Origin of the sequence: Achromobacter sp. ACM04 (genome assembly GCF_014851465.1) — a bacterium.
Lineage (GTDB): Bacteria > Pseudomonadota > Gammaproteobacteria > Burkholderiales > Burkholderiaceae_B > Achromobacter > Achromobacter aegrifaciens.
On the sequence record NZ_JACUZS010000004.1, the window covers coordinates 507,730 to 620,294 of the forward strand.

A 112,565-nucleotide genomic window follows, 5' to 3' on the forward strand; every position below is an offset into this window, starting at 1 on the left:
GCAGAGTCTGTGTCATGCCCTGTCCCTCATACACTGGCCTTGCCGTACGCCAGCATGCCGGCAATCCACCTGTTCGTCCGCATGCGTCCGCACATTCGCCATCATTTGTCCATCCCTCTTACAGCCACCGCATGACTACGCAAAATACTCCAGAGGATACCGCAGTACCGCTACGCGCGCGATTGCGGAAACTGCGCGCCGAACTGCCGGAAGACCAGCGTAGCCGCGGCGGCCTGCTCATGCGCGCACGCCTGTTCACCTGGCTGAATGTGGCGCGCGATGAGGCCGTGCGCGCGGGCCGCCCCGCGCCCGCTACCGTGGCCGCCTTCTGGCCCATGGCCGACGAACCGGACCTGCGCCCGCTGCTAGAACAATGGGTCGAAAACGGCGTGACCGTGGCCCTGCCCGTGGTGCGCGAACGCAACGCCCCGCTGGCCTTCCTGCCCTGGACGCCGGACGCCGAATTGCGTGCCGGCCCCTACGGCATCCAGGAACCCGTCGCCGGCGCCGAACTGCTGCCCGACGTGGTGCTGGTCCCCACCCTGGGCTACACCGAACAGGGCGACCGCCTGGGCTATGGCGGCGGCTATTACGACCGCACCCTGGCCGCGCTGCGCGACCGCGGCCACCCGTTCATCGCCATCGGCATCGCCTGGAGCTGCGGCGAGCTGGACGCCGGTTATGAACCCGCCGCCCACGACTTCCCGCTGGACGCGGTACTGACCCAGGACGGCTGGGTGCCCCAGGCGCCGCTGGAACAAGGCGGCACCAGCGGCACCACGCTGCACAGCTTCCGCATGAACTGACGCACCAGTTCTGCTCCACCAGTTTGCACCAATACGGTGCACGACCTATCATAGGGACTGCTGCCGGGCCTAGCCCAGACCCCGGCCGCAGCACGCAGCGCCCGCGCACTTCCGTGCGCTTTCTTCGGCAGCGCCGCCCCACCCGTTCCCCTGGCCAAGCATTTCCGCGCCAGCCCCGCTGACCCCGATCCACCCGCCAGCCCCGGCCAATCCGCGCCTGGCGCCCACGCCATCCCCTGGCCTCAGCCGCCGCGGCGATGGCGCCGCAACGCCCTTCGGAGGATATTGGTCCTCAGGGGCGCCCCCCGCGCGTGCCGGCCAGGCTGGCATGCGGGTTGCTTAATCCATTGCAACCGGCCGGACATTGGCCGGACGGCGGCCGTGCGCGAGCCGGCTGCCAGCACCTGTACCGGAGGAGCCATGAAGGACAGATCATCCCGTCCCGCCGCCTATGACGAAATGCGCGACAGCGCCGGCGGCATACGCTCCCACTACCAGGCTTTCGAGCGCTGGCATGACGAGCAGTCCGCGCAGGCCATGGCCGCGCGCCGCCTGGAAGCGGACCTGAGCTTTCGCCGGGTCGGCATCACGTTTTCGGTGGCGGGCGACGCGGCCGGCACCGAACGCCTGATCCCCTTCGACCTGATCCCGCGCGTCATCCCCGCCGCCGAATGGCGTTTGCTGGAAGCCGGCCTGAAGCAGCGGGTGCGCGCGCTCAATATGTTCATCCACGACATCTATCACGGGCACGACATCGTGCGCGCGGACGTGGTGCCCGCCGAGCAGGTATTCCTGAACGCCCAGTACCGCCCCGAGATGCAGGACGTGGACGTGGCCGAGGACATCTACTGCCACATCGCCGGGGTGGACATCGTGCGCGCGGGCGCGGGCGAGTTCTATGTGCTGGAAGACAATTTGCGAGTGCCGTCCGGCGTGTCCTACATGCTGGAGAACCGCAAGATGTCGATGCGGCTGATGCCCGACGCCTTCGGCCGCATCAAGGTGGAACCGGTGGCGCACTACCCGGACCTGCTGCTGGACAACCTGCGCGAAGTCGCGCCGCACGGCGGCGACGATCCCACCGTGGTGGTGCTGACGCCCGGCATGTACAACTCGGCCTACTTCGAACACGCCTTCCTGGCGCAGCAGATGGGCGTGGAGCTCGTCGAAGGCCAGGACCTGTTCGTCGAGCAGAACACCGTCTACATGCGCACCACGCAGGGGCCGCGCAAGGTCGACGTGATCTACCGCCGCCTGGACGACGACTTTCTAGATCCGCTGTCATTCCGCGCCGACTCCGCGCTGGGCGTGCCGGGTCTGCTGTCGGTGTACCGAGCCGGACGCGTAACGCTGGCCAATGCCATCGGCACCGGCATCGCCGACGACAAGTCCACCTATCTCTACGTGCCGGACATGATCCGCTTCTATCTGGGCGAGGAGCCGATACTGTCCAACGTCCCCACCTGGCGCTGCAACCGGCCGGACGAACTGTCGCACGTGCTGGCCCACATGCACGAACTGGTGGTGAAGGAAGTCCATGGCTCGGGCGGCTACGGCATGCTGGTGGGGCCGTCGGCCTCGCGCGCCGAGGTCGAGGCCTTCAAGGACCGCGTGCGCGCCAACCCCGCCAATTACATCGCGCAGCCCACGCTGGCGCTGTCCACCGTGCCGACCTACGTGGAATCAGGCGTGGCGCCGCGCCATGTGGACCTGCGCCCCTACGTGCTGTGCGGCAAGGACATCCGCACCGTGCCGGGCGGCCTGTGCCGCGTGGCGCTGACCGAGGGCTCGCTGGTGGTCAACAGCAGCCAGGGCGGCGGCACCAAGGACACCTGGGTGCTGGAGGAGGACTGAACATGCTGAGCCGAACCGCCGACAATCTGTTCTGGATGTGCCGCTACACCGAACGCGCCGAAAACACCGCCCGCATGCTGGACGTGAACCTGCAGATGTCGCTGCTGCCGCAGGACGCGCAGCGGCGCGAAGGCTCGTGGCTGGGCGTGCTGCGCATCTCCGAGCTGCAAGGCCTGTACCAGAGCAAGTACGCCTCCATCTCGCCGCACGACGTGCTGCAGTACATGGTGCGCGATCCCGAGAACCCCTCGTCCATCTATTCCTGCATGCGCGCCGCCCGCGAGAACGCGCGCGCCGTGCGCGGCAGCCTCACCACCGAGGTCTGGGAAACCTACAACACCACCTGGCTGGAACTGCTCAAGCACCTGCACACGGGCTTGCTGGAACGCAACCCGGGCGAGTTCTTCGAATGGGTCAAGTTCCGTTCGCACCTGGCGCGCGGCGTCACCATCGGCACCATGCTGGAGGACGAGGCCCTGTACTTCCTGCGCATCGGCATGCACCTGGAACGCGCCGACAACACCGCGCGCATGCTGGACGTGAAGTTCCATGAACGCGGGTCCAACGGCCACGATGGCCGAACCGAGGGCGCCGGCGCGGCGGCGCTGCAAAGCGAGTTCTACCGCTGGTCGGCGCTGCTCAGCTCGGTGTCCGGCCTGGAGATTTACCGCAAGGTATATCGCGACGTCATCACCCCCGACCGTGTGGCCGAGCTGCTGATCCTGCACGGCGACATGCCGCGCTCGCTGCTGGCCTCGATGCGCGCAGTGGCCGACGACCTGGCGCGTGTCTCCAACCAACGCTCGACCGAAACCGAGAGGCGCGCCGGCATGCTGTGCGCGGAACTGCAATACGGTCGCGTCGAGGACATCCTGGACAGCGGCCTGCATCAATACCTGGAGCACTTCCTCGACCGCATCAACGATCTGGGCAACCGGATCAGCCAGGATTTCCTGGTGCCGCTGTCGGCCTAGACCGGAGACCGGAATGAAACAGATCATCACCCACGTCACTCACTACCGCTACACCGCCCCGGTCACCTACAGCATCCAGACCTTGCGCCTGACCCCGCGCGACGACGAACACCAGCGCGTGCTGCGCTGGCACATCGAAGCGCCCGGCGAGCTGGACAAGCAAGTAGATGCCTACGGCAACATCACGCATACGCTGACGCTCAACCAGCCGCACACCGACATCGAGCTGCGCGTGGTCGGGCAAGTGCTGGTGGCGCCGCTGGAACGCGGCCTGCTGGGCAGCGAGGACAGCCGTCTGCCAGTGCACGCCTATTGCGTGCAGACGCCGCTGACCCAGGCCGACGACACCGTCATGGCCTTCGTGCGCAACGCGCTGCCGGGCGGTCTGCATACGCCGGACGACGTGCTGGCCCTGGCCACCGCGGTCAGCGACCGCGTCGCCTACGAGCCCGGCACCACCGACGTCACCACCGCCGCCAACCAGGTGCTGGCCATGGGCCATGGCGTCTGCCAGGACCATGCCCACCTGTTCCTGGCCTGCGTGCGCGGCCTGGGCGTACCCGCGCGCTACGTCAGCGGCTACCTGTACACCACCGCCGAACACGCAGCCAGCCACGCCTGGGCCGACGTCTGGCTGCCCGACGTGGGCTGGACCAGCGTGGACATCACCAATCGCCAGTTCGCCTCGGACTGCCATTGCCGGCTGGCGGTGGCGCGGGACTATGACTCGGCCTCGCCGGTGCGCGGCGTGCGCAACGGCGGCGGTCAGGAATCCATGGAGGTCAGCGTGCAGGTCCAGACCAGCGCCCAGCAGTAACATCCCGCCAGCCGCGCCGCAATACAATGCGGCGTGGTTTTCCCTAATTCTGATCATGACCTACTGCGTCGCAGCCCGCCTTGATTCCGGCCTGGTATTCCTGGCCGACTCCCGCACCAACGCCGGAGTCGACCAGATCAGCGTCTTCCGCAAAATGACCGTGTTCGAGCGCCCGGGCGACCGCGTCATGGTGCTGATGAGTTCGGGCAACCTGGCGGTCAGCCAGGCGGTGCTGAACGCGCTGGCGCGCCAGCACGACGAAGGCGGCGAAACCGTCTGGAACGCGCCCGACATGTTCGAGGCCACCCGCCGCGTCGGCGCGGCGGTGCGCAGCGTCTATCACCACGAAGCCCCGGCCCTGCGCGAGCAGGGCGTGGACTTCAACGTCAACCTGATCTTCGGCGGCCAGATCGGCGCCGAACGCTGCCGCCTGTTCCAGGTGTATTCGGCCGGCAACTTCATCGAAGCCGGCCAGGAATGCCCGTACTTCCAGATCGGCGAAGCCAAATACGGCAAGCCCATCCTGGACCGCGTGCTGCGTCCCGACACCTCGCTGGACGAAGCGGCCAAGTGCGCCCTGATCTCCATGGACTCCACGCTGCGCTCCAATATCTCGGTGGGCCTGCCGCTGGACCTGCTGGTCTACGACACGCACTCGCTGCGCGTCACGCATTTCGCCAGCATCGACGAGCACAACGAGTACTTCCGCATGATCCGCGGCACCTGGGGCGAACGCCTGCGCCAGGTCTTCGCCGAGATCCCGGACCCGCTGTGGACCAATCCCGACTCGCCCGATTCGCTGGTCCCTCCCAGCCGCGTGCACCAGCCGCTGCGCGCGGAGCCGATGGATGCGCCCGTGTCGAACTATCCGGCGCCGCAGGTGTTGGCTGAAGATCCGGGGAAGGATCAGGCGAACTAGGGGCGGTTTCCGGCAGGAACATGCCAAGCCTCCCAGGCCAGAACCCGGGACTCCGTCTGATACCGCAGGCTTCCGCGCGCATTTATGTGTTCCGGACGCCTTGATCCCTTGCAGCACGACCGGAATCTGCTTTACAGTTTCTTCAACGTATATGCACGCCATATGCCCACCTTCCGAGGCCCGCGCAATTCATTGCTGCGGGCTTTCGTGTTTTTGTGCGGCATGAATCGTTGCCATTTTGAATTTGGGTGCGATCTTTCCATTCACTGAAGGAAAGCCAGCCGTCTCCCGCGCCCTACACTGCTTCGATTCGTATGCAAGCCACGTGTCGGACAAAGGGTTACGTCATGCATTACGTCATGTATCTGGACGAGTTCGGCCACATTGGCCCATTCGTCCCTCGTGATCACGACAAGCACCGGACAAGCCCGGTGTTCGGCTTCGGGGGGTTGGTCCTGCCTGTTGAATCCGTGCGCGAATTCGCCATCTACTTCTACAAACTGAAATGCCATCTATTGAAGTTCGAACTGGAACGGCAAGACCAACCTGCGTACCGCTGGGAAAAGAAGGGCGCGCAACTCTATACCGTCCGGAATGTTGAAAAGTACCAGCAGTTGCGGACCGCAACGGGGCGTTTGCTGAACCGGATCAGACAGATTGGCGGACACGTGATTTACAGCGGCGAGCAAAAGACAACAGACGCGGCATCGCATCAACCCGCGGAGATCTTCAAGCAGCAATTGCTACGCATAGTCCGGCGCGCGGATCGCTTTTTCTCGGCAAGGCAGGCCACCTTCATGCTTTTGATCGACGAGCAACAGGCGGGCAGCCGATGGCGCGAAATGAATGTCGAAGCCTGCACGCTGGCGATGTTCGAAGATGCCACCGACCGATGCAGAACGCTGGTCGAGCCGCTGATTCAAGGTGAGAGCCACCTGTTCCAGACCCTTCAATGTGCTGACTGGATCTGCAGCTTGGTGGGCCGGCTGTGCGCCTTCCAGGTGGCGTCCGCGCAGTACCGGGACTGGGAGATTTTTCACCGTTACTTTCATGACCGCGTGCAAGCCGCGGCCCTCCCGTGCAGCGGACTCGGTTCGCAGGAAGAGCAGGAAAATCCCCCGCTCATATCGCCTTCCGCGTAAACCCTCCTTTCCAGCAGCCGAAACCCGGCTTGCGGAACCGCGAATTCTCATCCGGGCGCTGTCGCGCCACACTGGTGTCCGGCCGTCATGCTTTGCCTTGGGGGCCCCGACAACACCACAAGGAGCGAGACATGCCCCCTATCTACGCGCGCGCCCTCAAGCGTGCAGCATGGCCCGTGCTGGCCCTGTCCTGCCTGGTTTCCGGCGCCGCCGGCGCGCAAGGCGCCTATCCCAATCATCCCATTTCGCTGGTCGTGCCGTTCGCAGCGGGCGGGCCGACCGATGTGGTGGCGCGCAGTCTGGGCGCATCCATGTCCAAGACGCTGGGCCAAAGCATCATCATCGAGAACCGCACAGGCGCCGGCGGCACGCTGGCGTCGCAGCACGTGGCGCGCGCCGCGCCCGATGGCTACACCTTCCTGATCCACCACAACGGCATGGCCACCGCGCCGGCGCTGTACCGCAAGCTGTCGTTCAACCCGCTGACGGACTTCGCCTATGTCGGCCAGGTGGCCGACGTGCCCATGACGCTGCTGGGCCGCAAGGACCTGCCCGCGGACGGCATGAAGGACTTCATCAAGTACGCCAAGGAAAACGGCAACAAGATCAACCTGGCCAACGCCGGCCTGGGCGCGGTGTCGCAGCTCTGCGGCATGCTGCTGCAGGAATCGCTGGGCGTGCAGTTCACCACCGTGCCCTATGCCGGCACGGCGCCGGCGATGACCGCGCTGCTGGGCGGCCAGGTGGACGTGCTGTGCGATCAGACCACCCAGACCATTCCGCAGATCAAGGCCGACCGCGTGAAGCTGTACGGCGTCACCACGCTGGAGCGCATCAAGACGCTGCCTGATGCGCCGACCCTGCAGGAGAACGGCCTGAAGGGCTTCGAGGTCAAGGTGTGGCATGGCGTCTACGCGCCCAAGGGCACGCCGCCAGAAGCCGTCGCGAAGTTCAACGAGGCCCTGCGCGCCGCGCTGAAGGATCCTGCCTTCACGCAGAAGATGGCGGAACTGGGCGCCGAGATCGTGCCGGAATCCAAGCAGACGCCGCAGGGCCTGCAGACCTGGCTGCAATCCGAGGTCGACAAATGGGGCGGCATCATCCGCAAGGCGGGGGTGTACGCGGACTGATGGCGCGGCGGGCGGCGGCGGTTGCTGCTGTCCGTTCATGAATATATATTCGCGTGCATGAGTACGAACGACGTAAAAAGCGCCAGGCGCGTCCTGGACATCCTGCAATTCTTCGCCGCGACGCGGGCGCCGGCCACGCTGTCGCAGCTTTCGGCCGGACTGGGCATCCCCAAGTCCAGCTGCCTGGCCTTGCTGGACACGCTGGAAGGCGACGGCTACGCGCATCAGACTGCGGGCCGTTATTACCTCACTCGCCGCTGGCTGAACGAGGCCCGCACGGTGGCCGAGCATGACCAGCTGACCACACGCATCCGGCCCACGCTGGAGGCGCTGCGCGACGAATTGGACGAGACCCTGATCCTGGCGCAACGGTCGGGCGACCAGGTGGTCTACCTGGACGTGGCCGAGCCCGAACGCATCGTGCGCTTCACGGCCAGGGTCGGCCAGCAAAAACCGCTGCATGCATCGGCCTCCGGGCGTGCCCTGCTGGGCGCCATGCCGCCTGCCGAACGCGAGGCGCTGGTCGCGCGCCTGCCCCTGGACCGCTATACCAGCAAGACGGTCAAGACCCACAAGCAACTGCTGCAGCTGATCGATTCCGAAGCCCAGCGCGGCTGGCACGTCAATCTGGCGGAGCATCAGGCCGATACCCTGTCGGTTGCCGCGCCGCTGGTGTTGTACGGCGCCGTGCTGGCGCTGGTCGTGGGCGCTCCGCTGGACCGTTCCGCCTCCCGCGCCGACCTCATCGGCCAGACCTTGCTTGCCGCCGGCCGCGAACTCACGCAACGCCTGGACAGCCCGGCGCCCGCCGTGACTGCCTACTAAGGCCAGCCCCTAAAAGGGCTTTCGCCGCTCCGGCCGCCTGGCTGCCCCGAGAGGCGCCTGGCGGCCGCGCCTTTACCTCCCCTTCCTGCTTTCCGCCGCGTCACCCGCGCTGGCCGCGCGCGCCTGCGTCCTCCGCGGCTGCGCAGGCTCCTGCGGGTTTACGACTAGCCAAAACCATTGCCCGCCTTCGTTCATGAATATAAACTTTTGTTCAAGAGTAAGAACGCGGATCGGGATTACCGGTAGCGGCCGCTCGAATTCCGGGCCAATACCCCGGCGCTCTCTACATGAAGGAAAGAACATGGCTGGCCTTTATTACGAACAGTTTTCGCCCGGGCAGGCGTTCGAGCATGCCTGGACCCGCACCCTGACCGAAATGGACAACGTGCTGTTCAGTTCCCTGACGATGAACGTGCAGCCGCTGCATCTGGACGCGCATTTCGCCGCGCAGACGGAGTTCGGCAAGCCCCTGGTCAACAGCCTGTTCACGCTGGGCCTGCTGATCGGCATGACGGTCAACGACACCACCTTGGGCACCACCGTGGCCAATCTGGGCATGACCGACGTGAACTTCCCCAAGCCGGTTTTCGCTGGCGACACCTTGCATGTGCACACCCGCGTGCTGTCGGTGCGCGAGAGCAAATCGCGCCCCAACGCGGGCATCGTCGAGTTCGAGCACACCGCGCTGAACCATCGCGACGAAGTCGTGGCCACGTGCAAGCGTTCGGCCTTGATGCGCAAGCGTCCGGCCTGAGCTTGCCGCCGTCCAGGAGGACCACGATGACCCGCTCCCTGCTGTTCGTGCCCGGCGATTCCGGGCGCAAGTTCGATCACGCGGCCGCCAGCGCCGCCGATGCCCTGATCCTGGACCTGGAAGACTCCGTCGCCCCGGACCAGAAGCCTGCTGCGCGCAAGGAAGTCCGCGCCATGCTGGAACGCGGCGCGGCAGGCAAACAACTATGGGTGCGCATCAACGCGCTGGAGGGCGGCGACGCCCTGGCCGATCTGGCCGCCGTGATGCCCGCCACCCCCTACGGCATCGTGCTGCCCAAATGCGCCGGCCGCGATGGTCTCCTGCACCTGTCGCACTATCTGGACGCCTTCGAGGCCACGGCCGGCACGGCCCCAGGCGTCACACGCATCCTCGCCATCGTCACCGAGACTGCGCAGTCCCTGTTCAGCCTGCACGACTACCGCGACGCCACGCCGCGGCTGTGGGGGCTGTCCTGGGGTGCGGAAGACCTGGCCGCCGACGTCGGCGCGCTGCGCAACCGCGAGGCGGGCCGCTACACGGAGCCCTTCCGTCTGGCGCGCTCGCTGTGCCTGATGTCGGCCGCCGCGGCCGGCGTGCGAGCCATCGATACGGTCTGCGTCGACCTGGACGCGCCCGAGGTTCTGGCAGCCGAGGCCGGCGAAGCCTTTCGCGACGGCTTCGTCGGCAAGATGGCCATCCATCCGCGCCACGTAGCCGCGGTCAACGCGGCGCTGAGCCCGGACGACGGCCAATTGCAATGGGCCCGCGCGGTCATTGCCGCCTTCGCCGCCAACCCGGGCGCGGGCACCTTGCGGCTGGACGGCAAGATGATCGACCGCCCGCACCTGCGCCTGGCTCGCCGCCTGCTGGGGGAGGATTGAACATGCCCGGACCACTGCACGGCATACGCGTCGTCGACATGACCAGCGTCGGCATGGGGCCCATGGCCACCCAGATGCTGGGCGACATGGGCGCCGACGTCATCAAGGTGGAATCCGCCGAGGGCGACGTGTTCCGTCACGTCACCCCCCAGCGCCATGCCGCCATGAGCCATACCCATCTGAACCTGAACCGCAATAAGCGCAGCGCGGTGATCGATGCCAAGACCCCCGAAGGCCGTGCGCAACTGGACGCGCTGATCGGCGGCGCCGACGTCTTCATCTCCAACATGCGCGCCCCGGCGATGCGCCGCCTGGGCCTGGATTACGCGACGCTGCAGCCCCGTTTTCCCGAACTGGTCTATTGCGCCTGCTATGGCTATTCGGAGCAAGGCCCTTATGCGGGACGCGCCGCCATCGACGACACCATCCAGGCCGCGTCGGGCATGGCCTGGCTGCAGGGCGGCGCGGGCGAGCAGGCGCCGCGCTATGTCAATTCCGTGGTCGCCGACAAGGTGGTGGCGCTGTACGTGGCCAACGCCGTCACCAGCGCCCTGCTGGCGCGCGAGCGCGGCGCGGGCGGCCAGGCCGTGGAAGTGCCGATGTTCGAATGCATGGTGGCCTTCCTGGCGCCGGAACATCTGGCCGGGCTGACCTTCGTGCCGCCCGAAGGGCCGGCGGGCTACACACGCCTGCTCAATGAGTACCGCCGCCCGTTCCGCACGCAGGACGGCTACATGAGCGTGGTGCCTTACACCACGCCGCAATGGCAGCGCTTCTTTGCGCTGGCTGGCAACCCCGAGATGGCGCAGGACCCGCGCTACCTGACGCTCAACAGCCGCAGCAAGCATTTTCCCGAGCTGTACAGCTACGTCGAAGGCGTGCTGGGCAAGCGCACCACCGCGCAATGGATCGAACTGCTGGCGACCGCCGACATCCCCTATGCGCCGGTCAACGGCTTCGAGGAACTGCTGGCCGACCCGCACTTGCGGGCCACCGGCTTCTGGCATGAATCCGAGCACCCCACCGAAGGGCGCCTGATCCAGGCGGGCCTGCCCGTCCGCTTCAGCCGCACGCCGGCAGAGATCCGGCGGCATCCGCCCGGCCTGGGCGAACACACAGCCGAGATCCTGGCGGAAGCCCAGGCCGGCCGGACGTCCTAAGGTTCCAAAGCACGAGGAGACAGACATGAAAAACAACATCCGATCCGCCCTGATCGCCGCCGCGCTGTGCCTGCCGTCCCTGACAGGCGCAGCCCCCGGCTATCCGCAGGCGGACAAGCCCATCCATTTCGTGGTCGGCTTTCCCGCCGGCAGCACCATCGACAACGTCTCGCGCGTGGTGGTGGACGATATCCGCGCCCGCACCGGCGCGCAGATCATCGTCGAGAACAAGCCCGGCGCGCTGGGCGTGCTGGGCGTGGACACGGTGGCGCGGGCCGCGCCCGACGGCTACACCATGATGCCGAGTTCCAGCGCCACCAGCTCGTCCGGCCCCTACCTGTCCAAGGCCTTCCAGCGCTATGACGCCATGAAGGACTTCACCCAGGTCGGGCGCGTGGTGCGCTTCGACGTGGTCATCGTCACGCGCGCCGCAGGCCAGCATGGCGACGCGCGCCAACTGGTGGCGACAGCCAAGGAAAAGCCGAATTCGGTGACCAGCGGCTATGGCTCGGGCACGGGCCAGGTGGTCGCGGCGGCGTTCAGCCGCGCAGCGGGCGCCGAGGTGCTGGCCGTGCCCTATAAGGGCCAACCGGCAGCCATCACCGATCTGCTGGGCGGGCGCATCGATTTCGTGGCGGCCGACCTGGGGGCCGTGCTGCCGCAGATCCGCGCCAAGAACCTGAACGCCGTGGCCCTGGTTTCCAACAAGCGCTCGACCATCCTGCCCTCCGTTCCCACCGCCCAGGAACTTGGCATGGGCAGCCTGGACCTGACCGGCTGGATCGGCGTGGCCGGCCCCGGCGGCCTCGCGCCCGAGGCGGCGAAGTGGTGGTCCGAGCAACTGACGGCCACGATGCGCGAGCCTGCGATCCAGGAAAAACTGCGCGCCATGGGCATGGAGCCCGACCTGGCCACGGGTGATCCCTTGCAGCAATTCGTGCGCGGCCAGTACGACGCCTGGGGTCAGCAGATCCGGCAGGCGGGAATCCAACCCGAGTAAGCAGCGGGCTGCCCAAAGAAAAGCCCACCCTCGCGGGTGGGCTTGGCCTTTATGGCGAGTGCAGCCTGTTACGCCTGCACCGCTAGCTCCTTCCACACCGCCAGCGGCGCTTCCGCATGGTTCAAGGTGTAGAAATGCAGGCCCGGCGCGCCGTTGTCCAGCAGCGTCTGGCACAGTTCGGTCACCACGTCCACGCCAAAGGCGCGGATGGAGGCCTTGTCGTCGCCGAACTCGGCCAGGCGCAGGCGGATCCAGCGCGGCACTTCCGCGCCGCACATTTCCGAGAAGCGCAGCAGCTGCGTGTGGTTCGTGATGGGCATGATGCCCGGCACGATGGGCACGTTCACACCCTTGGCCTGGGCCCGGTCGACGAAGTCGAAGTAGGCGTCGGCGTTGAAGAAGTACTGCGTGATCGCGGCGTCGGCGCCGGCTTTCACCTTGTTCACGAAATGGTTCAGGTCGGCGGAGGGATTGGCCGCCTGGGGATGCATTTCGGGATAGGCCGCCACTTCGATGTGGAACCAGTCGCCCGTTTCCTCGCGGATGAACGACACCAGCTCGTTGGCGTAGCGCAGTTCGCCCGCATCGCCGCCCATGCCCGAGGGCAGGTCGCCGCGCAGGGCCACCACGCGCCGCACGCCCTCGTTCTTGTAGGCCTGGAGGATGTCCCGCAGATCCTGGCGCGTGGCGCCGACGCACGACAGGTGCGGCGCCGCCTCGCAGCCCAGGTTGCGCAGCGTGCGCACGGCGTCCGCCGTGCCGGCGCGGGTGGAGCCGCCCGCGCCGAAGGTCACGCTGACGTACTTGGGCTGGATGGCCAGCATCTGCTTGGCCGCGCGCACCAGCCGCTCCTGGCCGGCCAGGTCGCGCGGAGGGAAAAATTCCAGACTGAAAGCGGGAGTAGTCGAGTCAGACATTAGGGGATCAGCTTCGTGAGCAGGCCAGAGATGATGCTGTACAGGATCGCACCGCCCACGGCCCACCAGAACCCGTTGACCTGGAAGCCCTTCAGCACGGAGCCGACGAACCAGAACAACAAGGCGTTGATGACGATGAGGAAGAGACCGAGAGTGACGATCGTGATGGGCAGTGTCAGCAGCACCAGCACCGGTTTGACCAGCATGTTCACCAGGCCCAGCACCAGCGCGGCGATGAGCGCCGATCCGAAGCTGGCCACGGTGATGCCGGGCAGCAGGTAGGCCACGGCCAGCAGGGCCACCGCGTTCAGGATCCAGACGAGTATCAATGCCATGTTCGATCTCCTGTTGTGAGCCCGCCGGCCCTGCCGCGGCGATACGTACGCGACAGGGGTCCTGCGGACCGGAAAGCCCGCGCCGGCATGGCGCGGCACTTTCCTATTTTGCTACAACCATCAATAGCGGTAGTGCTCGGGCTTGTAGGGGCCTTCGACCGGCACGTTGATGTAGTCGGCCTGATCCTGGCGCAGCGTCGTGAGCTTCACGCCCAGCTTCTTCAGGTGCAGGCGGGCGACCTTCTCGTCCAGGTGCTTGGGCAGCACGTAGACCTGACCCGACTGGTAGGCTTCGTTGCGCGTGAACAGCTCGATCTGGGCGATGGTCTGGTTGGCGAACGAGGACGACATCACGAACGACGGGTGGCCAGTGGCGCAACCCAGGTTCACCAGGCGGCCCTGGGCCAGCAGGATGATGCGCTTGCCGTCCGGGAAGATGACGTGGTCGACTTGCGGCTTGATCTCTTCCCACTTGCAGTCGGCCAGGCTGGCGACGTCGATTTCGTTGTCGAAGTGGCCGATGTTGCACACGATGGCCTGGTCCTTCATGGCGTTCATGTGCTCACGCGTGATGACGTGGTAGTTACCGGTGGCGGTGACGAAGATGTCGCCGTGCGCGGCGGCTTCTTCCATGGTCACGACCTTGAAGCCTTCCATGGCGGCCTGCAGGGCGCAGATCGGATCGACTTCGGTGACCCAGACCTGGGCGCGCAGCGCGACCAGCGCCTGGGCGCAGCCCTTGCCCACGTCGCCGTAGCCGGCCACGACGGCAACCTTGCCGGCGACCATTACGTCGGTGGCGCGCTTGATGCCGTCGACCAGCGATTCACGGCAGCCGTACAGGTTGTCGAACTTGGACTTGGTGACCGAGTCGTTGACGTTGATGGCGGCAAAGGCCAGCTCGCCCTTTTGCGACATCTGGTACAGGCGATGCACGCCGGTGGTGGTTTCTTCCGTCACGCCCTTGATCAGGGCCAGGCGGGTCGAATACCACTTGGGATCGCGCTTGAGGGTTTCCTTGATGGCGGCGAACAGGATGCGCTCTTCGTCGCTGCCCGGGTTGGCCAGCACCGAGATGTCCTTCTCGGCCTTGGTGCCCAGGTGCAGCATCAAGGTGGCGTCGCCGCCGTCGTCGAGGATCATGTTGGCGTTTTCGCCATTGGGCCATTCGAAGATCTTGTGGGTGTACTGCCAGTACTCTTCCAGCGTTTCGCCCTTGACGGCGAAGACCGGGGTGCCCGACGCGGCGATGGCGGCGGCGGCGTGGTCCTGCGTGGAGAAGATGTTGCACGAGGCCCAGCGCACTTCGGCGCCCAGGGCCACCAGCGTTTCGATCAGCACGCCGGTCTGGATGGTCATGTGCAGGCTGCCGGCGATGCGCGCGCCCTTGAGCGGCTGCTTGGCGGCGAATTCCTCACGGATGGCCATCAGGCCGGGCATTTCGGTTTCGGCGATGGCGAGTTCGCGGCGGCCCCAGCCGGCCAGCGACATGTCGGCGACGAGGTAGTCGGAGAAGGATTTATCGGTCACAGCGTTCATGGTGTGTAGGCTCCACGTGAAATACGAACGGCGCAGGATATGGCCGGACAACGCGAAGGCACCACGAAGGTCGAGTGCTCGCCTTTCCCGCCATATGCGACAAAGGTGAGCGCCGTTGCTGTAGCGCCGCGCAAGGCGCGCCGCTTGAACAAGGATTCCTGAGCCTGGCGAGCCTGGCTCCGCTTGCCGTGCCGGCTGGCGGGAACCGCAGGGTCGTCGCAACGCTCCTCAGGATTGCCGGGCATTGTACCCGGGAACCGTGCGCCAGGGATCAAACCCCTGGCTCCCTGGCGGGCATTTCGCCACCCGGCCGCCGCGCAAGCATGGCCCCTTCAGGGACGCACGACGCCTCGGCATGTTCCGCGCCGCGGGCGCTCCCATCCAGCGGCACCAGTGCAGCCAGCAGGGTCGCGGCCACCGAGTCCCAGCTGCGCGTCAGGGCATGTTCGCGCACCGCATGGCGGTCCAGCGACAGGGCCGAGCGGCAGGCATGGGCCAGGTCTTCGTCCAGGAAACCGGTGACGCCCTGGGTCACCACCGCCAGCGGCGCTTCGCTGCGGAAAGCGGCCACCGGCGTGCCGCAGGCCATGGCCTCCAGCATGACCAGACCGAAGGTGTCCGTCAGGCTGGGGAAGACAAAGGCGTCGGCCGACCCGTAGAGCGCCGGCAGCGCTTCGTCTTGCCGCATGCCCAGGAAAATTGCGTCGGGAAAGCGCTTCTTCAGCCGCGCCTCATCCGGCCCCGCCCCCACCACTACCTTGCTGCCCGGCAGGTCCAGCGACAGGAAGGCGTCCAGATTCTTCTCGCGCGCCACGCGGCCCACGCTCAGGAATACGGGACGGGGCAGGTCCGGGAAGGCCTGGCCCGCCCCCGGCTGAAACTTGCGCGGGTCCACCCCGCGCGACCAGATCTGCAGGTTGGCGAGGCCGCGCCGCGCCAGCACGTCGCGCACCGTGGGCGTCGGCACCAGCACCCGCTGTGAGGGCCGGTGAAACCAGCGCAGATAGCGCCAGGGCAAGGCCGCCGGGATGCCCATGCGCGCCTGCAGGTAGTCCGGGAACATGGTGTGGAACGAAGTCGTGAAGCGCCAGCCCCGCGCCAGCGCCATGCGGCGGGCGACCAGTCCCAGCGGACCTTCGGTGGCGATATGCAGGGCGTCGGGCACGAGGTCGCCCAGGATGCGGCGCAATTGCCGGCCGGGCTGCAGACACAGCCGCAGGTCGGGCTCGGAAGGCGCCGGCACGGTGCGGCTGCCCTGCGGGTTCACCACGATCAGCTCGTGGCCCCATTCTCCGAGGATCTGCTGCATGGTCGTCCAGGTGCGGACGACGCCATTGACTTGCGGATGCCAGGCATCCGTGACCAGGACGATGCGCATGATGGAGCCGGAAGTGGGCAATAGCGCGATTTAGCCCGCGCCATGTGACATGCCCAAGACGGCCTGCGCGGCCGCCGGCTAGTTGTTGCGGCGGGGATACCCTTGCGCCGTGATGCGCACCCAGACTTCGCGCTTTTCCTCTTCCGTCATGAACACCCAGTTGGCGACTTCCATGGCGGTGCGGCCGCAGCCGCGGCAGATGTCGTCAAACAGCGTGGAGCAGACGGCCACGCAGGGCGAATCCGAAGCCTTGAAGGCGCGTTGCGCGTCTTCGGCGTCGGGGAGTTTGGAGAGGTCGACGTGGTGCTGATTCATCGGGCGTAGGTTAACACCGGCAGTGCGTCCCCTTTTAGAAGGCCCTATGCCCCGCCCGGACTTGAATGCCTGTCCGCGCGCGGGGTGCTACATGCGGGCCGAGCCCTGCCGCTAGCGCCAGCCGAAGAACTCTCCGGCCTGCGCCAGCAGCGCGTCCGGGCACTCTTCTGCAAGATAGTGCGCGCCCGGCAACGGGCCTCCGGACACCTCGTCGGCGATCGCGCGCCACAGCGCCAGCACGTCGAAGTTCCGGCCCACCGCGCCGCGCTCGCCCCACAGCGCACGCAGTGGCATGCGCAGGCGTTCGCCGGCCTCCCGGCCGGCGCGGTCGTGCTCCAGGTCCAGCGTGGCGGAAGCGCGGTAGTCCTCGCAGATGCCCGTGGCCCAGCCGGGCAGTTGCGCCGCGCGTTCGTACTCGGCCATGGCCTCGGCGGAAAAGTGCGCCAGCCCGCCAGGCCGTCCGCCCATCACGGAACGCAGGTAGAACACCGGGTCGCGCTGGATCATGGTTTCGGGCAGCGGCGCCGGCTGGATCAGCCAGAACCAGTGGAAATAGGCCTGGGCGAAGGCGCGCGTGGTGCCTTCGTACATGTCCAGCGTGGGCGCGATGTCCAGCAGCATCATGCGGCTGACGGCGGCGGGATGGTCCAGCGCCAGCCGGTGCGCCACGCGCGCGCCGCGGTCGTGCGCCAGCACCTCGAAGCGCTCGTGGCCCAGGGCGCGCATCAGCTCGATCATGTCGGCCGCCATCTCGCGCTTGGAATGGGCAGAATGGTCCGGCGATGCGGCAGGCTTGTCGCTATCGCCGTAGCCGCGCAGGTCCGCCGCCACGCAAGTGCGGTGGCGCGTCAGTTCCGGCCAGACGCGATGCCAGATGGCGTGGGTCTGGGGATGGCCGTGCAGCAACAGCAACGGCGGGCCAGCGCCGTCGACGCGGGCTGCGATCTCGATGCCGTTGGCCGCGATGCGGCGCACGGGCAGGTCGAAGAATGCGGTCATATGGCCTCTCGGTCCAGGCGGTCGCGCACGCGGCGCGCCAGGTCTTTCATCCAGGGGTGCCGCGCCCAATGCCCGGCCTCGAAACGTTCCACCTCGTCCAGCTGCTGCAATGAGGCGCCCACCATGTCCTGCCCCTGCACGTACATGCGGCGGTGACGTTCTGGCAGCGTGAACGCCGCTGTCCAGCCGTCCATGGCGGTGACGCTCCCTGCCGCCACATCGATGCTGACGCGGTTGGTGGCCGTATTGGACACCCTGGCGAGCAAGGCGTCGATCTCGGCCGGCGCCAGGCTGATCAGCAGCAGGCCGTTGTTTACGGCATTGAAGTAGAAGATCTCGCCGAAGCTGGGCGCGATCACCGCGCGGATGCCGAACTGCTGCAAGCCCCACACCGCATGCTCGCGACTGGAGCCGCAGCCGAAATTCGGCCCCGCGACCACGATGGACGCCCCGGCATAGGCGGGCTGGTTCAGCACGAAATCGGGCCTGGGCGCGCCGCCCGCATCAAAGCGCAGGTCATGCAGCAGGCCGCGGTCCAGCCCTGCCTTGTCGATGATGCGCAGAAACTGCTTGGGCATGATCTGATCGGTGTCCAGATTGGAAAAAGGCAGCGGCGCGGCAACGCCCTCGATGGTTGCGGTCATGCGTGTTGCTCCCAGACGCGGACGTCGACAATGCGGCCGGCCAGCGCGGCGGCGGCGGCCATCGCCGGAGACATCAGGTGCGTGCGGCCCGCGCGCCCCTGCCGGCCTTCGAAATTGCGGTTGGTGGTGGAGGCGCAGCGCTCGCCCGGGCTGAGCACGTCGTCGTTCATGGCCAGGCACATGGAACAGCCAGGCTGGCGCCATTCGAAGCCGGCCTCGATCAATTGCGCCGCAATGCCTTCGGCCTCGGCCTGTGCGCGCACCGCACCCGATCCGGGCACCACCATGGCCCGCACGCCGGCCGCCACCTTGCGGCCGCGCACCACGGCTGCCGCCGCGCGCAGATCCTCGATGCGTCCGTTGGTGCAGGAGCCGATGAACACGCGGTCTATCGGCACGCCAGCTATCGGCGTACCCGGCGCCAGGCCGATGTAGTCCATGGCCTTCTCCAGCGCCAGGCGGGCCAGCGCGTCGGGCTCGGCCTGCGGGTCCGGCACCACGCCATCCACCGGCATGGCCTGGTCCGGGCTGGTGCCCCAGGTGACGAAGGGCGCGATCGCGGCGGCATCCAGCACGTGCTCGGCGTCGAACACGGCATCTTCGTCCGAGCGCAGCGTGGCCCAATGGGCGCGCGCCTGGGCCAGCGTCTCGCCTTGCAGTTCGGGCGCATGCGCGGCGACATAGGCCTCGGTGATGGCGTCCGGCGCGATCAGCGCGGCGCGCGCGCCGGCTTCCACCGTCATGTTGCACAAGGTCATGCGGGCCTCGGCGGAGAGCGCGGCGATGGCCTCGCCGCAGAACTCCACCGCATGGCCGCGCGCGCCTTGCGCGCCGATGCGGTGCACGACGCAGATCACCAGGTCCTTGGCGGTGACGCCGGCCGGCAGCGCGCCATCGACGCGAATGCGCATGTTGCGCGCCACGCGGTACGCCAGCGTCTGCGTGGCCAATATGTGTTCGACCTCGGACGTGCCGATGCCGAAGCCCAGCGCGCCCAGCGCGCCGTAGGTGGTGGTGTGGCTGTCACCGCACAGCACCACCATGCCCGGCAGCACCATGCCATGCTCGGGCGCGATCACGTGTTCGATGCCTTGCAGCGGATCGGTGGTGTCGAACAGCGCGATGCCCTGCTCGTCGCAATTGCGCTTGAGGTTCAGCGCCTGGCGCGACGAAGCGTCGTCGGCGATCACGCGCAGTGCCGCCGGCACCGGATGCGTGGGGATGATGTGGTCCACCACCGCCATCTGCTGCCCGGGGCGCAGCACGCCGCGCCCGCGCGCGGCCAGGCCGCTGAAGGCCTGCGGGCTGGTGTATTCGTTCATGATGTGCAGGTCGACGTAGAGCAGGATGTGCTCGTCGTCGATCCGGGCCACCTCATGGCTGGCCACCAGTTTGTCGTACAGCGTCATGCCGGGCATGTCTTGCGTCCTTCGTAGTTGGGTCTTGCGGCCCGGTCAGTTGGCCTGGATGCCGGCGTCCTTGACGATGCCAGCCCAGCGCGTCATCTCGGCGGCTACCATGGCGTCCGTCTTGGCGGGCGAGGAAATCAGCGGATCGAAGCCCTCGCGGCCCATGCGCTGCGCCAGCTCCGGCGAACGCAGGGCTTGTTCGAGCTTGGCGTTCAGCGTGTCGATCACGGCTTGCGGCGTGCCCGCGGGCGCGCTGATCACGAACCAGGTGTTGAACTCGTAGCCGGGCAGCCCGGACTCGGCGATGGTGGGCACGTCGGGCAAGAGCGGCGAACGCGTGGTGCCGGTCACGCCCAACGCCTTGAGCTTCTTGCCGTCGACCTGTGGCTTGGCTGCGGACAGCACCGGAAAGCTCATCTGCACCTGGCCGCTGATGGTGTCCACCATGGCCGGGCCGCCGCCCTTGTAGGGCACGTGCAGGATCTGGGTCTTGGACACCGACTTGAACAGTTCCGCGGCCATGTGGAAGGTGCTGCCCGTGCCTGCCGAACCGAAGCTCAGGTCGTTGGCGGGCCGCGCGCGCACATAGGCCAGCAGCTCGCTCACATTGGCCACGGGCAACTGGTTGGTCACCGTCAGCACGTGCTGCGACGTTCCTATCGTGCCGACCGAACGCAGGTCCTTGGCTGTGTCGAACGGCATGTTCTGGAACAGCGCCGGGTTGATCGCCAGCGACATGGTGTTGACGGCCAGCGTGTAGCCGTTGGGCTCGGCGCGCGCCACTGCGGCCATGCCGATGTTGCCGGAAGCGCCAGCGCGATTCTCCACCACGACACTCTGCCCCAGGGCGCGGCCCCAGGCGTCCGAAATCAGTCGCGCGGCGATATCCACGCTGCCGCCGGGCGCGAACGGCACGATGAGCGTCACGGCGCGCTGGGGAAAGGCGTCGGCGGCGGCGGCCGGTTGGGTCCAACAGGATGCGGCAATGGCCGCGCATAGAACGCCGGCCGCTTTGTTGATCTTCATTCCTGGTCTCCTCGGTTGGCCGCGCAGGCGGCTCTTTAGTGGTGAGGCCAGTGTATAAGCGGGTCTTCTTCTTATAATTGCTTATCCAGATAAAGCTTTATTAAATTCAGTTTATAAATAAGCGCATGGACGCCCTCTCCGATCTCGCCTTCTTCTCACTGGTAGTGAAGCACGGCAATCTGTCCGCCACCGCCCGCGAACTGGGCCTGACGCCGCCCGCGGTCAGCACGCGCCTGGCCAAGCTGGAGCAGCGCCTGGGCGTGCGGTTGCTGAACCGCACCACCCGCCGGGTCAGCGTCACGCAGGAAGGTGAGCTATATCTGGCCGAGGGCGCACGTATCCTGACGGACCTGGAGGCGCTGGAACGTTCCGTATCGAGCGCCCGCGCCCGTCCCCAAGGGCTGCTGCGGCTGAACGCCACGTTCGGCTTCGGCCGCGCCCACATCGTGCCCGCCGTGTCGGACTTCGCCCGCCAGTACCCGGAAGTGGAAGTGCAGATGCGGCTGACCGACAGGCCGCTGAACCTGATCGAGGAAGGCTTCGACGTGGCGGTGCGCTTTGGCGACCTGCCCGATGCGCGCCTGACCGCGCGCAAGATCGCCTCCAATCGGCGGCTGCTGTGCGCGTCGCCGCGCTACCTCGAAATCCATGGCGAGCCGCGCGCGCCGGGCGACCTGCAACGCCACCGCTGCATCGTGGTGCGCGAGAACGACGTGGCCTACGGCACCTGGCGGCTGGAATCGGGCCAGCGCGCGGAGACCGTGAAAGTGCGCGGTCCGCTCAGTTCCAACGACGGGCAAAGCGCCCTGGAATGGGCGCTGGACGGTCACGGCATCGTCATGCGTTCGGAATGGGAAACGGCCGAGCACCTGCGCGCCGGCCGCCTGCGCGCGGTGCTGGCCGACTGGCGCACGCCGCCCGCGGACATCCACGCGCTGTATCCCGAACGCCTGAACCTGCCGGCCAAGACGATCGCTTTCGTGGAGTTCCTGTCGCAGCGCTTCGCCCGGCATTTGCGTGCGCCCGGTTCGGACGACGCGGTCTGGTGAACACGCGGCGTCATATTCCGCACTGACGGGGACGCAACGCTACGCGTCCGCCCCCAGCCGCGCGCCGGCGCGCACGATGCCGCAGCGCTTGTGCGCCCGCATCACCACGCCGACTTCGCTGTTCAACACGCCATCCAGCTCGCCCAGGCGGCGCGTCACCACGTCCCACAGGTGCAGGCTGTCGCGGCACAGCACGTGCCAGAACAGCTGCGACGCGCCGCTGGTGCCGAACAGGCAGCGGGTGTTGGGATCCAGCGCCAGATGCGCGGCCAGCGCGTCCACGGCTTGAGGGCGCACTTGCACGGAGATAACCGCCTCCACCGGAAAGCCGACCAGCGCCGGCTCCACTTCCACACGGAAACTCAGCGCGCGGCGCTCCACCATGTTGTGCAAGAGACGCTGCGCGGTGGGTTCACTGACTCCAGCCTGCTCGGCCAGTTCGGCCAGGCTGGCGCGGCCATCACGCATCAGCCAGGCCACCATGCGCTGCTCGGCGTCCGTCAACGCCGCGGGCGGCTGCGCCATGGCGGACTCGGCCGCCGCCGCATCGGGCAGGGCCTGGATGCGCCACTGGCCGGCGCGCCGGAACGGCCGCAGCACCAGCCGCGCCTCCACGTGCTCCACCCCGTCGATGGACGGCAGCACACGCGTGACCACGTCCGGCATGTCGGCCGCGTCCCCCAGCGTCAGCTCGGCCATCAGGTCAGCCGAACCGGCCAGCGTGACCACCAGCTGGCTCAGGTCCAGCCGCGCCAGCTGATCGGCCACCTCGGGCACACGGCCCGACCGGCAGCGCACCCAGGCGTGCAGCACCACGCCCCGGCCGGTGGCCAGGGGATCGGGTTCCGCGATGACACGCAGGGCATCGGCATCCATCAGGCGCTTGATGCGGCGCGCGACAGTGCGCTCGGGAATGCCGGTGGCGGCTCCCAGCTCGCGCCAGGACGCGCGCGGGTCCGCCTGCAGCGCGATGAGACAGGCGAGATCGGTGTCGTCCAGCCCCGGAGCTAGGGGCTTACCCTTACTTGACGTGTCCATATTCATTAAATTAACGTTCGCGCATTGATAAAAACACAAAATTAAACGGTCTTTTTGACCAAAAATAAATTCTTATTTGAGGTTTTCATGAGCAGCACTTCAGCGCCCCTGCGCAAGCCGCAGGGGGCAGCCGCCTCGGCCGGCACCGCGCCCGTTTCCCGCTCGCGCACCATTCTGGCCGGTAGTGTAGGCAATGCCGTCGAATGGTTCGACTGGACCATCTACGCGTCCTTCGCCATCTTCTTCTCCAGCCAGTTCTTCCCCGAAGGCAATGAAACCACGGCCCTGCTGGCGACCTTCGGCATTTTCGCGGTGGGCTTCTTCATGCGTCCGGTCGGCGGCTGGCTGCTGGGCATCTTCTCCGACCGCTACGGCCGCAAGGCCGCGCTGGGCCTGACCATCCTGATGATGGCCGGCGGCTCGCTGATCATCGCCGTCACCCCCACCTACGCCTCCATCGGCCTGGCCGCGCCGCTGCTGCTGACCGCTGCGCGCCTCTTGCAAGGCCTGTCGCTGGGCGGAGAGTATGCCTCGGCCACGACCTTCCTGGCGGAAATGGCGCCGCCCAACAAGCGCGGCTTCTATTCCAGCTTCGTGTTCTTCAGCGCCGCCGTGGGCATCCTGGCCGCCTCGGCCATCGGCTGGGTGCTGACCTCGACCTTGACCAAGGTCGAGATGGCCGCCTGGGGCTGGCGCATTCCGTTCTTCCTGGGCGCGCTGGGCGGCCTGGCCGGCATGTGGATCCGCCGCTCGATCCCGGAGACCGAAGCGTTCTCGCACGCCAAGAAGGCTGGCGTCGAAAAGCAGCCGCTGCGCACGCTGCTGCGCGACCATCCGCGTGAAGTGCTGCGCATCGTGGGCTTCTCCATCCTGACCACGTTCGCGTTCTACATCTTCGTGGCCTACGTGCCCACCTACGCCATCCGCCAGGTGCATGCCGACCCAAAGACCGCGTTCGCCGCCAACACCGTCGCGCTGATCGTGTTCATGCTGGTGCAGCCGCTGTTCGGCATCCTGTCCGACCGCATCGGCCGCAAGCCGCAGCTGATCTTCTTCGCCGCCGGCTACCTGGTGTTCTTCTATCCGCTGATGACCACGCTGGGCCCGTCGTTCGGTTCGATCCTGGCGGTGGAGCTGTTCGGCCTGGTGCTGTACGCGATGTACACCTCGATCGCGCCGGCCATCATGTCGGAACAGTTCCCCACCAGCGTGCGCGCCGTCGGCATCGGCACGCCGTACAACCTGGTAGTGGCCCTGCTGGGCGGCACCACGCCCTACCTGCTGACCTGGCTGCAAAGCAAGGGCATGGAGCGCTGGTTCTTCTACTACGTGCTGGCGGGCGCCGTGATTACCCTGATCACCTTCATCCGCATGCCGGAAACCAAGGGCCAGAGCCTGAAGTAAGCAGAGAGAACGAACGTCACGCAATAGCGCTTTCCGGTTCCCGCGGGACCGGAAAGCTTTTTCTTTTCCGATGAGACCCATGCCAGCACTAGACACCGCCCTGCACTTCCAAGACGCCCAGGCCCTGGCCGGCGCCATCCGCCGGCGCGAACTGAGTTCGCGCCAGGTCACCACCCACTTCCTGGACCGCATCGAGCGCGCCCCCGCGCTGGCCGCCTACAGTGAAGTCACGGCCGAGCGCGCGCTGGCCCAGGCCGACGCCGCCGACCGCCTGCTGGCCGCGGGCATTGTGCTGGGTCCCCTGCACGGCGTGCCCGTGGCGGTGAAGGACAGCGTGCAATGGGACGGCGTCAGCGCCAGCCTGGGTTCGCTTGCCTTGCAAGGCCGGATCAGCGGTGAAACGGCGGTGCCGCTGCACAAGCTGGCCGCCCAGGGCATGGTGGTGCTGGGCAAGACCCGCATGACCGAGTTCGCCTTTGGCCTGTCGGGCCAGAACCCCACCCAAGGCACGGCGCGCAACCCTTGGGACGCGCAGACGGCGCGCGCGCCGGGCGGCTCGTCCAGCGGCGCCGGCGTGGCCGTGGCCGCGGGCCTGGCGCCGCTGGCGCTGGGTGGCGACACCGGCGGCTCGGTGCGCGCGCCGGCGGCTCTGAATGGCCTGGTGGGCTACAAGCCGTCCACCGGCGTGATCAGCCGCGCCGGCTGTCTGCCCTTGTCGGACACGCTGGACGTGCTGGGTCCGATCACACGCACGGTGGCGGATGCCCGGCTGCTCACCCGACTGCTGGCCGGCCCCGACATCGGCGACGCGGCCACGCTGGAATTTCCCGCAAGCGCCATCGCCGCCTTGCGCCAGCCCGCCGCGCGCGCCCCCGGTCCGGTGGCGGTACTGGCGCCCGACGCCTGGCCCGCTCCCTTGGCCGACGCCGGCCTGCGGGCCTGGCGCGAAGCCGAGGAAAACCTGGCGCGGGCCGGCTACACGCCCACGCCCTGGCATCCGCCCGCGGCCCTGTCCTTTGCCCGCATGGCCGACGACAACTCGCTGGTGCTGGCCTATGAGGCCTACCGCTATTACGGCGCGCTGGCCGAAGACCCGGCCACGCCGCTGTGGGAAGTGGTGCGCAAGCGCATCGCGGCCGGCGGCCGCATCGCGCAGGCCGATTACGAAGCCGCGCTGCAACGCCGCGCCGCCGACATGGCCGCGTTCGCGCAAGCGATGCAAGGCCTGGACGCCCTGCTGATGCCCGCCTGCGACCAGGCCGCGCAAGCGCTGGACGCCGACGATACGCGCCACGCCGGACTGGGCAAGCTGCTGCGTCCCGCCAACTTCCTGGGCGCGGCCGCCATCTCGCTGCCCGTGGGCTTCGATGCCGAAGGCATGCCCATGGCGGTGCAGTTGCTGGCGCCGGCAGGCGGCGACGCGGCAATGCTGGATTGCGCCGCGGCGCTGGAGCCGGTGCTGGCGCCTAAGCTGCGCCGGCCCGATCTGTCGGCCTGGGGACTATAAGGTCCGCGTGCCCACCACATCCGCTGCCAGGCATGCAACGCTATCTGGCAGCGCATGTGCTCAAGAGCCACTCGCGAAACACCCTGCATTTGCGCGGCAGCTCGGCGCGCGGATACACAAGATACCAGCTCTTGTTGCTCGCGATGGGACGTTCGAAGGGAACCAGCAGTTCCTTGCGCCGCAACATTTCAGTGGCGAACGAAGGCCGGCCAAGCACGACGCCCATGCCTGCGAGTGCCGCCTCGACCGCCACGACATAGGAGTCGAACTGGTGCCCCTTGGCGAGCAGGGCGGGATCAGGCAGACGTTCCCCGTCCCGGCGCGTTTCCCGAAACCAGCGGGGCCAATCCTCCGGCGACGTGGTGATATGCAGCAGCGGGAAGCGCAGCAGTTCGTCGGGCTGCAACAGCGCGCCGCGCCGGTACAGCTGCGGCGACAGCATGGGCACCATGTCCGGACTGACCAGCGGCTCGAAGCAGAACTGCGGGTCGTGCTCATACGCCCGAATGGCCAGATCGCAAGTGTCGTAGAAATCCGTCAGCGCATGGGTCACCGATAACAGCTTGATCTGGATCCAGGGATGACGCCGCGTGAAATCAGGCAGCCTGGGTATCAGCCAACGCATCGCAAAATTGGGCAGCACGCTCAAGGTCAGCGTGGCGGCGGCTTGCGGGCCGGTCACGTCCTCTGTCGCCGTCTGGATCAAGTCGAATGCGCTTTTGAGCGCGGGCGCCAGGCTCTCGCCCCGCTCCGTCAGCTCTAGCCCCGCGCGCGTGCGGCGGAACACCGCAAAGCCGAGCCATTCTTCCAGGCCCTTGATCTGCTGGCTGACCGCCGCGGGGGTGACGTGCAGGTCCTGCGCGGCCTGCGCGAAGCTGCGCAGACGCGCGGCCGCCTCGAATACCTGAAGCGCCTTCAAAGGAGGAAGTCTGCGGCTCATCGTGATGTTGGCTATCAAGCAATTCCATGGGTGACATTAGAAATTCTAACGACGATTGGCATCACGTTTAGAAAAAATGCGGCAAAAATAAGGCCCACCCAAAGGAGACATTCAAAAACATGACCATCGAAGCAATCACGCCGCAGGATCACATGGCCTGCATCGCCGCCATCCAGCGCTTTGCAATGCTGGTGGATGCGGCAAGGTACGACGAGGCTGCCGATCTGTTCGCGGTCGATGGCGTACTGCAACGCCCCGATGAGCGCATCGAAGGCCGTGCCGCGCTGCTCTCGTCGTTCAAGGCCCGCCCCGTCCAACGCCTGACGCGCCACATCCTCACCAACGTGCTGCTGGAACCGGTCAGCCCCGGCCAGATACGCGCCTTCAGCTATGTCTCGGTCTACCGCCATCTGGGCCAGGAACCGCTGCCGCCCGTGTTGCCGGTGGCTGCCCGGCAGCCGGAAACCATCGCGGAGTACAGCGATGAGCTGTGCCTGCGGGACGGCCAATGGCTGCTACGGAACCGCACGGTGCGGCCGGTGTTCGACACGCTCTAGGGCAAGGTTTTTTCAGCTCGGCCGAACCTGACGCCGGACGCTGAAGGAGGACATGATGTCTGAAATGCACAAGCGGCCAGGCGCGCCCCGCAAGGGCCTGCCCTGGCTGCAACGCGCAGTCATGGTCGCGCTGGGCGCGCTGTTACTGACTGGCGCTGCCCGGGCCGAGGATCAAGCCATCCGCATCGTCGTGTCGTTGCCGGCTGGCGGCGGCGTGGATGTCATGGCGCGCTATCTGGCCCAGCAACTGGGAACGGAACTGCAACGTCCCGTGGTGGTGGAAAACCGCCCCGGCGGCAGCGGCACGATTGCCGCCCGCGCGGTCATGAATGCGCCCGATGGCCAGACGACCCTGTTGGCAGGGGGCAACCAGGAAATCACCATTGCGCCACATCTGCTGAAGGATGAGTACTACCGGCCGCTGGAATCCCTGTTGCCGGTACTGCAGGTCGGCGTTGTGCCGTCGGTGGTTGTCGCCAAGGCGGGGACCAACGCCAGCCCTGACGCATTGCTGCAAGGCCTGAAGGAGCGGCGCGACTTGTCCATCGGCATACCCGGACGCGGCACGCCCATGCATATCGCCCTGGAAGATGTGGCTCATCAGGCCGGCGGACAATTCCTGCCGGTGCCATACAAGGGTGCGCCTGACGTGCTGACGGGCGTACTGTCGGGATCCACCCGATATGGCGCCGTCGGGTATTCGGCCGCCAAGAGCCTGCTGGACGGGGGCAGCCTCGTCACGGTAGCCGTGTTGGCGCAACAGCGCTCCCCGCTGCTTCCTCAGGTGCCCGCGATTTCCGAGCAGACCCAGTTTCAGCAGGGTCTGCCGCAAGTATGGTACGGCTTTTTCATGCCGGGCAAGACCGCCAAGGACGAGGTGCGCAAGATTTCCACCGCCTTTGAACGGCTGTTGGGCCAGGCCCCCGTGCAGGCCCGCCTGCAGGAGCTGGGCATCCAGGTCACCGGTCTGCAGCAGTCCGCGTTTTCCAAGGCGCTGGAGGCCGAATCCGGCTACTACCGCGACGCCATTCTTCGCTATGAGGTTCAATGATGACCGCCAATCTCGCCCTGATGATCGACCAGAGCGACCACGTGGCCACGGCCTTCGTGCCCTTGGCCGCCGGCAGCGCCATCGCGGTGGCAGCCGGCTCGGCCGCGTACCGCGTCACTTTGCGCGACGCTATCCCCTCCGGCCACAAGTTCGCTGTGGCCGACATCGCCGCAGGCTGCGAAGTGCGCAAATACGGCGCGTCCATCGGCCGCGCCCTGCGTGCGATACCGGCAGGCGCCCATATTCATCTTCACAATTTGGAAAGCCTGCGCGGCAGGGGAGATCGTTCATGAACGCATCCGTCTGGGGATACCCGCGCGGCGATGGCAGTTTCGGCATCCGCAACCATGTTGCCGTCATCGCCGCGATGGACAACGTCAACCCGGTGGCTCGCCGCATCTGCGAATCCGTCAAGGGCACGGTGCCCATTTGTGTTGCCTATGGCCGCGGCCAGTTCGGAGACGATCTGGCCCAGCACGATCGCGTGCTGCTGAACTATGCCACTCATCCCAATGTGGCCGCAGTGTTGATCGTCGGCCTGGAACCCGTCACCACGCACCGCCTGGCCGCAGCCGCAGGAGCGGCCGGACGCCCGGTACGGGCGCTCGATGTGCAGAGCGCCGGAGGCACCATCGAAGCGGTCGCGCAAGGAATCCGCGATGCCGCTGCGCTGGTGGTCGAAAGTTCGGACATCGTGCGCGCGCCCATGCCCTTGAGCGAGCTGGTGATCGGCGTCGAATGCGGGGCCTCCGACGCCACCTCGGGCTTGACCGCCAACGCGACCACCGGATTGGTGGCTGACTGGCTGGTAGAGGCTGGCGGTGTCGTGATTCTGTCCGAGACCGACGAAATCGTGGGCGCCGAGGCCAGCCTCGCCGCACGCGCCAGCAAGCCGGAAGTCGCGGCGCGACTGCTGGCGGCCGTGACTCGCCTGGAGGCCCAGTCTGCCTTTCAAGGGCTGCAACTGTGGCCGCTGGGCGAGGACAACATCGCGGGCGGCCTGACCACGGTGGAAGAGAAATCGCTGGGAGCGGTACGCAAAGGAGGCACCTCGCCGCTGCAGGAGGTGGTCGGCTACGGCGAAAAGCCTCGCTGCAAAGGATTGGTGTTCATGGATGCGCCTGCGCCAGGCGTAGAGAACATCGCCGCGCTGGCCGCGGGCGGAGCGCACCTGATTCTGTTTAATACAGGGGTGGGCAATCCGGTGGGGCATCCGCTGTCGCCCACCATCAAGTTGACTGGAAATCCGACCACTGCGCAGCGCTTTGCCGACAACATCGACGTGGACGTCAGCGGCATCCTGACGGACGGGCAGACGCTGGAGCAAGCCGCGACCAAGCTGCGGGAAACCATGCTGCGCGTGGCCGCCGGCCGGATGACGCAAAGCGAAGTGCTGGGCGACACCGAAGTCTCCATCTCCCGCATCGAACTCGGCTTCATGCGTCACTTGCGCGAGCACGCGCCGGAGCTGCGGGCATGAGCGGGCCGACCGCTAGCGCCGCCCAGCTGACCGGCTGGGTCGCTGCCGTCCTGCAACACGCGGGCGTCAGCGCCGAACATGCGGCGCTGGCCTCTGGCGCGATGGTGCGCACGGAACTGCGAGGCGTCGCCACCCACGGCCTGACGCGCCTGGCCTCCTATCTGGAGAAGCTGCGCTCCGGCGAAGTGAACCCCGAGCCCGACATCGGCGTGCGGCGCAGCCCTGGCATCTGCACCATCGACGCCGACGGCGCCCTGGGCCAGGTGGCCGCCCTGATAGCGATACAGGAAGGCCTGGCGATGCTGGAAACAGAGGTTTCCGTCATATGTCGCATCCGCGACTGCGGACACCTGGGCGCCCTGGGCCACTATGTCCTGCTGGCGGCTGAGCGCGGCTACATCGCCCTGGTGTTCCAACGCACGCCTCCGCTCATGGCCTTGCCAGGCTATGCGGGGCGGACGGTGGGCAACAACCCGATCGCCTTTGGCTGCCCCGTCCCTGGCGCTGCGCCTCTGGTCTTCGACATGGCCTGCAGCGTGGCCGCGCGCGGCCACATCCTGCTGGCGGCCCGGGAAGGGCGCGACATTCCTGCGGACTGGGCCCTGGACGGCGCCGGCCAGTCGACCACCGCCGCCGACGCCGCCTTGGAAGGCGCCTTATTGCCGATGTCCGGCCACAAGGGGATGGGGCTAGCCATCATGGCCGAGTGCCTGGCTGGCGCACTGGCCGGCGCCGAGCCCGAGTCGCGCCAGAAGGTCCATCACACCCCGCGCAGCGGCGCAGCGGGCGGACAAAGCACTTTGATCTGGCTGGTGAATCCGCAACGCGCGGGCTCGGCGTCGTTTGCCGACTATATGCGCGAATGGGCCGCGGGCTTCCACCAGCGCGGCGGCGCGCAAGCCCGTCTGCCGGGAGCGCGGGCTGCCGCCTGCGAGCGGGCGGCTCTTGCAGAAGGCCTGCGTATTCCCGAGGCCCTGGCGCGTGAACTGGAGGCCATCGGCCAGGCCACGGGATTGCCGCCGCCATGGTCCGTCCATTGAGCCGCCGCGCTCATCCGTGGCTGCATAAAAAATGCCCCCGCAGCGCGGGGGCATTTTGTCGGCTTGAAAGGGTTACGCGCTCTTCTTCAGCGCCTGCACCTTGTCCGTAGCTTCCCACGAGAATTCCGGCTCGGAACGGCCGAAGTGGCCATAGGCCGCGGTCTTGGCGTAGATCGGGCGCAGCAGATCCAGCATGTTGACGATGCCCTTCGGACGCAGATCGAAGTGCTCGCGCACCAGCTTGGCGATCTGGTCGTCGGGGATGACGCCCGTGCCTTCCGTGTAGACGGTGATGTTGATGGGCTCGGCCACGCCGATGGCGTAGCTGACCTGCACCTGGCACTGGCGCGCCAGGCCGGCGGCCACGATGTTCTTGGCCACGTAGCGGGCGGCGTAGGCGGCCGAGCGGTCGACCTTGGAAGGATCCTTGCCCGAGAACGCGCCGCCGCCGTGCGGGCATGCGCCGCCGTAGGTGTCGACGATGATCTTGCGGCCGGTCAGGCCGCAATCGCCTTGCGGACCGCCGATGACGAAGCGGCCGGTCGGGTTGACCAGGAACTTCGTTTGCGGCGTGATCAGGCCTTCAGGGAAGCTGGGCTTGATGATGTCTTCAATCACCGCTTCGCGGATGGTCTCTTGCGAGACTTCGGGCGCGTGCTGGGTCGACAGCACAACGGTGTCGACTTCAGCCGGGCGGCCGTCGATGTAGCGGAACGTCACCTGCGACTTGGCGTCGGGACGCAGCCACGGCAGACGGCCGTCCTTGCGCAGTTCGCTCTGGCGCTGCACCAGGCGGTGCGCGTACCAGATCGGGGCCGGCATCAGGTCGGGGGTTTCGTCGCAGGCATAGCCGAACATCAGGCCCTGGTCGCCCGCGCCCTGGTTCAGGTAGTCCTCGGAGCTGCGGTCCACGCCCTGGGCGATATCCGGCGACTGCTTGTCGTAGGCGACCAGCACCGCGCAGCCCTTGTAGTCGATGCCGTATTCGGTGTTGTCGTAGCCGATGCGGCGGATCGTGTCGCGCGCGACCTGGATGTAGTCGACGTTGGCGGTGGTGGTGATTTCGCCAGCCAGCACTACCAGACCAGTGTTGCAGAGGGTCTCGGCTGCGACGCGCGCATTCGGGTCCTGCGTGAAGATCGCGTCCAGGATCGAGTCGGAGATCTGGTCGGCAACCTTGTCGGGGTGCCCTTCGGAGACGGATTCGGAAGTAAAGAGAAAGTCGTTGTTGGCCACAGATGCGTCCTTGGTGGCCGGCGTTGCCGGCGCATAGGTTCACGAGGCGCGTTGCACCCCTGACCGCAAGACATACGCAAATCTGGGCGCGACGCTTTAGCGGATTTGGCAAGAGGCGCGCAAAGCGCTGTACCCTTGCCGTCGCCCCGCAAGTTGTCGGTTAACTCGGCGACTGCGCTATTTTAAGCGAAAATGCGGTTCTGCCGCCAAAGCTGGGGGACGTATGCATATAGCCCCAGACCCAGGCGCACTTTCTGTCCGTCCCATTTTTCTGCCGCATGCTGCTCTTCCTGTTCAGATCATTCGCCGCCCTGCCCCTTTCCATCGCGCACGCCGTGGGGCGGCTGGCCGGGCGTGCGATCTACGCCTGGCCGGGCAAGTACCGCCGGCGGCTGCAGGCCAACGCGGCCCAGGCCGGCTACCCCGATCCGGCCTTCGCGCGACGCGCGGCGGGCGAAATCGGCGCCATGATCCTGGAGAGCCCGCGGGTCTGGTTCCGCAATGAACAAAGCCTGGCCCAGGTGATCTCGGACGACAACGACGTGGTCAGCGCGGCCCGCGCCGAGAACCGCGGCATCCTGTTCCTGACGCCGCATCTGGGCTGCTTCGAGATCACCGCGCGCTACCTGGCCCGCCAGATGCCCATGACCGTCATGTTCCGGCCGCCGCGCAAGGACGTCCTGGCCCCGCTGCTGGAAACCGCGCGCAACACCTCGGCCGTCAACGCCGTGCCGGCCACCATGCAGGGGGTGCGCGAATTCGTGCGCGCCCTGCGCCGCGGCGAATCCGTCGGCATGCTGCCCGACCAGGCGCCCAGCGTGGGCGACGGCGTCTGGGCGCCGTTCTTCGGGCGCATGGCCTACACCATGACGCTCCCCGGCAAGCTGGCCACGCAGACGGGCGTACCCATCATCCTGACCGCAGGCGAACGACTGCCGGGAGGCCGGGGCTGGCGCATCCACTATGTGCGCGTGCCCGAGCCGCTGCCCGCCGACGCCGCCGAGCAGGCCGCGCTGCTCAACGCCGCCATGGAAACGCTGATCCGCCGCTGCCCGGAGCAATACCTCTGGAGCTACAACCGCTACAAGACGCCGCGCGGCGCGCCGCCGGCTCCCGCCGCCGACGCTGCTACTCCGGCAAGCTGAACCGCCGCGCCCTGTCCGCTCCCTATTACCGACCATGACTGATTTCAAAACGCGCGCGCTGACATCCCTGTTGAAATGGTTCGGCCGCATCAAGCCGTCGACCCGGCAGCGCATCGGCGCAACCCTCGGCTGGCTGGCCCCGCGGCTGGCCAAGTCGCGCGCCCGCATCGTGCGCCGCAATCTGGAACTGTGCTTTCCCGACCAGCCGGAACACGTGCGCGAACAGTGGGTCGCGGACCATTTCCGCGCGCTGGCGCAATCCATCGTCGACCGCGGCGTGCTCTGGTACGGCACGCCCGAAGCCATCAAAGACATGGTTACGCAAACTGGCGCGGACCGCATCAACGCGCTGACCGCGCAGGGCCGCCCGGTCATCCTGCTGGCGCCCCATTTCATCGGGCTGGACGCGGCCGCGACGCGGCTCACCATGGAGGTGCCCAGCGCCGCCACCATGTACACGCCCCAAAGCGATCCCCAGGTCGACGCCATCGTGGCCGCCGGCCGCAAGCGCTTCAACGAGGTCTTTCTGGTCAGCCGCAAGGACGGCGTGCGCGACCTGATCCGCCACCTGCGTGAGCCCCGCCCCGTCTACTACCTGCCGGACATGGACTTCGGCCGCCAGGGCGCCACCTTCGCGCCGTTCTTCGGCGTGCCTGCGGCGACGTTGCTCGCCACCGCCCAGCTGGCCAAGAAATGGGATGCCGCCGTGCTGCCCATCCTGGACTTCTGGAACCCGGATACCGGCCGCTACCACGTCGAAGTGCTGCCGCCGCTGGCCGACTTCCCCGGGACCGAATCGCTGGAAGACGCCACCGCGCGCCTGAACCGCGAGCTGGAATCCTGGGTGCGCCGCTGCCCCAGCCAGTACTACTGGGTCCATCGCCGCTTCAAGACCCGTCCGCCGGGCGAACCCAAACTCTACTGAGTCCGCAGCTCGCGCCCCAATATGGGCGATAATCCAGTGATGAACTGGAACTTCACCAAAATGCATGGCGCGGGCAACGATTTCGTCGTGCTCGACGGGGTCCGCCAGACCATCGAAATGACGCCCGAGCGCGCCCGCGCCTTGGGCGACCGGCATTTCGGCATCGGCGCCGACCAGATCCTCCTGGTCGAACGCGCGACCCGGCCCGATGCCGATTTCCGTTACCGCATTTTCAATTCCGACGGCAGCGAGGTCGAGCACTGCGGCAATGGCGCGCGCTGCTTCGTGCGCTTCGTGCACGAGCAGGGCCTGTCCGACCGCAACCCGCTGCGCGCCGAAATCGCCACCGGCATCCTGGTGCTGGACCAGGGCGACGACGAGCAGGTCACCGTCGACATGGGCAGCACGCGCTTCGAGCCCGCCGCGCTGCCGTTCGACACCGCAGGCCTCGCATCGCGGGTCGAAGGCCAGGACACGCTGTGGGAACTGGAACTGGACGCGCCCGCCGGCCTGCCGCGCACCGTTGCGCTGTCCGCCGTGGCGATTTCCAATCCGCACGCCGTGCAGGTGGTGGACGACGTCGACACCGCGCCCGTGTCCGTTCTCGGTCCCCTGATCGAAACCCATCCGCGCTTCCCGCGCCGCGTCAACGCCGGCTTCATGCAGATCGTGGATCGCAACAACATCCGCCTGCGCGTGTTCGAACGCGGCGCCGGCGAAACCCTGGCCTGCGGCACGGGCGCCTGCGCCGCCGTCGCGGGCGGCATCCGCCGCGGCCTGCTGGACTCGCCGGTGCGCGTGCAAGCGCGCGGCGGCGTGCTGACCGTCGCCTGGAACGGCGAGCAATTGCGCATGACCGGCCCTGCCGAGTCCGTCTTCACGGGGCAGGTCGATATCGACAAGCTCGTCTTCTCCATGGGGCTGAACCGATAAGCCATGACTGATACCGCTATTACCGCTCAGGACGTCGCTGATTTCCTGCAAGAGAACCCCGGCTTCTTCGACGATCACGCTGACGTCTTCGCCACGTTGCAGGTGCCGCATCCGCATGGCTCGCGCGCCATTTCGCTGGGTGAACGCCAGATCCTGACGCTGCGCGAGCGCAACCGCGAACTCGAATGGCGCCTGAACGAACTCGTGCGCAACGCCACCGCCAACGAAAGCATCGGCACCCATGTGGCCAAGTGGTGCTGCCGCCTGCTGTCCGAATGCGATCCGCAGCATGTACCAGGCGAAATCGCCCTGGGGCTGGCCGAACAGTTCGAGCTGAACCATGTGGCGCTGCGCCTGTGGGACCTGTCGGAACTGCCCGCAACCGGCTACGGCGAACCCGTCACGCAGGACGTACGCACCTTTACCGACAGCCTGAAGACGCCGTACTGCGGCACCGACACCGAATTCGAAGCGGCCGGCTGGCTGGATGCCAAGCCCAAGTCGCTGGCGCTGGTGCCGCTGCGCCTGGAAGCGGACGGCCCCGCCGTCGGCCTGCTGGTGCTGGGTTCGGACGACGCCGAGCGCTTCACGCCTGAAATGGGCACGACCTTCCTGGAATCCATCGGCCAGCTGGCTTCCGCGGCGCTGCATCGCCTGAATCCGGCCTCGCCCAAGGCCTAGCGGCGACACGGGCGGACGCCATGCCGACAGCCACGCAAGCGCAAGACGCGGCCCCGCCCGATACTCCCCTGCCGGACGCCATGAGCGCCTGGCTGCGCCATCTGGAAACCAACCGGCGCTACTCGCCCCACACACTGGACGGCTATCGCCGCGAACTGCATTTCCTGCGCGAACTTGCCGACCAGGCCAAGCTGCCGCTGGACAAGATCGGCAACGGCCACATCCGCCAGTTCGTGGCGCGCCTGCATGCCCAGGGCCGCGGGCCCCGCAGCCTGGCGCGCACGCTGGCGGCCTGGCGTGGCTTCTATCAATGGTGGGCCCCGGCCATCGAGCTGGCCGGCAATCCGGTGGCCGGCGTGCGCGCCCCCAAGGCGCCGCGCGGCCTGCCCAAGGCCCTGTCCGTGGAGCAGACCCAGGCCTTGCTGGACCGCGCGCCCGCGCAAGTGGCGAACGAACCCGCGGCGCTGCGCGACCAGGCCATGTTCGAACTGCTCTATTCCAGCGGCCTGCGGCTGTCGGAGCTGGTCGGGCTGGACCTGCGCTATGAACGCTCCGGCAATTACGAATCGCGCGGCTGGCTGAGCCTGGAAGAGGCCGAGGTCATCGTGCTGGGCAAGGGCGGCAAGCGCCGCTCGGTGCCGGTGGGCCAGGCGGCTCTGGCCGCCCTGCGCAAATGGATCGCGGCGCGCCCGCAGCTCACGCCCTTCACGGCGCAGCCCGAGGACGCAGCCGCGTTGTTCCTGGGCGCGCGCGGTCGGCGCATCTCGCCCCGCGTGGTGCAACTGCAGCTGGCTCGCATCGCGCAGCAGGCCGGCGTGCCCACGCACGTGCACCCGCACGTGCTGCGCCACAGCTTCGCCAGCCATGTGCTGCAATCCGCGCAGGACCTGCGCGCGGTGCAGGAAATGCTGGGCCACGCCAACATCTCCACCACACAGATCTATACGCGACTGGATTTCCAGCACCTGGCCCGCGCCTACGACCAGGCGCATCCTCGGGCCGGACGCAAATCCTGAACGCGTCGGGTCCGACGCATTCTGGTGAAACAGCTACGCAAATTCGCGCGACCGTTCCCTAGCCACCTCCCGCGATCACGCCGCCCAGCAGCATCACCCCCAGCAACAGCACCGCCAGTGCCGCCAGCGCTTCCACGCCATAGCGCAGGCGCGCCGCGCCAACACCGGACAGTCGGCTTCCGACGCGCGTGGCCGCGCCCCCGGCCGCAACCGCCAGGCACGCCAGCGCCGCCACCGTCAGTCCGGTACCCAGGCCCATCGCCAGGGCCGAAGCCACGCCGGCCAGAAAAAAGCCCTGCGCCAGCGCGAACACCAGCACGATCAACGCGCCGCTGCACGGGCGCAAGCCCACGGCCAGGATCGCCGTTGCCGCGCGACGCCAGTTCAACGGGCCAGACACCTGCGCCGGCGCGGGCACATGTGCGTGGCCGCAGCCGCAATCGTGATCGTGATCGTGGTGATGATGGTGAGTGTGCTCATGTCCATGCCCATGGCCGTGCTCTGGCATCGACCCCGTAGACGCCCGTCCAGCACGGGTCCGCAACAGCGGACGAACCGCCTTGACCCACACCAGCCACATGCCCAACAAGGTCACCAGCGCATAGGAGCCGAGTTCCAGCCAGCGCGTCGCGTTGTTCATCGTGGCCGCGGTGGCGTTGAAGATCAGCGCCAGCACCGCCACCAGCGCAATCGCCACCAACGCCTGGATCAGCGCGGACGCCAGCGCCAGCAGCGCGCCGTTGCGCGCGGTCTGGCGGTTGGCCAGCACGTAGGAAGAGATCACGGCCTTGCCATGTCCCGGCCCCAGGGCATGGAATACGCCATAGGCAAAGGACAGGCCGATCAAGGCCCAGGCCGCGCCGCCTTCGGCCTGCCAGGCGCGCACCGCGCCCGTCAGCTGCCGGTAGAAATGGCTTTGCCAGACCGATACCTGACCAAAGAAGCCGGCCAGCCAACCCGGCCCGCCCGCGCCCGCCCCGCTCTCCGGCACGCCGAAGGGGTGCGCGCCCTGGGCCGCGGCCGCGCCCGCACCGCCCAGCAGCAGCACGGCCAGCAGCGCGAGCATTACCCGCAACGCACCTCGATGCGGTGCGTCAGCCCCTTGGTGATCGCAAAAAGCTCGTCCGGCAAGGCGTCCGGGTCGGCCGGGATCGCGGCCAATTGCTGCATGGTTTTCCAATCCAGTTCCTTGGGCTTGCGGTAGGCGGACGTGCAGGTCTTGGCGCCCTGTCCGCCCAGCGATACCGCGCCGCTCTCATCGAAGGCGTAGGCCACGAAATAGGTGGGATCGTAGATGTCCACCTGCGCGCCGCCTGCGTCCGGCGCCACTGGCGTGGCCAGCGGCAAAGTGAAGGACAGCGTCAGCCGCGTGGTCTTTGGGTTCCAGTCGACGCGCGCATCTTGCGGGGCCGCGAAAGCCGCGGTCTTGCCGTCCACGGTGATGCGAGTGAAGTAGTGCGAGATCGGTTCGCCCAACGCCTGCATCCAGTCCCGCGCCATGCCCTGCAGGATCTCGGGCGACAGCGAACCGTCCTTGCCCTTCTTCAATCCCTGCGTGGCGTAGGCGCCGAACATCTCGTCAAACAGCCAGACCTGCCGCACCGCCGTGATGCGCTGCTGTCCATCGATATCGATCGCCGCGCGGGCATCGATCCACATATGCGGGTGCGCGCTGGCGGCGCCTGCCGCCAGCAGCATCGCCGCCGCGGTCAGGGCTGCATGGCCGCGGCGAGCTGACGTGCGTTCCATTCAAACATTTCCAGGTAGGTGGCGCCGGGCTGCCCGGGCTTGGACAGGGCGTCGGAATAAAGCGTACCACCCACCTTGGCGCCGGTTTCGCGGGAGATCTGCTGGACCAGCTTGGGGCTGCTGATGTTCTCCACGAATACCGCAGGCACACGCTCGCGCTTGACCTGTTCGATGATGCGGGCCACCTCGCCTGCGGCGGGTTCCGCATCCGTCGACACGCCCATCACGGGAATGAACGCCACGCCGTAGGCATCGCCGAAGTAACCGAAGGCGTCATGGGAAGTCACGATCTTGCGGCGCTCGGCCGGAATCGCGGCAAAGGTCTTGCGGACCTGCGCGTCCAGCGCCTGCAGGCGCGCGATATAGGCTTGCGCGCGCTGGCGGTAGGCGTCGGCATGCGCGGGATCGGCGGCAGCCAACCCTTCGGCCACATTGCGGGCGTAGATGACGCCATTGGCCAGGCTCTGCCATGCATGCGGATCGGCGCCGCCGTGATGGTGATGACCATGGCCATGATCGTGGTCGTGGTCGTGGTCGTGGTCGTGGTCGTGGTCGTGGTCGTGGTCGTGGTCGTGCCCATCATCATGCCCGCCGCCCGCGAACGTGCGCGTCTTCACGCCCTGAGACGCGACCACGGTAGCGCCGGCAAAACCCGACGCCTTCGCCAGGCGCGGCATCCAGGTCTCGAAATCCAGGCCGTTGACGAACAGCACGCGCGCGGCAGCCAGCTTCTTCGCATCGCCCGGCGTCGGCTCATATTCGTGCGCGTCGCCATCGGGCCCCACCAGCGTGGCCACGCTGACGTCGGCGCCGCCCACTTCCCGCACGATGTCGCCCAGGATGGAAAAGCTGGCCACGGCCTTCAACGCTTCGGCGGCCTGCGCGGTTCCGAACAGCGCCGACAGGCACAGGCCGGCCGTGGCGAGCAGCGCGCGGCGGCGCGCCAGGGAATGGAAACGCATGGCGTATCTCCTATTGGATGAGTCAGGCGCGGCGCATGCGGCGTCGCGCCGGCAGCAGCCCGCCTTGCGGGCCGCCCACGATGGAAAACAGATAAAAGGCGCCGGCCGCCAGGATGATCGCGGGCGAGGCCGGCACATTGAAGTGGTACGAAATGAGCAGACCGGTCGTCGAGGCTGTCACGCCCAGTCCCGCGGCCAGCGGGATCTGGCGGGCGGCAGAACGGACCCAGAAGCGCGCGGCGGCGGCCGGCAGCATCATGATGCCGACCACCATCAACGTGCCCAGCACCTGAAAGCCCGCCACCAGGTTCACCACCACCAGCACCAGGAAAGCCATGTGGACCCAGCCTCCGCCGCCGCCGCTGGCGCGCAGGAAACCCGGGTCCAGGCATTCGGCCACCAGCAGCCGGTAGATCGCGGCCAACGCCAGGAGGGTCACGCTGGCCGTGGCCGTCACCAGCAGCAATGCCGCGTCGTCCAGCCCCAGCACCGTGCCGAACAACACGTGCAGCAGATCCATATTGGAGCCGCGCAGGGACACCAGCAGCACGCCCAGCCCCAGCGATATCAAATAGAACGCGGCAAAGCTGGCGTCCTCGCGCAGCGGCGTCATGCGCGCCACCAATCCCGCCAGCAATGCCACGGCCAGCCCCGTGACGATGCCGCCCAGCATCATTGCGCCCAGCGACAGTCCGGCCAGCAGAAAGCCCGCCGCCACGCCTGGCAGGATGGCATGCGACATGGCATCGCCCATCAGGCTCATGCGCCGCAGCACCAGGAACACGCCCAGCGGCGCCGCGCCCAGCGACAGGGCGCAGGCGCCGGCCAGCGCGCGTCGCATGAAACCGTAATCCAGGAAGGGCGACGCCACCCATTGCGCCAGGCTCATGCGCGGACCTCCGCCAACCACTGCCGCGCCCGCTTCAGATGCGCGTCGTTCAGCGTGTGCTCGGTGTCTCCCCAGGCCACCACCGAACCGGACAGCAGCAGGCACTCGGGGAAATGGTCACGCACCAGATCCAGGTCATGCAGCACCGCAATCACGGTGCGGCCCTGGCCATGCAGGCCGCAAAGCAGGGCCATCAGGTCGTCCGCCGTGTGGCTGTCCACGGCGGCGAAGGGTTCATCCAGCAGCAGCACGGGCGCGTCCTGCACCAGCATCCTCGCGAACAGCGCACGCTGCATCTGCCCGCCCGACAGCGCGTCCACGCCGCGTCCGGCCGCGTCGGCCATGCCCACGGTCTCCAGCGCGTCCATGCAGCGCTCGAGCTCCTGGTTCGCATATCTGCGCCATCCCCCCACTCGGCGCCAGGCGCCCATTGCCACCAGGTCCAGCACCGACACCGGGAACGAACGGTCCAGCTCCGCGGCCTGGGGCAGCCAGGCCAGTTCCGAACGGCCCGCGCCGCTGATGCGCACGCTGCCGGCCATGGGACGCAGCACACCCATGATGCCCTTGATCAGCGTGGACTTTCCCGCTCCGTTGGGACCCACCACGGCGGTCATGCCGCCCGCGGCGAAACGCCCCGACACCGATTTGAGCGCGGCGTGCCCATGCCAACCGAAGGACGCGTCGTCCAGCTCGATGGTGACCGGCGCGTTCATCGCACCCACCAATCCAGCGCCCAACCGGCCAAGGCCCACAAGGCCGCCGCAGCGACCACGGCCGCGGCCATGCGGCGCCAGGCGGAGACCAGGAAGGCGGAACGCGGCGGGAGTGTTTGCCGCGGCGCGGCGCCGGGCCGCCGGGGCAAAAGCGTGAAATGGGACATGGAAAGAATGCGGAGGCAAATAGCGGCTACAGCCAGTTTTATTATGTTATATCATAACTAAACGGCTTGATTCCACGGCGTTCGCCCGCATCTGGATGTTTTCTGCTACCTTCCAGGCATCTCGCGCGCATCGCGCGCGTTTTCCATAGAGATAAAGCCAGCCATGTCCGCACCGCCCCGCACCCCTCGCAGCGATACCGTCGGCGCCCAGCTCAGCGTCGCCGAAGCGCTGTGCGAGCAGCGCGGGCGCCGCCTCACCCCCATCCGCCGCAAGGTGCTGGAACTGCTGCTGCGCCATGGCCGCAGCCTGAAGGCCTATGAATTGCTGGATGCAATGCGCGCCGTGCATCCGGGCGCCGCGCCCCCGACCGTGTACCGCGCCCTGGACTTCCTGATGGACGAGGGCCTGATCCACCGCCTGGACGCCGTCAACGCCTGGAGCGCCTGCCACGACGCGGGCGGCGCGCCCCACGACCTGCTGGTCGTCTGTACGGGCTGCGGCGCAGTCGCGGAAGTGTCCGACCCTGCCATGAGCCGCCAACTGGCCGAACGCGTCGCCCAGACCGGCTATGCCCTGGCCACCCACGAAACCGAAATCCGCGCGCTGTGCCCCCAATGCCAGCAGAAGCAGCCCGCCGCGGACGCCGGCCACGGCCACCACCATCATTAAGAACTACTGCTGGCGGGCAGCCCGCCCGCGGTTCTCCGCCATCGGCAGCAAGCCCGTACAGGCCGTTTCATCCGGATGCGCGCATCGCGCTCTTGAAATCGGGCAAACCGCCCCCAAATAGTGGTATCGCCCGATACTTGACGGCGTACGGACGCCATCTGGATGGCTACGGCCCCAGGGTTGACCCTGGGTTTGCCCCCTGCCCCCGACTGTGCTGTAATCCTGCGTCCGGCCGCTGCAGGCGGCCCACGCAGCCTGCGGCAAACACCCTCCGGCAAAGACTGGGAAACCCCGTCGAAACGTCGCAAGACGGCGTTGCAAACAGGGTTGCGATCCCCGCCGAGAGTTCCTGTTTAACGCCTTGACTTCACGCTAGCAGCTTCGCCATGAACACCCCGCGCAGTTTGGACAAAATGGTTCCCGTCACCATCCTCACCGGCTTTCTCGGTGCGGGCAAGACCACCCTGCTCAAACGCATCCTGACCGAATACCATGGCCGCCGCGTGGCGGTCATCGAAAACGAGTTCGGGCCGGAAAGCATCGACAACGACCTGCTGGTGCAGGACCGCGACGAAGAAATCATCGAGCTGTCCAACGGTTGCGTCTGCTGCACGGTGCGCGGCGACCTGATGCGCACGCTGGGCGAACTGCGCGCCAAGCGCGAAGCCGGCGAACTGTCTTTCGAACGCGTCATCATCGAAACGACCGGCATGGCCAACCCCGGCCCCGTCTGCCAGACGTTCTTCATGGATGACGACATTGCCGAGTACTACCGCCTGGACGCGGTGGTCACGGTGGTCGACGCCAAGCACGGCATGGCCACCCTCGACGCCCAGCCCGAAGCCCAGAAGCAAGTCGGTTTCGCCGACCGCATCCTGATCTCCAAGCGTGACCTGGTCAACGAAGTCGACTACGAAGCGCTGCGCCACCGCCTGGTTCACATGAACCCGCGCGCGCCGATCACGCCGGTCAACTTCGGCGAAGTCGACCTGAAGTCCATCATCGACATCAGCGGCTTCAACCTGAATTCCATTCTGGACATCGACCCGGATTTCCTGGCCGATGAGCACCCCGACGCCGCCCATGACCACGGCCACGATCACGACCATGGGCATGACCATGGCCACGATCATGACCATGACCATGATCACGAAGGCGACTGCGGGGCGCATTGCAATCATGCCCACCATCATCACCACCACCAGCACGACGACGAAATCGGCGCGTTCGTGTTCCGTTCCAACAAGCCGTTCGATCCCGCGCGCCTTGAGGAATTCCTGGGCGGCGTGGTGCAGGTCTATGGTCCCGACCTGATGCGCTACAAGGGCATCCTGTACATGAAGGGCATCAACCGCCGCATGTTGTTCCAGGGTGTGCACATGATGATGGGCGCCGAACCCGGCAAGCCGTGGACCGCAGCCGAAAAACCGTCCACCAAGATGGTTTTCATCGGCCGTAAGCTGCCCCAGGAGATTTTCACCCGGGGCTTGGAGCAGTGCCTGGCGGGGTAATCCCCCTTCCTGACGTGACGTGATGCGACGAAGGCAGTACTGTGAGGTACGAATAGCGTAGGCAACAAGTAATACGGACCGGGAATGAACGCCCGCGCCAGGATCGATTCATAGTGGAGTGTTTTCATGGCTACCAAGGCAGCAACCAAGAAATCAAGCAAGTCGACGAGCGATACGGCGATTGATCTGCCCAGCGAGAAGGAATTGCTGGCCATGCCCGAGTCCGACTATATGAACGAACGCCAGCTGGCTTTCTTCAAGGAACGGCTCAAACAACTCGAGCAGGACATCCTGGCCAACGCCGGCGAAACCACCGAGCACCTGCGCGAAACGCAGTTCGTGCCCGATCCCGCCGACCGCGCCACGATCGAGGAAGAACACGCCCTGGAGCTGCGCACCCGCGACCGCGAGCGCAAGCTGCTGAAGAAGGTGCAACAGTCCATCGCCCGCATCGACAGCGGCGAATACGGCTGGTGTGAGGAAACCGGCGAACCCATCGGCATCCCGCGCCTCTTGGCCCGCCCCACGGCCACCCTGTCGCTCGAAGCGCAGGAACGCCGCGAGATGCGCCAGAAGCTCTACGGCGACTGATCCGTCCCGTATTCAAGCCCTACGCTGAAAGGCTATGCTGGTTTCCAGCATGGCCTTTTTTTTTGGCCCGGCACGCAAAAGGGGACGCAACCGTCCCGCCTTGATTTCCCCAGAACCGCCCCCAGCTAATCCCTTCATAGGAAGGAACGCATGGAACAATTTCACGCCACCACCATCGTGTGCGTGCGCCGCGGCAACCGCGTCGCACTGGGCGGCGATGGCCAGGTCACCCTGGGCAACATCGTCATCAAGGGCACCGCCCGCAAGATCCGCCGCCTGTACCACGACAAGATCCTGGCCGGCTTTGCCGGCGCCACCGCCGACGCGTTCACCCTGCAGGAACGCTTCGAGGCCAAGCTGGAAAAACACCAGGGCAACCTGATGCGCGCCGCGGTCGAACTGACCCGCGACTGGCGCACCGACCGCGTCCTGCGCCGCCTGGAAGCCATGCTGATCGTGGCCGACGCCGAGCACACGCTGGTGTTGACCGGCAACGGCGACGTGCTCGAGCCGGAACACGGCCTGGCCGCCATCGGCTCTGGCGGCGCCTATGCGCAATCGGCCGCGCTGGCGCTGCTGCGCAACACCGAGCTTTCCCCGGAAGCCGTCGTCAAGCAATCGCTGGAAATCGCCGGCGACCTCTGCATCTACACCAACCAGAACCACGTCATCGAAACGCTGGGCGACTGACGCCCGCCACGCGGCGCGCCAGTCGCGCCGCGGCCGCCACCCCAGCCCGCCCTAGCTTCAAGGATCCGCCCTCATGTCCGCATCCAACATGACGCCCGGAGAGATCGTCTCCGAACTCGACAAGTACATCGTCGGCCAGAACCGCGCCAAGCGCGCCGTGGCCGTGGCGCTGCGCAACCGCTGGCGCCGCCAGCAGGTCGCCGAACCCCTGCGCCACGAGATCCACCCCAAGAACATCCTCATGATCGGCCCCACCGGCGTGGGCAAGACCGAAATCGCGCGCCGCCTGGCCAAGCTGGCCAACGCGCCCTTCATCAAGATCGAAGCCACCAAGTTCACCGAAGTGGGCTATGTGGGCCGCGACGTCGACACCATCATCCGCGACCTGACCGAATACTCGATCAAGCAGACCCGCGAACTGGAAATGCGCCGCGTGCGCACCCAGGCAGAAGACGCCGCCGAAGACCGCATCCTGGACGCCCTGGTGCCGCCCCCGCGCGGCGCCTCCGGCGAGCCGGAACGCGGCGAAGACAACAGCGCCCGCCAGACCTTCCGCAAGCGCCTGCGCGAAGGCAAGATCGATGACCTGGAAATCGAAATCGAAGTCGCCCAGGCCGTGCCGCAAATGGACGTCATGACGCCCCCCGGCATGGAAGAAATGGCCGAGCAGCTGCGCGGCATGTTCGCCGGCATGGCCCGCGACAAGAAGAAGCCCAAGAAGATGAAGGTGCGCGAAGCCTTCAAGCTGATCGTCGACGAAGAAGCCGCCAAGCGCGTCAACGAAGAAGACCTGCGCACCGTGGCGATCAACAACGTCGAGCAGAACGGCATCGTCTTCCTGGACGAAATCGACAAGATCGCGGCCCGCCAGGAATCCGGTGGCGCGGACGTCTCGCGCCAGGGCGTGCAGCGCGACCTGCTGCCGCTGGTCGAAGGCACCACCGTCAACACGCGCTACGGCATGGTCCGCACCGACCACATCCTGTTCATCGCGTCCGGCGCCTTCCACCTGTCGCGCCCCTCGGACCTGATCCCTGAACTGCAGGGCCGTTTCCCGATCCGCGTCGAACTGGAATCGCTGACCGCCGAGGACTTCGTGCGCATCTTGTCCGACACGGACGCCTCGCTGACCAAGCAGTACACGGCGCTGATGGCCACCGAGGACCTGCAGCTGGAGTTCACGGAAGAAGGCGTGCGCCGCCTGGCGGAGCTCGCCTACGAGGTCAACGAAACCACCGAGAACATCGGCGCCCGCCGCCTGTATACGGTAATGGAGAAGCTGCTGGACGAACTGTCCTTCGACGCGACCTCCAGCAGCGACAAGCATGTGAAGATCGACGCCGCCTACGTCAACGCGCAGTTGGCCGAAGCCGCCAGCAGCCAGGATCTGGCGCGCTACGTGCTGTAAACCGCGGGCGCGCCTTGCGCGCCGCCAGCAAAACGCCGTCCGCAGCCTGGCGCTGCGCACGGCGTTTTCTTTTGACCAGCAGGCCCGCTGCGCCGCCCGGCGTGCGCGCGGCGCCATCCCGGCGACGCTAGTTGCTGATCGCCGTCACGATGTACTTGCCGTCCTTGCGGACCGCCGTGAAGCGCACCTTGTCGCCCGCCTTGATCTTGGCCAGCAGCGCCGGATCCGCTTCATAGACCAGCGTCATCGCGGGCAGGTCCAGCGCCTTGATGGCGTCATGCTTGATCGTGACCTTGCCGCCCGCCGGGTCCACCCGCCGCACTTCCCCGCTGGCATCGGCCTGCTGCGCGAACGCCAGCGGCGCGGCCAGCGTGACGACGGCCACGGCTGCCGCGGCGGCCATGGGTATTGCATACTTGCGGTCAAAAATCATGCAGATATCCTCCGATTGCAGGGAAAGCACGGAACCAGCGTCCCCGCTTTCCACAGTGCTAGGATACCGCCCTTGTGCAACAGTTCCCTCGCCCGGACGCAACAATTCTGACAGTTGATTGCGGAACCCGCGACGCGCCCCCCATGTTTCATGGCTGGACGCAAAACCCATACCTTTCGTCACTCATTTCAGGAGCCCCCATGGCCAATCGCTTATCCGTCATCGCCACCCGCACGGGAGACGACGGCACCACGGGCCTGGGGGACGGATCACGCACGCCCAAAGACGCCCCGCGCATCGCGGCCATCGGCGACGTCGACGAACTGAACAGCGTGATCGGCGTACTGCTGACCGAAGACCTGCCCGCCGAGATATCCGCGGATCTGCTGGCCATCCAGCACGACCTGTTCGACATGGGCGCGGAACTCTGCATCCCTGGCCATACCGCGCTCACGGACGACCACATCGCCCGCCTGGACGCGCGCCTGGCCCACTACAACGCGGCGCTGCCGCCCCTGCGCGAATTCATCCTGCCCGGCGGTTCGCGCGGTTCGGCGCAGGCGCACATGGCGCGCACGGTCTGCCGCCGGGCCGAGCGCGCCGTGGTGGCGCTGGCCCGGGTCGAACCGGTGAACCCGCCCGTGCGGCAATATCTGAACCGGCTGTCGGATCTGCTCTTTGTCCTGGCGCGTTGCGTTAATCGCGCGCGGGGAACGGCTGATGTGTTCTGGGCCAGCCCTAATGCGCGTAAGGCCACGTAACTCATGAGATGAAATGCAAGATGAAGTACCGGCCATCGGCGCTGGCGAACCTTGGAACGTCTCTATTTCACCGCACGGTTTGTTTCATTTTTTAGGTTGAGCTAAAGCACTTGCGGCATAATTGAGGGTTAATTAGCGGGTTTGCGTGCACGCTCAAGGCTCAAGGACTACATAAGAATGAGTATCATTGTTACCGGCGGGGCAGGGTTTATCGGCTCCAATTTTGTACTCGACTGGTTCCAGGAAAGCAGTGAACCGGTCGTGACATTGGACAAACTCACCTACGCGGGCAACCCCGAAAACCTTGCTTCGCTCAAAGACAATGTCGCTCACAAGCTGGTCCAGGGCGACATCGGAGACTTTGAGCTGGTCAGCCGCCTTCTGGCTGAACACACGCCCCGCGCCGTTCTGAATTTTGCCGCTGAATCACATGTCGACCGTTCGATTCATGGCCCCGGCGAATTTATCCAGACCAACATCGTGGGCACCTTCCACCTGCTCGAAGCCGTGCGCGCATATTGGAACGGCTTGCCAGACGATGAGCGCGCCGCGTTCCGCTTCCTGCATGTGTCCACCGACGAAGTTTACGGCTCCCTGCAAAAAGACGATCCCGCCTTCAGCGAGACCAACCGCTACGAACCCAATAGCCCGTACTCGGCCAGCAAGGCTGCAAGCGACCACTTGGTGCGTGCCTACCACCATACCTACGGTTTGCCGGTACTGACCACCAATTGCTCGAACAACTACGGCCCCTATCACTTCCCCGAGAAGTTGATTCCGCTGGTCATCCACAACGCCCTCGCCGGCAAACCGCTGCCAATATATGGGGACGGTCAGCAAATCCGTGACTGGCTGTATGTGAAGGACCATTGTTCAGCGATACGCCGCGTCCTTGCCGCTGGACAGCTGGGCGAAACTTATAATGTGGGCGGCTGGAACGAAAAGACCAACCTGGAAGTCGTCCGCACCCTCTGCGCCTTGCTGGACGAACTCAGCCCTCGGGCTGATGGCCAGCCTTATAAGAATCAGATAACGTTCGTGAAGGACCGGCCCGGCCACGATCAACGCTACGCCATCGACGCCTCGCGTCTTGAGCGCGAGTTGGGCTGGAAACCTGCGGAGACCTTCGAAACCGGCATCCGCAAGACCGTAATGTGGTATTTGGAGAACCAGCAATGGGTGGCCGGTATCACCAGCGGCACCTATCGCGACTGGATCAGCACGCAATACGCAACCTGACGCACCGGCGTTCGCATAACCACGACACACCGCGCACCGCCCATCACGATAAGTCGAGTTTCCGCATTGCCAATTAGCCAACAACCTATCCGCACGGACGAGCAGGTGAATGAGCGGATTGCCATCCTTCTGTGCACGTACCAGGGTGAAACGTACCTGCCAGAGCAACTGGACTCATTCGCTGCACAGACTCATTCCGACTGGATCGTCTGGGCATCCGATGATGGCTCTTCCGACGCCACGCCACGGGTGCTTGAGGACTACCAACGCCGCTGGGCGTGCGGCCGACTGATGATACTCGCCGGCCCGCGCAAGGGCTTCGTTACGAATTTCATGTCGTTGCTGTGCAACCCCGGACTGGCCGCCGATTATTACGCGCTTTCCGACCAAGACGATATCTGGCACGCTGACAAACTGCAGCGGGCCGCAGATTGGCTGCGCCAAATACCCGAAGATGTGCCGGCGCTCTACTGTACGCGCACCGAACTCATAGACGAAGCGGGCCATTCGCTCGGTTATTCGCCGTTGTTCAAACGACCGCCTTCTTTTGCTAATGCACTTGTACAGAATGTAGCGGGCGGCAATACGATGGTAATCAATAATGCGGCGCGCGCCTTGCTGCTAGAGGCCGGCGCCGACCTCGATGTCGTCGCCCATGACTGGTGGATATACATCGCCATCAGCGCCTGTGGCGGTCGTGTTTACTATGACAGCCAACCGTCACTAAAGTATCGTCAGCATGGCGGCAACCTCATCGGCGCCAATACTGGATTGTTTGCACGGCTGCAAAGGATCCGGCTGTTGTTCCGCGGTCGTTTGAAGACCTGGACCGACCAACATATCGTTGCGCTGGGGCCGTTGCTACCCAGGCTGACGCCTGTCAACCGCAAGATCTATGAGCGTTTTGTCAAAGCTCGCCAACGCAGCCTTCTGCCCCGCATTGTCGGACTCAAATGCTCAGGCGTCTATCGCCAGACGGCCTTGGGAAACCTGGGGTTGCTGGCTGCAGCAATATCCAACCGGATTTGAAGATAGCCATGAAAATTCTACTGCTTGGCAAAGACGGCCAAGTTGGCCATGAGTTGCGGCGAACGTTGCTGACGCTCGGCGACGTCCATGCCTCTGGTCGCGCAGACGCCAACTTTGAAGATCCTGACGGCCTGCGCCGCCTGCTGGAAGCACAGACGCCTGACATCATCGTCAATGCCGCGGCCTACACCGCGGTGGACAAGGCCGAAACGCATCAAGATGTCGCCCGCCAGATCAACGCCGACGCAGTGGCGGTGCTTGCCCGCTACGCTCAGGCAAAGCAGGCATTACTGGTGCATTACTCCACGGATTATGTCTTCGACGGCACCAAAAGCGGTCCCTACGACGTAGATGATCAGACCAACCCGCAAAGCGTGTATGGCAGCACCAAGTTGGCAGGCGAATCGGCCATCCTGGCGAGTGGCTGCAATGCCCTGGTGTTACGCACCAGTTGGGTGTTCTCGGCGCATGGCGGCAATTTCATCAAGACGATTCTCCGTCTAGCCAAGGAGCGCGATGCATTGAGTATCGTTGCGGACCAGCATGGCGCTCCGACTTCTGCCGAACTCATTGCTGATGTCACGGCACTGGCCATCGCAGGGTGGCTGCAGGGCCGCCTGGCCTGCGGCATTTATCATCTGACCGCTTCCGGCGACACGACATGGCACGGTTTGGCATCGCATGTCGTGGATCGCGCGTGGCGCAATGGTGTGAAGCTAAAGACCGACCGCGACCACATCAAACCCATTACGACCGAGGAGTATCCGGTCCCGGCTGTCCGACCCAAGAACTCTAGGCTGAACACCAGCGCATTGGCGTCCCCCTTGAAACTACAGTTACCTCACTGGACGGTCCACGTCGACCGCACAGTGGACCAACTTACGTCAACGGAACTTTCGACATGAAACGCAAAGGTATCATCCTGGCTGGGGGGTCCGGTACCCGGCTGCACCCAGCCACCCTGGCAATCAGCAAGCAATTACTGCCGGTTTTTGACAAACCGATGATTTACTACCCCTTAAGTACCCTGATGCTCTCGGGGATCCGGGACATTCTCATTATTTCGACCCCCCAGGACACTCCCCGCTTCCAGCAGCTGCTCGGCGACGGGTCGCAGTGGGGCCTGGCTCTCCAGTATGCCGTCCAGCCGTCCCCCGATGGCCTGGCTCAGGCCTTTCTCATCGGAGAATCATTCCTCGGCAATGACCTGTCCGCACTCGTTCTTGGGGACAATATCTTTTACGGCCATGACTTCCACCAGCTACTGGCCAATGCCGACGCCCGCGCCGACGGCGCCAGCGTGTTCGCCTATCACGTACACGACCCCGAACGCTATGGTGTGGCGGAATTCGACAACAGCGGGACTGTCCTGTCCCTCGAAGAAAAGCCGGCCAAACCTAAATCCAACTACGCGGTCACGGGCCTGTATTTCTACGACAAGGACGTAGTCGAAATCGCCAAGCAAATCAAGCCATCGGCCCGCGGCGAACTCGAGATTACCGATCTGAATCGAGTCTACCTCGGCCAAGGCAAACTGAATGTCGAAATCATGGGCCGCGGCTATGCCTGGCTCGATACCGGCACCCACGAATCGTTGCTCGAAGCCAGCCAGTTCATCTCCACCCTAGAGAACCGCCAAGGCTTGAAAGTCTCGTGCCCGGAAGAAATCGCATTCCGCAATGGATGGATTACGCCCGAACAGCTGGAGACATTAGCGGAACCGTTAGCCAAGAACGGCTACGGCAAGTATCTGCAACGCTTGCTCGTCGAGAAAGTTTACTAAGCAAAGCTGGGGCTGCAACCGACTTGGCTGCTGCCCCGGATAACCAAGGCCGACCTTCGCTTAACAAGCGGAGAGGGCCAAGCGCCCCGTCTGTTTAGCGCCGTGGAGCTTGCGGGCTGGTCGCTGCATACCCGCCCTCAAGTTTGGCATCGGCGGTTCCCGCCGCCGCAGCCTGTGCTGACCCGGAACGCAATTTAAAACGAAGCCGTGCATCATCGAGTCGACGCGCAAAACGGTGACCAAAGTTCAGGCTAGGCTTTTCCAGCAAATGCCAAGATAGCGCAGCTAGCAAAAGCGCAAGCGGCATTGCAATTGCCGTCACGGCAATCGCCGTAGGCCGCACTTGGAAATCCACCAAGATGGAATACGCGATTTGCTGGCTGGGCCATCCGTAAAGATAGACGCCGTAGGAATAGTCATGCGTGATCGGTAGGCGCTTGATCAAAGGGCCTAGTGTGGCCAACCACATCGCGACAGCTATTGAGAGGCCGAAAATTACAAAACGCTTTAAATCCACGAAGCCAGCCTTGTGCGCCCAGAGCATCAATACGGCAAAGAAGATGATCATCGCGACAGGGCGGAACTCGATCTTGTCTTCGAGGACGTAAAAGAGCCCCCCAATTAGAAAAATGATGGAAAACGCGGGGTAAGCCGGCGTGCCATAGAGCGCTGGGTTATTACCCAGCAGCGGCACCTTATCAGGAATGAGCGCAAGACATAGGATCAAGAACAAAAACACCAAACATTGCATGCCCTTGTCTTTCATCAGACCCAATAGCGAAAGCACTCCTAAAGCAAGATACAGGCGCAATTCCAGCGTAATGGACCATAACGATCCATTCAACGCCTTTTCTGGGTGAGTTTCAAATATCCCTGGCACAAAATACAAATTCCAAACGCCCAGAGAGTTTGTAATAAAATAATTTAGCGCATCCTTGCTAGCCAAGATTTCGCTGAAATTCGCCCCACCAAACATCCACGAAAAAACATAGGGCACTAAGAAACAACATAGTATCAATGCGGGATAAATCCGCATCACGCGTTTGACTGCGTAACCACCAATACTGCGACTGCTGTCCAGACTTTTGGTAATCAACGCTCCACTAATAAAAAAGAACACTACTACGCTTAGCTCACCAGCATGAGTCACCCCAGACTTCCGGGCGACCCATTCCGCCTGACCTGTAAATGCGTAGCTGTGGGCATAGATAACCAAGAGCGCGGCGAGCAAACGCACCGCATTAAAGTTATTCGATTTAGGTAATAAGACGCTAGACATGACGTTCCTTATCGACGGCCCCTATTAGGCGCCAATCCTCTTCATCTTGACAAGCCAGATACGCTCATGACCACTGCGGCCATGACAAGGAACAATGCCTTCCACTCGGAGGCGCGCCGCTTCCGCGAACCGCTCGATTTTCTGACGACTGATTTCGTCGTTGGCGTTCAGATCTGCCGTACCGAGCGCCAACACGAAGCTCTGACGCGGCATCAATTCTGGATCTGTATTTAGTCTCTCCTTCATCCTTTCCAGCGTTGGCGCTTCAAACATGGCCAGCCTTGGCCCGATGGCGGTAAGGGCACCCATCCAATAGCCCCATTGCGGAAACAAGAGGGTAGTATCGCGTGGCTCAGTGGCTAATTGTGTAATGGCGACGTTAATAGCCTCGGTGTACATCCCCGCGCCGCCCTCCTGCACCAACCTATCCCCAAACTTGCGGGTCAAGGAAAAGTTGAAAGCGAGCATCGCAACGCACAACAATGCAAATGCAAGATTCGCCGCAGGGCGCAAACCGCTAGACCTCCCCTCATCCGTGCTCGCACTTCCCGCCCCGGATGCCGGCCACGCCAGAGCCAGCATTACATAGGCCAAGGGAAGCAGCATTATGTAATGCTGAAGGCTCAGCGGCGTACCCACGGTGATCCCCAGCGCGATATGGCTGATGAAAACCACCAAGATGGCGTCCCCGAGCATTACCCGCTTCGGTGCGGCTGCCACAACGTGGTCAACGGCCGCCCCACGCGGCCACAGCCGAAAACATAGCCAAAGAACCGGACCGGTAGCCAGCACGACCGCACCGATAGTCTTGCTTATCGGGCCAACTCGCGCACCGGCAAAGATCATGTCTTCGATGGTGGATCCGGCTCGCAAGAACAAAATACGATCAATCACGGTATGCCATCGCTCGGAAAAACTCTGCGTAGCGTTAACCACTCCATACATGCTTTGCAGCCCGCGTAGCTGATCCAGATAGCCATGCAAGCCCATGTTCAGAATAATCGAGAGGTGGGCGTAAACATATGGCAGCCAGCCAATCACCGTTCCCAACACCAACGCAGTAACCATGCGCCAATTCCAAGAACGTCGAATCTGAAAAGCCATGGCCAATACGATCGCCGCAGCATAGAAGGCGAAAACGAAATAGCAATAGGCTGCAAAACCCAGGAATATTCCCGCCCACCAATAGCGAGCGCTGGATCGCCTAGCTGCGGTCGCATCGATATGCCACTGGGCAAGCAGCCCAAGCGCTAGAAAGAAAAATATGAGGGGAACCAACTGCAGATAGTACTGCGTCCTCCAGGAAAAAAGGAATGTCGGATCGATTGCCAGCACACACGCCACGAGTGCGATGGCTAACCTCGGGGTTTGCCATTTACGCAAGCACCACATCAAACAAACAAGAAGGACGATTCCCAAGAGAACGTGATATATCCGAAATTGCGGTATTCCATACCCTAGGGCCGAGAAGAAGGCCATCGCCGGATAAGCAGCAAAATTCCCTCCGTAGAGGGAATTCAATAAAGGGAAATTTCTGAAAAGATAGTTATCTGGATATGTCCACGATGGCGCCGGAATGTCCCCTCGCAGCATGTAGGCAGCATGGTAATCCGGATTTGCGGCATCCATATAGATGCCCGGCAACATCAAGTCTTTCAGCCCGAGAATTGCGAAAAGCAATATCGGAGCTAGATAAATCCAATTACCTTTAAAATGATTTTTCATATTTTCTGTGATGTCGCTTGCCAAGGCGCAAGCGGGACTCAAAGATGGCATCGAAAGTCTAATCGACCAGTATAGCGTAGGACGTCCAAGTCCGGTACACCAAAACAGCGTCATCCGGGTACAATAAAGTATGTACGGCGCGCTAGCCGTGACACGGTCGGGCTCGGGCCCACCGTCCTCCTCCCTCAACGCCGCTGGTGCTCGTTCGACATTCGATGAAACGCTTCTTAGGATTTGCTATCTTTTCGGGAGTTGGCTGGTTATGTGATTTACTCACCTTCACCATACTAGTCAAATTGACCGGCCTTCCTGCTTTTTGGGGTAATCTTGCGTCTTCCTATGTCGGAATAACATTCGTCTGGTTTACCTCCTTAAAGTCGGTATTCCATATCGACTCGCGCTCGCGAGGTAGATTCCTACTTGTATATTGGGCTTACCAACTAGCGTCCATCCTTTTCTATTCCAAGGCACTTTCGCTTCTAAGCATCGGCATATCCGATTACCGCGCCTTCACGACATATAGCGACCCCGGATCTCTCGGCATAATTGCAAAGATAATAATCACACCAATCAATCTTTTCACGAACTTTATTTTTATGAAGCTGCTTACCAAGCGTATGCCGGCGCACTAAAATGACAAACACCAAACCAAAGATTCTGGTTTTCATTCCCGCGTATCGATGTGAAGCACAAATAACCCGCGTGTTGGATCAGTTCGATAGAGATACCCAGAGGCTGTTTGACACAGTCATGGTTTTGGACAACCGGTCGCCTGACGCCACTCTGCAAGTCGCCGCATCACATGGCGCCAAGAAGTTCACCGAATGTCATTTTCTGGCATGCCGAAATCAAGACAATTATGGACTTGGCGGCTCGCACAAGGTTGCTTTTCGCTATGGCGTGGAGCATGGATTTGATTATTTGGTGGTGTTACACGGCGACGATCAAGCCGACATTCGAGACCTTGGAATCATACTTTCCAATGGAATACCTTCAGACATCGATTGCCTGTTAGGATCCCGCTTCATGCAAGGCAGTCAATTAAAGGGCTATTCCAAGTTCAGAACTTTTGGAAATGTCGTATACAACTTTCTCTTCTCCTTGGTGGCTTGGCGGGGGATCAAGGACCTTGGATCCGGCCTCAACCTTTACAAACTATCGACATTCCGCGATTTCTACTACGAGAAATTCCCGGATGACTTGACATTCAATTATGTGATGCTATTGGGGAGTTATCACAGGCGCCAGAATGTGAAGTTCTTTCCAATCAGCTGGCGAGAAGAGGACCAACGCTCCAATGTCAAGCTCTTCCAACAGGCATTCAAAGTACTTGGACTTTTGGGAAGATACTTTATTGGTCGCGGGCGTTTTCTAACGCACGAGATGCGCGCACGGCCTCATGCCACCTATGCATCTGACGCCGTGCAGGTTAATACCCCTCCTCAAAGTACCGGCTCATGAGTCGCGGAATCCGAATATATCTTGCTGGCCTGCTCATTCTTATTTTTGGCTGGCTCGCATACCATTTTGACGCCTTGAGATTAGCCACGTCGAGTTTCGGAATAATAACTCTTACCGTGGCTGCCGTGTTCTACACGCTTGGGCACGTGTTGCGCATGGCCAGGCTTACGCTACTCACACTGGACGAGCGGCAGGCCTCCTTCGATCTCGTTACCGCCCACGCCTTGACCGCGTTCCCAAGCAGCTTGATTCCGTTCAAGTTGGGCGAGATTCTACGGCTATCCGCATTTTTTCACGTCTACGACGGCAGGCAAAAGGCGCTGGCAGTATGGGTATCCGAGAGGTTCGGTGACGTTGTCGTTTTGACAGGTTTAATTCTTTGTCTTTATCTGTTCAACTTCGATGTGCCCTCTTCGGTGCGCGCGCTATTTTTCATCTTCGTGATTGCGAGCAGCCTGGGCCTTGCTATTTTTTTTGCCGTCACCAAAGTCTTTGTGTATCTCAATCGTCATCTAGTATTGTCAAGTCATACTCGCCGGGGACTCTGGATATTGAAAGTCAGCTATGCATTGAGAGCATTTGAAGCAACAATCCAACGCTCCATTGAAGGCCGTCTTTCTGCACTGCTCTTGATCTCTATGCTGATTTGGGGCTGTGAAATAGCTGCCGTGACTGTGGCCACACGCCAGATCATGACGGCATACCCCGACATTGCAGAAATCGTGACCTCTGGCCTGCTCGCAAGCATCGCCAGTTCAAACGAACAGGTAGAAACAGCGGCTCTCGTCTATCAGTCCGTATCGGTGATTGCTCTGTCTCTGCTGTTCGTCATCTTGCTCACTTTGACTTTTCATCGCATCCGCAGAACCAAATGAACAACTCTTCGCGACGAAATATCCTATTGGTATACGACGACCGGGAACTGGTCGGTACGGAGTTACAGGCGATTGTTGGAAACCGTCGCTTTGGGGACATTATTTTTCGCCGTCAGAGCCTTTTCGAACACTTCCGCAGCTGCATTCCCCAATGGGCGCGGGAGAATTTGATTCGGCTGCGCTCGAAAAGCGACCAAGAGGATCTTCTGGCACGGATCAGCATAAGTCCTGAAGACACGGCTATATGCATCGTCGCCGCGCGTGCCGGCTTTCCTCAACCCGAGCGTCTGTTTCAGCTCATCGAACGCCTGCCTTACGCCGAGGAAGCCTTCACGGATCGCCTGTATAAGCCTCTGATGGTGTTTCTGAGCAATGTCCACGCATTGGCTGAGCTATGGCCAGAATTTGAGGCGTCACCTCTGCATGAAGGCAGTCCTGCCTGGCAACAGGCGCAGCGACTGGAGTCGATTCGGCCGCTGGACTTGAGCCGTATTCAGGACTTTCTGACTTTCACGACGGGCTCAACCGCCACCAGGCATTTCAATGAAGTTCACATTGACGCTTACTATTACACCAAGCGCTCTCGTGACAAAAGGAAGATGCGCAGCGAGTACGCCTTCCACCATTTGGTCCCCGAGGCGATGCGGCCTTGGCTTATTCAACCGTTCGACTACAAGGACGAAGGCGATACCGCGTCCTACCGCATGCTTCGCTACTACTTGGCCGACGCAGCCTTGCAGTGGGTGCACGGCGCGTTCAGCATCGAGTCCTTTCCACCCTTTGTCAGCAAGCTGCTCTTCTTTCTGCAGGAACGTCCTCGCAAACAAGCATCCCTGGTCGACTGCGTCGGTTATGCACATAGCTTGTTCGTTAAGAAAGTAGAAGAACGTGCCGCGGCCTTTCTCGCACTGCCGGAGGGCGCCAGGATTAATAACCTGGTGTTGGCGGCCAATACCGAACTTGGTATGGAACAACAGCTGGCGCGATATCTGCGGTTGTATTCCAAAATGGAAAAGTCTTTCGCTCTGAACTACCTGGCGATCGGGCATGGAGATCCGTGTTTCTCCAATTTGTTGTACGACCCACAGCGCTATCTGTTAATGCTGATTGATCCAAAAGGCGCCGTCTCAGAGGACGAGCTATGGACTCATCCATTCTATGATTTTGCCAAGGTTTCGCACAGCGTGTTAGGGGATTACGATTTTATAAACAATGGCCTATACACGATTGGCTTCACGGCGAGCAACCATTTGACGCTTGACATACACTATAGCCATCCGCCGCAACTGAAGCAGATATTCACCAACCAATTGTCGGCGATGGGATACGATACGAGAACCGTGCGCCTCGCCGAGGCCTCGTTGTTTCTTTCTATGTTGCCGCTTCATATAGATCACCCGAACAAGATCGTAGCGTTTCTTCTTCGAGCGAAAAGTATTCTGGATGAAATTGAAAATGGATGAAAAGCACCCACATCAGGACGGAACGCTCGTTGTTGACGTTGACGGAACCATATGCGACATAAAACGCGAAGGCGAGAGTTATAGCGATGTGCGCCCGCGGCTTGATTTCATAGAGAAATTGCGCGAGTATCACAACAAGGGCTATCGCATATTGCTGTACACGTCCCGGAACATGAAGACATATAGCAACAATGTGGGCCTAATAAACCGCCACACCGCACCGGTCTTGTTGGAATGGCTCGAGAGATGGAACGTGCCGTACGACGAGATTTTATTCGGCAAGCCCTGGCCTCGAAAAAATGGCTTTTACATCGACGACAGAGCAATCCGACCAAACGAGTTTCTCAGCCTTTCCGAAGAAGAGATCCACACCATGCTCGGCAAGGAACATTGAACAATGGCCACCAATATAGTCATAACCATGGCTGGCCGCGGCTCCCGTTTTTACACGGCAGGCTACACCGTTCCCAAATACGAGATCATTGCTCACGGCAGGAGCCTGTTCGACTGGTCATTGCTTTCGTTACGCAATTTCATTACTCCTGAGAGTCGGATTATTTTTGTAACCCTGGAATCCAACGCATCGGCTGACTATGTGCGCGCCCGCTGCGCAGCCTTGGACATACAGGATTTTCACATCATCGAACTCTCGGCAGTCACTGATGGACAAGCAACAACCGCAATGCAGGCAAGTGATATTTGGCGAAAAGACCAGCCTCTCCTGATCTACAACATAGATACATTTGTCGAGCCGAAGGCGCTACAGCCTACCGATATCCGCCCACAGTCCGATGGTTGGATACCTTGTTTTTCCGCACCCGGGGATCATTGGAGCTTTGTAGAATTGTCCGACCAGCAATGGGCGACACGCGTAACGGAGAAAACGCGAATCTCCGATCACGCATCGATTGGTTTGTATTGGTTTGCCAAGGCCGCGGACTATGAAAAGGCCTATAACGACTATTTCAGCAATGCCGACAATTTGGTAAAAGGGGAGAAATATGTTGCCCCTTTGTACAATCATCTCGTCGACAAGGGATTGAATATTTCTATTCAAGACGTGCCGGTTTCTACCGTGCACGTACTCGGAACACCCGATGAATTGAAGCAGTTTCTGGCTTGTGAATGTCCGAGGATAGAGTAATCTAGTACACATGATCGCCGATCATTTAGGGCGAGCGCATCGAGCGATCAGAGACAAGCGGGGAGACCATTGCCGCAGTGCCTTGGTTCCCCGCTATTGGCCTGCCGCCTTCAATCAGCCATTTTCAATCGATTGAGGATACGCGAGCACGCCTTTCCATCGCCATACGGGTTATGGGCTTGACTCATGCTGGCGTAGACGTCTGCATCCGTCAGCAGCAGCCGTATACCGCCGACAATGGCTTCCACATCCGTTCCCACGAGACGTACCGTGCCTGCTTGGACCGCCTCCGGCCGCTCCGTAGTATCGCGCATGACCAGTACAGGCTTGCCAAGCGATGGCGCTTCCTCCTGAATTCCTCCCGAGTCCGTCAAGATGATGTGGGACTGATTCATCAAATGAACAAAGGGTAGATAGTCGATGGGCTCCACAATGTGCACGTTCCGCTGTCGGCTCAGGATCCTCTGGACCGGCTCCCTGACGTTTGGATTCATATGGACTGGATAGACAAAGTCCACCTCGGGAAACTCGCTAGCCGACCGCTGGATCGCCGTGCAAATCCGCTCGAAACCGTCGCCAAAACTCTCTCGGCGATGACCTGTAATCAGGACAATTTTTCGGTCTGGCGACAAGTACTCATATCCGGCCGATGCCTGCTGCCGAACCTCGGCATCTGATTCCAGCTTGTCTTTTACCCAAAGAAGGGCGTCAATCACCGTATTTCCGGTGACTTCTACGTCTTCTTCGACGACGCCCTCGCGCAGAAGGTTGTCACGCGACAGCCCGGTCGGAGCGAAATGCAATTTCGCAAGCGCCCCGGTAATTTTTCGATTTCCCTCTTCCGGCCACGGCGAGTACAAATTTCCGGTTCGCAAACCGGCTTCAATGTGACCGACCGGAATTCGATGATAGTAGGCCGCAAGCGACGCAGCCAGCGTCGTAGCGGTATCTCCATGCACCAGGACATAGTCCGGCTTGAATTGGGAAAAAACCTCACGCAAGCCCAGCAGAATCGACGAAGTGACGTCGGTTATATCCTGATTGGGACGCATAATATTCAAGTCATAATTCGGCTTGATCTCAAACAACGAAAGCACCTGATCGAGCATATGGCGGTGCTGTCCGGTCACGCAAACTCTGCACTCAAAGCCTGAATCAGCTTGAAAAGCGTGCACGACGGGAGCCATCTTGATGGCCTCAGGACGCGTGCCGAACACAACTAGTATCTTCATTTGATGCTCAACTTTGTATTTTTTGGAAACTCAATTTTTTTTAGGAGATTCTAAAGCATCTCGACCATCTAAGTGCCGGCGGCCACCGCCGATTTCAAGCGCTTGCGCAAGCGAAGTACTCCTGCCCGACCAACCATGCTGAGCGGCCCATTCTCGACGCCGCGTCACCGATTCCGCATCACGAGCGTCGGGAAGCAATTTTTCGATTGCTTCTGCAAACCCCGACGCGTTTTCCGCACAGCACACACCCAACGCTTCGAGGCCAGCCAATTCCGGCAGTGGCGTGGCAACAATAGGGCAACCTGCGGCCAAATATTCGTAAAGCTTGACGGGATTGGTAGCGATGGTTAGTGGAGAGAGGATAAACGGAATCACGCAAACATCGAAGGTCGATAGCATCCCAGGGACATCGCTGTAGGGGATTTCGCCGATAAATTTCACATTTGAAGGAAGATTCGCTTTCTTTTCTTCAGCCCCAACCGAGGCCCCGACCAAAACAAAGGTCCATTTCGGATTTCCTTGGGCAACAGCGAGCAGCAGGTCAAAATCAAACCACTCGGAAATTGCTCCAACATAGCCGATAACGGGCATCGCGCTACATTGCGCTCGACTCACCGCCGCGAATCTGTCAAATTCGCAGCCGTTACGGATAAGCATATATTCGCTAGCATCCCCTCCGTACTCTTGGAGTCTGTTCAGCAACGCTTGCGAACTGGCAACATTGCACGTCGCGCGTTGAACCAATGCTCGCTCCACCGCCGCCAATCGGTCTGACGCGGACCCTCCGAACCCCGCGTGCTGATCCAGACAGTCATATACAAGACTATGCCAGGAATGACAACTCACGACGGGATACCAGGCCGGGTGCTCCACAATTGCGGACGCCGTTTTGGCACCCATATCGTTGAACAAAGAATGCAGGGACTGCAGGAAACCCTGTGCCTCCTGCTCGGTGATATCGCTCTGATGCAAGTCGGGCAGGCGGAATTTTCCAGAGGAGATTTGCACTACAAAAAGCCCCGACGCAGGACTCTTCAGAACGACGTAATCGCGCTTCCCCCCAGCCACGAGGGGCGTCGGGCAGACATAGATGACCCGATATCCTTGATTTGCCAGTCCCAGCGCGAGATGTTGGGGTCGCTGGAACCGGAAGTCCCAGTCTATGACCGAGAAGAAAAACACGTCTCCCGCCGCGGTGGGCGGCCCCCAGTCGGTTACGGTTTCACCGCCGGCGTCTGGCCGGTAGATCGCCTCGTAACGCGTCACGAGCTGCCCCATGTTGCCTTGCTGGCCGAAGAGCGCCGCAAAGGCATTGCGCACACGCCGCCAAGTCAACAAACGAAGCGTCAGTTTTGGATCGCTCAGTGCAAAGCTGGCCAAAGCCTTGAGTTTTCCGAGCACGATGTTTCCGCCCTAGTACGAATCCAACTTCAGCCGGCTCGCCACCTCAGCGGCGCGTGCAGACCAGGTTTGCGAAGCAGCGTAGGCGCGACTCTCAGCCGCCTCGGCCTCCAATAGAGAGGAGCTACGCACCAACGTCACAAACTCTTCTTTATCGACCGCAATCTTCACGAATGGGATCCGACCACACTCCTCTGTTGCAGTCGCGATAACCGGTTTGCCAGCCGCCAAGTACTCATAGAGTTTGACAGGCGAGACGGAGTTGGTGATCTGATTGACTACGAAGGGAATGATGCAAAGATCGAAATGCTGCAGGTACGGCACCAAATCCAATTGTTCCATCGCCGGGAAATGGCGTACGTTGGCCCGAGTGCAAAGTGAATTTAGGCTTTCATCGGCACCGTCGAGTACGGGGCCAATTACTACGAGGACATGGTCGGGCAGACTATCGGCGACATGCTCCAACAGTTCGAAGTCGATCCACGGCGCCAATGCTCCGTAATAACCGATCACCGGGCGCCGTTCAAAATCCTTGAGAGCTTCAGGCACCGCCTGCGGCACGGCCAAGGCAGCAATGAACTCTTCGCCAACAGCATTGGGCAGTATCAACGCTGCATCCCGGCGCTCCGCCGGCAAGGTATCGTATAAACGCTGCGCCGAGACGGTTACGAGGTCCGCACGTTGCAGCATTTCATCGTGCATGGCCTTTACTTGCTCCGAAGGCAAATCGAGCAGGCACAAATCATCCATGTAGTCATACACAAGCCTGGAATATGGCAGGTATTCCACATGCCGAAGATTGTTTGGCCAGAGGCAATAATAAATTACGTTTCCAGGCTCCAGGATATGTGGCAGCAGCGGGAAAATATCCCATTCCTGCACTACAAACAATCCAGGAGAAACCTCCTCTATGTCCTTGACCTTGTCTGTTGTGTGATTGAGCGTGCCATATATGACGAGAAATCCCATGTCGGCGAACGCCTTCGCCAAACTCTGCGGGCGCTGCCGCATATAGGAGTAATCAATGGTCGCGGGAAAAATCACCACACGCCGCTGTTCGAAATTTCCCAGCGTCCGCCTTACCTTTTCCATCAACTCCTTCGCTGGATCCGATTCCGCTCCCTTGACACCGGCTCGAATCGCCAAGCGCGATGCTATATATCGTCCATAACGAACCCTCTCACGCCAAGTTCCGCGCAAGACGTTCCGACGAAAATTGAACCACCTGGTCTGCCATTTTGAACGAGCCAGCACAGCAGGTGGCTGTCCGCCGGAAATCTGATTTGATACTTCAGCGGAATGAACTTGCACAAGTAGGTGACGAAAGTTTTCCCACCGCAACTCAATTCGCTCCAGCGCCGCCACAGCTTCCGGAGTCCGGGGACCTTCAAACATGACTCTGAGGTCTTTATCCAGTTTTTCCCAATAGCTTAGGGCGATTTCCGAAAACGACCATGTGACGTCGTGTTTTTTTGTGTACAAGGCCTTGTTTCGCTCAAACAAGGCCTTGTATTTTTGGGTAGCTAATTTGCCGAAAGACACACTACCCTTGTGATAGACAAAGCAGTCTTCAATTACGGCCAAGACAAAACCCGCGCGCCTGGCTCGCACGCAATAGTCATCGTCTTCGAACATGCCCAGGCCAAAACCTTCGTCCAGATATCCGATCTTTTCTATAACTCGCCGGTGAACCGCAACGCAATAGAATCCAAGGCGCTCGGTTGCAAACCAAACTCCTTGGTGGCGTTGGATATATGCCGAAGTTATTTCTTCGTAGGTGTTTTCGTTGACCCCGTCGAGTTCGAGCCTCTGCTCGTTGCCGGCCGAGTTCGTTACCGGACCGATCAGTCCGACCTGCTTATTTTCAGTGAACAGCCGGGTCAAGCGAGGAAGCCATCCAGGAGGCACCAACGTGTCGTTATTGAGCAAAACGACCACCTCGCCCCGCGCCGTTTTCATGCCGTCGTTGTTCCCCCCGGCGTAACCCTTATTCGTTTCATTCAAGCGAAGATGGATGAATGGGTACTTGCGTTGAAATTCCAGCAAATACTCACGCGTGCCGTCAGCGGACGCGTTGTCAACAATGATCAACTCGTTACGTGTCAGGTCCGTGTTCGCGATGATCGATTCAAGGCAAGGAGCTGTTGTTTCTTTTAGATTGTTATAAGTCAGAACGACGATGGATGCGTCCATGGGTCTTCACAATAAATTGGAAAGTACTTGCCAGGGTCAAAACACTAGCTTCACGGCTTGGAAAAAGCGGCGGTCTTCAGCAGTGATTTTACCCGAGCGTCCCATGAGTTTTCCTTGGCAAGCTCAATACGCCGCCTGATTTTCTCTTCATCTTGCCGCTGTTCCATGGCCTTCTCTAGCTGCTCGATGAATTCACGGGCATTGTGAGCCAGATAGCAATCATCTGCATAAGCAGCCAGCTCGGGTAGATCGATGGAAACGACCGGCTTGCCCGCGCTCATATATTCATAGAACTTGACCGGGTTGGTGGCGAGAGTCAGGGGTACCAACTTGAATGGAATCGTGCAAACGTCGAAGTACGCCAGATATCCGGGAAGGTCGACATACGACTTCTCCCCGCACAGATGAACGTTCGGCAATCCTTGGAGGGGATTCAGGTCTGCTCCCGCGGTGGCCCCGATGAGCACGAAATTCCAATCTGGCTTTGCCCGGGCGCAATGTGCGATAAGTTCAGTGTCAAACCAATCCGATATTGCACCGTAATATCCCACAATGGGCTTATCACTGTAGGCTTCGAGCAATCCATTACGAACGGGTTGCGCAAAGTGTTTGAACTCGGTCCCGTTTTTAATCTGAACAGTGCGCGGGTTAAGCAAATGGCATCGATCTTCCAGCAATGCCGAGGACGCTATGACCAGATCTGCGGCCTCGATGAGGGCTTGTTCAACCTTCAGCGCCTGTGCCGTATTCGTACTGAATCCCGCGTGGTCATCCATGCAATCAAAGACTATCTTTCCGCCGAATTTTTCTTTGAGCTGTTGGGCGACCGGCCACCATCCAGGAAACTGGAGCAGGTAGTGGATGGATTTGGGTTTGGTATCACGTATCAACTCGGACAAGCCTGCCACGACGTTGTCGAGATCGTCGCCAGCCAGGGTGTCGGTATAGATATTGATTGGATCCTTGGTATGCAACCATACCTGGGCTACGTCCTTGTCCAGCTCATTCAGGCTCAGCGTGGCCGCAGCTTCGGCAGGCGAGGCGAATTTTCTACCCAAGGGGGTCATCGACATTGCCAAATAGCACGCCGAATATCCATTGTCGCGCAGCCGCGTCACGAAATGCTGGGGCCGCTGCCAGCGGAAGTCCCAGGTGATGATTGGAAACACCAGCAAAAGACGGCCATTGTTCCGCTTCAAGGATTGAGTAATCGCGTCCACATTGGTGCGAGACTGCCGTCTGGCCTTGTAGCTACGGACGCTGCGTACGACGTCGCCAACCGGCGACGCCGCCAAATGGCGCCGGGCTGCCGCCTTGATAAGGCGCACACCCATGCGAACGCTCCCCCGTTGATTCACGCGGGTATAGTCCTCCATTTCCGCACGGGCCTTTTCGAGCGCAGCGTCTCGTTGGGCGAGCTGGATATCCAGCGATTTCCCCCACTCTGTCATGCGATTGACGTCGGATTGCAAGCGACGAATCTCATCGTCGCGAATTTTGATCTCTTCGTTCATTCCCCCGCCCCACTCACTCATACGACCGACCTCGGATTGCAAGCGACGGATCTCATCGTCGCGACTTCTAAACCCTTCTTTCACTTCCTCCCCCCATTCGCTCATCCGGCCGACCTCGGTCTGCAGGCGACGAATCTCGTCATCGCGACTTCTAACCCCTTCATTCACTTCCCCCCCCCATTGGGTTACACGGCTGATGTCGGATTGCAGACGACGAATCTCATCGTCACGATTTCTGATCTCGTCCTGTACCCCACCCTCCCACTCGTTCATACGGCCGACGTCGGATTGCAGGCGGCGAATCTCATCGTCGCGACTTTTGATTTCCTCATTCACCTCTCCGCCCCACTCGGTCATGCGACTGAGTTCGGATTGCAGGCGGCGGATCTCATCGTCGCGAGTTTTGATTTCTTCAGTCGCCCGCACTCCCCAGAGCGAAGCGGTATGTGCGTCTGCCTTGGCAGACGCCAACTCCTGTTCTTGGTGTTTGAGCAGCCCCACAGCTCTCTTAAGAATCAGATCGTCCAAAGCGGAAGCCAACGATTCGAATCTGGAATCCAGAACTGCCTGCAGTTCCGGCGATGGCTGGTAGTCGGGCAACTTGATCGGTGTCCCCGACTTCGACGCAAGGACGAAGATTCTGTAGTGTGGCGGAGCAAAGTCATAGGGGGCCAGGTCCTCGTTGAAGCTCTTCGAAACATCCAGAACCTCCGGCTTGAGTGGCTGTACGTCCCAATAGCAAATCACTTTGGAGAGCAGGCGCTTCAACCAGGGCACGTGGCCATGGCCCACGGAGGTTGTTGGAAACCCGTTTCGGGCGAAGTGATCGTTGACCGATGCCGCCACAGGAAGGCCGTAGTGATAGTGTTCCGCCAGCCAGCTGTAAACACTGCCATGGATCCGCTCGTACTCCGAGTTGACCATGTCATCCGTCTCGCGGGCATAGCCACCCTCTTCCGGCGGAAAACCCACAAGCACGGCCTTGTCGGCCAATTCAGTCAGTCGATCCAAGAACGCTTCGCGGTGTTGCGCGGGAACGTGCTCCAACACATCCACGGCACATACATAATCAAACTTGCAATCATCCAGGCGCTGGGTGAACACGTCACCGCTGATCCGATGTGGGCCGTCCTTACCCGCAAGCAACGGATCGACATACGTGATGGTTGCTTCTCCAAGGAAAGAGCCAAGAAGACATTCGGGCCCGCTACCGACGTCCAGCACCGTAGCGCCCGGTTGTAGACCAGCATCCCGCAGGATACGCACACAACCTTGATAGCGGCTGTATTGATCAAAGACCATGGAATCGGTGGTGGGCGAGCCCGTGCTGCTTCGCGTTTCAACTTCCTGGCTACGCGCTTCTTCTTCCATTGAGTACACGGGAAATTCCCGCAAGCGCTTTACCCAGGCTTGAAGCTCTTCCGCCGAGCAGGTACGACGAACGATCACGCCGACGCCGCAGGGCCAGCCCAACGTCATATCGTCGCCGACGGCGATCAACTCGCCCAAGGGTGAAAAAATGTCGACAAAGTCCTGGTGCGAAAAGCGCCAATGATCGGCGGGATAATCATGCAACTCGAATCCCGGGGAGCGAGTCGTCAGCACGAGTATGCCCCCCTCCCGCAAGGTGGCAGCCATCTGGTACAGCGCGCCTTGCCAATCGTAGCAATGCTCCAGCATCTCTGTGGAGAGCACGACATCGAAGGCTTCCGTTCCGAATTGGCCGACAATGCGCGAAGCATCCAATACGAGGTCGACCCCGGGGCCTTCGAAAATATCGATACCCACGTACTCGCTCTGCGGATCAGCGAAGATCGTCCGCAAAGTTCCATTCACGTCGCGAGATCCCACCTCCAATACGCGCGCCCCTTTCTTGACGTGCGGCAAGGCTTCCTTTCCCCAATCCATGCACCAGGCATTACACATCGCTATACCTCTATAAATCTGCTATTCAAATGGAATTCTCGGCCGTTCTACCGGGCGCGACGGCACGTCATACAAGCGTCAAGTGGAAATTCGCACCGCCACCTACGGGAAAGATGAATAGCCATGGTTGATCTCGGGCACACACATGCGAAAGGCAAAAAGTGCCTTTTACTTCCGGTCAGTTTCTCACTGATGGTCAAGAGGAGTGCAACCAGGAGACACTGATAATTTGGTCGGAAGAAAAGCCTTTAGGGACCGCACATCACAGCAAGCACAATGACCAGGTTTCAGGCGAACGCATCCGCTTCCACGAACTTGGCTCCCAGCTCATCCTTTTTCGACAAGCGAGGCACCACATCGGCAGGCCAATCTATCGCCAATGTAGGATCGCTCCAGATCACGCAGCGTTCATGCTGCGGTGCATAGAAGTCCGTGGTCTTGTACAAGAAGTCCGCGGTCTCGGATAGCACCAGGAAGCCATGCGCAAAGCCCTCAGGGACCCACAACATCCGCTTGTTGTCCGCGCTCAGAACCTCACCTACCCACTTTCCGAACGTGGGAGAGCCCCTGCGCATATCTACCGCGACATCGAACACCGATCCCGTTACCACCCGCACCAGCTTACCTTGCGGTTGGACGATCTGATAGTGCAGGCCTCTGAGCACTCCTTGTGCGGAGCGAGAGTGATTGTCTTGAACGAAATTGACATCCCGCCCTACCGCAGTATTGAAACTTCGCCTATTAAAACTCTCAAAGAAAAATCCTCTCTCATCGCCAAAAACGCGAGGCTCGATAAGCAGGACTTCAGGTATTTCGGTTTGAATGATATTCATACAAGCATCTCGTTCTTCAAGACATTCAAGCAGACAATGGCCGCAGCTTGACCGCACTTTCCAAAGATGCGGCCCCTCGCCGTGAGCTCCAAGCCATGACGCTAAAGCACGGCTTGGTTATCCGCGGATGAGCTGTTTGAGACTGCCTTTCACCGCGCGCGCCAAGGCGCGAGCGGCGGGCAGCACCCCGGGAGCGGCTGTCGGCGCGGTACTTTCGAGCATCCGTCCCTGCTCGTCCAGCGCACGCAACAGCTTTGCATTCTCCTCCTTGAGCGACGTTGCCCAATCTGACATCTCCATCAGTTCGGCATGCTCCTGCAGAAGCTTTGCGTTCTCCTCTTTGAGCGACGCTGCCCAATCCGACATTTCCATCAGTTGAGCGTGCTCGTGCAACAGCTTTGCGTTTTCCTCCTTGAGCGACGTTGCCCAATCTGATATTGCCATTAGTTCAGCGTGCTTCTTCGCGGCAATCCGGTTGGACAGGTCAGTAGACGACGACTGCAAGGCAGTCTCTTCCTGGCGTCGCGCCTGGCCCAAGGTTTCGTCCATTAGTGAAGCTCTACTGTTCACCCTGGCAGTCGCGGCCGCATCTCCCGATATCGCGCTCCGCATGTCCTGTTTAAGTCGCTTCCATGCAGCGATGGCAATATCCGTGTAAGTCCACGCTATGTTGTGCTTCTCAAAGAAATAAGCGAGGTTCTTGAAAAACAAACCCTGATATTTTTCAGCCCCCAACTTGCTGAAAGAGACACTACCCTTGTGATATACGAAAGAGCCTTCCGCGATCAGCAGTCGATAATCGGCCTTTCGCGCCCGCACGCAGAGGTCATCGTCTTCGAACATGCCGATGCCGAAGGCTTCGTCCAACATCCCGATCTTGTCAATGACATCCCGACGTATGGCCACGCAGAAAAATCCTAATTTCTCCGTTTCGGAATAGATGCCGCTTTGTAGAGCCAGATAGGAAACGGTAGCTGGTACGAAGGCGTCTTGAGTGACTTCTGGCAGCACGACTCGTTGCTCATTACCAGCTGAGTTGGTTACAGGGCCGACCATTCCAACACTGGGATCCTTATCCAACACTTCTACCAACGGCTCCAGCCAGCCTGGCCCCACAAGCGTATCGTTATTCAGCAAGACAAGGATGCGTCCATTGGAGAGCCGCATGCCGTCGTTGTTGCCGCCGGCGTATCCCTTGTTTACATCGTTCAAGCACATCCGAACATATGGATGCTTCGATTGAAACTGGCGCAGATATTCGGCCGTACCATCACTGGATGCGTTATCGACAACAATCAATTCGTGACGAGTCAGGTCGGTATGCTCGAGTATCGATTCCAGGCAAGGCGCCGTGGTCTCCTCGAGATTGTTGTACGCCAAAACAATGATGGAAGCGTGAATGTTAGTCTTGGATGGATGGCTACTCATAAATGCCCCTGCTATTGTTCGGCGAGTTGCGAACAGACAACCTGTAAAAATCCCGCCACGCGAGCAACGCCTGAAATTTCCTTCGTGCGCTGAACACAGCTGGCGGCCTGATTCTGACAATCATTCGCCACACATCGCCGAAACGGTGGTCGGCAAATTCATCATCGCGTGCACCTGTCTCTCTGATGACACCATGAAAACAATGGCATTTTCCACGCGGTCTGCCATTTTTATATCACCCAGCTCGGAACGGTATGCGACTGCGGGACTGAATGCGTAAGAGCCAGGATGTAGCAGCGGCAAATCGACAGTGAACGTTACCGTCGTAATGCTGCCTACCCCTCCGACATTCACAGTCGTCTTCTCGACATCACTATTCGTGCTGGCCAGCTCTATGCCTTTCTGAGTACGAAAAATATAGCCCGCAATGATCTTCTCACCCGCTTCCATGGACTCATTTCGGATACTAAACCGAAGAACGACTCGAGAACCATGGATGACTGTCTGCGCCGGGCGCATCTCTTCGTCGTAAAGACCTACACCGATAATCGAACAGATACCATCCCCGATACGCCGATCGATATTGGGAATTTCCCGTTCGATGCCCGCAGCTGGACTGGTAGGAGCAGGCTGATCTTCCACCTGAGCTGCAGGCGTTTGGGCCTCGCCCTGTTCATACCCGAAAAGCGCCGCCAAGTAACGGTCGACCACCTTCGATGCCGTGTCGAAAGCGACCATTTGACCGTTTTCCAACCAGATGCATTTCTCGCACAACGACCTCACCGCATTCGCGTCGTGAGATACGAAGAGAATCGTGGTTCCACGTTCCCGTAATTGCTCAAAGCGCAACATGCACCGATGGGTGAAATAGGCATCGCCAACCGCCAAGGCTTCATCGACGATCAGAATATCCGGATCGATATTGGCCTGGATGGCGAACGCCAATCGGACATACATCCCGCTGGAATAAGTCTTGACCGGCTGGTCAATGAAATCGCCGATTTCCGCGAAGGCAAGAATGCGATCCATCTTGGAAGCAATCTCTTGACGAGTCAGACCCAGGATTGCGCCATTGAGGAAGACATTCTCACGCCCCGTAAACTCGGGATTAAAGCCGGACCCCAACTCAAGCAGCGCAGCAACCCGTCCGACGGTAGACACTTCGCCCGCGCTCTGATTCAAGGTGCCGCAAATAAGCTGCAAAAGGGTCGATTTGCCAGAGCCGTTGCGGCCCACGATGCCGATCACCTCGCCTTTCTTTATCTCGAACGAGATATCCTTCAGCGCCCAGAATTCCTTAAAGAACTGCTTATGACCGCGCGCCAACATTTGCAAAAGACGATCGCGCGGACGTTCATAAACGTGATAGCACTTGCTGACATTGAATACCGATATCGAAGTCTCAGAGGACATCAGCAAACCCCTTCCTGGTCTTCTGGAACCACGCAAATGCCAGCCATGCAAACACTGCCGCCGCAGCAGCGTATAGCGCCAATCCCAACGGATCCGGCGGGTTACCGAAAAAGGCTACTGCGCGCATTTGCTCGACAATGAAAGTAAGCGGATTCAGGTACAGCAAGTGACGATATGGTTCAGGCAACTGTTGGGGCGGATAAAAAATGGGCGACATGAACATCACCACGGTCGTCATGATTCCGATGAACTGGGACACATCACGCAAGTACACACCCAGCGATGCCAGTATCCAACATAGCCCCAAGATAAAAAGGCAAAACGGCACCAGGATCACTGGCACATAAAGCGTGGTCAAGTGAGGCACGCCAAATAGGACCATATATGCCAGCAGCCATACCACCAAGCTTATCAACGTATGGAACAGAGCGGCACCTAGCGTAATCCAGGGCAGAATTTCCAGCGGAAACACCACCTTCTTGACGAAATTTGGATTACCAACAATCAATCCAGACGCCTTGTTAAAGCACTCGGCAAAAAGATTGAAGACGATCAGTCCCAAAAACAATACCAAGGCAAACTCGGTCCGAGAGTCACTGCCAGTATTCCATCGTGCTTTAAAGACGACACTAAACACGAAGGTGTAGATCGCAAGCATGATGATGGGATTGATGAACGACCACATCAATCCCATGACGGAGCCTTTATAGCGCCCAATCACTTCTCGCTTGATTGAAGCGACGATCAAACCTCCGTTACGCACCCCGCTCGATACAAGCGCAAGCGGATTGCTCGGAAACTGCCTCATTGTGGAAATACCTCCATTGGTGCCACAGCGCGACGCCCACCCATCGTACCAATTGGCCGCGACGGGTAGCGCAAGTGAACTCGGGATTCGGATGCCGAATAGGGACAACCCGGCATGACGCAGGCACGCATGCTATCGCTATATTTCTCTAGCAGGGTCATGCGCTATTTCTCAAGAATTTCCGCGGACACGCGGCCGCCACCATGACCCACCAACCAACGGCGCTTCTGATGCCGGCAGGTCAATTCACCCCAGCCGCATGCGCTTGTTCGTCGGCATGGTACGAAGACCGCACCATCGCGCCCACCGCCGCATGCGAGAAGCCCATTGCATAGGCTTCGCGCTCGAACATCGCAAAGGTATCCGGATGCACATAGCGCAGCACCGGCAAGTGATGTTCCGACGGCTGCAGATACTGCCCGATCGTCAGCATGTCCACGTTGTGCTCGCGCATATCCCGCATCACCTGCAGGATTTCCTCGTCGGTTTCGCCCAGGCCCAGCATCAGGCCGGACTTGGTGGGGACTTCAGGGTGCAGCTTCTTGAACTCGGCCAGCAGTTTCAGCGAGTGCATGTAGTCCGAGCCCGGGCGCGCCTGCTTGTACAGGCGCGGCACGGTTTCCAGGTTGTGGTTCATGACGTCCGGGGGACCGGCGTTCAGGATGGTCAGCGCGCGGTCCAGGCGGCCGCGGAAATCGGGCACCAGCACCTCGATGCGGGTGCTGGGCGACAGTTCGCGGATGTGCGTGATGCAATCCACGAAGTGGCCGGCGCCGCCGTCGCGCAGGTCGTCGCGGTCCACCGAGGTGATCACGACATAGGACAGCTTCATCGCGGCGATGGTGCGCGCCAGGTTCAGGGGCTCGTTGGTGTCCAGCGGATCCGGACGGCCGTGGCCCACATCACAGAAGGGGCAGCGGCGGGTGCACTTGTCGCCCATGATCATGAACGTGGCCGTGCCCTTGCCGAAGCATTCACCGATGTTCGGGCAGGACGCTTCCTCGCACACCGTGTGCAGGTTGTGCTCGCGCAGGATGCGCTTGATGTCGTAGAAGCGCGAGCCGGGCGCGGCGGCCTTCACGCGGATCCATTCAGGCTTCTTCAGGCGCTCGGCCGGAACGATCTTGATCGGGATGCGCGCGGTCTTGGCCTGCGATTTCTGCTTTTGCGTCGGATCGTAGACCGCTTCCGCGGGCGCAGCGGCGGATTCGTTCGAGGGAACAGGAGACTCGGCGAGCGTGGACATGGAGCACCTTCATGACCGGCGCGAGCGCGCGCCGGGTCTGAGACAAAAACGGCATTTTACCCTCCGCCGCCCGGATCCGCCGCGCGGGGTCCCGTCCCCCGGGCGGCAAACCTCCTTGGCCGCAGCCGGGCTGGGTTATCGTCACGCCTGACGAATCCGCCGGTTTTGCCCATGTCTTCCCTGCCCCCGCCCCACCCCATCGCCCTGATCGCACCCCGACTGGACTGGGCGCCCGCGGCCCGCGCCATCCAGGCCTGCGCCGGATTGCTGCTGCCGGCGGGCTACTATCTGGCTGCCGGCCCCTGGCATGAGGCCCAGTCACAGCCCCTGCTGGGCGAGCTGCGCCCCGCCGCCGCCCTGGCCATCGGCCCGCTGGACGATCCCGCCCTGCGCGCTGCCCTGGCGGCGCTGGAGATCCCCGTCGTGGAGACCTGGAGCCTGTCCGCACAGCCGCTGGACGGCGCGGTGGTGGTCGACAATGCGGAAGCCGGCCGCATGGCGGCGCGGCACCTGGCCGCCAAGCGCCATGCGCGCGTCGCCTGCGTCAGCGCCGACAACCCGTGGGAACGCGCCCGGCGCGAAGGCTTCATCAGCAGCGCAGCCGCACTCGGATTGGAACTGGCAGCGGACATCGTGCAGCCTGAAGTGCAGCACATGAACGACGGCCGCATGGCCTTCCTGCGCTTGCTGACCACCAACACGATCTTCGATGCGGTGTTCTGCACGAGCGATCTGCTGGCCGCGGCCTCGGTCTCGGAAGCCCACAACCGCGACCTGCACGTGCCGCAGGACCTGGCGGTGCTGGGCTACTCGGACGACGGCAGCGCCGCGCAGTGGGCGCAGGGCTTGACCACCCTGGGCGCCGACGCCGCCCTCCTGGGCCGGCGCGCCGGCCAGTTGCTGCTGGACCGCCTGGATGGCGAATGCGGCACGGGCGAGCGGATTACGGTGGAAGTGGTTTTTGAGGAAAGACTGAGCACGTAGGATGCGTAAAGCGCGAGAGTGCTTACCTCTGCCCTGCCGCGCTACACCTCTCCTACTCGTACAACGCCGGAAAACCGCTGTCCTGCAGCATGGTGTTGGCTTCCTGCAGAAACGCAGGCGTGGCGGTTTCAGGCACGCGCACCAGCCATTGCACGGCGTCCTGCTTCCGTCCGCGCAGCAAGAGCAGCCGACCCAGGTGGAACATGCCGCGGAAATCGCCGCCTTCGGCGCAGCGTTGATAACAGTCGAAGGCGCGTTCCATGTCCTGCTCGACCACCTCGCCAGCCTCGTAAAAGCGGCCGACGACGCCGATGGACTTCACGTGGCCGGCGTCTGCCGCCTTTTGGTAAAGGGCCAGCGCCGCCGGGGGATCCTGCGCCACGCTGCCGCGGCCGCTGCGCAGCATGTGAGCATAGTTGTACATGCCCCAGTCCAGACCCTTGTCCGCGGCCAGGCGGAACCAGTAGGCCGCGACCGTGTCGTCACGCGGCACGCCCCAGCCGTTCTCGTAGCAGCGGCCCACCATGTTGATGGCCATGGGGTGATCGGCATGGGCGGCGCGCTTGAACCACGTCAGCCCCTGTTCCGGATCGCGCTCCACGCCGGCGCCGTCCAGCAGCATCTGGCCGTAGATGGTCTGGGCTTCGATCAGCCCCAGTTCGGCCGCCGCGCGGATCCAGGCCGCATAGTCCTCGGCCGGCCCTTGTTCGCGCAGGCGGGCCAGTTCTTCTGGCGTGGTTGCGGCCACGTCGGCCGCGCTAAAGGTCTTCATGTTTTGTTCCTTGCGCGGTCCCAGGCCTGCGCCAGATTGCGCGCCAGCGCTTCGCCCGTCTCGGTGGGCTCGCGGCGCGCGCCACAGGCCGCCATGTCCACGGTGCGCAGGCCCGCATAGCCGCAGGGATTGATGCCCAGGAACGGCGTCAGGTCCATCTGCACGTTCAACGACACTCCATGGTAGGCACGGCCGTTGCGGATCTTGATGCCCAGCGCCGCGATCTTGGCCAGCTCGCCCCCGTCCGGATCGGGCACGTAGACCCCCGGCGCGCCGGGCTTGCGGCAGGCGTCGGCCACGCCCATCTGGGCCAGCGTGTCGATGACCGCGCCTTCCAGCAGATTGACGTATTCCTTGACGTAGATGTCGGCGCGGCGCAGGTCGAACAGCGCATAGGCCATGACCTGGCCAGGACCGTGGTAGGTCACCTGCCCGCCGCGGTCGCAATGGACGATGGGAATGTTGCCGGGATTGAGCACGTGCTGGGGCAGGCCTGCCTGCCCCAGGGTGTAGACCGGCGCGTGTTCGCAGAGCCAGATCTCGTCAGGCGTATCGGCGCCGCGCAGATTGGTGTACGCCTGCATGTCGTGCCAGACCGACAGGTAGTCGGCCGGCCGCGCGAGCCACTTGATCACAGCTGTCCTGCTCTTGCGCTAGAGGACGATGGACACCATCGGATGACCGTGCAGGGCGCGGTAGAGCGCGTCCAGCTGCTCGCGCGAGGTCGCGCGCACCGTGAAGGTCAGGCCCATGTAGTTGCCGCCCTTGCTGGGCCGCATTTCCACCGTGGCGGCGTCGAACTCGGGATCGAACTGCAGCACGACTTCGGTCAGCGTCTGCGCGAATTCGGGATGCTGCTTGCCCATGACCTTGATGGGAAAGTCGCTGGGATATTCGATGAGGGAGTCTTCGGGCGGGATATGTTGCATGATGTGCCTATTACCTGTTTGGTGGTGCCCCCAGGGCGCGGCCACTGCTCTCGATACTGCACCCGAGGGTGCCTGCCACGGGGCGGCCATATCCTGCTTATATGGGGGCAAACCGCCAGCCGGCAAGGCCGCCGGGGCGGCCCCGCGGGAGCCGCCCGGTAACGCCGGCCTAGAGCGCGGCGATGCGGGCATCATAACCCGCCCGCAATTGCGCAAAAACAGGGCCGGGCTTGCCCGAGCCCACCGGCTTGCCGTCCAGCGAGACGATGGCCAGCACTTCCTTGGTGGCCGAGGACAGCATCAGCTCGTCGGCCTGTTCCACCTCTTGCCGCGAGATCGGGCGCGACTCGAACGGGATGCCGGCCTCGGCGGCCAGCTCGCCCATCAGGCCATAGCGGATGCCTTCCAGGATGAGGTTGTTCTTGGGCGGCGCCAGCAGCTTGCCGCCGGAGACCACCCAGATATTGGTGGACGAGCCTTCGGTCAGATAGCCGTCGCGGAACTGCACCACTTCGTCGACCTGCGCATCGACGGCCTGCTGCTTGGCCAGCACGTTGCCCAGCAACGACACCGATTTGATCTCGCAATGCAGCCAGCGCTCGTCCGGGATGCTGATGGCGCTCAAGCCGCGTTCGCGCTGCGCGGCAGGCGGCGGCGCCCACGCCGAGATCATGCCGAAAACCGTCGGAGCCACGGGCGTCGAGGGGAACTGGTGGTCGCGCTTGGCCACGCCGCGCGTCACCTGCAGGTAGACGATGCAGGTTTCAAGGTTGGTGCGCGCCAGCAATTGCTGGATCAGGTCGATCCAGCCCGCGCGGTCGAAGGGCTGCGCGATCCGCAGGGCAGCGAGGCTGCGGTCCAGGCGGTTGAGGTGTTCGGCCATGCGGAACGCATTGCCTTGGTACACGGGGACGACTTCGTAGATGCCATCGCCGAAAATGAAGCCGCGGTCCAGGACGGAGACCTTGGCCTCGTCCACGCGCAGAAATTCACCGTTGAGATACACCTGGCTTTCGCCCGGCACGCCCGGAATCATGAGGCACTCCTGAATATGAAATGGAGAGGGACGAACCGTCCGGTCCGTCCCGTGAATAGAGCACGGGCGTTTCATGCGAAACGCCCGTTGCTAGCTTACACCCGCGATAGCGCCCGCGGCGCGGCGGAATTACTCGAACCAGCGCTTGACGGTATCGACCATGCGGCCGAAGAAGCCGGCGCGTTCGACCGCGTCCTGCACCACCAGCGGTTCGGTGCGCAGCACCTTGCCGTCCAGCGTGAACTGCAGGGTGCCGACCTGCTGGCCCTTGGCCAGCGGGGCGATCAGCGGATCCGTGCGCTGCGCCACCGGCTTCAGGTCGCCGGCCTTGCCGCGCGGCACCGCGATCGACACGGGGTTGGGCGGGCCCAGCTTGACGTTTTCAACCGTGCCTTCCCAGACGCGCGCATCGATGCCGGGCTGGCTCTTGTCGAACAGCTTCACGGTATCGAAGTTCTGGAAGCTCCAGTTCAGAAGCTTCAGGCTTTCCTCGGCGCGCGTGGCTTCGCTGTCCGTGCCCACCACGACCACCAGGATGCGACGGTCGCCGCGTACCGCGGTCGACACCAGGCAATAGCCGGCCGAATCGGTGTGGCCGGTCTTCATGCCGTCCACCGACGGGTCGGCCCACAGCAGGCGGTTGCGGTTGGGCTGGGTGATCTTGTTGTAGGTGTAGCTCTTCTGCTTGTAGTAGTGGAAGTGGTCCGGATGATCCGTGATCAGGTGCGACGACAGGATCGCCAGATCACGCGTGGACGTCATATGCTGCGGATCGGGCAGACCCGTGGCGTTCATGAAGTGCGTGTTGCGCATGCCCAGGCGTTCGGCTTCCTGGTTCATCAGCGAAGCGAACGAAGCCTCGCTGCCGCCCACGGCCTCGGCCAGGGCCACGGAGGCGTCGTTGCCGGACTGCACGATCATGCCCTGGTTGAGTTCGTCGACCGTGACCGGCTTGCGCGGTTCGATGAACATGCGCGAACCGCCCGTGCGCCAGGCGCGCTCGGACACCGGCACGGTCTGCTCCAGCGTCAGGCGCTTTTCGTCCAGCGCGTTGAACACGACATAGGCCGTCATGATCTTGGTGAGCGATGCCGGTTCCACCTTCATGTCCGGGTTGGAAGCGGCCAGGGTCTGGCCGCTGTTCACGTCCATCACGATCCAGGCCTTGGCCGCGATCGTGGGGGCCGGCACGGCCGAGACGTCGCCCACGGGCACCACCGCCGAAGCATTCGGCGCCGGGGCCGCGGCGCCGGCGGCTGCGGCGGGCGCCGCGGCGGGAGCCTGCTGCGCCCAGACCGGCATCGAAGCCGCCAGCATGGCTGACAGCACCGCGCCTGACAGCAGGCGACGGGTAAAGACAACGGGGGAGTGAGCGGAGTAAGGCAAATTCTTCATCGGCAACGTGGGTCCAGTAATGACGCCCGCCGGCGCGGGGCAAGTGGCTGACAATTATAGGCAGTCGATCAGACCCGTCCGGCTCGCCTGGGGTTCCCGCGCATTTAAAACATGCAACTTGATGCAACCTGCCGCCCTCGGGATGTGGCAACGGATCAATCCGTACCGCCGCCGTGATGCCGGCGGTACACGGCCGGAGAAACCCCCACGTGCTTGACGAAGGCGCGACGCAAGGTGTCGACGTTGGCAAAGCCGCATTGCGCGGCCGCCTGCTTGGGCGTGGCGGCGCCCGCCTCCAGCAGCGCGCGGGCCGCGGCGATGCGCGTCATCTCCACCCACGCGGCCGGCGTGACGCCGACCTCGGCATGAAACAGCCGCGCAAAATGCCGGGGACTCAGGCCGGCGTGCTCGGCCAGCGCGTCCACCGACAACGGCAGCCCAGGATTGCCGGCGACCCAGCGCTGGACTTCTTGCAGGGCCGAGCGCCCGACCGGACCGGCCTGCCCCTTGCGGCTGAACTGCAGTTGTCCGCCGGGGCGCTTGAAGAACATCACCAACTGCGCAGCCACGTTGGCGGCCACCTCCCGGCCCAGATCCTCCTCCACCAGCGACAGCGCCAGATCCAGGCCGGCCGTGACGCCGGCGGAAGTGCGCACCTTGCCGTCGCGCACATGCAGGGCGTCTTCCTCGACGGTCACCTTGGGATAGGCCAGGCGCAATTGCGCAGCCGCGTTCCAGTGGGTCGTCGCGCGCCGGCCATCCAGCAGGCCGGCTGCGGCCAGCATGAACGCGCCAGTGCAGACGGAGCCATAGCGCCGGGCGCCCCGGGCCGTCACGCGCAGCCAGCGCAAGGCGGAACTGCTGAGCATTGCGCTGGCGGCCTGCGGCGTGCCGGCGACCAACAGGGTATCGAGACGCGCGATCGGATCGCCCACCGCCAGGTCGGGCAGCAGCCGCGCGCCCGACGAACAGCGGATGGGCCCGGCCTCATAGCCCACCACGCGCAGCGCATATAGCTCGCGTCCAAGTTCGGCATTGGCCTGGGCGAATACGTCCAGGGGGCCGGAGACATCCAGCATCTGGACGCCGGGCAGCGCAAGAATGGCTATGGTCTTGGTCATGGCATCGCGCCTGGACGGCAGGCGTCGGGAAATCGCATGTTTTGGCTGAATCTGGCGTATTACGACAATTGAAGTCATTCTAGTGCGGCGGGAGAATTTATCGAACCCCCACCCCACGCAAGGACTCCCGCCATGAACCCTGTCATCGACGGCATTCAGATTCCCGACAGCAAGCTCGCCCGCGAAATCACGGAATTGGTGCGCGACACCGCCACGCCGCTGCTGTTCCACCACTCCAGCCGGGTCTACTACTTCGGCGCGCTTGCCGGCAAGCGGCGCGGACTGAAGTTCGACCCGGAATTGCTCTATTGCGGCTGCATGTTCCACGACATGGGCCTGACGCATCAGCACAGCAGCGACTGCTGCCGCTTCGAAGTGGACGGCGCCAACGCGGCGAGCGATTTCCTTGGCAGCCGCGGCATCGCCCAACAGGACATCGATCTGGTGTGGACCGCCATTGCGCTGCACACGACGCCCGGCATTCCCGAATTCATGCATCCGGTGGTCGCGCTGGTGACGGCGGGCGTGGAAATGGACGTGCTGGGCCTGACCTACGGCGACTACAGCGACACCCAGCGCGAAGCCGTGGTCGCTGCGCATCCACGCGGGCCAGGCTTCAAGGAAGAAATCATCCAGGCGTTCTACGACGGCATCAAACACAAGCCGCAGACCACCTTCGGCAACGTCAAGGCCGATGTCATCGCCGACAAGGAACCGGCCTTCAGGCCCGGCAATTTTTGCAGCGTGATCCGCGGCTCGCGCTGGCCGGGCTGAACCTGCTGCGCCGCGCAAGCGGCGCCCCCGGTTTTAGTCCAGCGCAACCTTCAGCCGCGCCTGCACCAACTGGCGCAGCACCAGGAGCTTGCCGTGGAAGAAGTGCGATGCGCCAGGCACCACCACCACGGGGATGGAACGCGGGCGCGCCCAGTCCATGGCTTCGGACAGCGGCACGACTTCGTCTTCCTCGCCGTGCACCATCAGCGTATCGTCCGGCACCTGCACTTCGTGCGACTGGAAGCGGTTCACGGCGGGGCCCATCAGCATCAGGGCAGAGGGCAGTACCGTGTCGCCCTGCTCGGCGAGGGCGGCATAGGTCTGCGCGGCGACGGCAGTGCCGAACGAAAAGCCGGCCAGCACCCACGGCGCCTGGGCCAGTTCCGGGTGCAGCTCGCGCATCTGCGCCACGACCGCCAGCATGTCCTGGGTTTCGCCCACGGATTTGTCGAAGACGCCCTCGGACTGCCCGACGCCGCGGAAATTGGGCCGCACCGCGACCAGGCCATGCTGCACGCAGGCGCGCGACAGGGTCGTGACCACCTTGTTCTCGCGCGCGCCGCCCTGCAGCGGGTGCGGATGCAGAACCAGCGCCCAGCCTCGCGGCGTACCCGCGGGCCAGTCCACGGCGCAATCGATGCGGCCGGCGGCTCCGTTGAAGGCGTGGGTTTCAGTGCGTGCGGACATGGCGTGACTCAGGATGCGGGAAAAACAGCGATCTTAACCGCCCGGCCTGGCGGCGGGCTTGGGCGTCGTGGCAAGCCACTGCGCCAATTGGTCCGCGGCATCGTCCGTCGCCTGACGCAATGCCGCGACTCCGCCCTGCGCGTCCTGCGTGGGCGCGGGCGCGCGGGCCTCGATGCGCGTCTGGCCCACCACGCTGCGGCCGCTGAGCAAGACCGCCTGCAGCAGCACGCGGCCTTCGCTGGACTGGCCGTCGGCCGCGAATACCTGTTCGAACTGGGACAACGACACCTGCAATTGCGGCGTCTGCAGGGTGACGCGCTCGTCCAGCACCGGCCCCTGGCGCGACAGGCGCTCCGTGAGGCGCTGACGCACCAGGTCCGCCGGCGGCGAGGCCCAGCGGTAACTGGCATAGGCCTTGGGCGCGGCGCTGTCTCCCACGCGCCAGATCACCCCCGTGTCGGACAGGCTGGGCACGGCCTGGAAGACCAGCGCAAGCGGCGCGCGCGCGGGCAAGGCCGGCGTGGGCCGGGAGTCCAGGCCCAGGTCGAATACCGAAGGCGGGGCTGCCACGCGGCCGATGCCGCAACCGGCCAGGGCCAGCGTCAGGATTAGAACGGCGCTACGCATCTTCATCATTTGGGCGATCTCCCGAAGCCTGCAAAACCGGCCTCGCCGGGCCCGGGCTCGCGGGGCGCCGGGCCGAACAGGAACGATTGCGGCGTGTTGTCCACACGGCGCAGAGTAACGGTGGCGCCGCGCGCGGCCGCGCTGACGTTGGTGGCCATGCTGGTGATGGCGGGCAGGGTCTCGCCATCCAGCCGCGCGGCGGCCAGGGCGATGTCGTTGAGGCTGCTGGTGGCGGCGGACAGGGGACCATCCGGCGCGTTCAGGCGGGCCAGCGACTGGCGGGCCTGCGCCGCCAGGTCGCCGACTTCCCGCGCGGCGCGGTCGGCCTGGCGCGAGGTCTTGTCCAGCGAATCGATCAGGGGACCGAGCTTGGCCAGCGTAGGCGCCAGATCCTGGCTGGCCCCCCTGAGCGACTGGGTGATGTCGTTGGCGTTCTGCAGGCTGGCGGTGAGCGCCTGCACGTTCTGCTCGCTGAGCACGCGCCGCAGCTGCTCGGTGACCTCCTCGACGTTGGAGATCAGCTTGCCGCCGCGCTGCTCAATGCGGTCGAGAAAACCGGGGCGCAGCGGAATGGCTGCCGGATGCGCGGCCGACGACGCCAGCCGCTTCATCGAGGTGCCGTCATCGCGCAGCTCCACGTTGGAAATGCCGGTCACGCCCTGCACGCCCAGTTCGGCCCAGGTGGACTCGGTGATCGGCGTGTTGGGCGCCACGCCGATGCGGATGCGCACCTGCCCGGGCTTGTCCGGGTTCAGGGCCAGGGACTGCACCTTGCCCACCGGCACGCCCTGATAGCGCACCGTGGACTGCGGGTTCAGGCCGCTGACGGCGGTCGCGGAGATGATTTCGTATGGCTGCAGCTGAGTCCGGTCGCGTCCGATCCAGATGGCCACCAAGGCGGCTGCGGCCAGCAAGGCCAGCGTGAAGATGCCGGCCATGAGCGCATGACTACGGTTTTCCATGATGCAATCCCTTCGGCGCCAGATCCCCCAGCGCGCGCAGGCCGCGCTCGCCCAGGAAGAACGTGTGAATGAACGGGTGATCGACCTTCAATACTTCCGGCACCGTGTCGCACACGATCACCCGTTTGTCCGCCAGCACGGCGACGCGCGTGGCCAGCGCCAGCAGCGTGTCCAGGTCGTGCGTCACCATGACGACTGTGAATCCCAATTGCCGGTGCAGGCTGCGCACCAGGTCCACGAACTCGTCGGAGCGCAGCGGGTCCAGGCCAGCCGTGGGTTCGTCCAGGAACAGCAATTCCGGATCCAGCGACAGCGCACGCGCCAGCGCCACGCGCTTGACCATGCCGCCGGACAGGTCCGACGGCCGCTTGTCGGCGTCGCGCGCCGACAGGCCCACCATCGCAAGCCGGCACATGACGACATCGCGCACCAGGTCTTCCGGCACGGTGCGCAGTTCGCGCAGCGGCAAGGCCACATTGTCGAACACCGACAGCGCGGAGAACAACGCCCCCGCCTGGAACAGCATGCCCCAGCGATAGGACAGCCGCCGGCGTTCAGCCGCCGTCAGTTCGAACAGCGAATGACCCAGCACCCGCACCGTGCCCGCGGCCGGCCGGTCCAACCCGATGATCTGCCGCAGCAGCACCGTCTTGCCCGTGCCCGAGCCGCCCACCAGCACCAGGATCTCGCCGGGGAAGACGGTCAGGTCCAGATTGTCGTGCACTACGTGGTCGCCAAACGCCGTGCGCAGCCCGCGCACGGTGATGACGGGTTCTACCGTAACGCCATCCTCGGTGAAAAGCTTGTGCTGGGCGGCGCTGTTCATCAGATGCCCACCGAGCTGAAAATCACGGCATACAGCGCGTCCAGCAGGATCACGCCGGTAATCGAGGTGACCACCGATGTGGTGGTGCCGCGACCCAGGCTTTCCGTGTTGGGCTGGATGCGCAGCCCGAAATGGCAGGCGATCAGCGCGATCAGCATGCCGAAGGTCACGCCCTTGAGGATGCCGATCCAGTAGTTGGTCAGCGAAATCGCGTCCGGCAGCGACTGCAGGAACCATTGCGCCGACACGCCCAGCTGCATCTGCGCGGCGAGCATGCCGCCCAACAGCGCCATGGCGTCCGTCCACAGCACCAATAACGGCATGGTCACAGCCAGCGCCACCACTCGCGGCAGGATCAGGCGTTGCCCATGCGAAATGCCCATGACCAGCATCGCATCGAGTTCCTGCGTCACCCGCATCACGCCGATCTGCGCCGTGATGGCCGAGCCCGAACGGCCCGCCACCAGGATGGCGGCCAGCACCGGCCCCAGTTCGCGCACGATGGATACGCCCAGCAGGCGCACGATGAAACGGTCGGCGCCGAACATCTGCAGCTGCTGCGCCGACAGGTAGGACAGCACCACGCCGATCAGGAACCCGACCAGCGCCGTGATGCCCAGCGCCTGAGCGCCGGTGCGGTACACCTGCGCCGAAATTTCGCGCCACGGCCCCAGCCGCGGGCGCAGCAGCATGCCACCCAGGTCCAGGACCAGTTGCCCCAACATGATGAGCAAGGCGCGGCCATTGTCGATAGCCTGGAAGATCGCCTCGCCCATCGCACGCAGCCAGCTCAATGGGTCGCGCTTGGGCGCGGCGGCCGGGGTCTCGCCCTTGTTCAGGGCCAGCGCGTTGAAAACGTCCTGCTGGCCGGCGGACCAGCGCACGCGCTCGGGCAGCTTGTGGCCCCAGGCTTCCCAGATCAGCAGCGCGCCTATCGTGTCCAGCCGGCCGATGCCGTGCAGGTCCCAGCGCGCGCCGCCATCGGTGGCGCAGGCCAGCGCCTCGCGGCGGCGTTGGACCTCTCCAGGCTCTGCCAGCGCCAGCACGCTCCAGTCGCCGGCCACATGGCACACGCCTCCTTCGAAACGGAAGGGCGCGGCGGCGGCAGGTGCGGACGAAGCGGAATGCGGCATGAAGACAGAATACCGATGCAAAATGTATCGCCAATCATAAACGCTGGCGCCGGCAGACCGCGAGCGCGGGCCGCGTGCCCTACAATCGCCGCCATGTCCGCTCAAGCCAGCCCCATCGACCTGCCCGCGCCGGAAACCCTGGCCCGCACGCTCAGCACGCGCCTGCCCGCCTTCCAGGACATCTCCTGGATCGGTAGCACCGGATCGACCAATGCCGACCTCCTGGCCCGCGCTCGCGCAGGCAGCGGCGGCAAACCCTGGCTGCTGGGCACGCACCTGCAGGAAACCGGCCGCGGCCGCGCCGGCCGTCCGTGGCAGAACCGCACGGGCTCCACGCTGATGTTCTCCTGTGCATTCGACGTGCACCTGCCGCCCGCGCAACTGCCCGCCCTGTCGCCGCTGGCCGGCATCGCCGCCTGCGAAGCTCTGCGCACCGTCGCCGGCCCGCAAGCCGCCGGGCTGTGCATGAAGTGGCCCAACGACGTGCAGTGGCACGACGCCAAGCTGGCAGGCGTACTGGTCGAGACCACCCGCAACCCCGGCGGCAGCGAGGCGGGCCATACGGTCGTCATCGGCATGGGCGTGAACCTGACCGACGCCGCCCGGCTGTCGCTGGCGCTGGAACGCGAAGTCGCCGACTGGAGCCAGGTGCAGGCAGTCGCCGCCCGCCAGGCCTCCGCCGCCGACCTGGTCTGCGCCAGCGCCATGGCCTGGCTGGAAGCGGTCCAGACCCTGGAGCGCGAAGGCTTTGGCGCCTTCAGGCCGCGTTTCGACCAGGTGGACGCTTTGGCCGGCCGCAAGGTCAACGTGCTGGACAAGGGCGCTATTCTTCTAGGCGGCACCGCCTGCGGCGTGGACGAACAAGGCCGCCTGCTGGTGCAAACCCCCGAGGGCACCCAACCGATCCTGGTCGGTGAAATCTCGATTCGACGCCAAGCATGATTATTCTCATCGACTCCGGCAACAGCCGTCTCAAGGTGGGTTGGCTGGACGCCAGCAACCCCGACACGCCGCGCGAACCCGCGGCGGTCGCCTTCGACGGGCTGGACCTGGACGCCCTGGACCGCTGGCTGTCCGCCTTGCCGCGCCGCCCCTTGCGCGCGCTGGGCGTGAACGTCGCCGGCGAGGCCCGCGGCGCGGCCATCGCCGCCATCCTGCAAAAACATGGCTGCACGGTGACCTGGTCGCCGTCGCAAGCAACCACGCTGGGGTTGGTCAACAGCTACAAGACGCCCACGCAGCTGGGCGCCGACCGCTGGGCCTCACTGCTGGGCGTGCTGTCGCGCCTGCCTGGCGCGCACCCGCCCTTCGTGCTGGCCAGCTTCGGCACCGCCACCACCATCGACACCGTCGGCCCCGACAACGTCTTTGCCGGCGGCCTGATCCTGCCAGGCCCGGCCATGATGCGCAGCGCGCTGGCCCACGGCACCGCCAACCTGCCCATCGCCAACGGCCAGGTCGTGGCCTATCCCACGGACACGCACGAAGCCATCGCCTCCGGCATCGCCGCCGCGCAGGCCGGCGCCGTCGTGCGCCAATGGCTGGCGGGACGCCAGCGCTACGGCCAGACGCCGCAGATCTACGCGGCGGGCGGCGGTTGGCCCGAAGTGCATCAGGAAATCGAACGCCTGCTGGCGGACGCGGGCGGCGCCTTCGGTGCGGCCCCCGTGCCCATCTATCTGGATCACCCCGTCCTGGACGGCCTGGCCGCGGTCGCCCGCGCCACCCTGGACGACCAAGCCTGAACGGGAGACCCCGGCCATGCGCGTGCTCTTCATCCTCATCCTGCTGGCGAATCTGGGGGTTTATGCGCTGGGCCAGGGCTGGCTGGGCGTGCGTCCCGAGGACGAAGGCCGCGACCCGCGCCGCTTCAATCAGGAACTCAATCCGGGCGCGGTGACCCTGGTTCCCAAGATCCCGCCTGCCGCCCCCTGAAGCCCCGTCCGGCGCATACGCCGGTGAACCCGGGCGCTAGCCCCCCTTTCCTGCCTCCAACCAAGGCGCCAGCGCGTCCAGCGTGCGCCCCGTGGCTCCCGAATGCATGCGGAACCATGCCAGCGCCGCCTCAGCCGTGCGCTGGCGGCGCGGTTCGTCCGTCAGCAATGCCATGGCCGCTTCCACCGCCTGGCCGGCGTCGGCCGCGCGCAGCACCGCGCCCGCCGCGATGGCGTCTTCCGCCGCCTGCTTGAAATTGAAGGTGTGCGGACCGACGATGACCGGCACGCCCGCCGCACAGGCCTCGATCAGATTCTGCCCGCCCAGCGGCGCGAAACTGCCCGCCACGATCGCCACATCCGAAGCGGCATAGTGGAACGCCATCTCGCCCAACGTGTCGCCCAGCAGCACCGCCGTACCCGGCCCCGGCGCTACGCCTTCGGAACGCCGGACATACGGCAGCCCGGCCTCCGACAACAGACGCGCAGCCTCGTCAAAGCGCTGCGGATGACGCGGAATCAACAGGAACAAGGGCGCGCCCGGCATCGCGGCGTGACGCTTGATGGCCTCGATGAAACCGCTATCCTCGCCCTCCCGCGTGCTGGCCACCGCCACCACACGCCGGCCCAGCTGTTCGCGCCAGGCTTGCCCCGCGGCAACCTGCGGCGCCGGCAAGACCAGATCGAATTTCAGATTGCCCGTCACGACGGGCTGCGGCGCCCCAGCCTGCACCAGCCGGTCCGCGTCCTCCGCGGTCTGCGCCAGCACCGAGTCAAGCCCGCCCAGCGCTTCACGCATCACGCCGCCCATCCTGCCCGCCTGGCGCAGCGACGACGCCGAAAACCGGGCGCTCACCAACGCCATCGGCACGCCGGCGCCGCGCGCGGCCGCCAGCAGGTTCGGCCAGATCTCGCGTTCGATGAGCAAACCGCAACGCGGCCGATACGCCGCCATGAAACGGCGGGTCGCGCCGGGAAAGTCATAAGGCAGCCATGCCTGGCGCAACTGGCCGCGGGCGATCGCATCCGCGTACTGGCGCGCGCCCTCGGCCCGGCCGGTGGCTGTCATGTGCGTCAGCAACACCGGCAGGCCGCGGTCCAGCAACGCTTGCAGCAGAGGCTGTGCGGCGCGCGTCTCGCCCAGGCTGACGGCATGCACCCAGACCGGTGCGGTCCAGGACGCGGCAGCGGCCGTAGCCGTGGCAGGCGCGGCGTGGCCGAAGCGTTCAGAAGAGAAGATTTCCCATTGTCCGCCCGCGCGCCGGGCGCGGTGGCCCATCCAGAGCCAGACCAGCGGTGATAGAGCCCTGAGCGCCAGCGAGTAAACGCCGCGATTCATGTCACTGGGCGGCCAAGGCCTGCTCCACCGCCGCCATCACGGCCTCGCGCGACGGCGAAGCCCCGCGGTCGCCCAGGCTGGCGGTGTAGCTGGAACCGACCAGCGGCGTGCGCACCGGCGTGGACGCACGGTAAATGCCGATGGTGGGCCGGCCCAGGGCGGCCGACAGGTGGGTCAGACCGCTGTCCAACCCCACCATCAGGCGCGACCCAGCCAGCAAACGCGCCACCGCCGTCAGGTCCATGCGGGGCATCACCTCAGCCCCATCCATCCCGGCGATCAGCAAGCGGGCCCGCTCGGCCTCCTGCTCGTTCCCCGCCAACAATTTCAGGGTGCAGCCGGCCTCGCGCAGGCGGCGGAACACGACGCGCCAGTCTTCTTCCGGCCAGAGTTTGTCGTCGCGGCTGGCCGACGGCATGATCACGGCGTAGCCGCGGTCCGTATCCAGATGGTGCAAGCGCGGCAGTTCGCCGACGTTCATACCCTCGCTGCCGACTTCCAGCACCGGGTCCGCCGCAGGCTGCGTCGCCTGCCGCGCAAAAGCCTGCAGACCGAAATCGGGCGCACCGGCGTATTGGTAGCCGAACGTCAGGGCGGCCAGCTTGCGCTGGCGGATCACCGCCGGCTGCCAGAATTCCACCCTGTGCCGCACGTTGTAGAACAGCGACGCCAACGGCTCGCGCGCAGAGCGCCAGTCCAGCCCGTGCCGTACGCCACGGGTCTGGCGCACCAGCCAGGCGGATTTCAGGAGCGCCTGCATGTCCAGGACGATGTCGTACTGCACCGAACGCAGACGCTCCTTCAGCGCCCTGCGCTCCGCCCGCACTTCCGCCGACCACCAGGCTTTGCGCCAACGGCGATGAGCAACCTTGATGACCTGATTGACCGCCGGATGCCAGGCAGGAATGTCGGCAAAGGCTTCTTCCGCGATCCAGTCGATCTGGGCATCGGGCACATGGCGGGCAATGTCGGATATTGCCGGCAACATGTGCACGAGATCACCTAGGGATGAGGTGCGGACGATGAGGATTCTTGTAGGCATGTGCAAAGATTCGTGCTTGGCGCGACCCTCGGCCTGATAGTGGCAGACGCCGCTCAACGCAGCCCGAACTTTACAACAACATTGTGCTTGCCCGCGATCAATCGCAACCACGCGCACGAGATCGCGCCCAGCGCTAAAACAAATGCGCAGCTACTGCTTGCTGCGGCAAGGTCAACGCCCCTTCTTTTTCTTCAAGATCATCCACTTGGGCATGCGAAACAAGACCAGTCGACGGTAAAGCACCACATATGTCGTCGAGAACACCGCCGTAAAGAGCATCAACAGATAAGGCTCTTGCCAAAACAATACGGCGGGTATGACGGCAAGCGACGACAGCAGCCACAAATAGGGGGAAGTCATGGCGTTGCGTTGTGTCTGGTGGCGCATTTCCCGCGAACCGATCGCCCAGCGCACCAATCGCTTGTAGATCAGCATATGCAAGTGCACGCCATCCGGCGCCCCGGGCGAACGGCCACGCAGCCATTTCTTGCGATAGATGGAAAACAAGGTCTCAAACACGGGGTAGATACACAGCAGCAGCGGAAACCAAGCCGAAACTTCCGGATGTCGTGCCAGCATCAGCACCGATAATTCGCCGATGACAAATCCCAGAAAATAGGCCCCGCCGTCTCCGAGAAATATGTGGCCATGCGGATAATTCCACACCAAAAACCCGACAATACCGCCCAGGGTGCTCAACGCCACAATCAACAAGAAACGGTCGCCCAAATAAAAAGAAACGTAGGCAAAGCCGGCCAATATCATTGCCGACACCACCGCCGCCAAACCGTTATATCCGTCGATTATATTTATCGCATTCGCGGCGCCGCCGATAGCCACGGCGGTGAAAACAAACGACACCATTGAAAACTGCAACAACCAATCAACTCCAATAATATCCAAGCGAGTTATCGCCGCGCCCAAAAAATAATAAGCAATTACCCCGGACAACATCGCCAAACCAAGCCGAACCAAAACCCTGACGTGTTTGGTCAGATCTTCAACAAATCCACCCAAGAAGGCGGGCATGGAGGCGACAAGCAGTATCACTAGGTTCGGAAGCACTTCGGGCTCGCGAATTGCGACTAGAGCACACGTCACTCCACTGGCCATCAGCAGTGACAATCCGCCGATTCGGGGAACAGGAACCGAATGATACTTCTGCACGCCCTCGACATCATGATCAGCCGTCAGGCCATCATGCCAAGAGCGGTAGCGCACAATCAACAAAGTTGATATGAGCGAAACCAAGAACGCGACAAGGACGTACAGCATTGCGAAGGTAACCGGAAGGGAGCTGGCGCGATTGTAGCGTCAGACGGAGATAAAACATGCAAACGAATTGGCCAGTTGTGGAAAAGAATGGAACCAGGGTTTGCAAAATAATATAAAGAGGCTTTCATCAAAAATGTGCCAACAACGAACTGGCCTCTCCGCGATGAAGCTTTCGACGCGGGCCTCTCGGACAATGGGGATCCAGGCACTCATTCAAGCTGGGACGCATTCTCACAACCCCGTTGCCTCTAGACCCAGCCGCTCGCCCGAAGTCTGTCGCAATTGCCTGGCTGAAGTGCCTGTGTCAAAGCCGTTCAGGATGCGGCGTTCATTCGTGATGAATGCCAACTGAAGGAAGCGAAGCGGCGGCCCTAGGGCCAGCATTTCATCCGGGTACCAATTCCCAAAAACGCCCCGCTCAGGGGCCCCGCAGTTATGGCTCCCTCTGTATCGCCGTGGCTGCCCTTCCACGCCCATAAGCGCTAGCGGACCGACCCTGACAGGGAGACAACGATACAATGCCCTGTTGTTCATCCCTTTTTGCATTCGATTTAATTTATCGAACCCTCCCTCATAATTATAGAAATTGATTAGCGGTGGATGCGTCCAAGCCGGTGTCGGCCTCGGGCATCCGTCCTTCTTCGCCTCCAGTCATGGCCATTCTGCCTTCTATCCTCGTCGCCCTGCTCGGGATCTTGCCTATCGCCACCATGACGGTCGGCGGCGGTAGCGCGCTGTTCTACCTGATTTTTTCGCTGTGCCTGGTTCGGTGCTTCGCCCGGGAGGGAGGATGGCAGGCGACTTGGCGCGACCTGAAGGACTACAAGTGGGTCATTGCAGCCCTGCTCGTCTCCTTCTGTGCAATTGGCCTTAGCCAGTATGCACATGGCATTACCCACGGTCCGTCCCTGGAACGAGGCCTGCGCATCAGCCTTGGCTTCCCCATCATTCTGGGCGCGCTGCTGAGCATCAACCCGGCGGCGCTCCGGAATGCGTCCTGGGGCATCTTGATTGCGGGGTGGGCTTCGGCCTGTATTGTCTTCTGGCTGGTCTTTCCTGCCTGGAATCGGCCAAATACGCCGCAGTACAACGCGGTCACCTACAGCAATCTGATGCTGCTCTGGCTCTTCATCACCTTTTGCAGCATGGGATGGCAACTGACAAAGCACCCGCGACTTGAAAAGTCAGTCAAAGCACTGACCGTCATCGTCGTTTTTGCGGGCTTCGTGCTCACCCAGACGCGCACCGGGTGGATGGCGATCCCCCTGTTCCTGTTCCTTGCGATGTGGTTGTTCGGCCATCTGCGACATCCTTTCCGCGCATTCGGCCTGTTGATCGCAGGCGTTGCCATTCTTGTTGCCATCGGATCAACCAATCAAGCCTTGCGCACCCGCGTTGAGCAAGGCATCAACGAATTTCAGGCATGCCAAGGCGCCAACGCCACCGAAGACACCTCCGTCTGTATCCGGCTGCAGCTATGGCGAGCCACGAGCGAAATGATCGAAGCGGAACCCATCTTCGGCCTGGGGGGCACCGCCAGATTCGTTCCAGAACTTGAAGCGCGAGTGGCCACGGGAGTCGTTTCGCCCTTTGTCGCGCAAGACTTCGGCGAACCCCACAATGACATGCTGCAGATGCTGGCCAGCTATGGGCTATTGGGCGGCCTGGCGCTAACGCTGCTGTACTTTGTTCCTGCTGGCATCTTTTTGCGCAGGATGACCGCAACAAACCCCGAGCCGGTCCGCGTCGCTGCCGCCATGGGAACCGCCCTGACATTGGGGTTCGCAATCTTCGGGCTGACGGAGCTCATGTTCCGTTCGATGCACAATATCTCGCTATATGTGACGCTGCTGGCGTGGCTGCTGGTCTTGAGCGACAAGAAGCGAAGCGCGTACGCGTAGCAAATCTCCGGATGCCTGCGACCACTGCGGCCATAGTCAAAATGCGCAACTAGGGCCACAATAGGGCTGTGACTCTCCCAAGGAGACAGCCATGCGCATTGCAGATGCCCAGTGGATTCCTTCAACCCAGCACCAGACTTGGGACGCTCTGACGGATCCGGCCGTTTTACAGCGATGTATCCCCGGATGCATCGCTGTCGACAAGCGCAGCGACACGGAGTACGCGGTCACGCTGCGGGCCAAGATTGCCGGCCTGGACACGGACTATGACGGCGAGATCCTGCTCTCGGACGTCAATGCCCCCGACAGTTGCACCCTGGTGTTCGAAGGCAAGGGCCGTGCGGCTTGTCTGGCCATCGGCACCGCCCAGATCAATCTCAGCACCAAGGACCAGGGTACCCGCGTGGCCTACACGGTCGCGGGGATGACCGGAGGCAAGCTGGCCGAATGCGGCGAGGGGCTGGTGCTGAAGGCCGGCGAGAAGATCATCGAGAAGTTCTTCGCCACCTTCATCGACTACATGGCCGCCCAGCCCCGCCTCGCGCCGCCGCCCCCTCCCCCCGAACCAGAGCCGCGCGGACTGTCCAATTCGCGTTGGTCTTGGATCATGGTGGTGCTGGTCATCGCGGTTTTCTGGGGTTATCACACCTTCTATAAGTGAAATCCCTGACGCGCGGGTGATATGCTCTGCGGCATGACGCCGCCGCCCGAATCACCGCCCCCAACCGCCCCCGCCCATACACGACGCGACCTGCTGATGGGCATGGCGGGGGTTTCGGCGACGGTAGTCCTGGCCGCGCTGGATTCCACCATTATCAGCACCACGCTGCCGCGCGTGGCCGAGGCGCTGAACGGTATGGCGCTGTACGCTTGGGTGGGAACGGGCTATCTGCTGGCCACCGCGGCGTCCATCCTGATTTTCGGGCGGCTGGGCGACATGTTTGGCCGCAAGCCCCTGATGTTGCTGTCGGTGCTGATCGTGGCACTGGGCTCTATCGCCTGTGGCCTGTCGCAAAGCATGATGCAGCTGATCATTTTTCGGTCGCTGCAAGGCATAGGCGGCGGGATGATGATCGCGACCGCATTCGCCGCGCCGGCTGACCTGTTCCCCGATGCCAAGCAGCGGGTGCGCTGGATGGCGCTGGTGTCAGCGGCGTTCGCCATGGCCAGCGGCATCGGCCCGGTTCTGGGCGGGGCCGCGACGCAGGCGCTGGGCTGGCGCGCGGCCTTCTTCATTGCGCCGATCGCGGCCGCGGGCGCGTTTTTCCTGCTGGCCCGCTACTTTCCCCGCATCCGCCCCATCCACGACGGCAGCCGCAAGATCGACTGGCTGGGCGCCATCCTGCTGGTACTGGCGGTGGGCGCGCCGCTGGCCGCGCTGGAACTGGCGTTTGCCAGCGGCGACCATGCCCACCCCATGCTGGGCTTGGGCCTGGCGGTGGTGGGTGTGGCGGCTATCGCCATCCTGATTCCCACGGAACGGCGCGTAAGCTCACCCATCTTTCCGCTGCGCGTGCTCGGCGGCGCGGAATCCCGCCTGCTGAACCTGGCGGCGATGATGGTGGGCGCGGTCATGTTCGTGCTGATCTTCTACAGCCCGCTGCTCTTGCAACAGGTACTGAACTACACCCCCAGCGAGGCTGGGCTGCTGCTCACGCCGCTGGTTGCCGCGATTTCGGTGGGCAGCATCATCAACGGCCGCCTGTTCCCCAAGCAGACCGAACCGCAGCGCCTGATGGTGTTCGGCGGCTGCCTGCTGGCAGCTGGTTCGCTGATGGTGCTGCTTATCTCGCCGGGGACCTCGGCCTGGTGGATCCTGGCCGCCTTCTTTGTCAACGGCTGTGCGCTGGGCTTCCTGCTTCCGAACCTGACTCTGTTCATGCAGATGCTGAGCGAGCGGCGCGACGTGGGCGTGGCCTCCGCCCTGGTCCAGACCACGCGCGCCATCGGCAGCGCGCTGGGGACTGCCGTGGTCGGCATCATCATTTCCCACAGCACGGTACTAAACGGAGTGCGCGCGGGCCTGGTGCTGTGTATCGTTCTGTCGCTGACCTGCGCCCTGCTGGCCTACCGGGTCAAGATGAAGAACCTGGCTACAAACCGCAAATGAGCCCCTCTCGGGACTGAACATGCGTCAACGCAATTTGCTGGATCTGCTGCTCCTGGCCGCCGTTTGGGGCGGCTCCTTTCTGTTCATGCGCCTGGCGGTGCCGGAATTCGGACCGATTGCGCTGATCGAGCTGCGCGTAGGGCTGGCCGCGCTGGTCCTGCTGCCCGCCGCGCTGTGGCGCGGCAAGCTGCCCGTCATCGCCCGGCACTGGAAAGCCTTGCTGATGGTGGGCGTGCTGAACGCGGCCGTGCCGTTCCTGCTGTTCGCCTATGCAGCGCAATCGCTGGGCGCAGGCTTCCTGTCGGTAGCCAATGCCGTGACGCCGGTATGGGGCGCGGTCATCGGCTGGCTGTGGCTGAAGGACAAGCTCGCCTGGACGCGCTCCCTGGGGTTGATGATAGGCGTGGTCGGCATCGTCGTGCTGGTGTGGGACAAGCTGAACTTCAGCGATGGCGGTACCGGACCAGCGGTCCTGGCCGCAGTGTCGGCGCCGGTGTTCTATGGCATTGCAGCAAACTGGACCAAGCGCTTCCTGACAGGCGTAGATGCCCTGGCCAACGCCACCGGCAGCATGATAGGCGCGACGCTGGTGCTGCTGCCGCTTGCGGTCACGCACTGGCCCGAAGCACCAGCGTCCATGCAAGCCTGGATCGCCACCATCCTGCTGGCGGTGCTGTGCACGGGCGCGGCGTACATCATTTTCTTCCGTCTGATCGCCAATGTCGGCCCCACCGGCGCCGTCAGCGTCACCTTCCTGGTGCCGATCTTCGGCGTGCTGTGGGGATCGTGGTTCCTGGACGAGAGCATCACGCCGTCGATCGCGGCGGGCGCCGCCATTATCCTGGTCGGCACGGCGCTGGCGCTGGGCTTGCTGAAGCGGCGCGCCTGAACGCCCGCGCTCAGTACTTGTCCGACGTCCCCGTCAGCGCCACCCCGATGCGCAGCAGCGTGTAGGACACCGCGTCGACCCAACGCCGCAGCCACCCCCGGCGCTGATACTCCAGTGGCCGGATGAAGCGCCCGCCTTCGCGGATGGCCGTCTCTAGCCGTTCCTGCAGGTCCCAGGAGAAGGGCTGGTCGTCCACGACCACATTGGCTTCGCGCGCCAGCAGCAGGCTGAAGGGGTCGAGATTGGACGAGCCCACCGTCGCCACGTTGTCGATGACCGCCACCTTGGCGTGCAGGTAGCTCGGCATGTATTCGTAGATCTCGATGCCGTCGCGCAGCAGCTGGTCGTACAGCGAGCGCGTGGCGTGGTACTGCATGCGGTACTCGATCTTGCCCTGCAGCAAGAGGCGCACGCGCACGCCGCGCGCCGCAGCCTTGGCCAGCGCACGGCGGAACTGGCGGCCGGGGAAGAAGTAGGCGTTGGCGATCAGGATGTCGCGGCGCGCATGCGCGATGCCGTACAGGTAGGCGCGCTCGAAGGTCTGGCGAAAGCGCAGGTTGTCGCGCAGCACCAGCGCGGCGCGCAGGTCGCCACAGGGCGCCACGGAAGCGTGGCGCGGCTTGAGCAGCCGCATGCGGTTCCAGTCGCGCGGATGACGGCGCAGGCGCGCCCAGTTCAGCCGCACCCACAGCAGTTCCTGGGCATAGGCGGCCTCGGTGACCAGCGGCCCCTGCACCTGCACGGCGAAATCGAAGCGCGGCCCGGTGATGCCGTCCGTCGGATCGCGGTCATCGTAGTCGTCGATGATGTTGATGCCGCCGATGAAGGCGATGCGCCCGTCGACCACAGTGACCTTTCGGTGCAGGCGGCGCAGCCGGCTGCGCGACGGAATGTAGCGCGCGAACCAGCGCGGCTCGGGACGGAAGATGCGGCACTGCGCGCCGGCGTTGGTCAGGCGCGTACGCAAGGGATCGACGAACTCTGCGCTGCCGAAACCGTCGAGCACCACGCGCACCTTGACTCCGCGCCGCACGGCCGCCTCCAGGCAGTCCAATACCTGGGAACCGGTGCGGTCCGGGGTGAAGATGTAGGTTTCCAGGTGCACGCTGACCTGGGCGGCGTCGATGGCCGCGCACAGCGCCGGAAAGAAGTCGGAGCCGTTCTGGAGCAACCGGATGTCGTTGCCCACCGTCCAGTCCAGCTTGGACTGCTCTGCCCTCACGGCAGTTCCAGCTCGGCCAGCAAGGGGGAATGATCGGAAAGCCTGGCCCATTCGCGGCCGCGCAGCACGCGCGCGCTGCGCACGGCAAAGCCGCGCTGGTAGATGCGGTCCAGACGGAACCAGGGGAACACCGCGGGGAAGGTGCGGGGCGGCGGCAGCAGCAGGCGCGAATTGCCATCCATGCCGAGTTGATTGGTGCGTTCCATGACGGACACGCCGCTATTGGGCAGCCCGCGCAGCGCGTTGCTCAGCCGTTTGACGGAGTCGCGCAGGCGCGGCAATTCGCCGCCATGGCTGCGCGGGGCATGCGAGAACACTTCATACAGGCCCAGCTGCTGCACGAACAGGGGCGCCAGACGGTCGCCCCAATCGTTGAAATCACCCGCGATGAGGATCGGCTCACCGTCCGGCACCATGCGGCGGATGCGCTCGGTCAGCGCCAGGATCTGGCGGCTGCGGCTGCCGGCGAACAAGCCCAGGTGCACGACGAAGCAATGCACCGCGCGCCCGTCGAGTTCGATGCGCGCGTGCAGCAGTCCGCGCTGCTCCAGCCGATGGTCGGAGATGTCCTGGTTTTCGTGGTCGAGGATAGGGAAACGCGACAACAGCGCGTTGCCGTGGTCCGTCTCATGGCGGATGGCATTGCGGCCGTAGGCCACGTCCAGCCGCAAGGCGGCGGCAAGCGATTCGTGCTGGGCGTCGAGCAGGGATTTCTGCTCATTGCGGCCCTGGACTTCCTGTAGGAAGACCAGATCCGGACGCAGGCCATACAGGCCCAGACGCAATTCGTTCAGGGAGTCGCGCCGGCCCAATGCCGAGCGGCCCTTATGTATGTTGTAGCTGACGACGCGGATGAGCGACATGGAAAATGGCGCCTTTCAAAACTGGGGAACCACCGGCCGCAGCAAAAAAAGCAGCCCGGCCAGCACCGCCCACAAGCAGGCGGCGTTTGCCAGATTACTCCAATTCAGAAGACAGTTCCTGCGCTTGCGGCGCACGCCCCTGCCCTCCAGGAACAACAACTTTCACTGTTCAATCGAGACGCGAACCCCGCAAGCAAACAACGCCCCCCAAGCCGGGCCGCACGGATCCGGCTCCGCCGGTCCGTAGCGGCCCCCCCCTGGGGGGGGAAGCGCCTACGGCGCTTCGGGGGGGATCACTTCGTTTCTACGTTGCGCAGACGGATGTGCAGTTCGCGCAATTGCTTCTCGTCGACCTCGGACGGCGCTTGCGTCAGCAGACACTGGGCGCGCTGGGTCTTCGGGAAGGCGATCACGTCGCGGATCGATTCGGCGCCAGTCATCATCGTGACGATGCGATCCAGGCCGAAAGCGATGCCACCATGCGGAGGCGCGCCGTATTGCAGCGCGTCGAGCAGGAAGCCGAACTTCTCGCGGGCTTCCTCGGCGCCGATCTTGAGCGCGCGGAACACCTTGCTCTGCACTTCCTCGCGGTGGATACGGACCGAGCCGCCGCCGATTTCCCAACCGTTCAGCACCATGTCGTAGGCCTTGGCGAAAGCCTTGCTGGGATCGGATTCCAGGAAGTCCTCGTGGCCGTCCTTCGGGCTGGTGAAGGGGTGGTGGGCGGCGGTGTAGCGGCCGTCTTCCTCGTCGTATTCGAACATCGGGAAGTCGACAACCCACAGCGGCTTCCAGCCGGCGGTGGACAGGCCGGTCTTCTTGCCGAATTCGCTGTGGCCGATCTTCACGCGCAGCGCGCCGATGGCGTCGTTGACGACCTTTTCACGGTCAGCGCCGAAGAAAATGATGTCGCCGTCCTGCGCGCCGGTGCGCTTGACCAGTTCGGCCAGGGCAGCGTCATGCAGGTTCTTGACGATGGGCGATTGCAGGCCGTCGCGGCCCTTGGCCACTTCGTTGACCTTGATGTAGGCCAGGCCCTTGGCGCCGTAGATGCCGACGAACTGGGTGTAGCCGTCGATCTCGCTACGCGACATCTCGGCGCCGCCCGGCACGCGCAAGGCGACCACGCGGCTGCCGGGCGCCGTGGCGGCGGCGGCGAACACCTTGAAGTCCACGTCGCGCATGACGTCGGTCATGTCGGTGAATTCGAGGTTCACGCGCAGGTCCGGCTTGTCCGAGCCGTAGCGGCGCATGGCTTCGGTCCAGGTCATGATCGGGAACGGCGTCGGCAGATCGACGTCCTGCACCACCTTGAACACGTGGCGGATCATGTTCTCGAAGATTTCACGGATCTCGAACTCGTTCAGGAACGAGGTTTCGCAGTCGATCTGGGTGAATTCGGGCTGGCGGTCGGCGCGCAGGTCTTCGTCGCGGAAGCACTTGGTGATCTGGTAGTAACGGTCGAAACCGGACACCATCAGCATCTGCTTGAACAGCTGCGGCGATTGCGGCAGCGCGAAGAAGTGGCCGGCGTTGACGCGCGAAGGCACCAGGTAGTCGCGCGCGCCTTCGGGCGTGCTCTTGGTCAGCATCGGGGTTTCGATGTCGATGAAGCCCAGCTGGTCCAGGAACTTGCGCACTTCGATGGACACGCGGTAGCGCAGCATCAGGTTGCGCTGCATCTGCGGACGGCGCAGGTCCAGCACGCGGTGCGTGAGGCGCGTCGTTTCCGAGAGGTTGTCGTCGTCCAGTTGGAACGGCGGCGTGACCGACGCGTTCAGGATCTCGACTTCCTTGCAGAGCACTTCGATTTCGCCCGAAGCCAGCTCGGCGTTGGCGGTGCCCGCCGGACGCTCGCGCACCAGGCCGGTGACGCGGATGCAGAATTCGTTGCGCAGGCGCTCCGCGGTGGCGAAGGCGGCATTGTCCGGATCGAACACGATCTGCGCCAGGCCCGCGCGGTCGCGCAGGTCGATGAAGATGACCCCGCCGTGGTCGCGGCGGCGGTTCACCCAGCCGTACAGGGTGACGGTCTGGCCGAGATGGTCACGGCAAACCTGGCCGGTGTAGCAGGTACGCATGCGGGGGACTCCGTTTATGTGCTTGGTTATAGCGTAAGGGTTACGAATCGGCGCGAGGCGTGTCTTGCACGCCGGGAGCCGGGACGGGCGCGGCCGGCCGGTCCGCGGGCGTCGCCGCCTGGACCGGGGCGACCACGCCCATGGAAACGATGTACTTCAATGCCGCGTCCACGCTCATCTGAAGATCCATGACGTCAGCGCGCGGAACCATCAGGAAAAAGCCGGACGTGGGATTCGGCGTGGTCGGCACGTACACGCTGATGTGATCGCCGGGAAGCCGGTCGGCCACTTCGCCGCTGGGCGTGCCGGTAACGAAAGCGATGGTCCAGCTGCCGGCGCGCGGATACTGCACCAGCACCGCGCGGCGGAACGCCTGACCATTCGGAGCAAGCACGGTATCGCTGACCTGCTTGACCGAGTTGTAGATCGAACGCACCAGCGGTATGCGTCCCAGCAGGTTTTCCCACTGGTCCACCATGGTGCGGCCGATCAGGTTGGCGGCGAATACGCCCGTCAGAAGCACCACCACGATGACCAGGACGAAGCGGAAGCCGGGGATGTCGATGCCGAACAGCGATTCGGACGACAGGAAGCCGGGCACGAACCCTTCGAGGGTCGCGACCAGCAAGCCCAGCACCCACACCGTGATGACCAGGGGAACCCAGATCAGCAGGCCGGTGATGAAGTACTTCTTGATGACGCGCATACGCATCGCGTGTGCTCTAGGAGGCGGCGCTACCGGCTGCAGGCGTCGCCGGGGCGGCCGGAGCTGCCGGCGCGGCTGCGGCTGCGGGCGCGGCGCTTTCAGCCGGCGCCGCCGGCGTGCTGGCCGAGGCCGAACCGCCGCTGCCGTTGCCGCGGAAGTCCGTGACATACCAGCCGGAGCCCTTGAGCTGGAACCCAGCCGCGGTCACCTGCTTGGAGAACGTGCTTTCGCCACATTCGGGGCAAACCGAAAGCGGCGCATCGGAAATCTTCTGCAAGACGTCTTTGGCATGGCCGCAGGCGCTGCACTTGTAAGCGTAAATGGGCATCTAGGGCTCCCAGGCGCGGGCCCGGCATATCAAGAGCCGCTGTCGCCGGACGCAATGTCCGGGGCCGGATCGGGTCGCAAGACCTGGTCCGAACGGAAGCGGCGGGTGGGCGAGGCCGGAAAAAATACGGGAAAGTCTTGAATTTTAGCGGTTTTTCGTGAACGGCCGGTGTCCGGCCCCGGCGGCCCGCCTTGGGCGGCGCCTCAGGGGCATCCCGAGGGCCGTCTCCCTAGACAGGAAGCAGGAACATGACCGCCGCCACCAGGGTCGGCGCCAGGGCCGACAGGAACAGCCGCCCCGACGAAATGCTGCCGTCCGGGAAGTGGTTCTTCAGGATGGCGAAGCCAGCCGGGTTGGGCGCATTGGCGATCACCGTCAGCCCGCCGCCCGTGACCGCGCCGGCCACCAGCATGTAGCGCCAGGCCTCGCTGGTGCCTTCGACCAGCGAGCCCAGGTAGGTCAGCGCGGCGTTGTCGGTGATGGCGGTGAGCGCGGTAGCGCCCCAGAACAGCACGAAAGGTTCAAGCCCGCCCAGCAGGTCCTGCAACCACCACTTCTGCAGGCCGCCCAGCACCACCAGCCCGGCCAGGAAGAAGCCGACCATCAGGCCTTCCTTGATCATCAGGCGGCTCTGGTGGCGCTTGTAGGCTTCGGCAAAGCCGATGAACATCATCAACAGGCCCAGGAAGATGGCCGGATGATGCGCGCTGAGCACCACGGCGACCAGGAAGACCAGGTGCACCAGCATGACCAGCAGCGGCACCGGCCCGCGCGCATCGCCGCCTTCGGGCGCGTCGACGCCGCCGCCCGTGCCCACCGAGCGCTCCAGCAGCGCCTTGCGGCAGATGAAGGTCAACAGCGCCGCATTCAGGCAGACGGCAATCGCGGCGCGCCAGCCGAAATGCTGCACCATGAAGGTGGAGTCCCAGCCGAAGGTGGAGGCCACCATCAGCACGGGCGGCGCGGCATAGGAAGTCAGCACGCCGCCGATGGAGACGTTGACGAACAGCACGCCCAGCGTCAGGTATTTGAAGCCCGCGCGCCCGCTGCTGCGGAAATAGGCGTCGCGCAGCAGAATGGCAGCCAGCGTCATCGCGGCGGGTTCGGTGATGAAGGAGCCGCCCAACGGCACCAGCGACATCACGACAAAGAAAGTGGCGAGTTCGCGCGGCAGCGGCAGCACGCGCGCCACCAGGCGCACCAGCGTCCCCACCAGTTCCAATATAGGCCGGCTGGCCGCCACCACCATGATCACGAAGACGAACAGCGGCTCGGTGAAGTTGCGCGTGTCCATGTACTCGATGGCATGAGAGGGGCCGGCCAGCGCCGCCATCGCCACGATCAGCACGAAGGCCCAGACGCCGAACACGGCCTCGACTTCGGAGAACAGATGCCAGAAGCCCGCATGCGGTCCGCCACGGTGCGCGAGCCGCGCGAAGAACGGAACCGAGAAGGTATGAAGAACCGCCACGGCGAACAGGAGGGTGGCGATGACTTCAAGTGTCTGGGGCATGTAAACGACTTCCGGAAGAGGGATACGACAGCGCGGACGCCGCCCGGCGGGCCTGCGGGACAAGGGTCGCAATATAGCGCAAGGCCCTTGCCGTGTAACGCAGGGTCAACACCAAGGCGCGCACGTCCGCGCCGCTATTCCCGCAGGTCTTGCGCGCTGGTCAATGCGTCCTGCGCGCATGCCGGAACGGCAGCAGCCGCAGGTCCAGCGCCGCGGGGCCGGGCGCGTCGACGTCGATGATCGCAGCGCACAGCGGCAGGAAGGCCGCTCGGAAGTGGTTCTTGGCCTTCACGCACAGCAGCCGCACCTGATCGAGATCGACGCCATGCAAGGTGAAGAAGCCCGGATCGTTGGCCGGCGCCACCAGCTCGGTGACGATGACCTGCACATTGGGCCTGTCGCGCAGCGACAGCAGCGCGGTGCGGCCGCAGCTCGTGCGCACGCCCGTTTCCATCGGACCCGTATTGCTGAATTCGCCATCGGTGTAGCGTTCGACCCGGAACGCCGCACGCACCGGCGCGCCGAAATCGCGGCTCACGCGGCCGCCCAGTTCCAGTTCGCAGTCGCCGCCCAAGCCCGCTTCGTGCGCGCGCTGCACTGCCTCCGGATCCGCGAAACTGGCGAACACGCAAGGCAGGTCGATCGACGTATCCAGCAAGGCGCGGAACAGCGCCGGCGTGTCGCACACGCCTCCCGACAAGGGGTTGTCGCCCGGGTCGGTGACGGCCACCAGGCCGCCCGCGCGCGCCGCTTCCACGGCTTGCGCCAATCCCTGTTGCGGCGTCGGCAAGGTGACCGCAAATGCGGGCTCCAGACGCCGCATCGCCGCCTTCATGGTTTCGGCCACGGCCTGCGCCCGCGCGCCGGCGGCATCGCGAGTCATGTCGGCCACCACCAGCACCGATGCCCCGGTATCGACGGTGTCCGCATACGGAAAGCCGCCAAACACCGAGACTTCGACCACGCCCTCGCCGCACTGGACTGCCGCGAGATCCTGCAATTCGCGCATGGGCCCGGCATCGGTGCGCATGTTGAAGCTGGACAACAGCAGGTCCGGCTTGGCCACCAGCACCCGCGGCGACAGCGTGCCGGCCTGCGTGCGCAGCAACATGTCGAGCACCCGGCTCGCCGCCTCGCGCATGTCTATGTGGGGATAGGTCTTGTAGCCGCTGGCGCAGTCCAGCAGGCCGCCCAGCTCAGGGGCCAGGTTGGCGTGCAGGTCGAAGCTCGCGCCCAGGGGCACGTCGGGCAACAAGGCCCGCACGGCCCGCACGAAATCCAGATCGGGTGTCTGGCGCAGGTCGGTGATGGCGGCGCCATGCAACGACAGGTAGACGGCGTCCCAGCCATCCTCATCCGCGGCCAGTCCGGCCAGCACCTCTTCGGTAAAGGCACGGTGCACGGCGTCGTCTATCGGCCCGCCAGGCAGAGCGGACGCGCAGCGCAAGGCCACGACCTCCCAGTCCGGATGCGCGCGGGCGAACTCGGCCACTTCGCCCAGTTCGGTGGCCGTGCCGGCGGCGGCGGCCAGGGCGTCGCCGCCCTTGCGCCACTCGCGTCGTTCGAAATCCGCCATGGTGCAGGGCGCCGGACAGAAGGCGTTGCCTTCGTACCAGAAGCGCGCCACCGCCAGCCTTTTCTTCGTGCGCTTGCCCATGCGTTTCCCCGCTTATTCCGGACGGATGTCGGTGCCTTCGATCAGGACGCGGTACTTCTCGCGCTCCGTCTGCAGATGCTGCGCCAAGGCTTGCGGCGTGCCGCCCATGGGCTGCGCGGCCAAGGCGGCCAACCGTTCGCGCGTGGCGGGCGCATCCAGCACCCGCTGGGCGGCGGCGTTCAGTTTGTCGATGACGGGCTGCGGCGTGCCGGCCGGCGCCATCACCACGAACCACGAGGTCAGTTCGAATCCCGGCACGGACTGCGCAATGGCGGCCACGCCCGGCGCGGCGGCCACTGGTTGGGCCGAGGTCACGCCCAGCGCCACCAGCTTGCCCGCCTTGATCAGCGGCAAGGCGGTGGGCAGGTTGTCGGCCGACAGGTCGATCTGGCCCCCCAGCAGGTCATTGTTGGCCTGGCTGGCGCCCTTGTACGGCACATGGCGGATGTCCACCTTGCCCATGCGCTTGATCATCTCCAGCGCCAGATGGCCCGAGCTGCCCACGCCGGGCGATCCCCAGTTCAGGCGGCCGGGCTCGGCGCGCGCGGTACGCAGCAGGTCGTCCATGTTCTTCAGGCCAGAGCCGGGATGCGTCAGCACCACGTTGGGCACCTGCGCCACGTAGGCAACCGGCGCGAAGTCCTTGGCCGGGTCGTAGCCGATCTTCTTGTAGACGTAGGCGTTGATGATCTGCGTGCCGGGCGTGCCCAGCAGCAAGGTATAGCCGTCCGGCTGTGCATGCGCCACCTCGGACGCGCCCAGGCTGCCGCCCGCGCCGGCCTTGTTGACCACCACCACGGACTGGCCGAGTTCCGCGCCCAGGCCTTCGGCCATCAGGCGGCCCAGCAAGTCGGTCGTGCCGCCAGCGGCGAACGGCACCACCAGGCGCACCGGCTGCTCCGGCCAGGCGGCGCTGGCCGGAGCAGCCGCGCCCAACGCGGCAGCCGCCGCAATCCCGAAAGTCCAACGACGCAACAGATGGGAAAACTTCATGACGCCCCCTTGAGCGAATGATGACGATGCAACGGCCTACGTGGCAATAAAACCGTTTGGTTTATTTTTACAACAAATATACCATGTGTTTTATTTGACAAACCACACCACTCACGACGCCATGAGCCGCATCATCCATCGCAACTCCAGCCCCCTGCCCATCGCCATCAAGGGCGAAGGCAGCTTCATCGTCGACCAGGAAGGCCGACGCTACTTCGACGCCTCGGGCGGCGCGGCGGTCTCGTGCCTGGGACACGCTCACCCCGAAGTGCGCGCCGCGGCCGTCGCGCAGCTCGACGCGCTGGAATACGCGCACACCAGCTTCTTCACCACCCCGGCCGCCGAAGAACTGGCCGATCTCCTGGCGGCCAACAGCCCGGCGGGCCTGGGCAACGCCTACTTCGTTTCGGGCGGTTCGGAAGCGGTCGAGACCGCCCTGAAGATGGCGCGCCAGTACCACGTCGAGCGCGGCGAGCCCGGGCGCTACCGCTACATCGCACGGCGCCAGAGCTATCACGGCAACACGTTGGCGGCCTTGTCGGTGGGCGGCAACGCAGGCCGCCGCGCGCTGTACCAGCCCGTGTTGATCGAAAGCCATCACGTCTCGCCCTGCTTTGCCCTGCACTACCGCGAAGCCGGGGAAAGCGACGAGCAATACACCGACCGCCTGGCGGCGGAACTGGACGCAGAGATCCTGCGGCTGGGTCCGACCACGGTATCCGCCTTCATCGCGGAAACCGTGGTCGGCGCCACTGCGGGAACGGTCGCGCCGGTACCGGGCTACTTTCGCAAGATCCGCCAGGTATGCGACCGCCATGGCGTGCTCTTGATCCTGGACGAGGTCATGTGCGGGCTAGGCCGCACCGGCAGTTATCACGCCTTCGAGCAGGAAGGCGTGGTGCCGGATCTGCTGACGCTGGCCAAGGGTCTGGGCGGCGGTTATGTGCCTATCGGCGCGGTGCTGGCGCACGACAGCGTCATCGGCGCCATCAACGCGGGCTCTGGCTCGTTCCAGCACGGCTACACCTACGTCGGCCATCCGGTGGCTTGCGCCGCGGCGCTGGCAGTGCAGCGCATCGTGCTGCGCGACAAGCTGGTGGCGCGCGTCGCCGACATGGGCGCGCAGTTCGGCGCCATGCTGGCAGCGCGCCTGGAACGACACCCGCACGTCGCCGACATCCGCGGCCGGGGCCTGTTCTGGAGCGTGGAGCTGGCCGAGGATCCCGGCAGCCTGCGCGCGTTCGCGCCGCAGCGCCGCCTGCATGCGCACATCAAGACGCAGGCGCGCGAACTGGGCCTGCTGTGCTATCCGGGCGGCGGCACCATAGACGGCAAGCTTGGCGACCACGTGCTGCTGGCGCCGCCCTACCTCAGCACGGCCGATGAACTGGCCTTCGCGGTGGACGCGCTGGCCAGCGCCATCGACCTGGCGCTGGCGGACGATGCGCCATAATACGCGGCACCTTACCCGGAGCGCAGATGGATAAAGCCGCCATCGACAAACTGATCGAAGCCCAGTTTTCCGCCCTGCCGCCCAAGCTGCGGCAGGCGGCCCGCTATGCGATCGATCATCCCAAGGACATCGCCCTGGAGTCGATGCGCGCCGCGGCCGGCCATGCCGGCGTGCAGGCCGGCGTCATGCTACGTCTGGCGCGGCAGCTGGGTTTCGATACCTACGAAGCGTTCCGCCAGCCCTACCGCGACTGGCTGGCCGAAGGCGGGTCCAGCTTCGCGGGCCGCGCCACCGCGCTGCGCAAGCGTCCGCAGCACGACGCAGACGCGGGACTGGTCGCCGACATCCTCGACGCCGAAGTGCGCAACCTGGGCAGCAGCCTGGGTCCCGCCGCCCTGCCCGCGCTGAAGGCCGCGCATGGCCTGCTGGCGGGCGCGCGCCGCATCTATGTCATCGGTCTGCGCAGCCTGTATCCAGCCGCCTATCACTTCAGCTATGCCTGCGGCATGTTCCTGGACAAGGTGACCTTGCTCAGCGGCGTCGGCGGCACCTTGGCCGATGAGTTGCGTCGCATCGGACCGGATGACGCGCTGGTCGCCTTCAGCCAGGCGCCTTATGCGCAGGCGGCAGTCACGGCCGTGGAATTCGCGCGTGAGCGCGGCGCCGGCGTGGTGGCGGTCACGGACAGCGCAGTGTCGCCAATCGCCCCGGGCGCCAAGGCGCTGCTGCTGGTGGCCAACGACACGCCCTCGCTGTTCCCCTCGGTGGTGCCTGCGCTGTCCATCGCGCAGACGCTGGCCGCCATGCTGGTGGCGCACAGCGGCGAGGAGAGCCTGCGCGAAATCGGCAACAGCGAAGCCCAGCTGCAACGCTTCGGCGTATACGCCGAAAAGCGGTAAGGACTCAGGCGATCGGCGCGGGCGGCTCCCCGCCTTGCTGCGCCTCTTTCATTTCCATCAGCAGGCTGTGCAGCATCTCGGTGGACAGCCCGTGCAGCACCAGCCGGTAGCCCGCGCGCAGGGTCGACATCGGCACCAGCGGATGGTTGTTGTTGACCAGGATCAGGTGCTGCGGCGCGCCCAGCAGCTTGGCCGCATAGATGCCGATGGTCTCGTCCAGCTGCAGCGAATTGGCCGCGCGCCAGAAGTCATTGTCGGTCAGCATCAGCTGATATAGCGGCGTGAAAAGCTCGATGGCGCTTTGCAGGTCCAGGAAATTCAGCTTGCCCTGCGGCATGTCTTCGAGCCGCAGATCGGGATCACGGATCATCGAAAAATCGACCCGCTGCGGCGCATGCATTTCCACGCCCGCATCGCGCAGCGCCTGGTTCAGGCGGATGACGAAGTTGAACAGGTTCAGGTCATGCTTGACGAAGAGTTCGTCCTTCAGGTCATCGATATCGCGCGGCTCCAGCGGCGTGGTCGTGACCGGCACCGGCGAGTTGGCGGCGATGAACGACAGAATCTGCGCGCCCAGGTGGAAGTGGCGCAGGATCAGCCAGTTGGCCTCCGGCGACACGAAGCGCTTCAAGCCCCACGCCAGGATGCGGTGCAGCAGCTTCGAATGCGACCAGCGGCGCGGCAGGAAGGTCTTGATGACCTGGATCAGGATGATGAAGGCGCGCGCCAACGGCCGCAGGAACGGCAGCAGGTATTGGCGCGAAGCGCAGCTGGAATCCGTCAGCCAGGCCTTCTTCACCTTGTCCGGCAAGGGCGTGCTGCGGTCCAGGTAGAGCGCAAGCCAGGGGCTGGGATCGGCGGGATCGTGCGGCTTGGCGAGGAATTCGGGTTCTTTGCTCATCACGCCTCGCCTTCCATCACGTGGTGGAACTGCATCAGGTAAAGCGCGGCCGTGCGGCGCGCCGTGTCGACGATGCGCTGCTCGGCGCGGCCGTCCTCATCGCAATCCAGCGCCAGTTCCACCGCCGACAGCCAGCGCGCCAGGTGATGCTCGTCGTTGTGACCGTGATACTCCAGGAAGCGGAAGGCGTCCGGCGGCAGTTTCAGGCTGGCCTTGAGCAGCGGCAGCAGCGCCGGCACGATGCGCTGGCCCGTGCCTTCGATGATGTAGATGGCGCCCAGCAGGCCGATGGGGTCGCGCGTGGCGGCCAGGCCGTGCAGATAGGCGTTGAGCGCTTCGCCGCCGGGATTGCGGCGCAGGGCGTCAATGTCGGCGACCTCGCCGCCCGCGGTGCGATAGTCCTGGAACAGGATCTGGAAGTCGTTCTGCTCTTCGCCCGCATGCGTGTCGATCAACGCCGCAAGCGGCGCGTATTGCTCCGTCAGCGAGGCCGCGCCTTCGCGCATCCACTTGCTGCCTTCGCGCACCTGCGGAATCCAGTTCTCCATCCAGTTCAGGTAGTCGGCCGTCTGGAATTGGCGGTTGCGCAGGCGCCGCACCACCGGCGTGCGCCACACGCGCGAGCGGTAGTCGTGCCAGATTGCGGCCAATTCGGTCAGCAGCTGGCCCAGGCCCTGGGGCGCCATGTCCGGGTCATGCGGCGGCGCGATGGCGGCAGCGTCATCGCTGTTCGCGTCCTCGCGCGGCGCAGCCGCGGCCGGCGCGCCCGCGGCGACTTGCGGGGCGTGGACGGCCTCGGCCTCCAGCAGCATGTAGGCGGCCATGAAACGGCCTGATTCCGGGATGTAGCAGAAGATCTGCTCGCCCGGTTTCACTTCGCGCGTTTCCAGGAACTCCGCCAGCATGATCAGGATGGACGCCGCGCCGGTATTGCCGCGCCACGCCAGGTTGCTGAACCAGCGCTCGCGCGGGATCACCAGGCCGGCCTTCTCCATCAGGTCTTCCACCACCGGAATGAACTTCTCCGATGAGTAGTGGCACAGGAAGTGGTCGACCTGATCCGGATCCACCCAGCCGTCGCGCACCAGCTTGGCGTATTCATGGATGCCGATGTCGAACAGGTGCGGCAGCAGGCGGATGTCCTGGCGCAGCGACAGCGCACCGTCGGCCTCGGCCTCGTTCCAGGACGGATAGTCCAGATGGCCGCGAGCGCGGTCGGCCGACAGGCCCAGCTGCATGCACACCGGATAGTCGCCCGAGAACGAGCGCTGGTGCACCCACTTCAAGCGCAGGCGCACGCCCTGCGAAGCGCCCGGCAGGGGCCGGCCGCTATTGCCCAGCAGCACCGCTCCCGCGCCGTCGGACAGCATCCAGCGCAGGAAATGCGCGTCGAAGTCGGCGTCGTAGCCGCGCGCCGCGAAGCGCGAACGCTTGAACAGCCGCGACGGCAGCTCGCTGGCCACGGCCAGGGCGCTGGCATGGCCGCCCAGCTCCACACCCTGCGCGGCCGTCTGGATGGCCGATACGCCCGCGGCGCAGATGCCGTGCACCGACAGGGTTTCCATCGGATGCGCGGCCAGCTCGCCCTGGATCATGTTGGAGAAGCCCGGCATCAGCGCGTCCCCGCCCGACGAGCCGCTGGCCAGCAGCGACACGGCGGACAGGTCGCTGTCGTTGCGCCGCAGGCAATCGCGGATGGCGTTGGCCGCCAGTTGCGCGTTGCTGAACACCGTGGCGCCTTCCTGGTCGATCGCGTAGTAGCGCTGCTTGATGCCGTTCTCGGCCAGGATGCGGCTCTTGATGCGGCTGGACATGCGGTTCAGCGGCGCGATGTAGCTGTCCATGGCATCGTTGGACACGGGTTCGCCCGGCATGAAATAGCCGGCGCTTTCCAGATAGACACGATGAAACGCGATGGGCATGAGAGGCCTCTGGTGGATATAGGGTGTGTGGCGCTAGCGGATGTGCTCGGGCGCCATGCATGAACGGCTGCGAAAGCGCGGCAGGAAGGCGCCCAGCACGAACACGCGGAACATGTAGGGCGTGAGGCCGGGCTCGTTCAAGGCCGGATTCACGCGGCTGCGGTATTGCTCGCGATGCAGGCGCTCCAGTTCGGACCAGTGCGCCCGCGGGTGCTCGTGGTGCGCCGTGTGCAGGCCGATGTTGAAGAGCAGCGGATTGACCAGCCCTTCGAAATTGCGCGCATAGTTCAGGCCCGCGACGGCCCGGGGGCCGCCGTCGGCATGGGCATGCTGCAGATAGTTGGTGGCCAGCAGCCAGTGCAGGCCGTGCAGCTGCGGCACGATGACGAACACCAGCGCCTTCATGGGATTCATGGCCAGCAGTCCGCCCCACAGGCCCAGCCACACGCCGTACTGCGCCATGCAATAGCGCCAGGCGCCCGGCCAGTGGCGGCGCAGGCGGCCCAGCCAGGCGAAGAACAGCGGGTACAGCACCCAGCCGGCCTGCAAGGGATGGATCAGGTAGCCCCACAGATGGTTGGTGTCGCCACCGAAGCGGTAGGTGCGCGCCACGTCGCGCGCGCCGTGCTTGTAGCGGTGGTGATTGGCCACGTGCGCCGGGTAGAACACGAAGGTCGGATGGCCCTGCAGCAGCGTGATCCAGAAATCGGTGGCGCGGTTGGTCCAGCGCCCCCGCCACATGCGGATATGCGTGTGGTTGTGGTGGATGACACCCACGCCCAGGGTCAGGAACAGCATCAGGCCGTACAGCGGCCACCAGAACCCGTGCACCCATTGCCAGGCCGCCAGCGCGGGCAATGCGCCCAGATAGGCCAGGCTTTGCCAGTCGCGCCGGTTGCGCAGCGACGGCAGCCGGCGCTGCCGCTTAAGCGCGCCCGCCAAGCGATTCTCGTTGCCGGAAAGCATTCAGCTGGGACTGCGCCGCCTCGGCCTTCAGGCGGGTGCGGAACAGGCGGTCCATGAAGGTGAACTGGAAGCCGTAATTGCCGTTGTAGCAGGCGTGGTGCAGATGATGGCGGCGGCTGGCGGCAAACCAATGCGCGTAGGACACATTGGGGAAGAAGTCGTAGTTGGCGTGGCCGATGCAGTTGAAGAACAGGCTGAACAGCGGCACCGACGCCAGCGACCAGAAGCTGAAGTCATGCAGCACCATGGGCAGCATGATCACGTTGCCTAGCATCAGCGCCTCGATGGGATGAAAGCTATAGGTCGAGAACGGCGTGGTCACGACCGAACGGTGATGCGGCAGGTGGAAGCGGCGCAGCAGCTTCGTGTGCAGCAGGCGGTGGTTGATCCAGAAATGCACGTCGTTCCAGGCCACCAGCACCAGGATTTCGACAGTGATCTTTTGCCAGCTGGCATCCGGATCCAGGTGCGCCCAGCCCAGCTGCAACAGGCCCCACGGAAAAATCATGCCGGTGCCGAACAGCAGGATGGACAGGCCGGATTGCGCGAACTCGCGCCGCAGTTGCCCCGGCGCCAACGGACGCGGATCCAGCGGGCGTCCGATGCCCAGCGCCGGCAGGATGTGGTGCGTCAGCAGCCAGGTGGCCGCACCGAAGACCAGATAGATGCCGCCGAAGAAAAGCAGGCCCGCCAGCATGACTTGCCAGGCGGACAAGGCTACAAAAGCTTGGGCCATGAACGTTCTGTTTCACCCGAAGAATGGGCGCATGATAAGCAATCCGTCAGCTTCCCGGTAGGACATTTATTACAAAATGAATCCGAAGGCCACAAAGCTGGCGGACTGCTCACCAAGTTCGGGCTACTGGCAGGGATATTGCCGGTTCAGCCCCGCCACGGCGGCGTCCATGCGCGCGGCCAAGCCCGCGCTGGCGGACGGCATGGGCATGCGCAGCTCCTCGCTCAGCAGGCCCTGCCGTCCCAGCTGCGCCTTCAGGGGGCCGGGATTGGGCTCGGCGAACGTCAGCTGGATGATGGGGACCAGCGCGTGGAACAGCTTCCTGGCCAAGTCCAGCTGCTGCGCCTTCACCGCCTGATGCATGGCCACGAACAGATCGGGGCGGATATGCGCGGCGGCCGCGATCATGCCCGAACCCCCCAGGCTCATCACGGACAGCGCCTGCAGGTCCTCGCCTGCCAGCACGTGCATGTTGCCGTCGGCGATCAGCGCGATGGTCTTTTCCAGCGAACCGCCGCAGTCCTTGATCGCCGCGATGTTGGGATGCGCCGCCAGCGCCAGCAGCGTCGCCGTGTCCAGGGTCGTACCTGTGCGGTAGGGAATGTCGTAGAGCACCAGGGGGAAGCGCGAGGCATCGGCCAGGCAGCGGAAATAGGCGGCGGCGCCTTCCTGGCCGGGCCGCACGTAATACGGCGCGGGCGCCAGGATGCCGGCCAGCGGACGCGTGCCGAAGGCGGCCAGGCGCTGCATCACGTGTCCGTGGTGGTTGCCCGCCAGGCCCATGATGACGGGCAGCCGGCCCGCTTCGGTCAGCACGGCGTCCAGCACCGCCAGTTGCTCGGCGTCATCCAGCGCCGCGGCCTCGCCGGTGCTGCCGCACACGACCAGCCCGTCCACGCCCGCGGCGGCATAGTGGCGCACCAGGCGGCGCAAGGCCCCGCCATCCACGGCGCCGCCGGCAAACGGCGTGACCAGCGGCACCCAGACGCCCTGGATCGGAGATTGATGATGAGATTGCATGAGAACACTCCTTCGGTGTAAGCGGACCGTGGTTGGGGACCGTACAGAAGTGCTCGGGATGTCAGGGGATGCGCGGACGGCGCCAAGCGCCGCCAGGAGGCCGCTGTTCCGTCGCCCATCTGACGGAACAGCATGCTCCGGTCAGATGAGCGGCTGTTTTTTGGATTTCAGGCCGGCGCAAACCAGCACCACGCCCTGGGCGCG

Annotated in this window: 109 protein-coding genes and 1 riboswitch (1 of these 110 running past the window's edge); of the genes, 52 read left to right on the forward strand and 57 right to left on the reverse strand. The window is 63.9% G+C overall.

What is annotated here, in order from left to right:
* On the reverse strand, positions 1-16 hold the 5' portion of the coding sequence (locus IB259_RS24240; protein WP_119450166.1) for a lytic transglycosylase domain-containing protein. It extends 2,135 nt beyond the left edge of the window; 16 of the gene's 2,151 nt are visible here — the first part of the coding sequence; it begins with the start codon at positions 14-16; its stop codon lies off the left edge, out of view.
* A gap of 115 nt (positions 17-131) precedes the next feature.
* Between IB259_RS24240 and IB259_RS24245 the strand changes: the two genes are divergently transcribed.
* From IB259_RS24245 to IB259_RS24300, 12 genes are all read left to right on the forward strand, one after another.
* Positions 132-806, forward strand: coding sequence for a 5-formyltetrahydrofolate cyclo-ligase (locus IB259_RS24245; protein ID WP_054456975.1), 675 nt, complete (start codon positions 132-134; stop codon positions 804-806).
* Between the two features lie 420 nt (positions 807-1,226).
* Positions 1,227-2,660 carry a circularly permuted type 2 ATP-grasp protein gene (locus IB259_RS24250; RefSeq protein ID WP_054456977.1) on the forward strand — a complete coding sequence of 478 codons (1,434 nt, stop codon included), beginning with the start codon at positions 1,227-1,229 and terminating at the stop codon, positions 2,658-2,660.
* Positions 2,661-2,662: 2 nt separating this feature from the next.
* Complete coding sequence (locus tag IB259_RS24255) at positions 2,663-3,634, forward strand: alpha-E domain-containing protein (RefSeq protein ID WP_054456979.1); 972 nt, start codon at positions 2,663-2,665, stop codon at positions 3,632-3,634.
* Positions 3,635-3,647: 13 nt separating this feature from the next.
* Entirely contained in the window at positions 3,648-4,451 is an 804-nt protein-coding gene (locus IB259_RS24260; RefSeq protein WP_192330312.1) for a transglutaminase family protein, read from the forward strand.
* 55 nt (positions 4,452-4,506) lie between these two features.
* Entirely contained in the window at positions 4,507-5,370 is an 864-nt protein-coding gene (locus tag IB259_RS24265; RefSeq protein ID WP_054456984.1) for a proteasome-type protease, read from the forward strand.
* Between the two features lie 347 nt (positions 5,371-5,717).
* Positions 5,718-6,512, forward strand: a complete 795-nt coding sequence (locus tag IB259_RS24270; protein ID WP_192330314.1) for a DUF3800 domain-containing protein — start codon at positions 5,718-5,720, stop codon at positions 6,510-6,512.
* A gap of 131 nt (positions 6,513-6,643) precedes the next feature.
* Positions 6,644-7,642 (forward strand): tripartite tricarboxylate transporter substrate-binding protein, encoded by a 999-nt coding sequence (locus IB259_RS24275; protein WP_125471146.1) that lies wholly within the window; start codon positions 6,644-6,646, stop codon positions 7,640-7,642.
* Between the two features lie 57 nt (positions 7,643-7,699).
* A complete protein-coding gene (locus tag IB259_RS24280; RefSeq protein WP_192330316.1) occupies positions 7,700-8,467 on the forward strand; it encodes an IclR family transcriptional regulator in 768 nt (255 codons plus the stop codon).
* Positions 8,468-8,768: 301 nt separating this feature from the next.
* Complete coding sequence (locus IB259_RS24285) at positions 8,769-9,221, forward strand: MaoC family dehydratase (RefSeq protein WP_054456992.1); 453 nt, start codon at positions 8,769-8,771, stop codon at positions 9,219-9,221.
* A 26-nt stretch (positions 9,222-9,247) separates the two neighbouring features.
* A complete protein-coding gene (locus IB259_RS24290; RefSeq protein WP_119450162.1) occupies positions 9,248-10,102 on the forward strand; it encodes a CoA ester lyase in 855 nt (284 codons plus the stop codon).
* A 2-nt stretch (positions 10,103-10,104) separates the two neighbouring features.
* On the forward strand, positions 10,105-11,262 hold the full coding sequence (locus IB259_RS24295; RefSeq protein WP_119450161.1) for a CaiB/BaiF CoA-transferase family protein: 1,158 nt from the start codon (positions 10,105-10,107) through the stop codon (positions 11,260-11,262).
* A gap of 25 nt (positions 11,263-11,287) precedes the next feature.
* Entirely contained in the window at positions 11,288-12,262 is a 975-nt protein-coding gene (locus IB259_RS24300) for a tripartite tricarboxylate transporter substrate binding protein (protein WP_119450160.1), read from the forward strand.
* 68 nt (positions 12,263-12,330) lie between these two features.
* On the opposite strand, the gene metF is transcribed toward IB259_RS24300, so the two are convergent.
* From metF to IB259_RS24345, 9 genes are all read right to left on the reverse strand, one after another.
* Positions 12,331-13,179: a methylenetetrahydrofolate reductase [NAD(P)H] gene (gene metF / locus IB259_RS24305; protein WP_119450159.1), complete on the reverse strand. Its 849-nt coding sequence runs from the start codon at positions 13,177-13,179 to the stop codon at positions 12,331-12,333.
* Complete coding sequence (locus tag IB259_RS24310) at positions 13,179-13,514, reverse strand: phage holin family protein (RefSeq protein ID WP_006389784.1); 336 nt, start codon at positions 13,512-13,514, stop codon at positions 13,179-13,181. The genes metF and IB259_RS24310 overlap by 1 nt, the downstream gene beginning before the upstream one ends.
* 120 nt (positions 13,515-13,634) lie before the next feature.
* Entirely contained in the window at positions 13,635-15,053 is a 1,419-nt protein-coding gene (gene ahcY, locus IB259_RS24315; protein ID WP_054457001.1) for an adenosylhomocysteinase, read from the reverse strand.
* A gap of 100 nt (positions 15,054-15,153) precedes the next feature.
* Positions 15,154-15,289: riboswitch (S-adenosyl-L-homocysteine riboswitch) on the reverse strand.
* Positions 15,290-15,324: 35 nt separating this feature from the next.
* Complete coding sequence (locus tag IB259_RS24320; protein WP_192330318.1) at positions 15,325-16,431, reverse strand: glycosyltransferase family 1 protein; 1,107 nt, start codon at positions 16,429-16,431, stop codon at positions 15,325-15,327.
* 78 nt (positions 16,432-16,509) lie between these two features.
* Positions 16,510-16,746 (reverse strand): DUF1289 domain-containing protein, encoded by a 237-nt coding sequence (locus IB259_RS24325; protein WP_054457003.1) that lies wholly within the window; start codon positions 16,744-16,746, stop codon positions 16,510-16,512.
* A 111-nt stretch (positions 16,747-16,857) separates the two neighbouring features.
* Positions 16,858-17,745 carry an alpha/beta fold hydrolase gene (locus IB259_RS24330; RefSeq protein ID WP_175162366.1) on the reverse strand — a complete coding sequence of 296 codons (888 nt, stop codon included), beginning with the start codon at positions 17,743-17,745 and terminating at the stop codon, positions 16,858-16,860.
* Positions 17,742-18,389 carry a 3-isopropylmalate dehydratase small subunit gene (gene leuD / locus IB259_RS24335; RefSeq protein WP_054457007.1) on the reverse strand — a complete coding sequence of 216 codons (648 nt, stop codon included), beginning with the start codon at positions 18,387-18,389 and terminating at the stop codon, positions 17,742-17,744. The genes IB259_RS24330 and leuD overlap by 4 nt, the downstream gene beginning before the upstream one ends.
* On the reverse strand, positions 18,386-19,807 hold the full coding sequence (gene leuC / locus IB259_RS24340) for a 3-isopropylmalate dehydratase large subunit (protein ID WP_192330320.1): 1,422 nt from the start codon (positions 19,805-19,807) through the stop codon (positions 18,386-18,388). Before leuC ends, leuD begins: the two co-directional genes overlap by 4 nt.
* Before the next feature lie 36 nt (positions 19,808-19,843).
* Positions 19,844-20,824 carry a tripartite tricarboxylate transporter substrate binding protein gene (locus tag IB259_RS24345; protein ID WP_054457011.1) on the reverse strand — a complete coding sequence of 327 codons (981 nt, stop codon included), beginning with the start codon at positions 20,822-20,824 and terminating at the stop codon, positions 19,844-19,846.
* A gap of 125 nt (positions 20,825-20,949) precedes the next feature.
* Between IB259_RS24345 and IB259_RS24350 the strand changes: the two genes are divergently transcribed.
* Positions 20,950-21,873 carry a LysR family transcriptional regulator gene (locus IB259_RS24350; protein WP_054457013.1) on the forward strand — a complete coding sequence of 308 codons (924 nt, stop codon included), beginning with the start codon at positions 20,950-20,952 and terminating at the stop codon, positions 21,871-21,873.
* A gap of 39 nt (positions 21,874-21,912) precedes the next feature.
* Here IB259_RS24350 and IB259_RS24355 read toward each other — a convergent pair whose 3' ends face one another.
* Positions 21,913-22,917, reverse strand: a complete 1,005-nt coding sequence (locus tag IB259_RS24355) for an Lrp/AsnC family transcriptional regulator (RefSeq protein WP_192330321.1) — start codon at positions 22,915-22,917, stop codon at positions 21,913-21,915.
* Between the two features lie 81 nt (positions 22,918-22,998).
* Between IB259_RS24355 and IB259_RS24360 the strand changes: the two genes are divergently transcribed.
* Positions 22,999-24,315 carry an MFS transporter gene (locus tag IB259_RS24360; RefSeq protein WP_054457017.1) on the forward strand — a complete coding sequence of 439 codons (1,317 nt, stop codon included), beginning with the start codon at positions 22,999-23,001 and terminating at the stop codon, positions 24,313-24,315.
* A 79-nt stretch (positions 24,316-24,394) separates the two neighbouring features.
* On the forward strand, positions 24,395-25,822 hold the full coding sequence (locus IB259_RS24365) for an amidase (protein WP_192330322.1): 1,428 nt from the start codon (positions 24,395-24,397) through the stop codon (positions 25,820-25,822).
* Positions 25,823-25,862: 40 nt separating this feature from the next.
* On the opposite strand, the gene IB259_RS24370 is transcribed toward IB259_RS24365, so the two are convergent.
* The gene (locus IB259_RS24370) at positions 25,863-26,780 is read right to left on the reverse strand and encodes a LysR substrate-binding domain-containing protein (RefSeq protein WP_192330323.1); all 918 of its coding nucleotides are present in this window, start codon (positions 26,778-26,780) and stop codon (positions 25,863-25,865) included.
* A 101-nt stretch (positions 26,781-26,881) separates the two neighbouring features.
* Between IB259_RS24370 and IB259_RS24375 the strand changes: the two genes are divergently transcribed.
* Genes IB259_RS24375 through IB259_RS24395 form a run of 5 tightly spaced genes read left to right on the forward strand, consistent with a single transcriptional unit; the run spans position 26,882 to position 30,890 of the window.
* Entirely contained in the window at positions 26,882-27,319 is a 438-nt protein-coding gene (locus tag IB259_RS24375; protein WP_192330324.1) for a nuclear transport factor 2 family protein, read from the forward strand.
* 55 nt (positions 27,320-27,374) lie between these two features.
* Positions 27,375-28,370 carry a tripartite tricarboxylate transporter substrate binding protein gene (locus IB259_RS24380; protein ID WP_192330325.1) on the forward strand — a complete coding sequence of 332 codons (996 nt, stop codon included), beginning with the start codon at positions 27,375-27,377 and terminating at the stop codon, positions 28,368-28,370.
* Positions 28,367-28,663 carry a UxaA family hydrolase gene (locus IB259_RS24385; RefSeq protein ID WP_225596923.1) on the forward strand — a complete coding sequence of 99 codons (297 nt, stop codon included), beginning with the start codon at positions 28,367-28,369 and terminating at the stop codon, positions 28,661-28,663. Before IB259_RS24380 ends, IB259_RS24385 begins: the two co-directional genes overlap by 4 nt.
* Positions 28,660-29,850: a UxaA family hydrolase gene (locus tag IB259_RS24390; protein ID WP_192330326.1), complete on the forward strand. Its 1,191-nt coding sequence runs from the start codon at positions 28,660-28,662 to the stop codon at positions 29,848-29,850. Before IB259_RS24385 ends, IB259_RS24390 begins: the two co-directional genes overlap by 4 nt.
* Positions 29,847-30,890, forward strand: a complete 1,044-nt coding sequence (locus IB259_RS24395) for an Ldh family oxidoreductase (RefSeq protein ID WP_192330328.1) — start codon at positions 29,847-29,849, stop codon at positions 30,888-30,890. The genes IB259_RS24390 and IB259_RS24395 overlap by 4 nt, the downstream gene beginning before the upstream one ends.
* Before the next feature lie 72 nt (positions 30,891-30,962).
* On the opposite strand, the gene metK is transcribed toward IB259_RS24395, so the two are convergent.
* Positions 30,963-32,126: a methionine adenosyltransferase gene (gene metK / locus IB259_RS24400; RefSeq protein WP_059374170.1), complete on the reverse strand. Its 1,164-nt coding sequence runs from the start codon at positions 32,124-32,126 to the stop codon at positions 30,963-30,965.
* Positions 32,127-32,404: 278 nt separating this feature from the next.
* On the opposite strand from metK, the gene IB259_RS24405 reads away from it, so the two are divergent.
* Genes IB259_RS24405 through xerC form a run of 5 tightly spaced genes read left to right on the forward strand, consistent with a single transcriptional unit; the run spans position 32,405 to position 36,826 of the window.
* A complete protein-coding gene (locus tag IB259_RS24405; RefSeq protein ID WP_192330330.1) occupies positions 32,405-33,271 on the forward strand; it encodes a lysophospholipid acyltransferase family protein in 867 nt (288 codons plus the stop codon).
* 34 nt (positions 33,272-33,305) lie between these two features.
* Positions 33,306-34,196, forward strand: a complete 891-nt coding sequence (locus IB259_RS24410) for a lysophospholipid acyltransferase family protein (RefSeq protein ID WP_054457026.1) — start codon at positions 33,306-33,308, stop codon at positions 34,194-34,196.
* A gap of 21 nt (positions 34,197-34,217) precedes the next feature.
* Positions 34,218-35,129 carry a diaminopimelate epimerase gene (gene dapF, locus IB259_RS24415; RefSeq protein ID WP_192330332.1) on the forward strand — a complete coding sequence of 304 codons (912 nt, stop codon included), beginning with the start codon at positions 34,218-34,220 and terminating at the stop codon, positions 35,127-35,129.
* Between the two features lie 3 nt (positions 35,130-35,132).
* Entirely contained in the window at positions 35,133-35,810 is a 678-nt protein-coding gene (locus IB259_RS24420) for a DUF484 family protein (protein ID WP_054457030.1), read from the forward strand.
* A 20-nt stretch (positions 35,811-35,830) separates the two neighbouring features.
* A complete protein-coding gene (gene xerC, locus IB259_RS24425) occupies positions 35,831-36,826 on the forward strand; it encodes a tyrosine recombinase XerC (protein WP_192330334.1) in 996 nt (331 codons plus the stop codon).
* A 58-nt stretch (positions 36,827-36,884) separates the two neighbouring features.
* On the opposite strand, the gene IB259_RS24430 is transcribed toward xerC, so the two are convergent.
* From IB259_RS24430 to IB259_RS24450, 5 genes are read right to left on the reverse strand one after another with little or no spacing between them, the layout of a single operon-like run.
* Positions 36,885-37,892: a nickel/cobalt transporter gene (locus tag IB259_RS24430; RefSeq protein ID WP_192330335.1), complete on the reverse strand. Its 1,008-nt coding sequence runs from the start codon at positions 37,890-37,892 to the stop codon at positions 36,885-36,887.
* A complete protein-coding gene (locus tag IB259_RS24435; RefSeq protein ID WP_192330336.1) occupies positions 37,892-38,575 on the reverse strand; it encodes a DUF1007 family protein in 684 nt (227 codons plus the stop codon). The genes IB259_RS24430 and IB259_RS24435 overlap by 1 nt, the downstream gene beginning before the upstream one ends.
* Positions 38,536-39,537, reverse strand: a complete 1,002-nt coding sequence (locus IB259_RS24440) for a metal ABC transporter substrate-binding protein (RefSeq protein WP_192330337.1) — start codon at positions 39,535-39,537, stop codon at positions 38,536-38,538. Before IB259_RS24440 ends, IB259_RS24435 begins: the two co-directional genes overlap by 40 nt.
* 22 nt (positions 39,538-39,559) lie before the next feature.
* A complete protein-coding gene (locus IB259_RS24445) occupies positions 39,560-40,426 on the reverse strand; it encodes a metal ABC transporter permease (RefSeq protein ID WP_054457039.1) in 867 nt (288 codons plus the stop codon).
* Positions 40,423-41,142, reverse strand: a complete 720-nt coding sequence (locus IB259_RS24450; RefSeq protein ID WP_119450151.1) for a metal ABC transporter ATP-binding protein — start codon at positions 41,140-41,142, stop codon at positions 40,423-40,425. Before IB259_RS24450 ends, IB259_RS24445 begins: the two co-directional genes overlap by 4 nt.
* A 330-nt stretch (positions 41,143-41,472) precedes the next feature.
* Here IB259_RS24450 and IB259_RS24455 point away from each other — a divergent pair, with 330 nt between their 5' ends.
* The 5 genes from IB259_RS24455 (at position 41,473) to hslU (ending at position 46,179) form a co-directional block, all read left to right on the forward strand.
* Positions 41,473-41,979, forward strand: a complete 507-nt coding sequence (locus tag IB259_RS24455) for a Fur family transcriptional regulator (protein WP_013396835.1) — start codon at positions 41,473-41,475, stop codon at positions 41,977-41,979.
* A gap of 386 nt (positions 41,980-42,365) precedes the next feature.
* Positions 42,366-43,490 (forward strand): GTP-binding protein, encoded by a 1,125-nt coding sequence (locus IB259_RS24460; protein ID WP_059374111.1) that lies wholly within the window; start codon positions 42,366-42,368, stop codon positions 43,488-43,490.
* 126 nt (positions 43,491-43,616) lie between these two features.
* Complete coding sequence (dksA, locus tag IB259_RS24465; protein WP_006389752.1) at positions 43,617-44,081, forward strand: RNA polymerase-binding protein DksA; 465 nt, start codon at positions 43,617-43,619, stop codon at positions 44,079-44,081.
* A 150-nt stretch (positions 44,082-44,231) separates the two neighbouring features.
* Complete coding sequence (gene hslV / locus IB259_RS24470) at positions 44,232-44,771, forward strand: ATP-dependent protease subunit HslV (RefSeq protein ID WP_013396837.1); 540 nt, start codon at positions 44,232-44,234, stop codon at positions 44,769-44,771.
* Between the two features lie 73 nt (positions 44,772-44,844).
* A complete protein-coding gene (gene hslU / locus IB259_RS24475) occupies positions 44,845-46,179 on the forward strand; it encodes an ATP-dependent protease ATPase subunit HslU (RefSeq protein ID WP_054457045.1) in 1,335 nt (444 codons plus the stop codon).
* 127 nt (positions 46,180-46,306) lie between these two features.
* On the opposite strand, the gene IB259_RS24480 is transcribed toward hslU, so the two are convergent.
* Positions 46,307-46,612 (reverse strand): copper-binding protein, encoded by a 306-nt coding sequence (locus IB259_RS24480; RefSeq protein WP_054457046.1) that lies wholly within the window; start codon positions 46,610-46,612, stop codon positions 46,307-46,309.
* A 200-nt stretch (positions 46,613-46,812) separates the two neighbouring features.
* Here IB259_RS24480 and IB259_RS24485 point away from each other — a divergent pair, with 200 nt between their 5' ends.
* From IB259_RS24485 to rfbA, 5 genes are all read left to right on the forward strand, one after another.
* Positions 46,813-47,373 (forward strand): cob(I)yrinic acid a,c-diamide adenosyltransferase, encoded by a 561-nt coding sequence (locus IB259_RS24485; protein ID WP_119450150.1) that lies wholly within the window; start codon positions 46,813-46,815, stop codon positions 47,371-47,373.
* Positions 47,374-47,550: 177 nt separating this feature from the next.
* Positions 47,551-48,612, forward strand: a complete 1,062-nt coding sequence (gene rfbB, locus IB259_RS24490) for a dTDP-glucose 4,6-dehydratase (RefSeq protein ID WP_192330338.1) — start codon at positions 47,551-47,553, stop codon at positions 48,610-48,612.
* 66 nt (positions 48,613-48,678) lie between these two features.
* Positions 48,679-49,641 (forward strand): glycosyltransferase family 2 protein, encoded by a 963-nt coding sequence (locus tag IB259_RS24495; protein WP_225596924.1) that lies wholly within the window; start codon positions 48,679-48,681, stop codon positions 49,639-49,641.
* Between the two features lie 8 nt (positions 49,642-49,649).
* A complete protein-coding gene (gene rfbD / locus IB259_RS24500; protein WP_119450148.1) occupies positions 49,650-50,546 on the forward strand; it encodes a dTDP-4-dehydrorhamnose reductase in 897 nt (298 codons plus the stop codon).
* Positions 50,543-51,424: a glucose-1-phosphate thymidylyltransferase RfbA gene (rfbA, locus tag IB259_RS24505; protein ID WP_119450147.1), complete on the forward strand. Its 882-nt coding sequence runs from the start codon at positions 50,543-50,545 to the stop codon at positions 51,422-51,424. Before rfbD ends, rfbA begins: the two co-directional genes overlap by 4 nt.
* A gap of 94 nt (positions 51,425-51,518) precedes the next feature.
* Here the strand turns inward: rfbA and IB259_RS24510 are convergent, their stop codons facing one another.
* Together IB259_RS24510 and IB259_RS24515 are read right to left on the reverse strand one after the other, a co-directional pair.
* The gene (locus IB259_RS24510; RefSeq protein ID WP_119450146.1) at positions 51,519-52,703 is read right to left on the reverse strand and encodes an acyltransferase; all 1,185 of its coding nucleotides are present in this window, start codon (positions 52,701-52,703) and stop codon (positions 51,519-51,521) included.
* A gap of 24 nt (positions 52,704-52,727) precedes the next feature.
* A complete protein-coding gene (locus IB259_RS24515) occupies positions 52,728-54,452 on the reverse strand; it encodes a hypothetical protein (protein ID WP_192330339.1) in 1,725 nt (574 codons plus the stop codon).
* A gap of 191 nt (positions 54,453-54,643) precedes the next feature.
* On the opposite strand from IB259_RS24515, the gene IB259_RS31255 reads away from it, so the two are divergent.
* The 6 genes from IB259_RS31255 to IB259_RS24545 are packed head-to-tail and all read left to right on the forward strand — an operon-like array spanning position 54,644 to position 59,371.
* Complete coding sequence (locus tag IB259_RS31255) at positions 54,644-55,060, forward strand: GtrA family protein (protein WP_119450144.1); 417 nt, start codon at positions 54,644-54,646, stop codon at positions 55,058-55,060.
* A gap of 1 nt (position 55,061) precedes the next feature.
* Positions 55,062-55,889, forward strand: a complete 828-nt coding sequence (locus tag IB259_RS24525) for a glycosyltransferase family 2 protein (RefSeq protein WP_192330340.1) — start codon at positions 55,062-55,064, stop codon at positions 55,887-55,889.
* Complete coding sequence (locus IB259_RS24530) at positions 55,886-56,764, forward strand: lysylphosphatidylglycerol synthase domain-containing protein (protein WP_192330341.1); 879 nt, start codon at positions 55,886-55,888, stop codon at positions 56,762-56,764. The genes IB259_RS24525 and IB259_RS24530 overlap by 4 nt, the downstream gene beginning before the upstream one ends.
* Positions 56,761-58,227, forward strand: a complete 1,467-nt coding sequence (locus IB259_RS24535; RefSeq protein ID WP_119450141.1) for a hypothetical protein — start codon at positions 56,761-56,763, stop codon at positions 58,225-58,227. The genes IB259_RS24530 and IB259_RS24535 overlap by 4 nt, the downstream gene beginning before the upstream one ends.
* A complete protein-coding gene (locus IB259_RS24540) occupies positions 58,220-58,621 on the forward strand; it encodes a capsular biosynthesis protein (protein ID WP_225596925.1) in 402 nt (133 codons plus the stop codon). The genes IB259_RS24535 and IB259_RS24540 overlap by 8 nt, the downstream gene beginning before the upstream one ends.
* 3 nt (positions 58,622-58,624) lie before the next feature.
* A complete protein-coding gene (locus IB259_RS24545) occupies positions 58,625-59,371 on the forward strand; it encodes a glycosyltransferase family 2 protein (protein ID WP_119450139.1) in 747 nt (248 codons plus the stop codon).
* A gap of 110 nt (positions 59,372-59,481) precedes the next feature.
* On the opposite strand, the gene wecB is transcribed toward IB259_RS24545, so the two are convergent.
* The 9 genes from wecB to lipA form a co-directional block, all read right to left on the reverse strand.
* A complete protein-coding gene (gene wecB, locus IB259_RS24550; RefSeq protein WP_119450138.1) occupies positions 59,482-60,603 on the reverse strand; it encodes a non-hydrolyzing UDP-N-acetylglucosamine 2-epimerase in 1,122 nt (373 codons plus the stop codon).
* 30 nt (positions 60,604-60,633) lie between these two features.
* Entirely contained in the window at positions 60,634-62,004 is a 1,371-nt protein-coding gene (locus tag IB259_RS31260; RefSeq protein ID WP_192330343.1) for a glycosyltransferase, read from the reverse strand.
* A 12-nt stretch (positions 62,005-62,016) separates the two neighbouring features.
* Positions 62,017-64,197: a glycosyltransferase gene (locus tag IB259_RS24560; protein ID WP_192330345.1), complete on the reverse strand. Its 2,181-nt coding sequence runs from the start codon at positions 64,195-64,197 to the stop codon at positions 62,017-62,019.
* A 50-nt stretch (positions 64,198-64,247) separates the two neighbouring features.
* On the reverse strand, positions 64,248-67,637 hold the full coding sequence (locus IB259_RS24565; protein WP_119450135.1) for a methyltransferase domain-containing protein: 3,390 nt from the start codon (positions 67,635-67,637) through the stop codon (positions 64,248-64,250).
* A 287-nt stretch (positions 67,638-67,924) separates the two neighbouring features.
* Complete coding sequence (gene rfbC, locus IB259_RS24570) at positions 67,925-68,470, reverse strand: dTDP-4-dehydrorhamnose 3,5-epimerase (protein WP_192330347.1); 546 nt, start codon at positions 68,468-68,470, stop codon at positions 67,925-67,927.
* 117 nt (positions 68,471-68,587) lie between these two features.
* Positions 68,588-69,898 (reverse strand): glycosyltransferase family 2 protein, encoded by a 1,311-nt coding sequence (locus tag IB259_RS24575; RefSeq protein WP_119450133.1) that lies wholly within the window; start codon positions 69,896-69,898, stop codon positions 68,588-68,590.
* A gap of 120 nt (positions 69,899-70,018) precedes the next feature.
* Positions 70,019-71,311, reverse strand: a complete 1,293-nt coding sequence (locus IB259_RS24580; RefSeq protein WP_192330349.1) for an ABC transporter ATP-binding protein — start codon at positions 71,309-71,311, stop codon at positions 70,019-70,021.
* A complete protein-coding gene (locus IB259_RS24585; protein ID WP_119450132.1) occupies positions 71,301-72,119 on the reverse strand; it encodes an ABC transporter permease in 819 nt (272 codons plus the stop codon). The genes IB259_RS24580 and IB259_RS24585 overlap by 11 nt, the downstream gene beginning before the upstream one ends.
* Positions 72,120-72,360: 241 nt before the next feature.
* Positions 72,361-73,365 (reverse strand): lipoyl synthase, encoded by a 1,005-nt coding sequence (gene lipA, locus IB259_RS24590; RefSeq protein ID WP_054457058.1) that lies wholly within the window; start codon positions 73,363-73,365, stop codon positions 72,361-72,363.
* Between the two features lie 171 nt (positions 73,366-73,536).
* Between lipA and IB259_RS24595 the strand changes: the two genes are divergently transcribed.
* Complete coding sequence (locus tag IB259_RS24595) at positions 73,537-74,349, forward strand: substrate-binding domain-containing protein (RefSeq protein ID WP_192330351.1); 813 nt, start codon at positions 73,537-73,539, stop codon at positions 74,347-74,349.
* A gap of 52 nt (positions 74,350-74,401) precedes the next feature.
* Here IB259_RS24595 and IB259_RS24600 read toward each other — a convergent pair whose 3' ends face one another.
* The 6 genes from IB259_RS24600 to IB259_RS24625 form a co-directional block, all read right to left on the reverse strand.
* Positions 74,402-75,121: a tetratricopeptide repeat protein gene (locus IB259_RS24600; protein WP_192330353.1), complete on the reverse strand. Its 720-nt coding sequence runs from the start codon at positions 75,119-75,121 to the stop codon at positions 74,402-74,404.
* Positions 75,118-75,756, reverse strand: coding sequence for a lipoyl(octanoyl) transferase LipB (gene lipB, locus IB259_RS24605; RefSeq protein ID WP_054457064.1), 639 nt, complete (start codon positions 75,754-75,756; stop codon positions 75,118-75,120). The genes IB259_RS24600 and lipB overlap by 4 nt, the downstream gene beginning before the upstream one ends.
* 18 nt (positions 75,757-75,774) lie before the next feature.
* Positions 75,775-76,050, reverse strand: coding sequence for a YbeD family protein (locus tag IB259_RS24610; RefSeq protein ID WP_054457066.1), 276 nt, complete (start codon positions 76,048-76,050; stop codon positions 75,775-75,777).
* 169 nt (positions 76,051-76,219) lie between these two features.
* A complete protein-coding gene (locus IB259_RS24615; protein ID WP_192330355.1) occupies positions 76,220-77,086 on the reverse strand; it encodes a D-amino acid aminotransferase in 867 nt (288 codons plus the stop codon).
* Between the two features lie 129 nt (positions 77,087-77,215).
* Positions 77,216-78,481 carry a D-alanyl-D-alanine carboxypeptidase family protein gene (locus IB259_RS24620; RefSeq protein ID WP_118933510.1) on the reverse strand — a complete coding sequence of 422 codons (1,266 nt, stop codon included), beginning with the start codon at positions 78,479-78,481 and terminating at the stop codon, positions 77,216-77,218.
* 155 nt (positions 78,482-78,636) lie between these two features.
* Positions 78,637-79,602 carry a GlxA family transcriptional regulator gene (locus tag IB259_RS24625; RefSeq protein ID WP_192330357.1) on the reverse strand — a complete coding sequence of 322 codons (966 nt, stop codon included), beginning with the start codon at positions 79,600-79,602 and terminating at the stop codon, positions 78,637-78,639.
* Positions 79,603-79,734: 132 nt separating this feature from the next.
* Here IB259_RS24625 and IB259_RS24630 point away from each other — a divergent pair, with 132 nt between their 5' ends.
* The gene (locus tag IB259_RS24630; RefSeq protein WP_192330359.1) at positions 79,735-80,376 is read left to right on the forward strand and encodes an HD domain-containing protein; all 642 of its coding nucleotides are present in this window, start codon (positions 79,735-79,737) and stop codon (positions 80,374-80,376) included.
* Positions 80,377-80,409: 33 nt separating this feature from the next.
* On the opposite strand, the gene IB259_RS24635 is transcribed toward IB259_RS24630, so the two are convergent.
* The 5 genes from IB259_RS24635 to IB259_RS24655 are packed head-to-tail and all read right to left on the reverse strand — an operon-like array spanning position 80,410 to position 84,611.
* Positions 80,410-81,063, reverse strand: a complete 654-nt coding sequence (locus tag IB259_RS24635) for an alpha/beta hydrolase (protein WP_054457076.1) — start codon at positions 81,061-81,063, stop codon at positions 80,410-80,412.
* A gap of 33 nt (positions 81,064-81,096) precedes the next feature.
* The gene (locus IB259_RS24640; RefSeq protein ID WP_054457293.1) at positions 81,097-81,696 is read right to left on the reverse strand and encodes an ABC-type transport auxiliary lipoprotein family protein; all 600 of its coding nucleotides are present in this window, start codon (positions 81,694-81,696) and stop codon (positions 81,097-81,099) included.
* Positions 81,696-82,652: an MlaD family protein gene (locus IB259_RS24645; protein ID WP_175159965.1), complete on the reverse strand. Its 957-nt coding sequence runs from the start codon at positions 82,650-82,652 to the stop codon at positions 81,696-81,698. The genes IB259_RS24640 and IB259_RS24645 overlap by 1 nt, the downstream gene beginning before the upstream one ends.
* Positions 82,639-83,478 (reverse strand): ABC transporter ATP-binding protein, encoded by an 840-nt coding sequence (locus IB259_RS24650; protein WP_054457079.1) that lies wholly within the window; start codon positions 83,476-83,478, stop codon positions 82,639-82,641. Before IB259_RS24650 ends, IB259_RS24645 begins: the two co-directional genes overlap by 14 nt.
* Positions 83,478-84,611 (reverse strand): ABC transporter permease, encoded by a 1,134-nt coding sequence (locus IB259_RS24655; protein WP_054457082.1) that lies wholly within the window; start codon positions 84,609-84,611, stop codon positions 83,478-83,480. Before IB259_RS24655 ends, IB259_RS24650 begins: the two co-directional genes overlap by 1 nt.
* Before the next feature lie 93 nt (positions 84,612-84,704).
* On the opposite strand from IB259_RS24655, the gene IB259_RS24660 reads away from it, so the two are divergent.
* From IB259_RS24660 to IB259_RS24670, 3 genes are read left to right on the forward strand one after another with little or no spacing between them, the layout of a single operon-like run.
* Entirely contained in the window at positions 84,705-85,553 is an 849-nt protein-coding gene (locus tag IB259_RS24660; protein ID WP_054457083.1) for a biotin--[acetyl-CoA-carboxylase] ligase, read from the forward strand.
* Positions 85,550-86,356: a type III pantothenate kinase gene (locus IB259_RS24665; protein WP_192330361.1), complete on the forward strand. Its 807-nt coding sequence runs from the start codon at positions 85,550-85,552 to the stop codon at positions 86,354-86,356. The genes IB259_RS24660 and IB259_RS24665 overlap by 4 nt, the downstream gene beginning before the upstream one ends.
* A gap of 16 nt (positions 86,357-86,372) precedes the next feature.
* Complete coding sequence (locus tag IB259_RS24670; RefSeq protein ID WP_175159970.1) at positions 86,373-86,546, forward strand: hypothetical protein; 174 nt, start codon at positions 86,373-86,375, stop codon at positions 86,544-86,546.
* A gap of 36 nt (positions 86,547-86,582) precedes the next feature.
* On the opposite strand, the gene IB259_RS24675 is transcribed toward IB259_RS24670, so the two are convergent.
* The 3 genes from IB259_RS24675 to IB259_RS24685 all read right to left on the reverse strand — a co-directional run bounded on the left by IB259_RS24675 (position 86,583) and on the right by IB259_RS24685 (position 90,201).
* The gene (locus IB259_RS24675) at positions 86,583-87,884 is read right to left on the reverse strand and encodes a 3-deoxy-D-manno-octulosonic acid transferase (protein ID WP_192330363.1); all 1,302 of its coding nucleotides are present in this window, start codon (positions 87,882-87,884) and stop codon (positions 86,583-86,585) included.
* Between the two features lies 1 nt (position 87,885).
* Positions 87,886-88,926, reverse strand: a complete 1,041-nt coding sequence (gene waaC, locus IB259_RS24680; RefSeq protein WP_192330365.1) for a lipopolysaccharide heptosyltransferase I — start codon at positions 88,924-88,926, stop codon at positions 87,886-87,888.
* 171 nt (positions 88,927-89,097) lie between these two features.
* On the reverse strand, positions 89,098-90,201 hold the full coding sequence (locus IB259_RS24685) for a glycosyltransferase (protein ID WP_119450124.1): 1,104 nt from the start codon (positions 90,199-90,201) through the stop codon (positions 89,098-89,100).
* A gap of 653 nt (positions 90,202-90,854) precedes the next feature.
* Between IB259_RS24685 and IB259_RS24690 the strand changes: the two genes are divergently transcribed.
* From IB259_RS24690 to IB259_RS24705, 4 genes are all read left to right on the forward strand, one after another.
* Positions 90,855-92,102, forward strand: a complete 1,248-nt coding sequence (locus IB259_RS24690) for an O-antigen ligase (RefSeq protein WP_119450123.1) — start codon at positions 90,855-90,857, stop codon at positions 92,100-92,102.
* A gap of 91 nt (positions 92,103-92,193) precedes the next feature.
* On the forward strand, positions 92,194-92,763 hold the full coding sequence (locus IB259_RS24695; RefSeq protein ID WP_054457116.1) for a carbon monoxide dehydrogenase subunit G: 570 nt from the start codon (positions 92,194-92,196) through the stop codon (positions 92,761-92,763).
* 96 nt (positions 92,764-92,859) lie between these two features.
* Entirely contained in the window at positions 92,860-94,212 is a 1,353-nt protein-coding gene (locus tag IB259_RS24700) for an MFS transporter (protein ID WP_054457118.1), read from the forward strand.
* 19 nt (positions 94,213-94,231) lie between these two features.
* Positions 94,232-95,101, forward strand: a complete 870-nt coding sequence (locus IB259_RS24705; RefSeq protein ID WP_054457120.1) for a DMT family transporter — start codon at positions 94,232-94,234, stop codon at positions 95,099-95,101.
* Between the two features lie 10 nt (positions 95,102-95,111).
* Here IB259_RS24705 and clsB read toward each other — a convergent pair whose 3' ends face one another.
* The 8 genes from clsB to IB259_RS24745 all read right to left on the reverse strand — a co-directional run bounded on the left by clsB (position 95,112) and on the right by IB259_RS24745 (position 104,464).
* A complete protein-coding gene (clsB, locus tag IB259_RS24710) occupies positions 95,112-96,323 on the reverse strand; it encodes a cardiolipin synthase ClsB (RefSeq protein ID WP_054457122.1) in 1,212 nt (403 codons plus the stop codon).
* Positions 96,320-97,186 carry an endonuclease/exonuclease/phosphatase family protein gene (locus tag IB259_RS24715; protein ID WP_054457124.1) on the reverse strand — a complete coding sequence of 289 codons (867 nt, stop codon included), beginning with the start codon at positions 97,184-97,186 and terminating at the stop codon, positions 96,320-96,322. Before IB259_RS24715 ends, clsB begins: the two co-directional genes overlap by 4 nt.
* Before the next feature lie 293 nt (positions 97,187-97,479).
* Entirely contained in the window at positions 97,480-99,267 is a 1,788-nt protein-coding gene (aspS, locus tag IB259_RS24720) for an aspartate--tRNA ligase (RefSeq protein WP_054457125.1), read from the reverse strand.
* Positions 99,268-99,307: 40 nt separating this feature from the next.
* Positions 99,308-99,973: a DUF502 domain-containing protein gene (locus tag IB259_RS24725; RefSeq protein WP_054457127.1), complete on the reverse strand. Its 666-nt coding sequence runs from the start codon at positions 99,971-99,973 to the stop codon at positions 99,308-99,310.
* 16 nt (positions 99,974-99,989) lie between these two features.
* Positions 99,990-100,301 (reverse strand): FmdB family zinc ribbon protein, encoded by a 312-nt coding sequence (locus tag IB259_RS24730; RefSeq protein ID WP_192330366.1) that lies wholly within the window; start codon positions 100,299-100,301, stop codon positions 99,990-99,992.
* Positions 100,302-100,530: 229 nt separating this feature from the next.
* The gene (locus IB259_RS24735) at positions 100,531-101,814 is read right to left on the reverse strand and encodes a putative Na+/H+ antiporter (RefSeq protein WP_054457131.1); all 1,284 of its coding nucleotides are present in this window, start codon (positions 101,812-101,814) and stop codon (positions 100,531-100,533) included.
* A 160-nt stretch (positions 101,815-101,974) separates the two neighbouring features.
* Positions 101,975-103,471, reverse strand: a complete 1,497-nt coding sequence (locus tag IB259_RS24740) for a M81 family metallopeptidase (RefSeq protein ID WP_192330368.1) — start codon at positions 103,469-103,471, stop codon at positions 101,975-101,977.
* 12 nt (positions 103,472-103,483) lie between these two features.
* Positions 103,484-104,464: a tripartite tricarboxylate transporter substrate binding protein gene (locus IB259_RS24745; protein ID WP_054457135.1), complete on the reverse strand. Its 981-nt coding sequence runs from the start codon at positions 104,462-104,464 to the stop codon at positions 103,484-103,486.
* A 121-nt stretch (positions 104,465-104,585) separates the two neighbouring features.
* On the opposite strand from IB259_RS24745, the gene IB259_RS24750 reads away from it, so the two are divergent.
* Together IB259_RS24750 and IB259_RS24755 are read left to right on the forward strand one after the other, a co-directional pair.
* Entirely contained in the window at positions 104,586-105,917 is a 1,332-nt protein-coding gene (locus IB259_RS24750) for an aspartate aminotransferase family protein (protein ID WP_192330370.1), read from the forward strand.
* 26 nt (positions 105,918-105,943) lie between these two features.
* Complete coding sequence (locus tag IB259_RS24755; RefSeq protein ID WP_119451790.1) at positions 105,944-106,816, forward strand: MurR/RpiR family transcriptional regulator; 873 nt, start codon at positions 105,944-105,946, stop codon at positions 106,814-106,816.
* Between the two features lie 4 nt (positions 106,817-106,820).
* Here IB259_RS24755 and IB259_RS24760 read toward each other — a convergent pair whose 3' ends face one another.
* The 5 genes from IB259_RS24760 to dapA all read right to left on the reverse strand — a co-directional run bounded on the left by IB259_RS24760 (position 106,821) and on the right by dapA (position 112,361).
* Positions 106,821-107,717: a hypothetical protein gene (locus tag IB259_RS24760; RefSeq protein WP_054457139.1), complete on the reverse strand. Its 897-nt coding sequence runs from the start codon at positions 107,715-107,717 to the stop codon at positions 106,821-106,823.
* Positions 107,717-109,639, reverse strand: a complete 1,923-nt coding sequence (locus IB259_RS24765; protein ID WP_054457141.1) for a StlD/DarB family beta-ketosynthase — start codon at positions 109,637-109,639, stop codon at positions 107,717-107,719. Before IB259_RS24765 ends, IB259_RS24760 begins: the two co-directional genes overlap by 1 nt.
* 33 nt (positions 109,640-109,672) lie before the next feature.
* The gene (locus IB259_RS24770) at positions 109,673-110,605 is read right to left on the reverse strand and encodes a fatty acid desaturase (protein ID WP_225596927.1); all 933 of its coding nucleotides are present in this window, start codon (positions 110,603-110,605) and stop codon (positions 109,673-109,675) included.
* Positions 110,565-111,341 (reverse strand): sterol desaturase family protein, encoded by a 777-nt coding sequence (locus IB259_RS24775; protein ID WP_054457145.1) that lies wholly within the window; start codon positions 111,339-111,341, stop codon positions 110,565-110,567. Before IB259_RS24775 ends, IB259_RS24770 begins: the two co-directional genes overlap by 41 nt.
* A 123-nt stretch (positions 111,342-111,464) precedes the next feature.
* Complete coding sequence (dapA, locus tag IB259_RS24780) at positions 111,465-112,361, reverse strand: 4-hydroxy-tetrahydrodipicolinate synthase (protein ID WP_175181578.1); 897 nt, start codon at positions 112,359-112,361, stop codon at positions 111,465-111,467.
* Positions 112,362-112,565 lie beyond the last annotated feature (204 nt).

What these genes read in the sequence shown, in the direction of transcription:
- IB259_RS24245 (WP_054456975.1), top strand. Translation starts at nt 132, where the DNA reads ATGACTACGCAAAATACTCCAGAGGATACCGCAGTACCGCTACGCGCG.
- IB259_RS24250 (WP_054456977.1), top strand. Translation starts at nt 1,227, where the DNA reads ATGAAGGACAGATCATCCCGTCCCGCCGCCTATGACGAAATGCGCGAC.
- IB259_RS24255 (WP_054456979.1), top strand. Translation starts at nt 2,663, where the DNA reads ATGCTGAGCCGAACCGCCGACAATCTGTTCTGGATGTGCCGCTACACC.
- IB259_RS24260 (WP_192330312.1), top strand. Translation starts at nt 3,648, where the DNA reads ATGAAACAGATCATCACCCACGTCACTCACTACCGCTACACCGCCCCG.
- IB259_RS24265 (WP_054456984.1), top strand. Translation starts at nt 4,507, where the DNA reads ATGACCTACTGCGTCGCAGCCCGCCTTGATTCCGGCCTGGTATTCCTG.
- IB259_RS24270 (WP_192330314.1), top strand. Translation starts at nt 5,718, where the DNA reads ATGCATTACGTCATGTATCTGGACGAGTTCGGCCACATTGGCCCATTC.
- IB259_RS24275 (WP_125471146.1), top strand. Translation starts at nt 6,644, where the DNA reads ATGCCCCCTATCTACGCGCGCGCCCTCAAGCGTGCAGCATGGCCCGTG.
- IB259_RS24280 (WP_192330316.1), top strand. Translation starts at nt 7,700, where the DNA reads ATGAGTACGAACGACGTAAAAAGCGCCAGGCGCGTCCTGGACATCCTG.
- IB259_RS24285 (WP_054456992.1), top strand. Translation starts at nt 8,769, where the DNA reads ATGGCTGGCCTTTATTACGAACAGTTTTCGCCCGGGCAGGCGTTCGAG.
- IB259_RS24290 (WP_119450162.1), top strand. Translation starts at nt 9,248, where the DNA reads ATGACCCGCTCCCTGCTGTTCGTGCCCGGCGATTCCGGGCGCAAGTTC.
- IB259_RS24295 (WP_119450161.1), top strand. Translation starts at nt 10,105, where the DNA reads ATGCCCGGACCACTGCACGGCATACGCGTCGTCGACATGACCAGCGTC.
- IB259_RS24300 (WP_119450160.1), top strand. Translation starts at nt 11,288, where the DNA reads ATGAAAAACAACATCCGATCCGCCCTGATCGCCGCCGCGCTGTGCCTG.
- metF (WP_119450159.1), bottom strand. Translation starts at nt 13,179, where the DNA reads ATGTCTGACTCGACTACTCCCGCTTTCAGTCTGGAATTTTTCCCTCCG.
- IB259_RS24310 (WP_006389784.1), bottom strand. Translation starts at nt 13,514, where the DNA reads ATGGCATTGATACTCGTCTGGATCCTGAACGCGGTGGCCCTGCTGGCC.
- ahcY (WP_054457001.1), bottom strand. Translation starts at nt 15,053, where the DNA reads ATGAACGCTGTGACCGATAAATCCTTCTCCGACTACCTCGTCGCCGAC.
- IB259_RS24320 (WP_192330318.1), bottom strand. Translation starts at nt 16,431, where the DNA reads ATGCGCATCGTCCTGGTCACGGATGCCTGGCATCCGCAAGTCAATGGC.
- IB259_RS24325 (WP_054457003.1), bottom strand. Translation starts at nt 16,746, where the DNA reads ATGAATCAGCACCACGTCGACCTCTCCAAACTCCCCGACGCCGAAGAC.
- IB259_RS24330 (WP_175162366.1), bottom strand. Translation starts at nt 17,745, where the DNA reads ATGACCGCATTCTTCGACCTGCCCGTGCGCCGCATCGCGGCCAACGGC.
- leuD (WP_054457007.1), bottom strand. Translation starts at nt 18,389, where the DNA reads ATGACCGCAACCATCGAGGGCGTTGCCGCGCCGCTGCCTTTTTCCAAT.
- leuC (WP_192330320.1), bottom strand. Translation starts at nt 19,807, where the DNA reads ATGCCCGGCATGACGCTGTACGACAAACTGGTGGCCAGCCATGAGGTG.
- IB259_RS24345 (WP_054457011.1), bottom strand. Translation starts at nt 20,824, where the DNA reads ATGAAGATCAACAAAGCGGCCGGCGTTCTATGCGCGGCCATTGCCGCA.
- IB259_RS24350 (WP_054457013.1), top strand. Translation starts at nt 20,950, where the DNA reads ATGGACGCCCTCTCCGATCTCGCCTTCTTCTCACTGGTAGTGAAGCAC.
- IB259_RS24355 (WP_192330321.1), bottom strand. Translation starts at nt 22,917, where the DNA reads ATGAATATGGACACGTCAAGTAAGGGTAAGCCCCTAGCTCCGGGGCTG.
- IB259_RS24360 (WP_054457017.1), top strand. Translation starts at nt 22,999, where the DNA reads ATGAGCAGCACTTCAGCGCCCCTGCGCAAGCCGCAGGGGGCAGCCGCC.
- IB259_RS24365 (WP_192330322.1), top strand. Translation starts at nt 24,395, where the DNA reads ATGCCAGCACTAGACACCGCCCTGCACTTCCAAGACGCCCAGGCCCTG.
- IB259_RS24375 (WP_192330324.1), top strand. Translation starts at nt 26,882, where the DNA reads ATGACCATCGAAGCAATCACGCCGCAGGATCACATGGCCTGCATCGCC.
- IB259_RS24380 (WP_192330325.1), top strand. Translation starts at nt 27,375, where the DNA reads ATGTCTGAAATGCACAAGCGGCCAGGCGCGCCCCGCAAGGGCCTGCCC.
- IB259_RS24385 (WP_225596923.1), top strand. Translation starts at nt 28,367, where the DNA reads ATGATGACCGCCAATCTCGCCCTGATGATCGACCAGAGCGACCACGTG.
- IB259_RS24390 (WP_192330326.1), top strand. Translation starts at nt 28,660, where the DNA reads ATGAACGCATCCGTCTGGGGATACCCGCGCGGCGATGGCAGTTTCGGC.
- IB259_RS24395 (WP_192330328.1), top strand. Translation starts at nt 29,847, where the DNA reads ATGAGCGGGCCGACCGCTAGCGCCGCCCAGCTGACCGGCTGGGTCGCT.
- IB259_RS24405 (WP_192330330.1), top strand. Translation starts at nt 32,405, where the DNA reads ATGCTGCTCTTCCTGTTCAGATCATTCGCCGCCCTGCCCCTTTCCATC.
- IB259_RS24410 (WP_054457026.1), top strand. Translation starts at nt 33,306, where the DNA reads ATGACTGATTTCAAAACGCGCGCGCTGACATCCCTGTTGAAATGGTTC.
- dapF (WP_192330332.1), top strand. Translation starts at nt 34,218, where the DNA reads ATGGGCGATAATCCAGTGATGAACTGGAACTTCACCAAAATGCATGGC.
- IB259_RS24420 (WP_054457030.1), top strand. Translation starts at nt 35,133, where the DNA reads ATGACTGATACCGCTATTACCGCTCAGGACGTCGCTGATTTCCTGCAA.
- xerC (WP_192330334.1), top strand. Translation starts at nt 35,831, where the DNA reads ATGCCGACAGCCACGCAAGCGCAAGACGCGGCCCCGCCCGATACTCCC.
- IB259_RS24430 (WP_192330335.1), bottom strand. Translation starts at nt 37,892, where the DNA reads ATGCTCGCGCTGCTGGCCGTGCTGCTGCTGGGCGGTGCGGGCGCGGCC.
- IB259_RS24435 (WP_192330336.1), bottom strand. Translation starts at nt 38,575, where the DNA reads ATGGAACGCACGTCAGCTCGCCGCGGCCATGCAGCCCTGACCGCGGCG.
- IB259_RS24440 (WP_192330337.1), bottom strand. Translation starts at nt 39,537, where the DNA reads ATGCGTTTCCATTCCCTGGCGCGCCGCCGCGCGCTGCTCGCCACGGCC.
- IB259_RS24445 (WP_054457039.1), bottom strand. Translation starts at nt 40,426, where the DNA reads ATGAGCCTGGCGCAATGGGTGGCGTCGCCCTTCCTGGATTACGGTTTC.
- IB259_RS24450 (WP_119450151.1), bottom strand. Translation starts at nt 41,142, where the DNA reads ATGAACGCGCCGGTCACCATCGAGCTGGACGACGCGTCCTTCGGTTGG.
- IB259_RS24455 (WP_013396835.1), top strand. Translation starts at nt 41,473, where the DNA reads ATGTCCGCACCGCCCCGCACCCCTCGCAGCGATACCGTCGGCGCCCAG.
- IB259_RS24460 (WP_059374111.1), top strand. Translation starts at nt 42,366, where the DNA reads ATGAACACCCCGCGCAGTTTGGACAAAATGGTTCCCGTCACCATCCTC.
- dksA (WP_006389752.1), top strand. Translation starts at nt 43,617, where the DNA reads ATGGCTACCAAGGCAGCAACCAAGAAATCAAGCAAGTCGACGAGCGAT.
- hslV (WP_013396837.1), top strand. Translation starts at nt 44,232, where the DNA reads ATGGAACAATTTCACGCCACCACCATCGTGTGCGTGCGCCGCGGCAAC.
- hslU (WP_054457045.1), top strand. Translation starts at nt 44,845, where the DNA reads ATGTCCGCATCCAACATGACGCCCGGAGAGATCGTCTCCGAACTCGAC.
- IB259_RS24480 (WP_054457046.1), bottom strand. Translation starts at nt 46,612, where the DNA reads ATGATTTTTGACCGCAAGTATGCAATACCCATGGCCGCCGCGGCAGCC.
- IB259_RS24485 (WP_119450150.1), top strand. Translation starts at nt 46,813, where the DNA reads ATGGCCAATCGCTTATCCGTCATCGCCACCCGCACGGGAGACGACGGC.
- rfbB (WP_192330338.1), top strand. Translation starts at nt 47,551, where the DNA reads ATGAGTATCATTGTTACCGGCGGGGCAGGGTTTATCGGCTCCAATTTT.
- rfbD (WP_119450148.1), top strand. Translation starts at nt 49,650, where the DNA reads ATGAAAATTCTACTGCTTGGCAAAGACGGCCAAGTTGGCCATGAGTTG.
- rfbA (WP_119450147.1), top strand. Translation starts at nt 50,543, where the DNA reads ATGAAACGCAAAGGTATCATCCTGGCTGGGGGGTCCGGTACCCGGCTG.
- IB259_RS24510 (WP_119450146.1), bottom strand. Translation starts at nt 52,703, where the DNA reads ATGTCTAGCGTCTTATTACCTAAATCGAATAACTTTAATGCGGTGCGT.
- IB259_RS31255 (WP_119450144.1), top strand. Translation starts at nt 54,644, where the DNA reads ATGAAACGCTTCTTAGGATTTGCTATCTTTTCGGGAGTTGGCTGGTTA.
- IB259_RS24525 (WP_192330340.1), top strand. Translation starts at nt 55,062, where the DNA reads ATGACAAACACCAAACCAAAGATTCTGGTTTTCATTCCCGCGTATCGA.
- IB259_RS24530 (WP_192330341.1), top strand. Translation starts at nt 55,886, where the DNA reads ATGAGTCGCGGAATCCGAATATATCTTGCTGGCCTGCTCATTCTTATT.
- IB259_RS24535 (WP_119450141.1), top strand. Translation starts at nt 56,761, where the DNA reads ATGAACAACTCTTCGCGACGAAATATCCTATTGGTATACGACGACCGG.
- IB259_RS24540 (WP_225596925.1), top strand. Translation starts at nt 58,220, where the DNA reads ATGGATGAAAAGCACCCACATCAGGACGGAACGCTCGTTGTTGACGTT.
- IB259_RS24545 (WP_119450139.1), top strand. Translation starts at nt 58,625, where the DNA reads ATGGCCACCAATATAGTCATAACCATGGCTGGCCGCGGCTCCCGTTTT.
- wecB (WP_119450138.1), bottom strand. Translation starts at nt 60,603, where the DNA reads ATGAAGATACTAGTTGTGTTCGGCACGCGTCCTGAGGCCATCAAGATG.
- IB259_RS24560 (WP_192330345.1), bottom strand. Translation starts at nt 64,197, where the DNA reads ATGGACGCATCCATCGTCGTTCTGACTTATAACAATCTAAAAGAAACA.
- IB259_RS24565 (WP_119450135.1), bottom strand. Translation starts at nt 67,637, where the DNA reads ATGTGTAATGCCTGGTGCATGGATTGGGGAAAGGAAGCCTTGCCGCAC.
- rfbC (WP_192330347.1), bottom strand. Translation starts at nt 68,470, where the DNA reads ATGAATATCATTCAAACCGAAATACCTGAAGTCCTGCTTATCGAGCCT.
- IB259_RS24575 (WP_119450133.1), bottom strand. Translation starts at nt 69,898, where the DNA reads ATGAGTAGCCATCCATCCAAGACTAACATTCACGCTTCCATCATTGTT.
- IB259_RS24580 (WP_192330349.1), bottom strand. Translation starts at nt 71,311, where the DNA reads ATGTCCTCTGAGACTTCGATATCGGTATTCAATGTCAGCAAGTGCTAT.
- IB259_RS24585 (WP_119450132.1), bottom strand. Translation starts at nt 72,119, where the DNA reads ATGAGGCAGTTTCCGAGCAATCCGCTTGCGCTTGTATCGAGCGGGGTG.
- lipA (WP_054457058.1), bottom strand. Translation starts at nt 73,365, where the DNA reads ATGTCCACGCTCGCCGAGTCTCCTGTTCCCTCGAACGAATCCGCCGCT.
- IB259_RS24595 (WP_192330351.1), top strand. Translation starts at nt 73,537, where the DNA reads ATGTCTTCCCTGCCCCCGCCCCACCCCATCGCCCTGATCGCACCCCGA.
- IB259_RS24600 (WP_192330353.1), bottom strand. Translation starts at nt 75,121, where the DNA reads ATGAAGACCTTTAGCGCGGCCGACGTGGCCGCAACCACGCCAGAAGAA.
- IB259_RS24610 (WP_054457066.1), bottom strand. Translation starts at nt 76,050, where the DNA reads ATGCAACATATCCCGCCCGAAGACTCCCTCATCGAATATCCCAGCGAC.
- IB259_RS24615 (WP_192330355.1), bottom strand. Translation starts at nt 77,086, where the DNA reads ATGATTCCGGGCGTGCCGGGCGAAAGCCAGGTGTATCTCAACGGTGAA.
- IB259_RS24620 (WP_118933510.1), bottom strand. Translation starts at nt 78,481, where the DNA reads ATGAAGAATTTGCCTTACTCCGCTCACTCCCCCGTTGTCTTTACCCGT.
- IB259_RS24625 (WP_192330357.1), bottom strand. Translation starts at nt 79,602, where the DNA reads ATGACCAAGACCATAGCCATTCTTGCGCTGCCCGGCGTCCAGATGCTG.
- IB259_RS24630 (WP_192330359.1), top strand. Translation starts at nt 79,735, where the DNA reads ATGAACCCTGTCATCGACGGCATTCAGATTCCCGACAGCAAGCTCGCC.
- IB259_RS24635 (WP_054457076.1), bottom strand. Translation starts at nt 81,063, where the DNA reads ATGTCCGCACGCACTGAAACCCACGCCTTCAACGGAGCCGCCGGCCGC.
- IB259_RS24640 (WP_054457293.1), bottom strand. Translation starts at nt 81,696, where the DNA reads ATGAAGATGCGTAGCGCCGTTCTAATCCTGACGCTGGCCCTGGCCGGT.
- IB259_RS24645 (WP_175159965.1), bottom strand. Translation starts at nt 82,652, where the DNA reads ATGGAAAACCGTAGTCATGCGCTCATGGCCGGCATCTTCACGCTGGCC.
- IB259_RS24650 (WP_054457079.1), bottom strand. Translation starts at nt 83,478, where the DNA reads ATGAACAGCGCCGCCCAGCACAAGCTTTTCACCGAGGATGGCGTTACG.
- IB259_RS24655 (WP_054457082.1), bottom strand. Translation starts at nt 84,611, where the DNA reads ATGCCGCATTCCGCTTCGTCCGCACCTGCCGCCGCCGCGCCCTTCCGT.
- IB259_RS24660 (WP_054457083.1), top strand. Translation starts at nt 84,705, where the DNA reads ATGTCCGCTCAAGCCAGCCCCATCGACCTGCCCGCGCCGGAAACCCTG.
- IB259_RS24665 (WP_192330361.1), top strand. Translation starts at nt 85,550, where the DNA reads ATGATTATTCTCATCGACTCCGGCAACAGCCGTCTCAAGGTGGGTTGG.
- IB259_RS24670 (WP_175159970.1), top strand. Translation starts at nt 86,373, where the DNA reads ATGCGCGTGCTCTTCATCCTCATCCTGCTGGCGAATCTGGGGGTTTAT.
- IB259_RS24675 (WP_192330363.1), bottom strand. Translation starts at nt 87,884, where the DNA reads ATGAATCGCGGCGTTTACTCGCTGGCGCTCAGGGCTCTATCACCGCTG.
- waaC (WP_192330365.1), bottom strand. Translation starts at nt 88,926, where the DNA reads ATGCCTACAAGAATCCTCATCGTCCGCACCTCATCCCTAGGTGATCTC.
- IB259_RS24685 (WP_119450124.1), bottom strand. Translation starts at nt 90,201, where the DNA reads ATGCTGTACGTCCTTGTCGCGTTCTTGGTTTCGCTCATATCAACTTTG.
- IB259_RS24690 (WP_119450123.1), top strand. Translation starts at nt 90,855, where the DNA reads ATGGCCATTCTGCCTTCTATCCTCGTCGCCCTGCTCGGGATCTTGCCT.
- IB259_RS24695 (WP_054457116.1), top strand. Translation starts at nt 92,194, where the DNA reads ATGCGCATTGCAGATGCCCAGTGGATTCCTTCAACCCAGCACCAGACT.
- IB259_RS24700 (WP_054457118.1), top strand. Translation starts at nt 92,860, where the DNA reads ATGGGCATGGCGGGGGTTTCGGCGACGGTAGTCCTGGCCGCGCTGGAT.
- IB259_RS24705 (WP_054457120.1), top strand. Translation starts at nt 94,232, where the DNA reads ATGCGTCAACGCAATTTGCTGGATCTGCTGCTCCTGGCCGCCGTTTGG.
- IB259_RS24715 (WP_054457124.1), bottom strand. Translation starts at nt 97,186, where the DNA reads ATGTCGCTCATCCGCGTCGTCAGCTACAACATACATAAGGGCCGCTCG.
- aspS (WP_054457125.1), bottom strand. Translation starts at nt 99,267, where the DNA reads ATGCGTACCTGCTACACCGGCCAGGTTTGCCGTGACCATCTCGGCCAG.
- IB259_RS24725 (WP_054457127.1), bottom strand. Translation starts at nt 99,973, where the DNA reads ATGCGCGTCATCAAGAAGTACTTCATCACCGGCCTGCTGATCTGGGTT.
- IB259_RS24730 (WP_192330366.1), bottom strand. Translation starts at nt 100,301, where the DNA reads ATGCCCATTTACGCTTACAAGTGCAGCGCCTGCGGCCATGCCAAAGAC.
- IB259_RS24735 (WP_054457131.1), bottom strand. Translation starts at nt 101,814, where the DNA reads ATGCCCCAGACACTTGAAGTCATCGCCACCCTCCTGTTCGCCGTGGCG.
- IB259_RS24740 (WP_192330368.1), bottom strand. Translation starts at nt 103,471, where the DNA reads ATGGGCAAGCGCACGAAGAAAAGGCTGGCGGTGGCGCGCTTCTGGTAC.
- IB259_RS24745 (WP_054457135.1), bottom strand. Translation starts at nt 104,464, where the DNA reads ATGAAGTTTTCCCATCTGTTGCGTCGTTGGACTTTCGGGATTGCGGCG.
- IB259_RS24750 (WP_192330370.1), top strand. Translation starts at nt 104,586, where the DNA reads ATGAGCCGCATCATCCATCGCAACTCCAGCCCCCTGCCCATCGCCATC.
- IB259_RS24755 (WP_119451790.1), top strand. Translation starts at nt 105,944, where the DNA reads ATGGATAAAGCCGCCATCGACAAACTGATCGAAGCCCAGTTTTCCGCC.
- IB259_RS24760 (WP_054457139.1), bottom strand. Translation starts at nt 107,717, where the DNA reads ATGAGCAAAGAACCCGAATTCCTCGCCAAGCCGCACGATCCCGCCGAT.
- IB259_RS24765 (WP_054457141.1), bottom strand. Translation starts at nt 109,639, where the DNA reads ATGCCCATCGCGTTTCATCGTGTCTATCTGGAAAGCGCCGGCTATTTC.
- IB259_RS24770 (WP_225596927.1), bottom strand. Translation starts at nt 110,605, where the DNA reads ATGCTTTCCGGCAACGAGAATCGCTTGGCGGGCGCGCTTAAGCGGCAG.
- IB259_RS24775 (WP_054457145.1), bottom strand. Translation starts at nt 111,341, where the DNA reads ATGGCCCAAGCTTTTGTAGCCTTGTCCGCCTGGCAAGTCATGCTGGCG.
- dapA (WP_175181578.1), bottom strand. Translation starts at nt 112,361, where the DNA reads ATGCAATCTCATCATCAATCTCCGATCCAGGGCGTCTGGGTGCCGCTG.